This is a genomic window from Comamonas sp. GW821-FHT11H03, from assembly GCF_058807955.1.
Map to the genome: position 1 here is coordinate 741,416 of NZ_JBXARF010000002.1, position 111,521 is coordinate 852,936.

Genomic DNA, 111,521 nt, shown 5'->3' on the forward strand with positions numbered 1-111,521 from the left:
CTGGGTATCGATTTTGTTGTCATGGCGTGTTCAGGGTTCTTGAGCCCAAGGCTTCAGTGGCTGGCCGTCGAGCTCGCCAGTCAGGGTGTGAAGAAACTTGATGATGTATTTCTTGTCCAGCTCAGGGGCACTGCGCCCGAGCTGATAGCGGAACATCACATCGACTGCGTCTTCAAGCGTCTTGGCCGAGCCGTCATGGAAGTAGGGGGCCGTCAAGGCCACATTGCGCAGGCTGGGGACCTTGAACACATGCTTGTCATCCGGATTCTTGGTGACGTTGTAGCGCCCGAGGTCGGCGTTGCTCGGCTGGCCTCGCTGGCTGAAATAGTCACCCATGACGCCAAAGGTCTGGAACATGTTGCCGCCGACATTGACGCCCTGGTGGCAGGCCACGCAGCCATAGGACTTGAACAGCTGGTAGCCACGCAGCTCGTCCTGGCCGAGTACGTTCTTGTCGCCGCGCAGGTAGCGGTCAAAGCGCGCGTTGGGAGTGATGAGTGACCTTTGGTAGCTGGCCAGCGCATCGGAGATGTTGCTGGCACTGATGCCGCTGCTCGGGTAGAGCGCCTTGAACTCGGCACCCAGTGCTGCATCACTGGACAATTTGCCCAGCACCTGCGCCCAGGTGGTGTTCATTTCGTTGGGGTCATGCAGGGGGCCTTTCACCTGTTCTTCGAGTGACGCGGCGCGGCCGTCCCAGAACTGGCGAAAGTTGTAGCGGCTGTTGAGCACGGTGGGCGTGTTGACCTTGCCCAGCCGTCCCTGTACGCCGCTGGACAGCGCCTGACGATCGGCTCCGCCCTTTTTCACCTCGTGGCAGCTGGCGCAGGAGATGGAGTTGTCGGATGACAGCCTTGTATCGTTGAACAGCTTGCGTCCCAGATCCACCTTGCGCGGGTTTTCCTGCGTCGTGGTCGGAATCGGGGTAATCGGCTCCTGGGGCGGAGCCTGGGCAGTAGCCCAGCCAGATGTGGCCAAGGCTGCAAGCAGACCGAGGAATTGAAATTGGCGGTGACGACTGGTGGATTGGTGATCCATCTTTGCTGATTCTCCGGTGCGCCAACCGGCTCTCCCATGCATGACCTATGCGAGTGCCAGATGCAGCAGCGGCAGCGCTGGCGCACGAGGACAAGCAGAGCAGGAGGTACCGGATTGGTAATGGACAAAGAGTGGGGGTGCATTGGCCTGTGACCAGACGGCACAGTGGCTGCGCCATCAGGGTTGGAGCCCCCCTTTTGATTTTTTTCTTGCGCTGTTGGGTCGTGGTCAGCGCTCTTTGGTGCGATGCCGATGCGTGTGGCAAAGGTCGCTCAGTTGAAGGTAAGCACGCGCTTGGAAATTTGTTTTCGATAAATCAAATGAGTGGTCATTTGCGGCAAAAATGAAGCTGTTTGCTATTTTTTTTCGTCTTGACTTAACTGTTTTGCATGTTGTTTGTATCTGTGTGCCCGCAGAGCGATCTGCATTGACCCATTTCTTAGTAGTAGATGTGGTTATGCCTTCTGCTCACACCCCGTGTCCACGAAGGGCTCCTGTCGCAGCTCGGCCAAGTGGCGCCTGTATTCCTAAGCGCGAGTTTTCAAGGACTCGGTCAAGTCCGATGGATCACCGCAGAAACACGTAGCTAGCGCTTCTGGCAAAGGTCAGAAACCAATGTTGCTGCGGTTCACTCGGCTGCTGAATTTGAGTATCCATAAGAAATTGCCCGGGATAAATCAGAACTGTCTGAAAAATCTCGTGAACTGCCAAAGGCATTGCCTGAGCTCAGCAGCATGAGCAAGTCAGATCCGTTCGACTATGCCGGGGCTTTCTCGTTGGACATCCAGATCGGATCGAGGTGCTTAGAGCCGCTAACGCCACCTCCCTTTGAGATCAGCCAGAAGCATTTATGCGTCTGGCCCTCATGGCAAGACAACCAGTCAGCAAAGAACTGTGGCGACAGCTGCAGCCCCTGATCCCGGCCTTCACGCCTTCCATCAAAGGTGGCGCACGCAAGCTCACCGTGAGCGATGAAGCAGCGCTCAATGGCATTGTGTTCGTGCTGCAAACAGGCATCCCATGGGTAAACTTGCCTCTGTCCTTGGGTTACGGCAGTGGTATGACCTGCTGGCGGCGACTGCGTGGCTGGAATGCCAATGGCGTCTGGCAGCGTTTGGCAGCGTTTGGCGACGTTTGCACCAAGCCATGCGGGTACGTCTGCGCGAGCATGACCAGATTGATTGGCGCCGAGCCCGCATAGATGGCTCCTCGGTGCCAAGCCCCCGGGGGCCAGGAAACGGGCCCGAACCCCACCGACAGAGGTAAGCTCGGCTCCAAACGACAGATCGTCGTAGATGCCAGAGGCATCACCACTGGTGATCCTCATCAGTGGAGCCAACAGGCATGACTCCATGATGTTCGAGAAGTGCATGGATGCGATTCCCGCCATTACGGGCTTGCCGGGGCGGGCACGCAAGCGGCCGGCGAAGCTGCATGCGGACAAAGGCTACGACTACAAGCGCTGCCGTATCTATCTCAGGCGACGAGGCATTGCCAGCCGGATTGCCAGGCGAGGTGTCGAGAGCAGCGAAAAGCTAGGCAAGCGTCGCTGGGTTGTAGAGCGCACGCATGGCTGGTTTGCAGGCTTTGGCAAGCTGCGCATCCGCTTTGAAGGTCGGCTGGATATCCACGAAGCGTTGCTGAAACTGACCGCTGAGATCATCTGTGCACGCTTCGTGGATAGGTGGTGTTAGCCGCTCTTATTTGCGCTTGCCCACCTCGTTACCAATCAGCGCGCCTGCTGCAGCGCCGCCTACGGTGCCCAAGGTGGAACCAAACAGTGCATCACCGACCACGCCGCCGGCAACGGCGCCGACACCGGTGCCGATCTGGGCATTGGTGGGCGAGGTGGAGCAGCCTGCCATGGCAAGCGTGAAGGCTGCAGACACGGTGATGGCAAGAGTTCGCAGTTTCATGAGGTCTCTCCTGTACAGCTGCCAAAGAGGCCAGCTTTCATAAGAACACGCCTTGATCTTGAACCTTTTGCCCTGGCTTTGAGGTAGGAGAGAGGGCCAAGCCTGTGTCATTCAGGCTTGGCGACTGTCATCAAGCCGGCTTGCCGGCTGACAGCCAGTGCGGCTGTTTTATGTAAGCACGCACTTAAATGGATCGTTAAACAGATCGTTAGACAGATCGACTGCGTGCCAGGGGCGGGTTGTGGGCGAAGTACTTTCGGATGCCCGTCATCAGCGCATCGGCCAGTTGCTCGCGGTAGGCGGCAGAGGCCAGCTTGGCTTCCTCTTCGGGGTTGCTGATGAAGGCGGTTTCCACCAGCACGCTGGGAATGTCGGGCGCCTTCAGCACGGCAAAGCCGGCCTGCTCCACACGGGCCTTGTGCAGCTTGGCCATGGAGCCGATCTCGCCCAGCAGCGAAGTACCCAGCTTGAGGCTGTCCTTGATCTGGGCTGTGGTGCTCATGTCCAGCAGCATGCGCTGCACATGCTGGTCCTGCAGTCCGCCCACGTTCAGGCCCCCCACCAGGTCGGCCTGATTTTCCTTGTTGGCCAGCCAGCGTGCGGCCGTGCTCGATGCCCCGCGTTCGCTGAGCGCAAACACGCTGGCACCACGCGCGGCCGGGGTGGTGAAGGCATCGGCGTGGATGCTGATGAACAGGTCGGCCTGGACGCGGCGGGCTTTTTCCACGCGTGTGGCCAGGGGCACGAAGAAGTCGGCATCGCGCGTCATGAAGGCGCGCATGGGGCTGCCGCCGATGCGCGAGCTGTTGATGCGCTCGCGCAGCAGATGGGCGACCTTGAGCACCACGTCTTTTTCTCGCAGGCCGCTGGGGCCGGTGGCGCCGGGGTCTTCGCCGCCGTGGCCAGGATCAAGCGCCACGATGATGATGCGGTCCGTGCTTTGCGAGGTGGCAATGTTGGGCGCAGGCCTGGGTGCTGGAGCCGGGCGTGGCGCGGGAGCCGGTGGCGGCGGCACGGGAGCCGGTGCCTGAGCAATCACCGCAGGAGCCGGTGCTGGAGTGCTGGGGCGCTGGTTGCGCTGGGCAATCAGATCGCCCAGAGGGTCGGCCTGGGGCGCTGTCGCAATCGCCGCAGGCGGCGGCGTCGTGATGGCGGGAGGGTTCGCAGCCGACGCGGAGGCCGAGTTGCCGGCATCGCGCAGGCGCTCGCTGATCAGGGCTTCCAGCGGGTCCACGGCCTTGGCGGGGTAGAGGTCCAGCACCAGCCGGTGCTTGTAGGGAGCAATCGGGGCCAGCGTAAATACCTGGGGCCTGGCTTCCTGCTTGAGGTCGATCACCAGGCGCACCACGCCGGGCGCAAACTGGCCGACGCGGATGCTGGCGATATTGGGGTCGTCGGAGCGGACCTTGGCCACCAGCTCCTTGAGCGCCGGGTTCAGATCCAGGCCCTCGATATCGACGGCCAGGCGCGGCGGGCTGGGCACGAAGACCGGTTTGGCCGTCAGCGGAATATCGGATTCCAGCGTGACACGCGAGTAGTCGGGTGCGGGCCAGACGCGCACTGCCACGATGCTCGCGCCTTGCGCAATATGCTGGCGACCCAGCAGCAGAACTACGCCGCCTGCCTGCAGCAGATTGCGGCGGGAAAGACCCGGTCGGGAGAGACCCGGTCGGGGCAGGTCCGGAAAGGCCATGGAAGAAGTTGTTTTGCTCATGCCGTCAATGCTTCAAGCACGGTGCAGCCTGCGGGGGTGCCAGCCTTGAGCGTCACCTGTCGCTGCACATCGTCAATTGCTTCGATATGAATAGCTATATCCGCAACAGGTGTAACCGCTGCAGCCTTTTCGGGCCATTCTGCCAGCTTGAGTCCGGCGCTGGCAAAAATGTCACGAAAACCTGCATCTTCCCATTCACGCGGATCGTCGAAGCGATAGAAGTCAAAGTGCCAGATCGATAGATCGCCGGCCTCGTGCGGCTCCACCACTGCATAGGTCGGGCTCTTGATGCGGCCCTGCACGCCCAGGGCGCGCAGCCAGTGACGCACCAACGTGGTCTTGCCCGCACCCAGGTCGCCATGCAGGGTCACATAGGCGTTGCGCAGCTCGGGCAGGGCGGCCAGTTGCCGGGCGAAGCGCTCGGTATCTTGTTCGCTTTGCCAGAGTATCTGGCGCTGCGCCAGCGCCGATGTGGGCTCGCTTCCTACAATTCGGGGTGTATGTTGAGCAGCAGTCAATTGGTTCCTTTGATGCAAGCCTGGGCTCGCGAGCTGGGATTTTCCCAAATCGGCGTGGCGGGTGTGGATTTGTCCTCGGCAGAGCCCGGTTTGCTGCAATGGTTGGCGCAAGGGTTTCATGGGGAGATGCATTACATGCAGGCCCATGGTTTGAAACGAGCCCGGCCAGCAGAATTAGTTCCCGGTACGGTGAGCGTGATTACCGCGCGCATGGATTATCTGCCGCGCGCGACCGAGGATGGCTGGCAGGCCGTGGAGTGGGATCGGCTCAAGCGTCCGGAGGAGGGCATCGTCTCCATCTACGCCAGAGGCCGTGACTATCACAAGGTGCTGCGCAACCGTCTGCAGAAGCTGGCTGAGCGCATTGCACAGGAAATAGGCCCGTTTGGCCACCGTGCCTTTACCGACTCCGCCCCGGTGCTGGAGGCCGAGCTGGCCAGCCGCAGCGGCCAGGGCTGGCGCGGCAAGCACACCCTGGTGCTGAGCCGCGAGGCCGGATCGATGTTCTTTCTGGGTGAAATCTATGTGGACTTTGCACTCGAGCCCACCGCAGCAGTCACGGCGCATTGCGGCAGCTGCTCGTCCTGCATCGACGCCTGCCCCACGGGCGCCATCATTGCGCCACACAAGGTCGATGCGCGGCGCTGCATCTCCTATCTGACCATCGAACATGCGGGCAGCATTCCCGAGGAGCTGCGGCCCTTGATGGCCAACCGCATCTATGGCTGCGATGACTGCCAGCTGGCCTGTCCCTGGAACAAGTTCGCCCATCCCAGCGTCTTGCCGGACTTCGACGCCCGTGCCGCACTGGCGGGCACGCAACTGGTGCATTTCCTGGCCTGGGATGAAGCCACGTTTTTGCGCGTGACCGAGGGCAGCCCCATTCGCCGCATCGGACATGCGCGCTGGCTGCGCAATGTGGCCGTGGCCCTGGGCAATGCCTGGCGAGAAACCGGCAACCCGCAGCTCAGGGCGGCGCTGCAGAGCCGCGCCGATCATCCCGATCCTGTGGTGGCCGAACATGTGGCCTGGGCGCTGGCGCAGCGCGCCTGATTTTGAGTGAAATCGGTCTCTATTGCTTCTCCAGTAAGCGCAAGAAGCGATCAAATTCAAATCCCGATCAGCCAGAGCCCTAAGGGCAGGCTGAGCACGCCAAGCATCGTGGATAGCGACACCAGACTGGCCACAAATGAGCCCTCATAGCCCATGCGCACAGCCAGCACATAGCAGGACGAGGCCGTAGGCAGGCTGGAGAACGCCATCAGCGCAATCGCCTGCGGCTGGTTGAGGTGGAACAGCTGAACCATGGCAAAGGCGATCAGCGGCTGGATGGCATGGCGTATCAGCAGCAGCTCGCTGGCCAGCAGCTTGTTGCTGGCCAGTGCACTGAGCTTGAGGCCGGCGCCGGCGGCCATCAGGCCCAGCGCGATAGATGCCGCGCCGATGCGGGCCACGGGGGTTTCCAGCAGGGCTGGAATCTTCAGTCCGGCCGCATTGAACAGCAGGGCGCTGACGGTGGCGATGATCAGCGGGTTGCGCAGCAGATGCCCGAGAAAATGCTGGTCGCTGCCGCGCGCCATGGGCCAGACGGCGGCCACATTGAACAGCGGCACGGACACGCCGATCAGCACCGAGACATAGAGCAGCCCGTCCGGCCCCGCCAGGCGCGAAACCAGCGCCAGCGCGATAAAGGAGTTGAAGCGAAACGCCACCTGCGCTGCCCCCGCATAGCTGCGTGCATCGATGCGCCGGCCCAGAAACGGCAGGTGAGGAAGGCTGTAGGTCAGCGCAATGCCCAGCAGACCTCCCAGCACGCCGGCGGCCAGCAACTGGCTGGCGTCGCCCCACTGGATCGGGTTGCGGGTGATGGAGTGAAACAGCAGCACCGGAAACAGCAGGTAGTAGACGAGCTGCTCCACGGCTTGCCAGACGCTGCGGTTGATGGGCGTGAAGCGGCACAGCACATAGCCCAGCACGATGAGCGCGAAATCGGGGAAAAGCAGTTCGAGGTAGTTCACGGCCGGTAAGCATAGGGCCGGGCGCAGGTTTGCTGAGAGAAAGCTGTCACCAAGTTTCTATGTAGTAGTACTTACTGCTGCGGCCCTGCTCATTGGCAATGAAGCTTGATGCGGTTCAAGGAAATGCCGCGAATCTAGGGTAATTACTGATAAATCAGGGCTAACAAGAATGTGTCGGGTTTTTTGCGCCACGTACCATCAGCCGTCAATTTCAGAACTCATAAGGAGACCCCTTCATGAATCGTCGTATGTGCGTGGGCCTGACAATGGCTCTGGCAACTGTCGGTTTTTCGACCGCTGTGATGGCCGAGGCCAATTACCCCACCAAGCCCATCAAGCTGCTGGTGCCTTTTGCTGCAGGCGGCACGACCGATATCATTGCGCGTGTGATCGCCGAGCCGCTGAGCCGGGAGCTGGGCCAGTCGGTGGTGGTGGACAACAAGGGCGGCGGCGGCGGCGTCATCGGTGCGCAGGAAACCGCGCGCCAGAAGCCCGATGGCTACAACCTGGGCATCTCGACCCTGTCGACCATGGCCACCAATCCGGCCATCAACCCCAAGACTCCCTACAACCCGCTGACGGACTTCACGCCCATCATCAACATTGCGGCCACGCCCAATGTGATCGCCGTGAACCCCAAGTTTCCCGGTGCGGCCAGCTACAAGGCTTTCGAGGCCGAGCTCAAGGCCAATCCCGGCAAGTACTCCTATGGCTCGTCCGGTACGGGCGGCATCCAGCACATGCTGATGGAGCTGTACAAGTCGCTGACCGGCATCCAGATGACCCATGTGCCTTATCGCGGCGCGGGCCCGGCCCTGAACGACGCGGTTGCCGGCCAGATCCCCATGATTCTGGACAACCTGCCTTCGGCACTGCCTTTCATCAAGGACAACCGCCTCAAGGCCATCGCCGTGGCAGCTCCCCAGCGTCTGGCTGTGCTGCCTGACGTCCCCACCTTCAAGGAAGTGGGTCTGCCCCAGGTCAATCGCATGGCCTCCTACGGCATCCTGGGCCCCAAGGGCATGGACAAGGCCATGGTCGACAAGATCAATGCCGCCGTGAAGAAGGTGCTGCAGGACCCAGCGGTCAAGAAGCGCATCGAAGACACCGGCTCGCTGGTGGTGGGCAACTCTCCTCAGGAATTCGCCAAGGAACTGAAGGAAGAGTACGAAACCTACAAGCAGGTCGTGGCCAAGCAGAAGCTGACACTGGACTGAGCAGCTGATCTGCTGCCGATGCAGTAGCGGATACCGCAAGCCCGAATTGCCGCTGAGGCCATTCGGGCTTTGTTTTTAGGTGCGAAGCCGGCCTGTCCATGGTCGTCCGCAGCCGTGCTCACCGAAGGCTGCAGATGGTCTGCCGGTGGTGAATCGGGCCCGGTCGGCCGGCAAGAGCTGACTCCTCTTTATTCGGCGTTCCCGGGCAGCAGCAGAATCTTGCCGATGCTGACCCCGGACTCCATATGCCTATGCGCCTGGGCAGCATCTGCCAACGCGAAGGTGCTGTCGATCACGGGCCGGATGGCCCCACTCTCCAAGGCGCAAAGCCATCGCTGGGCAAAGCGCTGGACCATCGCCTGCTTGACTTCGGGGGTGCGTGACTTCATCACGGTCCCGAAGATCCGCAGATGGCGGTACAGCACCAGGTCCATGGGCAATGCAGCACCCTGGGAGCCGCCCAGCAGGCCCACCATCACCATGCGCCCGCCGATGGCCAGCGATCGCACATTGGACTCCAGGTAGGGGGCACCTACGAAATCGATCACGATGTCCACCCCTTTGCTGTCCGTGGCCTGGGCCACCACGGTCTGGAAGTCCTCGCTGCGATAGTCGATGAAGACATCGGCTCCGAAACCCAGGACCGCTTCGCGCTTGTCGGCGCTGGCCGTCGCAAAAACCCGAGCTCCCGCAGCATGTGCAAGCTGAACGGCGGCCGATCCGACACCACCTGCCGCCGCATGGATCAGCACCGACTCGCCAGCCTGCAGGCCGGCCAGATGGAACAGGGCCTCGTGCGCGGTCACGAAGACCTCGGCGATCGCGCCGGCATTCGCCAGATCCAGGCTCTTGGGCACATGCATTGCCATGCGGTGGTCGATGCGCGAGAGCTCGGCATAGGCACCACCGCCCACGATACCCATGACCCGGTCGCCCACGGCGAAGCCCTGCACCAAGGGCCCGGCTTCGATCACGGTTCCGGCGATCTCCAGGCCCATGGTGTCTGCATCGCCGAAGGAGGCGCGGCCGTAGGCGCCCTTGCGGTGATAGAGGTCGGCACGATTGACGCCGATGGAAGCATTGCGCACCAGCAAGTCGTGGGGGCGAAGTTCGGGAACCGGAAGCTCGCGGGCCACCAGCACTTCGGGCCCGCCGAAGTCGTCAAAAACGATGGCCTGCATGGTGGCAGGCTTGCTTGCAGGGATGGGGGCGGTCAAAAAGGTAGGCATATGCGTCGTTCTCGAAATATCTTTGAGCGCTGAAGGTTACGACGCAAGACTGCGTTTTCAATGCAGCGATTTCGCTCTACAGTGATGCAAATTTGCATCAACCTGAAGACCATGAACTGGGACGACACGCGCATCTTTCTTGCCTTGAGCCGTACACATTCCCTGCGCGCAGCAGCACGCAGCCTGGGCATTGATCAGGCAACGGTAGGACGACGCCTGAATGCCCTGGAGTCCGAGCTGGGAGCAAAGCTGTTTCTGCGCGCCAAGGATGGTTACCTGCTCACTGCCGCTGGCGAGACGGCGCTTGCTGCGGCACGGCGCATGGAGAGCGCGGCGATGGACTTGCGCACCAAGATCGAGGGTCAGGATGAAAGTCCCAGCGGTCTCGTGCGCGTGACCAGTACCGATTCGATCGCCATCGACCTGCTGCTGCCCGCTGTCGAGCGTTTGCAGCAGCACTGGCCGAACATCCGCGTGGATCTGGAAGTCTCCACGCAGTTGCTCAGCCTCGGTCGCAGGCAGGCGGATATTGCATTTCGCAACGTCAGGCCCGAGGCCCCTGAGCTGGTGGTTCGTCGTGTGGCTTCGTGGCCTGTGGGGCTGTTCGCAAGCGCGGGCTATCTGGCTCGCTTTGGCGAGCCTGTCCCTGAAGACGAGTTGCGCGGCCACCATCTGGTGGCATACGGTCCCTATCTGGAGCAGAGTCCATTTCTGAGCATGGCTGGGGTGCTTGCACGTCAGGCCAAGATTGCCATGTCGGTCCGTTCCAGTCTCCTGGTGCGCAAGGCGGTTGCTGCAGGCATAGGGATTGGGGAAATGCCATTGTGGATGGGGGAGTGCGAAGGCCTGGTGCGTATCTGGCCGCAACGCCGGCGCCCGAACGACTACGAAGTCTGGCAGGTCATGCATCCCGATCTCCAGCGCACGGCCAGGGTGAGAGCGGTTGCACAGTTCCTGGCCGAGGCTTTCGACGTCTCATCCGCTGGCATAAGCTGAAGCAGGCGCAGCGCTTGCTCTGGCCGGTACCGGATCCTTACCCTGACCCTGATTCCGATGGTGCACCGACCTGATTTCAGCTCGGTGCCCCCCGCCAGCGTGTACGCTAGCCCCATGTCCGACGCCTCTCAAAAAGCCCGCCAACCGCAGATTCCCGATGACTGGCCGCAGCCCTTGCCGCAGAGCCAGGATGCCCTCGATCAGTTCATCGATGCCTTGCTGCTGGAGGACGGGCTTTCGCGCAATACCTTGTCCGCTTACCGGCGTGACCTGACGGCGACTGCGCGCTGGCTGGCGCGGCTGCAGCCGCCCAAGGCGCTGGATGCTGCGCTGGAGGCCGATCTGCAGGGCTATTTCACGGCCCGTGTGGAGGGCACCAAGGCCACCTCCTCTAACCGCAGGCTGACGGTGTTGCGTCGCTACTTTCACTGGGCACTGCGTGAAAAGCGCATCGCTGCCGACCCCACGGTGCGCATGCTGGCTGCCAAGCAGCCGCCGCGCATGCCCAAGACGCTGACCCAGGAGCAGGTAGAGGCCCTGCTCGATGCGCCAGATGTGGATACTGCACTGGGTTTGCGCGATCGCGCCATGCTGGAGCTGATGTATGCCAGCGGTCTGCGCGTCAGCGAACTGGTGGGCGTGCGCATGCACGAGCTGGACTTGCGCTCGGGCGTGCTGCGCGTGACGGGCAAGGGGCGCAAGGAGCGTCTGGTGCCGTTCGGCCAGGAGGCACAGCACTGGCTGGAGCGCTATCTGAAGCATGCGCGTGCCGCGATTCTGGGAGGGCAGCAGACCGAGGAGGTGTTCGTGACCCAGCGCGGCGCGGGCATGAGTCGCGTGATGTTCTGGGTCATCGTCAAGAAATGCGCGCAGATTGCAGGTGTGAACTCGCCGCTGTCGCCACATACGCTGCGCCATGCGTTTGCCACCCATTTGCTCAACCATGGCGCCGACCTTCGCGTGGTGCAGATGCTGCTGGGGCATGCCGATATCTCCACCACCACCATCTACACCCATGTGGCGCGCGAGCGGCTCAAGGCTCTGCATGCCGAGCATCATCCGCGCGGCTGAGCCGCAGCCTAGGCCGTCGCGCTGCCCAGTTGCAGGTGGTACAGCCCCCAGACGGCGGCGGCAAAGCGTTGCTTGACGGGCAACTGGCCGAGCTCCGGAATCTGATGGGCTGCAAAAATGGCCCAGAGCGGGCCCACGCCGCCCATGGCCAGCGGCACGCCGTCCAGCTGGGTGGCGATCACCATGCGCCAGCGCACGGCCTGGGCCAGCGGCATCTGGCTGCGATAGCCGTCTATGCCCTGCAAGGTCAGTTGCAGGCCGCGCGCCATGGCCTGGCCCACATCCACGCCGGCGGCCTGCAGCACCTGCTCCAGCAGCGGGCCTTGCAGGCTGTGCTCGGCTTCGTCGTATTCAAGCGTGGTCCTGAGCGTCTGCTGCTCCAGGCTGTTGAGCGCATCCATGCCGCAGGACCAGGCTGCATCGAACTGATAGCCATGGATGATCAGCATGCGGTCCGCCACGGCTTGCGGCTTGCCGCGATTGGCCTGCACACCGGGGCCGCTGATGGTCAGTGCCGCAGGTTGCAGGCCGTCGAGCACGCAGGTGCGCGAGGCCTTGCGCATGGTCGTGGTCGTGGCCGAGGCGGGTAGGGCCATGGCGCCCAGTGCAGCGCCCGCAGCACCGCCTTGCAGCAGCAGGGATCGACGTGATAGAGGGTTTTGTTCTGCCATGGGTGCTTTCTCTGTGGTGATGGCTGCAGTCTAGCGGCAAGGCTTGCGGCCGTCATTGCGGCATGCCGGCGAAGACGCTGGTCGGCTGTAGCGTTGGTCTATTTGAATGGTTGAGGTTTTATTTTGATGTTTTATGTCCAATGAATTGACGAATCGTCGTTCAAATCAACCTGGGAATTCACTTTGGTCAAAAATGCAGTTCTTGATTTTTGGATTTCGAGTGATGACTAACTTTCTGCGTCGCAGCATGCTGACCTGTGCCCTGGCTGCCGTGCTGCCTGCCACCTTGTCCCTGAATGTCCAGGCGGCCGACAAAGCCGACGCGGCTGGCTGGCCCAGCCGTCCCATTCGTCTGGTGGTGTCCTACCCTGCCGGTGGTGTGAGCGATGTGGTGGCCCGTGCACTGGGTGAAAAGCTGTCGCAGTCGCTGGGTCAGTCGGTGGTGATCGACAACAAGGCCGGCGCGGGTGGCGCGATTGGCCTGGATCAAGTCGCCAAGTCCAACCCCGATGGCTATACGCTGGGCTTTTCGTCCATCAGCCCGCTGACGCTGAGCCCCCATCTGGGCAAGCCACTGTTCGACCCGCACAAGGATATTGTTCCTGTGGTCAGCGTGATGTACTCGCCCGTGCTGCTGCTGGGCACGACCCGTCTGGCAGCCAAGAGCTTTCCCGAACTGATGACCCAGGCCAAGGCCCACCCCGGCGATGTGCGCTGGGCCACGGCCGGTCTGGCGTCGCTGGGTCACATCATGCTCGAGCAGATTGCCGATCAGGGCAAGGTGCAGATCACCCATGTGCCTTACAAGGGCGGCGGCCAGCAGCTCAATGACGGCCTGAGCGCGCAGTTCGAGGTGCTGTCCACGAATGCCGGCCCGGCCGTGATGCAGCACATCAAGGCCGGCAAGTTCAAGGCCCTGGCCGTGGGCGCGCCGGCACGTCTGGACTCGCTGCCCCAGGTGCCCACGCTGGCCGAGCTGGGTTACAAGAACGCCAACACCACATCGGTCTTCGGCATCTTCGCTCCCGCCGGTGTGCCTGCCCCCGTGCTGGCTCGCCTGAATGCCGAGGTGAACAAGGCGTTGGCGCTGCCCGAGATCCGTCAGCGCCTGGAAGCCACGGACAATGTGCCTACCGGCGGCAAGGCTGCGGACTTCGCCAGGCAGATCGAGGCCGAGTCCAGGTCCAACGCTCAGATCATCAAGGCTGCAGGTATCCAGACCAACTGATCGGGACTTTCTTGCATGACAAAGGGCTTGCGGTCACATTGGCCGCAAGCCCTTTTTGCGCTGTGCGCAGCAAGCTCACTGACTGCTCACGAAGCGGATTGGCTCAGATCACTTCGCTGGTCAGGTTGTCGGCCCAGCTCAGTGCCTGCAGATGGGCCCAGTTGACCTGGTGGTTGGACAGCTGCAGCGCATTGGCAGCGCGGGCAAAAGCCGCTTCGTCGCCCGACTCGCAGGCGCGCGTCAGATCCAGGAAGGGCGCAAAAACTCCCTTGTTATGCACCAGTGCGTCGACCACGGACTGGGGCAGAGCCACGGATTCAAGGGCCTTGGCCATGGGTAGGCCCAGCATCACATCGAGCAGCGAGAAAACGCCCACGACGAAAGCGTGGTCGCATTCCTCGGGCGGCAGCAGCTCGGCGGTCAGCAGCTCCATCAGGCGGCCGCGCACCACGGCCGTCTGGCCCACAGCCGGAGGTGTGCCGCCGGCGCGTGAGGTGGTCAGCAGCAGGGCCGCCCAGCGGAACAGCTTCTTGAGTCCCAGAATCATCACTGCATGGCGGAAGGAGGTGATCTCGCAGGACAGGCCAAAGCCCGAGCTGTTGATGAAGCGCAGCAGGTTGAAGGACAGCGTGGGGTCCTTCTTGAGCAGCTCTTCGATCTCCTCCGTGCTGGCCTGCTGGCGCACCAGGTTGATGAGCTGGATGATGGTGGTCTGCGTGGGGCGGATGGTGCGTGCCTGCACAAGCTGGGGCTGGGCGAACCAGTAGCCCTGGAACAGCTTCACGCCCAGGTTCAGCATGTGCTCGAACTGCTCGGCCGCTTCGACCTTCTCGGCCACGATCTGGGCGCGTGTGTAGGTCTGGGCAAACTTCACCAGCTTTTCGGCATGCTCCATTGCGAAGCTCTGCATGTCCAGCTTGACGAAGGAGGCCATGGGCAGCCATGACGCATAGTTGCGGCGCAGCAGGTTTTGGTCAAAAGCCAGACGAAAGCCACGCTGGCGCAGGGCCGCAAATGTGGGCAGGCAGGCTTCGATGTTTTCCTGGGTGGCGTCGGCGGGCAGGGCCGGGACCTCCAGCACCACCCGGTCGGGGTGAATCAGCTCCAGGTGGCCGCCGCTCAGGCTGTCATGGGTGCAGTTGATGAAAACCGTCTTTTTGCCCACCAGAGCCTCGGCACCGGCATAGGACAGGGCGTTGAACAGCAGCGCCGCATCGGATGCAGCAGTGTGTGCGTTATGTGCAACCGAGCGGTCAAACAGCTCGTAGCCATATACATCCCGTTTTTCATCGACGATTGCCTGACGCGCAATGCTGGCCATATTGGCCTCGTCTTTGTCTGCAGCGGGGCTGGCGGTCGGTGAAGAGGAGTTGGTGTCAGAGGTATCCATGTTTGTTATCGCTTGGGTGTGGGGCAAAAGCGCTGTCAGTCGGACAGACACTCCGTCCATCTCAGAGCCTGCAGATGAGCGTGATTGATGTCCCCATGCTCCAGCTCCAGGCTGCAGGCGCTGCGGTCGAATTGTTCCTGGTCATGACTCTCGCAGGCCTTGGTGAGCATCAGCAGCTCGCCCAGAATGCCTTCATGATGCAGCAGCGCGGCAGAGACCGATTCGGACACGGGAATCAGCGCCAGCGCTGCTGGCAAAGGCATGCCCAGCATGCGGTCCAGCATGGAGAACATGCCGCAGATAAAGGCCAGATCGGCGTCGGTGTCCGTCAGCGAGTGCTTGGCCAGCAGCTCCATCAGACGACCGCGAATCACGGCGGTCTGGCCCACGGCTGGTGGCGGGCCGCCTTCACGGGCGGCCGTCAGCAGCATGGCCGCCCAGCGGAACAGCTTGTTCAGGCCGAGCAGCATCACGGCCTGCTTGAAAGAGGTGATCTTGCGATGGGCGCCAAAGCTGGCCGAGTTGATGAGGCGCAGCAGGTTGAAGGCCAGGGCGGCGTCCTTCTTGAGAACTTCCTCGATCGCATCGGTGCTGGCCTGCTCGCGTACCAGCGTCAGCAACTGGATGATGCTTTGCTGCGTCGGGCTCAGAAGGCGGGTCTGCATCACCGTGGGGCGGGCAAACCAGAAACCCTGGAACAGCTCGATGCCCAGGCGCTGCCCCAGCTCATGCTGGTAGGCACTTTCGACTTTTTCGGCGATCAGCTCGGCGCGGGTGTGGCGGCTGGCGAACTTGACCAGCACCGTGAGCTGGTCCGGTGCCAGCGTGGAGAGGTCGAGCTTGATGTAGTCGGCCAGCGGCAGCCAGGCCGAATACACAGACTCCAGCACCGTGTGGTTGAAGGCCAGATGAAAGCCCTGGTCCTTGAGTGCCAGCAACGTGGGCAGGCGGGCTGCCACTTCATGCACGGCCGCATGGCCCAGAGGCGGGATCTCCAGCACCACCTTGTCGGCCGGCAGCAGCTCCAGGTGCTCGCCGGTCAGGCCTTCGTGAGTGCAATTCACGAACATGAGCTTGGTGCCGACCAGATCTTCCTCTCCTGCATGCGTGAGGGCCGCAAAGATCAGCGTCGCATCCGAGGCCATGGTGTGACCATAAGGCGAGCGCGAGCGGTTGAACAGCTCGTAACCGATGATTTGCTGCAGCCCGTTGACGATGGGCTGGCGTGCAATCATGCCTTTGGACAGGTTGCGCGGCGAGGCGAATGCCGTGTCCTCTATGGTTTGTTCACTCATTGCTGCATGACGTCTGTGTGGAAAATGGTTGGCTGTGCTGGTTATTGTAAGAACGAGCTGATCATAGTGTCAGCTTTGTGCGTTCAGGCGGTTTGTGCCAACAACTTCGACTCGCAGGCCTTACTTGCCGACGGTTCTTGATTCGAGTCAAGCAAAAAATACCTAGATCTGTTGCAGCCAGGCGATCTCGGTCGCGGTGAAGCCTGCGGCTCGGCGCGCCTTCTCGTTGAAGGGCGGGCGCAGGCGCGGCGCTTCATAGCGCTTTGTCAGCTCCAGGTACAACGACTCGGGGTCCAGGCTGTTTTTCTCGCACAGCCAGCGATACCAGTGATTGCCTATGGCCACATGGCCCACTTCCTCGCGCAGGATGATGTCCAGAATGTCGCAGGCCACCAGCGCATCGGGCGCATGGGTGTTGCGCAGCTTGTTCTGGATTTGCGGCGTGGCGTCCAGGCCGCGCGCCTCCAGGGTTCTGGGAACCAGAGCCATGCGGGCCACGATGTCGTCTGCCGTTTTTTCGCACATGGTCCACAGGCCCTGGTGTGCCGGATGGTCGCCATAGTCCTGTCCATGGTGCTGGCGCAGGTGGTCGCGCAGCAGGCGGAAGTGCTTGGCTTCCTCGGCGGCCACCTGCAGCCAGTCGTGGTAGTACTGCCCGGGCATGCCGTCAAAGCGCCAGACGGCGTCCAGTGCGAGGTTGATGGCGTTGAACTCTATATGCGCAATCGCATGGATGAGCACGGCCCGGCCTTCGACGGTGGCTGGCGAGCGGCGCGCCACGGCCGTGTGGTGCTTGAGCTCGGGCCGGGCCGGGCGGCCGGGAAGCTCGGATTCGGGGATGCGCAGTGTCGGTGCTGTTTCTGCTATCGAATAGAGAGCTTTTTGTGCATGCAGATCAATGGCTGCAGCAGCTTTTTCTTCAGGGTCTGCAAGGCACAAGACCTCTAGCGCGCGATGACGTAACTCCATCCCTACAATTCTAGGTTCTATCAAGAAGCAACCCACTGGGAGACAAGCAGATGGCAATTTACGAGCTCGACGGCGCTGCGCCGCAGATCGACGAGACCGCCTGGGTGGCCGACAGCGCCGAGGTCATGGGCCGCGTCAAGCTGGACAAGGACGCCAGCGTCTGGTTCGGAGTCGTCATCCGTGGGGATACCGAAGACATCAGCATCGGCGCGGGCTCCAACATCCAGGATGCCAGCGTGCTGCATGCCGATTTCGGCAAGCCGCTCACGGTGGGTTGCAATGTGACGATTGGCCACCAAGTAATGCTCCATGGCTGCTCGATTGGCGATGGCTCGCTCATCGGAATCGGTGCAGTGGTGCTCAACGGTGCCAGGATCGGCAGGAACTGCCTGGTCGGCGCAGGCTCGCTGGTGACCGAGGGCAAGGAATTTCCCGACGGCTCCATGATCATCGGCAGCCCCGCCAAGGTCGTGCGCCAGCTATCGCCCGAGCAGATCGAAGGTCTGCGCCAGAGCGCCAGGAACTATGTTGAAAATGCTCGCCGCTTCAAGCGCGGCTTGCGCAAGCTGGGCTGAGGGCCCCGCTTTTTACCGGAATCGATTAGCGTGTCTGAACTGCATAAATTCATTTTTGACGGCCTGCCCGTGCGTGGTGCCATTGTTCGCCTGACTGACTCCTGGCAGGAAATCCTGCAGCGCCGTGCCGGCAACAAGGATACCGGCGCCTACCCCGAGGCCGTCAGCACCTTGCTCGGCGAGATGACGGCGGCTGGCGTGCTCATGCAGTCCAGCATCAAGTTCAATGGCGCGCTGGTATTCCAGGTCATGGGTGACGGCCCGGTCAAACTGGCCGTGACCGAAGTGCAGTCGGATCTGAGTTTTCGTGCCACGGCATCGCTGGTGGGAGAGGCCAATCTGCCCCTGCGCGGCCAGTTGGCCCCGCTGGCAGAGCTGGTCAATGCCCATGGCGCGGGCCGCTGCGCCGTCACGCTGGACCCCAAGGACCGTCAGCCCGGCCAGAACCCCTATCAGGGCGTGGTGCCGCTCAACGATGGCTCTGGCGGTCGCTTCGAGCGCCTGTCGGATGCGCTGCAGTTCTACATGATGCAGTCCGAGCAGCTCGACACCGTGATGGTGCTGGCCGCCAATGACCAGATCGCTGCCGGCCTGATGCTGCAGCGCATGCCTGTGAAGGGCGAGGCGAATCTGGCTGCCGCCACCGAAAGCGGCGAGGCCGAGCACGATGCCCAGGGCCTGAACGAGGAATACAACCGCGTTGCCACGCTGGCCTCCAGCCTGACGCAGCAAGAGCTGTTGACGCTGGATGTGGAGACCATTTTGCGCCGCCTGTTCTGGGAGGAGAAGCTGCTGCGCTTTGCTCCTCAGGCCGGCGAGCAGGCCCCGCGTTTCGCCTGCACCTGCAGCCGTGACCGGGTGGTCGCCATGCTGACGTCGCTGGGCGAGGAAGAGGTTGAGTCCATCGTGGCCGAGCGCGGCAAGATCGAAGTGGGTTGCGACTTCTGCGGTCAGCAATACCAGTTCGACGCCATCGATGCAGCGCGTCTGTTCACCGAAGTGCAAAAGCAGCCGCCCAGCTCCAGCTCGGTGCAGTAACTGAGCATGGTGCTTGCGGCTATTGATCTGTGATGGTGGCCGAGACACCCAGCAAGGGCCCAGGCCGGGCAGCGCAGGTGTCTTCGCGCTCAGAAGAGATAGGGCAGGAGGCGCGAGGCGCCTCAGGGGGCGCTTTTCAAGGCCTCGAACAGCGCCAGTTCGCACTCCGGATCGCCGCATTGCTCACAGGCTTTGCGGCGTATTTTCTGGCTGGAACTCCAGGGGTTCTGGCTTGAAATCCAGTCCCAGTCTGCGGTCGGTTCTGTGAATTTCACAGAGGCAGCCAGTTGCTGCCATTGGGCAGACGGTCTGCCGTACAGCATTACATAACTCTGCGAGCGTGCTTGCAGCAGTGCACGCCATCGGCTGATCTGCTGAGCGATGGCGGGATCCGGGTCGGCATCGCGCCAGTCCTGGCCCAGCACATAGACCAGGGCATCAGCCGGCCATTCATCGTCTGCCGCAGGGGCCATGCATTGCCAGGGGCTGCTCAAACCCGCATCCAGACGGGCCTGCAGCAGGCCATGCGCCATGCCGCGTGCCAGGGCATGGGGCGCACCCAGCAGCACCAGAGTGGGCGCAGGAGCAGCAAAGCCAGCGCGGGGCTGGCTTTGAGGCAGAGCGGGGGCAGGGTCAGCGCTTGGAAACCTGAATATAGATTTCATTGGGTTTGACCATGCCCAGCTCGTAACGGGCCTTTTCTTCCACGGTGGACAGGCCGTCCTTGAGGTCGTTGACCTCGGACTGCAGCCTGTCGTTTTCCGATTTCTCAAGGGCGTTGGCCGCGTATTGATCCTTGATTTGCTGTTGCAACTCGTGCACATAGGCCATGCTGCCATTGCCCAGCCAGAGCTGGGCATGAATGGCGGTCAGCAAGACCAGCAATGTGACGCAGACGACGCGGTTGACCATAGAAAAGGTGGCTTAAAAGTAGCTCGTTAGCAAGAGACACCGGGCAAGGGCCGCCCCGCAGCAAGGGGGTCGTTCCCCTTTTGGGGGGAAGGCGCGAAGCGGCTCAGGGGGCTCTTGTTTAACGCAGATTGTAGAAGGCAGCGCGGCCGGGGTACTCAGCCACATCGCCCAGGTCTTCCTCGATGCGCAGCAGCTGGTTGTACTTGGCGATACGGTCGGAGCGGCTCATGGAGCCGGTCTTGATTTGACCAGCATTCAGGCCCACGGCGATGTCGGCAATGGTGCTGTCTTCGGTTTCGCCCGAGCGGTGCGAGATCACGGCGGTGTAGCCGGCGCGCTTGGCCATCTCGATGGCGGCGAAGGTCTCGGTCAGGGTGCCGATCTGGTTGATCTTGATCAGGATCGAGTTGGCGATGCGCTTTTCGATGCCTTCCTTGAGGATCTTGGTGTTGGTCACGAACAGGTCGTCACCCACCAGCTGAACCTTGGCGCCCAGGCGCTCGGTCAGGATCTTCCAGCCATCCCAGTCGCCTTCGTGCATGCCGTCTTCGATGGAGATGATGGGGTACTTGTCGCACCAGCCGGCCAGCATGTCGGTCCACTGCGTCGAAGTCAGTGTCATATTGCCTTCGCCGGCCAGCACGTACATGCCGTCCTTGTAAAACTCGGACGCTGCGCAGTCCAGGCCCAGGGCGATCTGCTCGCCGGGCTTGTAGCCGGCCTTTTCGATGGCTTCGATGATCAGCTGGATCGCGGCTTCGTGGTTTTCCACGGAAGGTGCGAAACCGCCTTCGTCGCCCACGGCGGTGGACATGCCCTTGTGGTGGATGATGGCCTTCAGTGCGTGGAAGACTTCGGCGCCCCAGCGCACGGCTTCACGGAAGGTGGGGGCACCCACGGGGATGATCATGAACTCTTGCAGGTCCAGCGAGTTGTTCGCGTGGGCGCCGCCGTTGATCACGTTCATCATGGGCACGGGCAACTGCACGCCGCCCATGCCGCCGAAGTAGCGGTACAGGGGCAGGCCGGCTTCTTCGGCAGCGGCGCGGGCCACGGCCATGGACACGGCCAGCATGGCGTTGGCGCCCAGGCGGCTCTTGTTGTCGGTGCCGTCCAGGTCAATCAGGGTCTTGTCCAGGAAGGCCTGCTCGGAAGCATCCAGGCCCAGCACGGCTTCGGAGATTTCGGTGTTGATGTGCTCGACAGCCTTGAGCACGCCCTTGCCCAGGTAGCGGCTCTTGTCGCCGTCACGCAGTTCAATGGCTTCGCGCGAGCCGGTGGACGCGCCCGAGGGCACGGCCGCACGGCCCATCACGCCGGATTCCAGCAGCACGTCGCACTCAACGGTGGGATTGCCGCGGCTGTCCAGCACTTCGCGGCCTACGATGTCAACAATGGCACTCATTGCATTTCCTTTGGGTTTCTGAAATCGGTACGTGCAGGCTGACTTCTTTCATGAAATCACGCCTAAGCGCTTGCGCATGAAGCGCAAGCTGCTATCAAAATTGTGAAGCCGACTCTTCTCCACATGCTGCGCGCGCGCCGTGCACGCGACGAGTATGGAAGAGGCTGCGGCGGCTATTGTGCACAAATTTGGTGGGCCGCTTTTGCCTTGACGTGTTGCAGCAGTCGAATTTCTTGCGCAAGACGTTTCTGTGCAAGCATTCGGACACAAAAGCGGATACAAAAAAGGCATGACGCCACGTTTGATCGTGTCGGTCATGCCGGGGTGCATCATCTGCTCAGACGCCGGGGTCCGCCTTGGGGCGGCCGGGGCGCGTGGACATGCAGGCCTGCAGCAAGGCCGTCATGTCGCTGCTGATGCGCTGTGGTTGCATGCTCAGGCCTGGAAGTGGTCTTCCAGGAAGCCGTTGCGCTTGGTCACATCGTCCAGCGCCACCAGGGTTTCGAGCAGGGCCTTCATGTGCTTGAGCGGCACGGCATTGGGGCCGTCCGACAGGGCGTTGCAGGGATCGGGGTGGGTTTCCATGAACAGGCCTGCCACGCCTACGGCCACGGCCGCACGCGAGAGCACGGGCACCATCTCGCGCATGCCGCCGCTGGAGGTGCCGTTGCCCCCGGGCAGCTGCACGCTGTGGGTGGCGTCGAACACGACCGGGGCGCCGGTCTCGCGCATGATGGCCAGCGATCGCATGTCGCTGACCAGGTTGTTGTAGCCAAAGCTGGCGCCGCGTTCGCAGGCCGTGAAGCTGTCCGCGGGCAGGCCCGCTTCCACCGCCGCAGCACGGGCCTTGTCGATGACATTCTTCATGTCATGCGGGGCCAGGAACTGGCCCTTCTTGATGTTCACGGGCTTGCCCGACTGGGCCACGGCGCGGATGAAGTCCGTCTGGCGGCACAGGAAGGCGGGGGTCTGCAGCATGTCGACGACAGACGCCACATAGGGCACTTCGGCCTCGGAGTGCACATCGGTGAGGATGGGCACGTTCAATTCCTTTTTCACCTTGGCGAGGATCTCCAGGCCTTTTTCCATGCCGGGGCCGCGAAAGCTGGTGCCCGAGGAGCGGTTGGCCTTGTCGAAGCTGCTCTTGAAGATGAAGTGGATGCCCAGCGAGGCGGTGATTTCCTTGAGTTGCCCGGCCACATCCATCTGCAGCTGTTCGGATTCGACCACGCAAGGGCCGGCGATCAGAAAGAAGCGCTTGTCCAGACCAATATCAAAGCCGCAGAGTTTCATGGTGGGTTCCTTTTTGCACGCCGCGCATGCTTCAAAAACTGAAGCTGTCAGCGCTCTATATTGAATGACTTCAACATCATTTGATGCTGAAGTCATTGATTTTCAAGCGCTGGCAGCTCCTATTTCAGGATTGATTCCGGAGGAAGGGAATCAGGCCTTCTTGCCCGCCTGGGCCTTGTTGTCCATGGCCGCCTTGATGAAGGCGTTGAACAGCGGGTGACCATCCCAGGGGGTGGACTTGAACTCGGGGTGGAACTGCACACCGATGTACCAGGGGTGAGTCTTGGCGGGCAGCTCGACGATTTCGGTCAGCTGTTCGCGCTGGGTCAGGGCCGAGATCACCAGGCCGGCTTCGCGCAGCTGGTCCAGATACTGGGTGTTGGCTTCATAGCGGTGGCGGTGACGCTCGGTCACCACGTCGCCGTAGATGCTGTGCGCCAGCGTGCCCTTTTGCACGTCGGAAGACTGTGCGCCCAGACGCATGGTGCCGCCCAGGTCGGAGTTCTCGTCACGGGTCTTGATCGTGCCGTCCGCATCCTTCCACTCGGTGATCAGGGCGATCACGGGGTTGGGGGTGGCCGAATCGAACTCGGTGGAGTTGGCGCCTGCCAGGCCTGCCACATGGCGGGCGTACTCGATGGTGGCGACCTGCATGCCCAGGCAGATGCCCAGGTAGGGCACCTTGTTTTCACGGGCGAAGCGGGCCGTCGAGATCTTGCCTTCCACGCCGCGCGAGCCGAAGCCGCCGGGCACCAGAATGCCGTCGTAGTCCTTGAGCAGCTTGGAGGCATCCGCGTCGTGGATGGTCTCCGAGTCCACGTGCGTGATCTTCACGCGCACATGGTTGCGCATGCCGGCGTGCTTGAGCGCTTCGTTGACCGACTTGTAGGCGTCGGACAGCTCCACGTACTTGCCCACCATGGCAATCTTGACTTCACCCTGGGGGTGCTCGGTCTCATAGACCAGATCGTCCCAGCGCTTGAGATTGGTGGGCGGCGTGTTCAGGCGCAGCTTGTCGCAGATCAGGCCGTCCAGACCCTGCTCGTGCAGCATGCGCGGCACCTTGTAGATGGTGTCCACGTCCCACATGGAGATCACACCCCATTCGGGAACGTTGGTGAAGAGGGAGATCTTGCTCTTCTCCTCTTCGGGCACCTGGTGCTTGGCGCGGCACAGCAGAGCGTCGGGCTGGATACCGATTTCGCGCAGCTTCTGCACGGTGTGCTGGGTGGGCTTGGTCTTGAGCTCGCCGGCCGTCTCGATGAACGGCAGGTAAGTCAGGTGCACAAAGGCGGAGTTGTTGGGGCCGAGCTTGAGCGCCAGCTGGCGCGCGGCTTCCAGGAAGGGCAGGGACTCGATATCACCCACCGTGCCGCCGACTTCGCAGATGGCCACATCCACTTCGTGGTCGGTGCCAAGGCCCGCGCCGCGCTTGATGAATTCCTGAATCTCGTTGGTGACATGGGGAATGACCTGTACGGTCTTGCCCAGATAGTCGCCACGGCGTTCTTTTTCCAGCACGGACTGGTAGATGCGGCCCGTGGTGAAATTGTTGGTCTGACGCATGCGCGTTTCGATGAAACGCTCATAGTGGCCCAAGTCCAGATCGGTCTCGGCTCCGTCATCCGTCACGAACACTTCACCGTGCTGGAAGGGCGACATGGTGCCCGGGTCCACGTTGATGTAGGGATCGAGCTTGATGAGGGTGACTTTGAGACCGCGCGACTCGAGGATCGCTGCAAGGGAGGCTGAGGCGATTCCCTTACCGAGGGAAGACACCACACCGCCGGTGACGAAGACGAACTTGGTCATGTCTTTTTTTGGTGGTGGTAAAACAGGATTATAGGTTCGCCACGAATTTCGGCGTGGCGTACAGGGATGCTCAAGCCGCATAAAAGCGGCTCAGGTCTGATAAATTGCGCAGCATGAATGACGTGTTCGCAGGCAAACATCTGGTGCTGGGTCTCTCCGGAGGCGTGGCTTGTTACAAATCGGCCATGCTGTGCCGCTTGCTGGTCCAGGCCGGAGCCACGGTGCAGGTGGTCATGACGGAGGCGGCCGAGCAGTTCATGACGGCTGTCACCATGCAGGCGCTTTCTGGGCGCGCAGTCTACACCTCCCAGTGGGATGTGCGCGAACCCAACAACATGCCCCACATCAATCTGAGCCGTGAGGCCGATGCCATTCTCATTGCGCCCTGCAGTGCGGACTTCATCGCGCGCCTGGTGCAGGGTCGCTCGGACGAGCTGCTCAGCCTGATGTGCCTGGCCCGCCCTATGGAAAGCGTTCCCCTGCTGCTGGCCCCGGCCATGAACCGCGAGATGTGGGCTCACCCCGCGACCCAGCGCAATCTGGCGCAGGTGCAGGCCGACGGTGCCCAGGTGCTGGGCGTGGGCAACGGCAGCCAGGCCTGCGGCGAGACCGGCGACGGCCGCATGCTGGAGCCCGAGGAAATCATGGAGGAGCTGGCGGCTCACTTCACGGCCAAGAGCCTGCAGGGTCAGCATCTGCTGTTGACGGCAGGCCCGACCTTCGAGGCGATTGATCCGGTGCGCGGCATCACCAACCTCTCGAGCGGCAAGATGGGCTTTGCGATTGCCCGAGCGGCGCGCGAGGCCGGTGCCCAGGTCACGCTGGTGGCCGGCCCGGTGCATCTGCCCACGCCGCGAGGCGTGACCCGCGTCGACGTGCAGTCGGCGCGCCAGATGCAGACTGCCGTGCAGTCCCTGGTGGCGGGGGCCTCGATCTTCATTGCCACGGCTGCCGTTGCCGACTGGCGTCCGGCCGAGTTTTCCGATCAGAAGATCAAGAAGGATGGCTCTGGCGATGTGCCGGCCATGGACTTTGTCGAGAACCCCGACATTCTCGCCGGCGTGGCCCAGTCCGACCAGGCCCGGTCCGGCAAGCTGTATTGCGTGGGCTTTGCGGCCGAAAGTCATGATCTGCTCAAGCACGCCAGTGCCAAGCGCTTGCGCAAGAGCGTGCCGCTGCTGGTGGGCAATATCGGCCCCGCTACCTTTGGCAAGGACGACAATGCGCTGCTGCTGATCGACGATCAGGGCTCCAAGGAGCTGCCCCATGCCAGCAAGGACGTGCTGGCGCGCCAGCTGGTCGATGAAATTGCGCAGCGCCTGAGCGCCAAGCGTCCCTGACCCGTGATCCCAGGAGTCCGAACATGAATCTCTCCAGTTATGAAGGCCCGCGCAATGGCGACTATGTGGCTTATGTGGATCAGCTGATGCGAGCCAGTCCCGAGTACCGCCGCACGCTGCGCAGCATCGACGGAGCGATTCAGACCGCAGTCGTCACGCCCGGCTCCCAGGCCGCCTCGCCCATGTCCCAGCTGCGCAACACCTTGCAGAAGGCACGCGACATGGCCGAGCAGGCGCAGCAGATGCCGGGAGCGCGAACCACGGCGGCCGCTCAGCCGGCCCAGCGCACGGCTGCTGCACGGCGCCCCAATACGGCCGTGACCAAGCAGGAGGCGCAGCAGCGCTTCAAGGCCATGGAGCGCGAGATCGAGGGGCAGAAGGCTCAGAACGCTCAGAACGCTCGCAAGCCCTGGGTGTCTCCGGGCTCGCTGGCGCTGATCGTGGGCGGGATGATCCTCTCCCAGTTCATCCAGGGCTTTGGCGTGCTGCTTGCCATCATGGGCCTGATGTCGCTGGTGGGCGGCGTGCTCAAGCGCCTGCAAGGCCGCTGACAGGCACCAGGGGCCGACGCCTGCCCGGCACAGGGCACAATGGCGCCCTTCGGAAAACCGCTGGCGGCTGCACGGCAGCTGCCGCAATGAAGGCAAGGCCCGGCTCACGGGCCTTGTTTCTATCTAGACAGACAAGACTGGTCAGATCCTTATGAATGTTGATGTAAAGATTCTCGATGCGCGCCTGCGCGACAACCTGCCCGCCTACGCCACTGCCGGCAGCGCCGGCCTGGACCTGCGCGCCTGCATCGATGCGCCCGTGACGCTGGAGCCCGGCCAGTGGCAGCTGATCCCCACCGGCATGGCCATGCACCTCAAGGACCCCCATTACGCGGCGCTGATCCTGCCGCGCTCGGGCATGGGCCACAAGCACGGCATCGTGCTGGGCAATCTGGTCGGTCTGATCGACTCCGACTACCAGGGCCAGCTCATGGTCAGCGCCTGGAACCGTTCGCAGACCGCCTTCACGCTGCAGCCCATGGATCGTCTGGCCCAATTGGTCATCGTGCCCGTGGTGCAGGCACAGTTCAATCTGGTGGATGACTTTGCCGATGCCAGCGAGCGCGGCGAAGGCGGCTACGGCTCCACCGGCAAGCAGTAAGCCTGCCCAAAGGCACGTACCTCGCGCCCCATGAACCGCCAGAGTCGCCGCCGCCGCTCAGCCTCCTGGACCCAGGTGCGGCTGGGCAGCGACCAACACATGCGGCGGCACTTGCAAAAACGCCACTGGCTGCGTCTGCATGCCGCTGTGACCGGCGGCCTGAGTCTGGCTGCCATGTCCCTGATCAGTCTGTGCCTGCTGCATGCCGGTGTGCACAGCATGGGGCTGCGCTATGGGCTGGCGCTGGCCTGCGGCTATCTGCTTTATCTGTTGCTGGTGCGCCTGTGGGCCGGCTGCATGCTGCGCCGCGACTGGGAGACGGGCGATGCAGGGTCCGATGTTCCCGGCTCCGGTGGTAGATCAGGCAGTGCCGATACTGCGGATACTGCGGGCTTTGAAAGCGGGCAGGGTGGCTCCTACGGCGGCGGTGGTGCCGGCGGCCACTGGGACGATGGCGCTGCAGTGGCTGATATCGCGCCTGCGTCATCGGGCCTGGAGCTGCCCGATGTCGATGTGTCGGGGCTGGACGGGCTCGATGAAGGCGCGGTGGTGCTCGTGCCGGTGCTGCTGGTTTTTGCCGTCCTGCTGGTGGCGGTCACGGGCATGGGCTCGCTGGTGTGGCTGGTGTTCGGTGCCGATCTGTTCCTGACCGTGGCGGTAGAGGTGGCGTTTGCGCTGCTGATGACCCGAACCCTCTATGTGGTGGAGCGCGAAGGCTGGCTGCTGGCCGCCTTGCGCATCAGCTGGAAGCCCGTGCTGGGCGCCCTGGTCGCGGCCGTGGCGCTGGGGCTGCTCGCCGACTGGCTGTTTCCCCAGGCCGATACCCTGGCGCAGGTGCTGCGCAGTCTTTGATCGAGTTCAGTCCTGGTGCCTGGCGCCAGGCAGTTGCAGCTGCATGCGCAGCCCGCCCAGCGGCGAGGGCAGAGCCTGGATGCTGCCGCCATAGGTCTGAACCAGATCGCGCACGATGTCCAGGCCCAGGCCGGCTCCGGGACGCTGTTCGTCAAGCCGTTCTCCGCGGGCAAAGATGCGCTCGCGCAACTCGGGCGCAATGCCCGGGCCGTCGTCGTCTATGCACAGCGTCAGCAGTTGGTTGTCATTGGCGATTGGCTGCACTTTCAGCACGACCTTCGATCTGGCCCATTTGCCGGCGTTGTCCAGCAGATTGCCCAGCATCTCCATCAGGTCCTGCACGTCGCCCTTGAAGTCCCATTGCGAGGCATCCCCCTGCAGCTCGAAGCGTATGCTGCGCGCCGCATGCAGCTTGTCCATGGTGTGCACCAGAGAGTGCAGCGGGCCGGCCAGCGCGGTGCGCAGGCCATGGCCTTGCTGCGCCGCTGCTGCTGCGGCACGGGCACGGGCCAGGTGGTATTCGACCTGGCGGCTGGCACTGGCGACCTGCTCGCGCACCAGGGTCGCCAGCGGGCTGTCCTGCTGCGCCGCCGCGTTGCCCATGATGCTCAGCGGGGTGTTGACTGCATGGGCCAGATTGCCCGCCTGGGTGCGGGCCCGCTCCACCATCTCGGCATTCATGCGCAGCACATGGTTGAACTCCTGAACCAGGGGCATGATTTCGGCCGGGTGCTCTCCCCTGATTTCAGACGCTTCGCCCTGGCTCACGGCGGCCAGCTGACGGCGCAGGGCAGCCAGCGGAGCCAGTGCCAGCTGCAGCTGCACGACCACGGCGGCGATGAGCCCCGCTGCCAGCATGCACAGCGCGGCCACCAGCATCTTGGTAAAGCGCTGCAGCGGCGTGGCCAGCATGGCCGCGTCGGCAGCAATCATCAGGCGCAGCGGCGGGGCACCGGCCTCGGGCAGCTGTACGGTACGCGTCACGATCACCAGGGTGTTGCCATTGCCGTCCGACATATGGCCATAGCTGGCCGGAGCGTGCAAGGGCAGGGTGGGCTCCCAGACCTTGTCGGCCTTGAAGAAAGGCCAGTCCAGGGTTTGGTCCCAGAGCGAGCGCGAACGCTGGATGCCGGCCTGAACCGTCTGCTGGCCGGCAGCGTCAAGCTGGTCCACCTGCCAGTACATGCCCGACAGCGGCTGCTGCAGCAAGGGGTCGCCGGAGAAGGGTGAGACCGTGACCGGGACGGCCTGATCGGGCTGATAGTTGACGGCGCCGCTGAGCCGGTCGAGCTTGGCCACCAGCTGGCCGCGCAGCTGCTGGGTCAGATGCTCGGCAAACAGCGTGCGCAGGCCCCATCCCGTGAGCAGCAGTGCGGCCAGCACCCAGATCAGGGCGCCCGCCAGCAGTCTCAGGCGCAGCGAGTTCTTCCGGGAGCCTGCGCTCAGCGGTGGCGGCTGCTGGGTCGTGGGGGAGGTCAGGGTGTGCTCGGACATATGGTTGATGCGTGGTTTGTGGGCGCAACCAGGCGATAGCCCAGGCCGCGCACGGTTTCGATCGAGCCTGCGGGCAGTTTTTTCCGCAGCCGCCCGACAAAGACCTCGATGGTGTTGGAGTCGCGGTCGCTGTCCTGCGGATAGATATGCTCGGACAGCTCGGTGCGCGAGACCACGGCGCCCATGCGCTGCATCAGCAGGGCCAGTACCTTGAATTCATGGCTGGTCAGCGTCAGCGCCTGACCTTCGACGGTGACACGCGCCTGGCGCGAGTCCAGGGTGATGGAGCCGCATTGCCACAAAGCGCTGGCATGCGGACTCAGGCGTCGCAGCAGCGCCCGCAGACGCGCCAGCAGCTCTTCCATGTGGAAGGGTTTGGCCAGATAGTCGTCGGCTCCGGCATCCATGCCCGCGACTTTTTCATGCCAGGCGGCTCTGGCGGTAAGGATCAGCACCGGCATGGAGCGGCCCTGAGCGCGCCAGGCGCGCAGCACGCTCAGCCCGTCGCGCACCGGCAGGCCCAGGTCCAGCACTGCGGCGTCGAAGCTCTCCACCTCGCCCAGGTATTGCGCCGTCTCGCCGTCGGCGGCCGTCTCCACGGTGTGGCCGGCCTGCACCAGGGCCTGATGCAGCTGCTCGCGCAGCGTGGGCTCGTCTTCAATCAGCAGAATTCGCATGCTCTACAGCCTTCCTGAGTGCCGGGGTTCACTTCTTGCGTTTCATGCTGATGAGGCTGCCGTTGCTGGCATCAATCTCCAGCTTGACCACCTTGCCGTCGCTTTGCAGCAGCCGGATCTCGTAGACAAAGCGGCCGTCCTCGCGGTCGAACTCCACCTTGATGACCTGGCCCTGGTATTGCTGCTCGACCTGATCCAGAACGGTGCGCAGCGGCAGCACCTGACCCTGGCGCAGGGCCTGACGGGCAAGCTCGTGGTCGTTGTCACCGGCATCCGAGGTGGCGGGCCACAGGCTCAGCGCGGCAAAACCTGTCGTTGCCAGCAGCATGACCAGCACGGCATGAAGGGCGCGCCGGCGTGGGCGGTGCGCAGATTGCGGGTCATTCAAGGCGTTGAAAAAAGACATGGCAAGAGGGCTGGAGTGGGAGGTGATGAGGTCTGGTTGCGTTCTGCAGCCAAGGTTATAGGTCTGCATCGATGAACGAAAGCTGAATGACGGCTTCAGAAACGGTTCAGGGTGAATGCGAACAATCGGCCGCAACCCGCAACAGAGCGCCTCTCGCCCGGCGGGCCGTCTTTTGGTTCCCATCGTTCACCCGTCGACTGCAGGAGTTTTCATGTCTCGTCTTCAAGCCCCCGTCTTTGCGATGTCCGCTCGCGTCTTGTCACTATGCCGGTCCATGCCGCGCCGCAGCGGCATCGCCTTGCTGGGGAGCGCCGCGCTGCTGTTTGCAGGCACCTGCCTGGCCGCAGAGAACGCTCTGGCGGACCGTGCCTCTGCCTCGGTGGCCGCCGTGCGCGGCATGGCGCTCGGGCCGACCCTGTCCATCCGCGATGTCTGCGACCGGCTGGAGAAGGCCGGCTATCGCGAATTCCAGGAGGTGGAATGGGACGACGGCCTCTACAAGGTCAAGGCCACGGCCAGCGATGGGCGCTTGGTGAAGCTCTATGTGGATGGCCGCAGCGGCGAAGTGCTGCGCGTACGCACCAAAGGCTGAGTATGCTATTTTTTTAATAGCTGTCAGCGCTTTGTGATGGCGGTTTCAAATGAGATTTGTACCGAAAATGAGCGTTGCAAAGGGCAAGGCGCTATGGTTTGAAGAGTTGTAAACGGCTGCGCTTTGCTCAAAGTATTGTGAGCAAATGTGAAACCTGTCGTCCTGGCGAGCCGGTGCTGCGTTGCAATGGAAAGGCAGACCGTGCAAGGTTTGCAGAGCAACTCATAACAGGACTGCGGCGCATGGAATGTGCATGCGTCAATCAGGAGATTTCCATGCAAATCAATCAACGCTGGGGCCGGTTGGCCATGGTGAGCGCAATCGTTGCAGCTCTGTCGGCCTGCGCGGCCTATCCCCAGGGTGGCTACCAGAGCGGCGGCTACCAGAACAGTGGCTACCAGGGCGGCTACTCCCAGGGGGCTTATTCGGGCTCGGGCTACCCGGGCAGCACCCAGGCCTACCCCGTGGGCAACAATCAGGCCCAGACCTATCCCGCCAATAACTGCGGCTACAACAACCCCAACTGCTACTCGCAGCAGCCCCAGCAATACGCCCAGCAGGGCCGCGTGATGAATATCGAGACCGTGCGCGTGCAGGACGGCAGCGGCATTGGCGCGGGCGGCGCGATTGCCGGCGGCGTGATCGGTGGCGTGCTGGGCAACCAGGTGGGCAAGGGCTCGGGCCGTACGCTGGCCACGATTGCCGGTGTGGTGGGCGGTGCGCTGGCCGGCAACGCCGTGCAGAACAGTGTGGGTGGCGGCAGCGTGCGCGATATCTACCGCGTCACCGTGCAGTTGCAGGACGGCAGTGTGCGCGCTCTGGACTACCAGCAGCCTCCGCAGCTGAGCATCGGCGAATACGTGCGCGTGGAAGGTAACCAGATCTTCCGCCGCTAGGCAGTCAGGCGCACATAACAAAAGGGACTCCGAGGAGTCCCTTTTGATTTCTTTGCCTGAGGCGATCAGCAGTGCCTGAGCCTGTGGCGCAGCGCAACTCAGCGACAGCCAGCGAGAGCCTGGTCGGCACCGCCGCCCGGCTGCGAAGCTGTCGTCCCCCTAAAGGAGGAAGGCGCAAAGCGCCTCAGGGGGTGTCAATGCAGTGTTTCATTGCCAGGGGCCATGGGCTCGATACGGAAAAAGCCCGTGCCGGCCGTGCCGCGACCGATTTCTTCCTCGGTAGCCTCGCGCACGGCTTCGATCTTGAGGTGCAGGCGGATGGCGATTCCGGCCAGCGGGTGGTTGCCGTCCAGCACCACATGCTCGGGATAGATTTCTGTGACCGTGTAGAGCAGATCGGCAGGCACGGGGTTGGTGCCCTTGGGCATGGCGCTGCTCTCGAAGCTCATGCCTTCCTCGATCTCTTCGGGAAACAGCTCGCGCTTTTCCAGGAAGATCAGGCTCTCGTCATAGTCGCCGAATGCCTCTTCGGGCTCCAGGTGCAGGTCCAGAGCGGTGCCTACGCCGTGGCCTTGCAGGGCCTCTTCGATGCGCTTGAACAGGTCATCGCCGCCGACAAGGAATTCCACGGGCTCGTCCAGCACGTCCAGCTCCTCGCCCAGGGTGTCTTTCAGTGTCCAGGTCAGGGCGACCACGCATTGTTGGGTAACTTCCATGGTGTGTATGCAGTTGATGGGCCGCGGGCCAGTCCCGCAACCGAAATTGAAACGCCGCCACAACAGTGGCTCAATGGCAGGCATTGTCCCATGCGCTGCCCACAACTGCAGCACAGGCCTTTTGTTACACCCTGCAAAAAGCACTTGCACGGCCTTCACATTGGCGCTCTTGCAGGCCTGCATACTGACCCCATCTTCGCTGCAAGTCATTTGCGGGATTAAAGGAAGGCACCATGACCCCTCAGGAACAACAACTGCTGCAAGACCTGTGCGCCAGGCTGACGCTGACCCAGGGCCAACCCAAGGACGCGCAGGCCGATGCCGAGCTGCGCCGTGGATTGAGCAACGCGCCCGATGCGGTCTACTGGCTGGCCCAGCGCACCTTGATGCTGGAGCAAGCCATTGAGCAGGCCCAGCAGCAGATCGGCGAGCTGCAGCAGCAGGTGAAACAGGCCCAGCAAAGCCAGAGCCAGAGCCAGGGCGCAGGCAGCTTTCTCTCGGGCGGCCTGGGCACGCACTTCGGCCGCGCTCCCGAGCGTTATGCCGAGGACGGCGGCTACGCTGCCAGTGCCCAGCCTCCCTATCAGCCCCAGAGCCAGCCCCAGTATCAGCCTCAGTACCAGCCGCAAGCAGCGCCTCAGCCCTCCGGCTGGCGCGACCGTTTCTTTGGCGGTGGCTCGGCGCCGCGCGCTGCAGCGCCGCAGGCCTACGGCCAGCCAGCTGCTCCGGCTGGCAGCAGCTTCCTGGGCAATGCCGCAGCGGCTGCGGCCGGCGTGGCGGGCGGCATGTTTCTGTTCAACGGGCTGGAGAATCTGATGGGCGGCCATCACGCCAGCTCGGGCAGCCAGAGCGGCGGCAGCGAGAGCAAGTTGCTGGCGCAGGACAGCAGCAGCCAGGGCCTGCATGGCGACAGCGGCAATACCGCCAGCCTTGCCAACGATGCGGGCCTGGGCAGCATCGATAGTGCGGACAACGATAACTGGGGCGATGGCGGCGACTTCTTCAACGATGACTTCGCCTGATTACATGCTTTGAGATTTTTGAGGCTCAAGCCCTTTTCCATCAAACGCTAGCAGCTATGGATTAGATAGTGAGAAGGAAAAAAGAAAGCCACCTGGCGTTTTCAAATCAGGTGGCTTTTTTAATTTCAGTAGCGATGGGCGCGAGCTTTAACTAGGGCGCGACCTCAGTGTGGGACAGCAAGCAAGCGCCGCCTCGCAGCAAAGCTGTCGTCCCCCTCCGCGAAGCAGAGAGGGGGAAGCGGCGGGGCCGCCCAGGCAAAGCCGCTCAGGGGGGTCTTTAGAACGGATATTGGCGTTCTGTGGTCTGCATGGTCACCCAGCGGGTTTCGGTAAAGGCATTGATGCCCTGCTGGCCGCCGAAATGGCCATAGCCCGAGGCCTTGACGCCGCCAAACGGCATCTGGGCTTCGTCATGCACCGTGGGGCCGTTGATGTGACAGATGCCGGCCTCGATGCGCGCCGCCACACGCCAGCCTCGGGCCGCATCCCGGGTGAAGACTGCGGAGGACAGGCCGAACTCGTTGTCATTGGCCGTGGCAATGGCTTCTTCCTCGCCGTTCACGCGCACGATGCCCTTGACCGGGCCAAAGCTCTCCTCGTGGAAGATGCGCATCGTCGGCGTCACATGATCGATCAGCGTGGCGGGCATCAGCGTGCTCTCGGCCTTGCCGCCGCAGACCAGCTTTGCGCCCTTGGCCAGTGCGTCGTCGATCATGGCATTGCAGCGCTCCACCGTGGCCAGATCGACCACCGAGCCCAGCACCACGGGGCCCTTGCGCGGGTCGCCCAGCGGAAGGCTTTGGGCCTTGGCGGCAAACTTGGCGATGAACTCGTCGGCCACCTTGTTATCCACCACAAAGCGCTCGGTGGACATGCAGATCTGGCCCGAGTTGGCAAACGCGCCAAAGGTGGCGGCGTTCACGGACGCATCGATATCGGCATCGTCCAGCACCAGGAAGGGGGCCTTGCCGCCAAGCTCCAGCAGCGCGGGCTTGAGATGCCTGGCGCAGGTCTGGCCGATGATGCGGCCCACGCGCGTGGAGCCGGTAAAGCTCACGCGGCGCACGGCCGGATGGGCCACGATGGCCTCGACCACGCTGCCCGCATCGGCCGGCGCATTGGTCACGAAGTTCAGCACGCCGGCAGGCAGGCCCGCGTCCTGCAGCGCCTCGATGATCAGGCCGTGGGTGGCGGGGCAGAGCTCCGAGCCCTTGAGGATCACGGTATTGCCGCAGGCCAGGGCCGTGGAGATGCTGCGCACGGCCAGGATCACGGGGGCATTCCAGGGCGCGATGCCCAGCACCACGCCGGCAGGCTGGCGCACGGCCATGGCCACGCTGCCGGGCACGTCCGAGGGGATGATCTCGCCATTGATCTGCGTGGTCAGCGAAGCCGCCTCCAGCAGCATGCTGGCCGCCAGATGCACGTTGAAGCCGGCCCAGATGCCCGAGGCGCCGGTCTCTGCGGCCATGGCAGCGGCAATCGCTTCGCCCTTGGCTTCCAGTGCCTGCGATGCCTTCATCAGCATGGCGCGGCGGGCGTTCGGCCCCAGTTGCGACCAGGCGGGGAAAGCGGCTGCCGCAGCTTCGCAGGCGCGAATCGCGTCCTCGGTCGTGGCGGCGGGCGCACGCGTGGCAACCGAGCCATCCAGCGGGTTCTTGCGCTCAAAAACTGCACCATTGCTGGCGGCACATTCCTGGCCGCCAATCAGCATTTTTTGTTCGATCATTTTTAGTCTCCTTGAGAATTGAAGGTAGCCATGAAAGCTGCGAGCTATTGATGGTTTGTTGTTGATGCCGTTGAAATCTGGCGCGGCCCCAGCAAAGAGGCGCCAAGCAAGGGCCCAGGCGGCCCCGTCGCCCCGCAGCGTGAGCTGCCCCAGCATGGGCTGCCCCAGCGATGGCGCCGTCCCCCTCCGGGGGAAGCGGCAAAGCCGCTCAGGGGGATTCATATCAATGTTCGCCGCCCAAGTAGGCGCGTCTGACAGCAGCACTGCTGCCAAGTGCTTGTGCCGATCCTTCACCCACAATACGCCCGGTCTCCAGCAGATAGCCCCGGTCGGCGATGGCCAGGCTCTGGCGCGCGTTCTGCTCCACCAGCAGCACGCCCATGCCCAGCGTCTTGATGCGCGCCAGGGCCGAAAATAGTTCTTTGCACATCAGCGGCGACAGGCCCAGCGAAGGCTCGTCCAGCAGCAGGATATCGGGCTGGCTCATGAGCGCGCGGCCCACGGCCACCATCTGCTGCTCGCCGCCGCTCATGGTGCGCACAGCCTGGGTCAGACGATCGCGCAGCTTGGGAAAGAGGGCGAAGACCTGCTCCAGATTCCGGGCCTCGTTGGCGCGTGCGCGCCGGGGCTGGGCACCGAGCAGCAGGTTTTCCTTGACGCTGAGATCGCCGAACACGCCGCGCCCCTCGGGCACCAGGGCCAGACCTGATTGCACGATGGCATGCGGCGGCAGCTGCATCAGCTCCTGCCCGGCCAGTTGCGCGCTGGCGCCGGCCTGGGGTGTGACCATGCCGCCCAGCGCCTTGAGCAGGCTGGACTTGCCCGCTCCGTTGGCGCCCAGCATGACGACCAGCTCGCCGGGCTGCACCTGGAGGCTGACCTGGTGCAGCGCCTCATGCTTGCCGTAGCTCACCGAGATATTGCGCACTTCAAGCATGGCGGGCCTCCGCTGACTGGTCTTCATCCGCACTCACTTCTTCCCCCAGATAGGCTCGCACCACCTCGGGCTCCTTGAGCACCTGGGCCGTGGGGCCGTCGGCTATTTTTGTGCCCGCATTCATCACCACGCAGCGGCTGCACAGCGCATGCACGGCGTCCATCACATGTTCGACCATGAGAATCGTCAGCCCCGTGGCCTGCAACTGACGGATCAGCGCAATGCCCTGCTGCAGCTCCGTGGGGTTCAGGCCTGCCAGCCATTCGTCGAGCAGCAGGATCTGCGGCTCCAGCGCCAGCGCGCGGGCCAGCTCCAGGCGCTTTTGGTTGATATAGGTGAGCTCGCCTGCCGGAGTATTCGCAAATTCGGCCAGACCCACCTGATTGAGCAGCTGCAGGGCACGCGCGGCGGCAGGTTTGCCAAACAGCGGCCGGGGCTTGAAGGCCATGCCGGCAATGACGTTGTCGCTGCAGCTCATGGAGCCCAGCACCTTGACCAGCTGGAAGGTGCGCGCCACGCCCAGGCGGGCGATCTGGTGGCTTTTGAGCGGGTGGATGGGTTTGCCGTTGAACCAGATCTCGCCGCCGTTGACGGGCAGGGCACCCGAGATCAGATTCATGGCCGTGGTCTTGCCCGAGCCATTGGGGCCGAGCAGGCCCACGACTTCGCCCGGGTAGACGTCAAAGCTCAGTGCGTTGACGGCCACCAGGCCGCCGAAGCGCCGGGTGGCGCCGCGCACGGAAAGCAGGGTGGCGGTCTTCATGGCTGCTCTCCCTTGCTGGCCGCATTCCTGGCCAGCAGCCTGGCCAGCACGCCAGACAGACCCTGGGGAATGAAGTACACGATCACGATGAACACCAGGCCCAGCAGAATCGAGAAATGGTTGGGGAAGTTGGCGCCCAGGTACTCGAACAGCAGCACCAGCGGTACGGCTCCCAGAATTGGGCCGAACAGCGCGCCGGCTCCGCCGAGCAAGGCCATGATCAGCGTCTGGAACGAGACGGCAGGAGCAAAGGCAATGCTGGGGTCGATATAGGTCCAGCGCGGAGCCATGATGGCACCCGTGACGGTGATGAACACGGCGCTGACGGCGAACAGCAGCAGCTTGGCCGTGGTGGTGTTGATGCCCACATGGCTGGCCACGGTCTCGTCCTCGCCGATCACGCGCAGCGCCAGGCCCAGGCGCGAGCGGTTGATGAGGGCGCGCAGCGCCAGCACCAGGGCCAGCATGGCCAGCAGTTGCCAGTAGATATCGAGCTGGGTGATCTCCACGAACACATAGCGGCCCAGATCCTTGGTGATGTTGACTTCCCACCAGGTGACGAGCTGCTTGACCAGCTCGGCCAGGCCGAAGCTGAAGATCACAAAGTACACGCCCGACAGCCGCAGCGTGGACAGGCCCACGACCAGGGCCATGACCAGGCCCACGCCGGCCGCGATGCCCAGAACGGCGGCCCAGGGCAGGGACTCGCCGAACACGGCGGTGACATAGGCGCCCATGCCGAAGAAGGCGACGGTGGCCAGCGAGATATAGCGCGTGGGCCCCGAGAACAGCGCCCAGGCTGTGGCCAGCACGCAGTACATGAGGATGCTGATCATGAGCGAGAGGTAGTACTCGTCCGTGAGCCAGCGCGGCAGCAGGGCCAGACCGGCGGTGGCGATGGCGCTGACGGCCCAGATCAGAATTTCTTTGCGATGGATCGGATTCATCGTGCGGCCCTCCCGAACAAACCGGTGGGCTTGAACAGCAGCACCAGCAGGAACACCGCGTAATTGACGGCCAGCGTCAGGCCGGGGTCGACAAAGGAGGCCACCAGCGTCTCGGCAAAGCCCAGCAGCATGCCGGCCACCAGGCAGCCCATGAGATTGCCCACGCCGCCCATGATGACGACGATCAGCGCCTTCATGGCAAACATGGTGCCCATGCTGGCCGAGAAGGGCAAAAACATGCTGACCAGCACGCCGCAGATCGCCACCAGCGCGCCGCCCAGACCGTAGGCCAGGGCCGCCGTGCTGCGCACATTGATGCCGACCAGATGGGCGAACTGCGGTGCCACGGACACGGCACGTACCACGGCGCCGGCGCGGGTGCGCGTCAGCAGCAGGTACAGGCCGCCGCCCAGCACGATGGCAAAGCCCAGCACCAGCAGGCGGTTGGCCGCGACCTTGCTGCCCAGGATCTCCACGGGATCGGCCAGATAGCTGTAGCTGTGATAGTCGCCGCCGAACAGCACCAGCATGACGCCTTGCACGACGAACAGCATGCCGAAGGTGGCCAGAATCGAATCCACCTCCAGCGCCGGTCCGCCCTTGGCGCGGCGCACCAGCGGGGTCAGCAGCAACTGATAGATCAGCCACTGGATGGCAAAGCCCAGCGGCACCACCAGCAGCACCAGAAGCAGCGGCGAAACACCCCAGCCGCTCACTGCAAAAAAGGCCAGAAAGGCCGGTGCAATCAGAAACTCCCCATACGAGAGATTCATGATGCGCGCCACGCCATACTGCAGCGTCAGCCCCATGGCCACCAGGCCATAGAGCCCGCCCAGCATCGCGCCAGCGAGAAGGATGTCTATTAAATTCATAGCGTATACCGCTGGTGATTCATTGTTCTTGTTATGAAATCAATGCAAAGTTAAAGCGAGACATGCGCAACCAGCTCTTGTTTTGATAGTTCTTGCGTAGCTGGGCGAATGCTGGAATAGGCATGCCCCAGCAACGGGACAGCGAGGAAGGGCCTAGGCGGCCCCGCCGCCCCGCACCGAGGCTGTCGTCCCCCTCCCGCGAAGCGAGAGAGGGGGAAGGCGCGTAGCGCCTCAGGGGGTGACTCGCGGAATCACCGCAGGTTTCACCCCCGCTCGGCTTGTAGGCGCAATCGCGTTGAACTCGCCGTTCTGCCACTGGCCCACATGCCAGAGCTTGGTCAGCATCTGGCCTTCAAGCTTGACGGGGCCGAGCACGGTCTCGAAGCTGCCGCTCTTGAGCTCCTGGGTCACGGCGGCGCGGTCGATCTTGCCCACGCGCTCGATGGCCTGCTGCAGCATCTGCAGCGAGGTGTAGACGATGGGGCTGGCAAAGCGGTCCGATTCCTGGCCGGTCACTTCCTTGAAGCGCTTCAGATAGGCCTGCATCTGCGGGTTGCCGGCATCGATGCCGCCCGGCGCCATCACGCCTTCGGCCGCTGCGCCGAACTTGCCCTTGAACATGGGAAATTGCGTGCCCACGCCGGTGAACAGCACCTTGGGAGCCAGGCCCAGCGTCCTGGCCTGCTCGTTGATCAGCATGGTGTCGGGCGGGTAGGAGTAGGCCACGAAGGTGTCTGCACCCTTGCCCTTGGCCTCGTTGATGATGGGCGTCATGTCCTGCGTGCCGATCGGATAGCTCTTGTCGTAGACCAGCTCGAAGCCATGCTGCTTGGCGGCCTTGCGCGTGGCATTGGCCAGCTCCACGCCAAAGCCGTCGGCGATGTTGATCATGGCGATCTTGTGGTTGATCTTGCCGTCCTTCTTGGCCTTTTCCAGCATGGCGACCAGGCCTTCGGCGTATTCGCCGCCCGTGCCCAGGAAGAAGAAGGCATGCTTCCAGCGCTTGGCCAGATCGGGGGCCTTGTCGGTCACCGAGGTGGCGGCCAGCAGCGGGTATTTGTGCTTTTCGTAGGTCGGACCCACGGCCAGATTGGAGCCCGTGCCCCAGGGCGGCAGCACGAAGTCCACCTTGTCCTGGGTGATCAGGCGCTCGGTGGCGCGCACGGCCTCTTCGGTGCTGGAGCGGTCGTCGTATTCGATGACCTCGATGGGTACGCGCTTGTTGTAGGCCTTGAGCATGATGCCGCCGGCGTCGTTGATCTCCTTGACCCAGAGCTTGTAGTTGGGCGCTGTGGTCACCGAGGTGCCGCCCGCGTTGACGCCCGTCTTGGCAATGGCCCAGCCGATGCGGATGGATTGGGGCGCTTCCTGGGCCAGGGCCGTGCCGCACAGACCCGCCAGGGCGGTGGCAGCGACCAGACTCTTGAGAACAAAACGCTTGTCGGCGAATGTCATGCTTGTCTCCTTTTTTGATGGACAGGTGTCCGGGTTCTTCGGCCATCGTAGGAAATCGCGGCGGCAGGGGCTTGTCTGGGCGTGCACTGCGTCTTGTCTGTGCATGCAAGTGTCTGTGGGTAAACACTGATTTCCCTGCGAAGCGCCGGTTTTGCCCGGGCCCTGGTCCGGGTCGCTATGGATAATGAAGCATCCTGTTACTTCTTCAGGAGCCCAGATGCGGCCAGACATTCCTGCCTACCAAGTGACCGAGAAGATGACCGAGATGCAAGGCGCTCAAGCCGTGGGCGCCTGGCAGCACTGGATGTCCACGCTCTATGGCCTGGAGAGCGATGTCTATGGCGACCAGCATTTCTCGGCGCGACTGGGCACCTTCGAGCTGGGGCCGGTGGGCATGACCCGGATCGAGGCCAGCCGCCATCGCGTGCGACGCACTTCGGCCAGCATGGCACGCCACAGCACCGACTTTCTCAAGATCGTGGCCCCCTGGCATGGCCAGGCCCGCGTCTGCCAGAACGGGCGCGAAGCCGTGGCGCGCAGCGGCCAGTGGCTGATCTACGACACCACGCAGGAGTACGAGGTGCTCAACCCCGAGTGGTGCGAGCATCTGATCATCACCTTGCCCAAAAGCCGCTTCGAAGACCATGGCCGCGCCATCGACGCCCTCATGGGGCGCTATGTGGGCGGCAGCGAAGGCGTGTCCCGCATTGCGCTGGACATGATGCGCGGCACCTTTGCCGAATGCCGGGCCATGGGCCAGGGTCTGGCCCAGCATGTGACGGATTCGCTGCTGCAATTGATCCAGCTGTCCCTGCTCGATGCCTGCGGCCGTGCGGCCTCGCTGAGCGCCAGCGAGCTGCTGCTGGGCCGCATCAAGGCCTATGTGCGCCAGCATCTGCGCGATCCGGCCCTGAGCGTGGATGCCGTGGCCGCAGCGCTCAACTGCAGCAAGCGTCATCTCTACAACGCCTTTGCCGAGGAGCGGCTGTCCATCAGCCAGCATATCTGGGCCGAGCGCGTGGCCCTGTTCCAGCGCGAACTGCTCAGTCCCGCCAATCGCCACTGCACCCTGACCGAGCTGGCGCTGGCCAGCGGCTTTGCCAGCGGCGCGCATCTGAGCCGCCTGTTCAAGCAGCACACGGGGCAGACGCCCGCGCAGTTCAGGGCCGGCATGTTTGGCTCCAAATTGCTCAATTAAGAGTTAAACAAGCCTCAGGTCCAGATATTAAATACGCTGTAAGCTATCAATAAGGTAGCAATCCAAAAACAAAAAAGCCACCCGGCGTTTTCAAATCGGGTGGCTTTTTTGCGTGCTTGGCTGCGACCAAGAGCGTTGGATTGAGCATGCTCTGACTCAGTAATACCGAGCAAGGGCCGCCCCGCAGCGAAGGTATTGTCCCCCTCCCGCGCAGCGAGAGAGGGGGAAGCGGCAAAGCCGCTCAGGGGGAGCCTCAGATATCAATCCCGCACTTGCCCGGAGCCAGAATGCCGTTGGGGTCCAGAGCACGCTTGATCTTGCGCTCGATATCGCGCTTGACCGGACCGTAGCTCTTGGCCACGCGCTCCTGGAAGGCGGTGTTCACGCGGTACACGGCATAGCCTTCCTTTTCGAACTCGTCCAGCAGCTCGGCAAAGCAGGCGTTGGCACGCTTGGTTTCCTCTTCGTTGCTGCGGTCGTACAGCACGTCGATGACATGGTGCATATCGCGCCAGCCGACGATGAACTCGCCCACATAGTCCAGGCCATGCTTGTTGAGGATCTTCTTGGCCAGCGACTTCTGCTTGTCGCACTCGCTGCCGCGCGCCTGCGACACCGGGGCAAACCACATCGAGCCGCCACCCCCGCGCCAGTTGTAGAGGCCGAATTCCTGCAGGTTGGGCACGCCTGACATGAGCTGGGCACGGTACTTGAAGGGCTGGGTGTCTCCGGCCATCTCCTCGGTGATCAAGCGGCCCTTGCCCAGCTTCTTGAGCGCGTCCTGCACGATCTTGAAGTTGACGTCGACCTGCTCCCTGGTGCCGTACAGCGCAGCGTAGACATTCCAGGCGCCCAGATGCTTGTCTTTCTGGATCTGCTTGAGGATGGCGTCGGGCGTATGGCCGGGCTCGGTGGTGTAGTCCGAGCGGCGGGTGTTGCAGGTGGACGCTTCCCACAGCACGCCGGCAATCACCACCGAATTGGGGATGACCTGGGCGATGCGCAGGGGGCGGATGAATTCGACGATCTCGGAGATATCGCTGTCTTCGTCGAACTGGATTTCCAGCGGCTTGAAGACCGGGGGCTTGGGCATCAGCCAGAAACCCATCTTGGTGCAGATGCCGTAGTTGGACTGGGTGAACATGCCGTCCAGCGTCGGGCCGTAACCCCACTTGAAAACCTGCCAGGCCTTGTCGCCCTTGACGCCTCCCATGCCGGTGCGCAGCACATCGCCGTTGGCCATCACCACTTCCATGCCGCACTGCATCATGAAGTGTTCGCCATAGGGGGTGTAGCCCACGCCGCGGTCCATGGTGTTGCCCAGGGGGCCGGCAATGGCCGAGGGGGCCGAGAACGACAACATCAAGGGAATCTTGTTCTCTTCGAGGTAGTCGTAGAGCATCTGGTAGGTCACGCCAGGCTCGACCAGGGCGGTGCACAGCTCGGGGTCCACGTGGATGATCTTGTTCATCTTGCGCAGGTCCAGCACCACCTGGCCGCGCTGGCCCGGCGCGGCCGAGCCGTAGCCGAAGTTGCGGCCGGTGGAGATGGTCCACACGGGCACTTTGTGCGCGTTGCAGATCTTGACCACCTCTTGCACCTGCTCCACGGTGGTGGCAGTCACCACGGCGGACGGTGTGTGCTCTTCGGTAGGCACAGCCATCATCACCTTGGTGTAGGGACGAACCAGCTCGTCCTTGATCATCACATTGTCTTCGCCCAGGGCTTTCTTGAACTGGGCGATGGCCGCATCAAAGCTGCTCTCGCTCATGCCCTTGGGCAGGGCCATGTATTTGCTTGTCATGCTCTGCTTTCCTTGTTTCTTAGATTACGCAGCTAAAGGACACGCGGGCTTCCTTGCCTGCTGCCGCCGTGGCGGTGTTCATGACTTGACTGGACGCCAGCGACCGACCCAGCGCCTGGGCCCAGTCGGCGGCAGCGCCGTCCACGCGATGGTGTTCCACGGCCAGCACGCGGCCACCGCAGGAGCGAACCAGGTCCAGCACCAGCGTGGCCGAGGCGTCATCGAGCAGACCCACCAACAGGGTTTCCTGACTGTCGCTCAGCAGCTCGCCCAATTGATGGAATGCGGCGCTGTCCAGACCTTGAAGGCCGGTGTGCAACGCGTTGCGGGACGTGCTCTGAACACCGGCCACAAAGGCCTTGTCCAGCGCGCTGGCGTGCATGGAGGATGTCACGGCCAGCACCTCGGCGGAGCGCGTGGCTGCGCTGGTGGTACGGCCTGCAGCAGAAGTGGCAGCCTGTGCCCAGCCTATGCCGGAGACAGCCAGACCTGTAGCGGTCAGAGCTTTGAGAAGGGAGCGACGATCGGCTTGCATTACATCGTCCTCCTTACTTCCTGGCGGGCTCGGCAGCCTTGGGGACCTCTGTCTTGGACAGGTAGTTTGCCAAGTCTTCCAGCGTGGCGTCGTCGATATCGGTCACGCGAAAGGATGGCATGGCGTTCATGCCGTTGCGCGCAATGATCACGTAGGTCGCGGGCGGAAAGCCTCGCCCCTTGATGACGGGGCCTATGCCGGCTTCATGGCATTTGGCGCAGGTCTTTTCGTAGAAGCGCTGGCCGGGGCCAATGCTGTGAGAGTCCGCAGCCGAGGCGGCGAGGCTGAGGCCGGACAGCAGGGCTGCCAGGGCCAGTTGGGAGGCATGTTTCAACGTGGGTCTCCGGAGGTTCTGTGGGTCGGCAGACACAAGGCGCGGGTGGGGCTTCGCGCCTTGCCCATGCGGGCGCTGCACCTGAGGTCTTTGCCTCATGGCCCAGCGGCCGCGATGGAGGTTTCAAGCGAAGACAGCCGTCATGCCTGCCGGCTATGGCGGCTGTCCTGGGCGCTTTAGAAGGGGTAGTGACGTGCGGTGGTCTGCATGGTGATCCAGCGCGTGTCGGTGAAGGCATCGATACCGGCCTGGCCGCCAAAGTGACCGTAGCCCGAGTTCTTCACGCCGCCGAAAGGCATCTGGGCTTCGTCGTGCACGGTGGGGCCGTTGACATGGCAGATGCCCGCCTCGATGCGGCCAGCCACGCGCCAGCCGCGCGCTGTGTCCCTGGTGTAGACGGCGGAAGACAGGCCGAACTCGTTGTCGTTGGCCATGGCGATGGCCTGCTCTTCGCCACGCACGCGCACGATGGCCTTCACGGGGGCAAAGGTCTCTTCGCGGAAGATGCGCATCTCGGGGGTCACGCCGTCGATCAGCGTGGCGGCCATCAGGGTGTCGCCGGCCTTGCCGCCGCACAGAATCCTGGCGCCCTTGGCCACGGCGTCGTCGATGAGCTCGTTGACGCGGTTCACGGTGTTCATGTCCACGACGGAGCCCAGCACCACAGGGCCTTTGCGGGGGTCGCCCAGAGGCAGGGTTGTGGCGCGGGCCACCAGCTTTCCGATGAATTCCTCGGCCACGGCCTCGTCCACGATGATGCGCTCGGTGGACATGCATATCTGGCCCGAGTTGGCGAAAGCGCCAAAGGTGCAGCCGGCCACGGCGGAGTCGATGTCGGCATCGTCCAGGACCAGGAACGGGGCCTTGCCGCCCAGCTCCAGAATGACGGGCTTGAGGTGTTTGGCGCAGGTCTGGCCGATGATGCGACCTACGCGCGTGGAGCCGGTGAAGTTCACGCGGCGCACGGCGGGGTGGGCCACCATGGCTTCGACCACTGTGCCGGCGTCTTCGGGCGCATTGGTCACAAAGTTCACCACGCCGGGCGGCAAGCCGCCTTCCTGCAGCGCTTCGATGATCAGGCCGTGGGTGGCGGGACACAGCTCCGAGCCCTTGAGGATCACGGTATTGCCGCAGGCCAGGGGCGTGGCAATGGCGCGCACGGCCAAGATGATGGGGGCATTCCAGGGGGCGATGCCCAGCACCACGCCGGCAGGCTGGCGTACAGCCATGGCCATGCTGCCGGGAATGTCCGAAGGAATCAGCTGGCCGTTGATCTGGGTGGTCAGCGATGCGGCTTCGAGAAACATATTGGCGGCCAGATGCACATTGAAGCCGGCCCAGATGCCGGAGGCGCCGGTTTCTGCTGCCATGGCTGCGGCAAAGGCCTCGGCCTTGGCTTCCAGGGCCTGGGAGGCCTTCATCAGCATCAGTCGGCGTTCTGTGGGGCCCAGGGCCGCCCAGGCCGGGAAGGCTGCCTGAGCGGCTTCCACGGCACGCACTGCATCGGCGCTTGTGGCGGCCGGGGCACGCGTGGCGACCGATCCGTCCAGAGGGTTCCTGCGCTCGAAAGTGGCACCATTGCTGGCCTGTACGGTCTGACCGCCGATGAGCATGCTTTGTTCAATCATCTTCGCTTCCTTCACTACCAAGGGCGCGTGACCTCGGTCACCGCTTGTTGATGCAAGTTCAAAAAGTGGGAGCTGGTGTCGTTGCGCAAGGCTTGCGTCACCGGGCTCGTCTTCCCCTTTTGTGGTGTTTCGCCTGAGACTGGCGTGTGAGTGATCGTAAGAAAAGCCTTGGCAAGATGCTGTGCGCAATGTGCACAAACCGTTTGATGAATCGTGCACGCGGCCTAGGGTTTGCACTAGTTTGAATACAGCGTGGGAGATTCTTGATGGCCTGAGCACGAAAGTGCTCACTTACCGATAATTGCGGTACTTTGTCGGCACAGGCAGAGATAGATATAACGAGGAGTCAAGGCCCATGACCGCGCCCATGGTACTGAGTACCGATGGTCTTCCCGAGAAGGAAACTGCACCAGCCTGGCAGGACTGGATGGCGCAGCTGTTCTCGGGTCTGGACACGGATCTGTATGGCGACACCTGTTTTGACGGGCATCTGAGCGTGGCATACGCAGGCGATGTGATGCTCACCAAGCTGGATGCCGGGCGTCACCGCGTCATACGCGACAGCCACCGTCTGCGCGACAGCGAAGCGGCCTATCTCAAGATCGTGGCGCCCTGGAGCGGCCATGCCGAGGTGCAGCAGTACGGCAGCAAGGCCTGCGTGAGCAATGGCAGCTGGGCCATCTATGACACCTCGCAGCCCTATGTGGTGGCCAATCCCCAGCACACGGAGCACCTGATCATGATGGTGCCCAAACAGAGCATTGCCGAGCGAGGCCTGCGTCTGGAAAACCTCATGGGTCGATCGGTGGGGGGCAGCGCCGGCATTGCGCGCATTGCTCTGCAGACCATGCGCAGCACCTACCAGGAGCTGGACAATATGGCGGCGCCGCTGGCGCGCCGCGCCGGGGAGTTGCTGGTGGACATGGTGCATCTGTCCCTGCAGGCGCTTGGCGGGCAGGCCACGGCGGTGACGCAAAAGCAGGCCCTGTACGACCGCATCTGCGAGCATGTGGCCTGCCATGTGCGCGACCCCGGGTTGTCGGTCGATCAGGTGGCCGAGGCACTCAATTGCAGCCGTCGGCATCTGCACAACGCCTTTGCAGGGCGAGACCAGTCGCTGGGCGGCTTCATCCAGCAAAGCCGGCTGGAGCTCTGTATGCGGGAGCTGCATTCCCCGGCGCTCGCGCATCGCACCATTACAGAAATTGCCATGGGCTGTGGTTTTGGCAACAGCGCGCACTTCAGCCGAGCCTTCAAGGCCTATGCCGGCATGTCGCCGTCCGAGTTCAGAGCGCTTGGTCATTGATCTGTGCTGACCAGCGTTTTCAAGGCCTATAGGACAATGCAGTCCGTTGCTTAGAAAGCAGGACTGTATTCATGGACATCAATACGCCGCTCACCCTGCTGGGTGGGCTCACCGCCTCTCAATTCATGCGCCGCCACTGGCATAAAAAGCCCTTGCTGGTGCGCCAGGCCATCCCCGGCTTCAAGGCCCCGATTCCGCGTGCTCGCCTGCTGGCCATGGCGGGTGAGGATGGCGTGGAGTCGCGCCTGATCCAGCAGCTGGAAGGTGATAGCTGGAAGCTCAGCCATGGCCCGCTGTCCCGTCGCAGCCTGCCTGCGTTGACCAAGCCGGGCTGGACCGTGCTGGTGCAGGGCGTGGACATGCATGACGCCAAGGCGCATGAATTGCTGCAGCAATTCCGTTTTGTGCCCGAGGCGCGCCTCGATGATCTGATGATCAGCTTTGCCACCGATCAGGGGGGCGTAGGCCCGCATTTCGACAGCTATGACGTGTTCCTGCTGCAGGCCCATGGCAAGCGCCGCTGGCGCATCGGTCGTCAAAAAGACCTGTCTTTGCAGCAGGGCAAGCCACTGAAAATTCTCGCCAACTTCGAGCCCGAGGAAGAGTTTGTTCTGGAGCCCGGCGACATGCTGTACCTGCCGCCCAAGTGGGCGCATGACGGAGTGGCCGAAGGCGAATGCATGACGTATTCGATAGGCTTTCGCTCGCCCGATCGCAGCGAGCTGGGCCGCGAGTTGCTGCTGCGCATGTCGGACGAGCCCGACGAGCCCGAAACTCCGGTCATTTATCGCGATCCCAAGCAGGAGGCCGTGAGCAGCCCGGCGCTGATTCCTGAAGCCATGTATGACTTTGCCCGCGAGGCACTGAAGAAGGCCATGGCCGAGCCGCTGGCGCTGGAGCGCGCGCTGGGCGAGTATCTGAGCGACCCCAAGCCCAATGTCTGGTTCGAGCATGGCGATGAAAACGGCATGTTCGAGAGCGTGGTGCTGGATCGCCGAACGCGCATGATGTATGACGCCAAGCACATCTTTATCAATGGCGAAAGCTATCTGGCGGGCGGCCGCGATGCCACGCTGATGCGCAAGCTGGCGGACACCCGGGCGCTGTCGCGCAAGGATCTGGCCACTGCCAGCGATGATGCGCTGGAGTTGCTGTCGTCGTGGTTTGATGCGGGCTGGGTTCGCTCGGGTGACTGAGGCAGGGTGGACTTGTAACTGCGATCGTGCTAACTTACGGGTTTGTCCTCTGTGGCTTTTGTCGATTCGGCGGGCTTTGTATAGATTATGTAAATCTACGGCAAAGCTCAGTCAGGGATTTGACAGGAAGAAACTTATGCTCCACAGTGCGACACAAGGCAAGCGTGGGCTTGCCCGGTAAATGAGAACGCGCCGATTTGTGCAGAATTGTCTAGTTGCTGTCAGTGTTAGTCAGCAATGGGCAAAACTACCTATAATGCGGGCTGAGTCGAATTTATCGTTTGACCTGATATGCCATAGCGATCAATAGCTGCAAAAGGCTGACCGTAATGGCAATCTGCATACCGTCTGCTGAACCTACCATTTAGGAAACTGTCATGAAGAACTCTCTGATTCTGGCTACTGTGATCGCTGCTGCTGCTCTGGCTGCTTGCGGCAAGAAGGAAGAAGCTCCTGCTGCTCCCGCTCCTGCTGTGGAAGCTCCTGCTGCTCCCGCTCCTGCTGCTGAAGCTCCTGCTGCTCCCGCCGCTGACGCTGCTGCTCCTGCTGCTGACGCTCCTGCTGCCCCCGCCGCTGACGCTCCTGCTGCTCCTGCCGCTGACGCTCCTGCTGCTCCCGCCGCTGAAGCTCCTGCTGCCAAGTAATTCGCTGCATCAGCCAGCTTGAGGCCCAGGCCTCAAGCATGAAAAAACCGCACTCAGGTGCGGTTTTTTTTGCGTCTGGATTTCGCAGCGGATCTTCACGCTGCGGATGCCTGTCGACATACAAGGTCTGTACCTGCACTTGCACTTGCACTTGGGTGGATTCTGGCGGGCAAGCGCGCGCCATGCGCCTTGCAGCCCCCAGGCCGAAGCTCGATTCGCTCGGACATGAAAAAAGCCACCAGAGCCGAGCCTGGTGGCTTTTGTATGGGTGCAGCGCTCTTTACTTCAGATCATCGGTGATGATGCGCACGATGCGCTGGCCGTTGGCACTGCTGTCGGGCTGGCCTTGCTCATTGAGCACGCTGACCTGGGACTTGTTGCCGTCACCCTTGACCTGGATCTGATACTTCTGAGGCGCAGCAGCTTCCTTGCCCTGGCTGAAGATCTTGCTGAAGAAGCCCTTGGCCTCAGGCTTGGCGTTCGGGTCCACGTAGCGCACATAGTACAGGCCACGGCTGCGGTCGCGGTCTTCCACGGTGAAGCCGGTGCGGTCCAGCGCCACGCCAACGCGGCGCCATGCGCGTTCAAAGCCTTCTTGCAGCTGCAGAGTGGGCACGCCGTTGATGGTGTCCATGCGTGCGCCGGTCGAAGTGGTGGCCGCAGACTTATCGGCCTTGGCGACGGCAGAGGCCTGCTCTTCGCTCACGCCCAGCTTGACCATGATGCGGCGCAGGAACTCGGTTTCCAGTTCGGGGTCGCGAGGACGTGGTTGCCAGATGGTGTTGTCCTTGCGCTCGCTGGTGTAGACCTCCTGCATGCCACGGTGGGTGACATAGATGCGGGTCTTGCCATCGGGCTCGCGCTCCAGGCGGGTGCGGAACTTGTCGCGCTCGCTGGTGGAGTAGAGCGAATCGAACACCTTGCCCAGGCTTTTGCGGATGATGTCCTGGGGCAGCTTGGCCCGGTTTTCGGCCCAGTCGGTCTCGAGAATGCCCAACTGGCGGTCTTCCATCGAGTAGATGAACCCGTTTTCCAGCCAGAAGTCGCGAGTGGGTTCCCAGAGCTTGTCGGCTGCACGATCAACCACGAGCCAATGCTCGGCACCGTCGCGCTCGATGCGGACGTCGCCAATCTTGTTGGCTGCTGTGTTGTTGTCGGTGGGCTTGGCTGCCTTGGCATTGGCCTGCATGGCAGCAGCGGATACCACGCCACCAGGGACGGTATAGCGCGAGTCTTGCGACAGCTGCGTCAGATCCGGAGGGACTTCAAGAGAGGGGGCCTGATTCTTGCCCGCGCTCTTGTAGTCGATCTTGGTCTCTTGGAACGTGGTCGTGCAGGCAGACAGGCCCAGCGCGATGCTGAGCAGGCTCAAACGTGCTGTTTGTTGTTTCACGCGGATTGTCCTTGGGTAGCGTTCAAGCTATGTGCGAAAAACCGCTAGCTTAGCGCAACTCGATCAGAGTACGCCAACTTTACGCAGAGCATCCTCAACAACTGCTTCGCATTGCTCGCTCAGCTGTGTCATGGGCAGGCGCATGGTGGGGCCGCACAAACCCATGCGGGCTGCTGCCCATTTCACGGGAATGGGATTGGCTTCGACAAACAGGCTCTTGTGCAGAGGCATGAGCTTGAACTGGATTTCCATGGCGCGCTTGGTATCGCCGGCCATGGCGGCCTTGCACAGCTCGCTCATCAGGCGGGGCGCGACGTTGGCTGTCACGCTGATATTGCCGTGGCCGCCGCACAGCATCAGTGCCACGGCGGTGGGGTCGTCGCCGGAGTAGACGCCGAAGCCGGCAGGCACGTCGCGGATCAGCCATTGAGCACGCTCGATGTTGCCGGTGGCTTCCTTGATGCCGATGATGCCGGGGATCTGGGCCAGACGCAGCACGGTGTCATGCAGCATGTCCGCAACCGAGCGGCCGGGCACGTTGTACAGAACCACGGGCAGGTCTCCAGTGGCTTCGGCGATGGCCTTGAAGTGCTGGTACTGGCCTTCCTGTGTGGGCTTGTTGTAGTAGGGAACGACCTGCAGCTGGCTGTCGGCGCCCACCTTCTTGGCGTACCTGGCCAGCTCGATGGCTTCGTGCGTGCTGTTGGCGCCGCAGCCGGCCATGATGGAGACGCGGCCGGCGGCCTGTTCCACGGCGACACGAATGATTTCGCAATGCTCTTCGACATTCACGGTGGGCGATTCACCGGTGGTGCCGACCACACCGATGCAGTTGGTGCCTTCGGCCACATGCCAGTCGATGAGTTTGCGCAGCGACGGGTAGTCGACGCTACCGTCTTCGAGCATGGGCGTAATGAGGGCAACAATGCTGCCAGTGAGAGCAACGGAGGGTGATGTCATATCCGCAATCAGAAAACGGTAAAAATGAATTCTACAAACAGGGACAGGGTGCAGGCAGTGGTTTGCCATCAACAGTGTCTAGCAAAACTCTGTTTTTGTCGAAGTGTTGTTGATAAATGACGAAATGACGAAATATTTAATTTTTGTGCGTCATATTGTTCGTTGATCGTGGCGCTGTTTCGGACGGCATGGCTGCGGTTTGGCGGTTTTTCAGGTCTTGCGCGGAGCGGGTCGTCCGCCTTCCTCAGAGCCTGCAAGCTGGCCCGGCGAGCGCAGATCCCACCCCGCATCCCACCCCGCCGGCATCGCTTCAGTTCGCGCTGTAGTTCCAGGCGCTGATATGGGCCTGCGCCAGCCGCTCCATGAAGTCCTCGGCATCTGCCGCGCGCACCACGGTCACGCGCAGGCTGTCGTCATCGGTGGCCAGCTTGATCAGGGCCAGCTGGCGGCCGGTCAGATGTTCGGCCATGCTCTCCAGGCCCGATTCAACACCGTCAGCAGGCGTGTCCCATTGCCAGTCATCGGTGCCGGGCAGCCAGTGCGTGGCGGCAATGCCCTCGGCATCCTTCCAGTCAAATCGGGCGAACTGATCGGCAACGGCAAGCAGATGCACCCAGTACAGGGTCAGCGCGTTCTCGCCTGCGGGCAGATGCATGACATCGGGGTCGATCTCGTCATCTTCGTCCCAGCCCATGTCCTCAGGATCAGGTGCCGCCACGCAGTCGCGCCATTGCAGCAGCAGCTGTGCGGCCCGGCTTTGGTCATTCAGGCAGAGAATGCGCGACATATCCTGCATCCAGTCCTCATCCTCTGCCTCTATCAGTTCCGCGCGGGTCATGGTCGTGGGCTCGGGGATGTCTCCACTCAGGCCCTTGAACATGCCGCGCAGCGCATTGCGGTAGTCCTCCCAGGTTTCTCCGGTGCGGGTGATGCTGAAATCCTGGAGGGAGAACATGACCAGTTCGGCCTCCGGACCTTCGCCCATAAAGGTGAGCAGCTCATTTTTCTTCGGACTGCAGTTCAGCGGCGGGCACCAGATATCGGGGGCAGCCAGCAGCTTGCCTTTGGTGTTGAAGATGCGCGGCTCGCCTTTTTCGGTGATGGCCAGAAGCTTGCGGCCGGGAAATACCTTGGGGGGCGAGCTGCTGAAGCCGCGCTCTATGGTCTTGAACCGACAGGGGATGATTTCCTGGCCTCGGATGTCGATCACGCCTTCGAGGATGCGGTGCTCCTGCTCGCCCTGCTCGTTGACAAAGGGTTCCCGGACGCAGGCGACGGCCAGGTTTGTCTTGGCGCTGAAGTCGTTGATGTGCCAGTAGCGGCTGGCATCGAACAGCGGCAGGCCGTCTGCCTTGAGCAGCAGCTGGCGCGAGTTGCCGTATGGGCCTTTTTCGGCGCGGATGAATTCGTCCTGTTCCTCGTTGTAGTCGATGCTGCTGAGCCCCTCGTGCAGCAGCGCGAGGCTGGGCAGGCTGCGCAGGTCCTGCATGTTTTCCTGCCCCGGCGATCGGCAGGCCATCACCTGGGGCGTGACGGCATAGGCGTCGCGATAGCCCTCGGAGGGCGATACCAGCCAGATGCCGTTCAAATCCTTGATGCCGGACTTCGCGCCTTCGCCCGGCGTGGTCTCGGGATAGTGCACGCTCAGATGCTCGCCAGAGACAAAGGCCATCCTCGCGCCTTCCAGGGGGCGCTGCAGCCAGCGGCCATAGGGCGTGACCATGCCCACAGGCCAGTGGTCGCGCTCGGCCTCGTTCTGTGGCTTCAGGCCCGTGCGCGGGTGCAGCCTGGGCATGACGTAATAGCTTTCGGTCGCTTCGTCCCAGGCGCCATGGTGGCGCGGCTCGTAGTGATCGGCCAGCCAGGCGGGCCAGTCTTCTTCGCTTTGCTGCTCGATGACCTCGGTGCGGGCAATGACCGAATCGCTCCACCATCCCAGATGGGATGGCGGTGCCCGCTTCAAGGCCTGCAGAGATTCGGGCAGCTCGCCGCCGCTGCAGCTCCATTGCCGGCATCGCTCGCGCTGGGCCTGCAAAAAGGTCGTGAACTCGGCCTCGTCAAAGTCATGCGGACATAGCGTGGCGCAGTCCAGCAACAGCCATTGGCGCGTGCTGGTGCTGATGGTGTGGTCGATTTGCTGCCATTGCTTCTTGACGGAATCGGGCCAATGCGCAGGGCTTTGTGCGGGCAGTGGCTCAATCACGCTCCTGAGCCACTGCCAGCGGGCCCGGACCTGCTCCATGGGGGCGGCCAGGGCCGAGAGGCTTTGCCTGTCCTGATAGGCGCTGCAGGGCACCAGCTCGGGCAGCTGGCGCGCATCGCCGAGCAGCACGCTGAACAGCAGCGGCGTGCTGCTGAACCACTCGGCCCAGCCGTCGCAGCTGCCGCCGGGTTCTGCAGGCCACTGTGTCGAGGGACTGGGGTGTTCGTCGTGGGCAAGCAGCAGGGCGTAGGCGGGCATGGCAGTCGGGCGCAGGTGGATGCAGAAGAAGAGCGTCAGGCTTGCAAAAGTGCAACGGGTGCGGCAGGTGCGGCCGCGCCATCAGGCCGGATGGCGGCAATGCGCTGAACCACGCGCGCGGGCTGCTCAAGCAGGCCGTGTTCGTAGGCGACGATGTTCCAGCCGGCGCAGACTTGCAGCAGCTCGCCGGGAGCCAGCAGGAAGTCCGGGCGCGAGGGCTTGCCATAGGCTTCGTTGCCCTGGGCGAAGGTTTCGTAGAGCAGCACGCCGCCGGGCTTGACACTGTCCAGAATCAGCGGCCACAGCGGACGCCACAGATAGTTGGTGACGACCACGCCGTCAAAGCTGCGGCCCGTCAGCGGCCAGGCGTTGTTTTCGATGTCGGCGGTAATCGTCTCGGCGATATCCGCCACGGACCGCGTCGCCTCCGGCGCCTTGTCCACGCTGGTCAGCGTGTGGTTCAAGGCCGAGAAGAAGCGGGTATGGCGGCCCATGCCGCAGGCCAGATCCAGCACCGAGCCCTGCGGGCGTACCAGATGGGCAAAGCGGGCAATCCAGGCGGAGGGCGCCGGCGCGCAGTGGCTGGCGGTAGTAGCAGGAATGGGGGCGGGTGCGGGAGGCTGGGAGTGGCTGGTCATCTTGCGAAAACTATAGCAGTGCCCGCAGCCCAATCCTTGCATGGCCTGTGCGTTGCTGCATCGGCAGCCGCTCGCCGTCGGCTCAGTGCGGCTTCACATCGTCCTTGAGCGCGGCCAGGGCCATGTCTTCCACCATGCCCGGGGCGATCAGCTTGATGAAGCGGCCCAGCTTGCCCTTGCCGGTCATCACCACCTCGCGCTGGCGGCGCTTCAGGCCGTCAAGGATGAGGCGCGCGCATTCGACCGCCGTCATCGCGCCGTCTTCCTTGAGGCCGCTGACGCCTGCGGTCTCGCCTCTGGCGTTGTAGCCGTGGTAGCGGATGCGCGTATCCACCACGCCGGGGTAGGCGGTGGTCACGCTCACGCCGGCGGGTTTGAGCTCGATGCGCAGGGCTTCGAAGAAGCCGGCCATGGCGAACTTGCTGGCGCTGTAGGCCGTGCGGCCCGGCACGCCGATCAGCCCGGCCAGCGAAGACACGGCGACGATGGAGCCCTTGCTGGCCTTGAGGTGCGGCAGTGCCGCATGGGTGCACCAGACGCTGCCCCAGAGGTTGACGCGCATCAATCTTTCATACCAGCCCAGGTCTTGTGCGCTGACCTGCTCGAACAGCGCATGGGCCGAGATCCCGGCGTTGTTGATCAGGGCGTCCAGCCCGCCAAACTGCTGCACGGCGGCGTCGATCAGCGCGCGGCACTGGGCCTCTTCGCTCACATCGGTGGGGACTGTTAGCACCTGCGCCCCCAGGGCCTGGCATTGCTCTGCCACGGCTAGCAGATTGCCGGCATTGCGCGCAGCCAGCGTCAGCTGCAGCCCGCTGCCATGGGTTTGTGCCAGCTGGCGGGCCATTTCGGCGCCTATGCCGTCCGAGGCTCCGGTGATGATGATGCGGGCCATGCTCTCTCCCGGCCATGCTGCCCGGGCGGCTTGCCCAAGGGCTCAGAAGCAGGCCCAGACCTGGTCTGCCAGTGTGAGCATGAATTCCGGTTGCAGATACAGGGCAAACACCGCCAGCAGCAGCACGAGCACGGCAGACCAGATGGAGATGCGTTGCCAGAGTTTGAGCGGCATGGCGGTGTCTCCGGAATCAGGCGACGCTGGGCGTGCTGCGAACAATGGCTGTCTCGCGCACGGGCAGGTTGACGACGGCGGCAAAAATGCCCAGGGCAATCGAGAGGTACCAGACCATGTCGTAGTTGCCGTTGATGTCGTAGAGATAGCCGCCCAGCCATACGCCCAGGAAGCTGCCGATCTGGTGGCTGAAGAAGACAAAGCCGCCCAGCATGGACAGATGCTGCACGCCGAAGATCTGGGCGATGGTGGCATTGGTCAGCGGCACGGTGGACAGCCACAGAAAGCCCATGGCGGCGCAGAAGGCATAGACCGACCAGGGCGAGAGCGGGGCCAGCAAAAAGGCCACGGTGGCCACCGAGCGCAGGCCGTAGATGCCCGACAGCAGATAGCGCTTGGGCAGCTTCTGGCCCAGATTGCCGGCCAGATAGGTGCCGAAGATATTGAACAGGCCGACCAGGGCCAGCGAATAGCTGGCCACATTGGGCGCCATGCCGAAGTCCTTCAGATAGCTGGGCATGTGCACGCCAATGAACATGACCTGGAAGCCGCAGACAAAGTAGCCCGCCATCAGCAGCAGAAAGCTGGGGTAGGTCCAGGCTTCCCTGAGCGCCTGCCCCACGGTCTGCTCGCGCTTGATGGGCGTGGTGCCGCCAAAGCCCGGCTCGCGCAGGCCAAAGGCCAGCGCGGTAATCAGCAGCGCGAACAGCGCCAGTATCAGCAAGGCATTGGACCAGCCGAACTGCGCGATCAGCTTGCCCTCCACGGGCACCATGAAGAACTGGCCGAACGATCCCGCGGCCGCCGCCACGCCCATGGCCCAGCTGCGCCGCGCCACGGGAATCTGCCGGCCCAGCACGCCGTAGATCACGGCATAGGTGGTGCCTGCCTGGGCCGCGCCGATCAGCACGCCGGCGGTCAGCAGGAACACCGTGGAACTCGGCGACAGCGCCATGCCGACCAGCCCCAGGGCGTAGAGGAAGGAGCCGCCGATCAGCACCTTGAAGGCGCCGATGCGATCGGCCAGCATGCCGACGAAGATGCCCAAGATGCCCCAGGAGAGGTTCTGCACGGCAATGGCCAGGGAAAAATTCTCGCGCGTCCAGCCCATCTCCTGGGTGATGGGTTGCAGCCACAGGCCGAAGCCGTGGCGTATGCCCATGGAGAGCGTGACGATGGCGCCACCGCACAGAAGAATCTGCGCCATGGACATGGGGGCTGGAGTTGTCTTTGTAGTCATGCCGTGTGTGCGAAAAAAGGCTTGGGGGCGGTCAGCACACCACTGTAACGAAACCCGCTGTTTTGCGCCTGCACCGCTCGTCACATGCGTGGCAGTCCGGCCTGCCAGAATGCGATGGCAGAGCCGGGTTGCGTGGATGCGCAGCGAAGCAGAAAATAAAAAGTGAGCTTCTTACGTAAGCTTTGTAATGAATGTAGATAGAAAACTATCTGAAATCTATTAATTAAAAGCGATAAAAGCTATCTTTTTAATAGTTTTCTCTACGATAAAGACCCGGTAAAAACACGTTGCCAAGACAGATGTTCGGGCTTTGTGCAAGAGTATTGGGAGTAAACAACTGTGAATTTATCCAGCTCTCATCCGCAGAGGCCACTACAATCCGCCCCCATGGCAGTCAAACCGTCCAACGAATATTCCGAAGGCTCGATCCGCGTTCTCAAGGGTCTGGAGCCTGTCAAACAGCGTCCCGGCATGTATACGCGCACCGACAACCCCCTGCACATCCTGCAGGAGGTGATCGACAACGCGGCCGACGAGGCGCTTGCCGGCTATGGCAAGAAGATCAAGTTCACCATGCATGCCGACGGCTCCTACAGCGTGGAGGACGACGGGCGCGGCATTCCCTTTGGTCTGCACCCCGAGGAGAAGGCGCCCGTGGTGGAGCTGGTCTTCACGCGTTTGCACGCGGGCGGCAAGTTCGACAAGGGCAATGGCGGCGCCTACAGCTTCTCGGGCGGTCTGCATGGCGTGGGCGTCTCGGTGACGAATGCGCTGGCCACGCGTCTGGAGGTGCAGGTGCACCGCGACGGCCAGGTGGCCACGCTGGTGTTCTCGGGCGGCGATGTGATCGAGCCGCTGAAGGTACGCCCTTTGCAGGCCGGCGAGCGCAAGCAGGGCACGACGGTGCGTGCCTGGCCCGATGCCAAATACTTTGAATCCTCGGCCCTGCCCATGGGCGAGCTGGTGCATCTGCTGCGCAGCAAGGCCGTGCTCATGCCCGGCGTGGCCGTTTCGCTGACCAATGAAAAGTCGCGTGACACCCAGAGCTGGCAGTTCAAGGGCGGCCTGCGCGACTATCTGGCGCAGAGCCTGCATGGCGAGCCCGTCATCCCCCTGTTCGAGGGCGAGGGCTTTGCCGACAAGAACAACGACAGCTTTGCCGAAGGCGAGGGCGCGGCCTGGTGCGTGGCCTTCACCGAAGACGGCGCGCCGCTGCGCGAAAGCTATGTCAACCTGATTCCCACCACCGCTGGCGGCACGCATGACAGCGGCCTGCGCGACGGCCTGTTCCAGGCCGTCAAGGCCTTCATCGACATGCACTCGCTGCTGCCCAAGGGCGTCAAGCTCATGCCCGACGACGTGTTTGCGCGCGCCAGCTATGTGCTCAACGCCAAGGTGCTGGATCCGCAGTTCCAGGGCCAGATCAAGGAGCGCCTGAACTCGCGCGACGCCGTGCGTCTGGTCTCGGGCTTTGTGCGCCCGGCGCTGGAGCTGTGGCTCAACGAGCATGTGGACTGGGGCAAGAAGCTGGCCGAGATTGCCATCAAGGCCGCCCAGACCCGCCAGAAGGCCGGCCAGAAGGTGGAAAAGCGCAAGGGCAGCGGCGTGGCCGTGCTGCCCGGCAAGCTGACCGATTGCGAGAGCAAGGACATAGCCGTCAACGAGGTGTTTCTGGTCGAGGGCGACTCTGCCGGCGGCAGCGCCAAGATGGGCCGCGACAAGGAAACCCAGGCCATCCTGCCGCTGCGCGGCAAGGTGCTCAACACCTGGGAGGTGGACCGCGACCGGCTGTTCGCCAACAACGAAATCCACGATATTTCGGTGGCGATCGGTGTGGACCCGCATGGCCCCAATGACGAGCCCGATCTCTCCGGTCTGCGCTACGGCAAGATCTGCATTCTCTCGGATGCGGACGTGGACGGCTCGCACATCCAGGTGCTGCTGCTGACGCTGTTCTTCAAGCATTTCCCCAAGCTCATCGAAGCCGGTCACATCCATGTGGCGCTGCCGCCGCTGTTCCGGGTGGATGTGCCTGCGCGCGGCAAGAAGCCGGCCATCAAGGTCTATGCGCTCGATGCGGGCGAGCTCGATGCCATCATCGAGAAATGCGCCAAGGACGGCGTGCCGCGCGAGAAATGCCAGGTCAGCCGCTTCAAGGGCCTGGGCGAGATGAATGCCGAGCAGCTGTGGGAAACCACGCTGAACCCCGATACGCGTCGCATGCCTGCCGTGCAGTTCATGAACATGGACTTTTCCGAGGCGGCAGCCGTCGTCACCAAGCTCATGGGCAAGGGCGAAGCCGCCGCCCGCCGCGAGCTGATGGAGCTGCATGGCGATGCCGTGGAGGTCGATATCTAGGCGGGCGTTGTCAACGCCTGCACTAGCGGTCACTAGCGGTCGATGGAGCCAGCCATGTACAAGCCCATGTTCGATGCCTCAACCAGCCAGCTGCCTTCGCGCGGCTGGCTCGCATCTGTGCGTTTGCGACGTGCAGTGGCCGCTGCCTTGCTGGCGGGCTCGGGCTGGCTGGCCATGGTGCCGGCGGCGCATGCCGATCTCTGGGCCTATGTCGACGAATTCGGCGTCACGCACTTTGCGGCCGAGGCGCTGGACGAGCGCTACAAGCTGTTCTTCAAGGGCGAACTCTACGACAGCAGCCAGCCGGGCCTGCAGCTCAAGCAGGGCTCGGTGGCCGAGGGGCTCAACGCCCGCACGCGCATGCAGAGCTTTTTCGAGGTCTCGCCGCGCTACAAGAGCGTGAGGCCGCATCTGCAGAAGGCGGCCGAGAGAACCGGCGTGGACTACGACCTGATCAAGGCCGTGATCGCCGTGGAGTCCGGCTTCGATGCCGAGGCCGTCTCGCCCAAGGGCGCTGTCGGCCTGATGCAGCTGATGCCGGCCACGGCCGAGCGCTTTGGCGTGTCGGCCAGCAAAAAGCGCAGCATGCAGCAGCAGCTGGTCGACCCGGCCGTGAACGTGCCTGCCGGCGCGCGCTATCTGAGCTATCTGATGGACTTGTTCCCGGGCCGGCTCGATCTGGTGCTGGCCGCCTATAACGCGGGCGAAGGCGCGGTGCAGAAATTCGGCAAGGCGATTCCGCCCTACAAAGAAACAATGAATTACGTCAAGGCCGTCACGGGCATCTACGAGCAGCTGCAGGCAGCTAGGCCCATGAGCGGCCGGGTGGCTGCGGCCGGCTCGGCTGGCCGCGCCGGCTCCCGCATACGCATGACGCTGCCGGGCGCGGCCTCTGCGGCTGCGGATGCGCAAATACCTTGAGTCGCCGGATCGGCGCAATTTGGAAAATCACAAAGAATTCATGAGCGATCAAACCACACTGGATTTGTCTCAACAAGCCGCTGGCGATGCACTGGACCTGGGTCAATACGCACAGCGCGCCTATCTGGAATACGCTTTGTCGGTGGTCAAGGGCCGTGCCCTGCCAGACGTCAGCGATGGCCTCAAGCCCGTGCAGCGCCGCATTCTCTATGCCATGGACCGCATGGGCCTGAGCTATAGCGGCCCGAACGGCAATACGGCGGCCAAGCCGGTCAAGAGCGCCCGCGTCGTCGGTGACGTGCTGGGCCGCTTTCACCCGCACGGCGACCAGTCGGCCTATGACGCACTGGTGCGCATGGCGCAGGACTTCAACCAGCGCTACCCGCTGGTGGACGGCCAGGGCAACTTCGGCAGCCGCGACGGAGACGGCGCAGCAGCCATGCGTTACACCGAGGCGCGCCTGTCCAGGATCACCGGCCTGCTGCTCGACGAAATCGATATGGGCACGGTGGACTTTGTGCCCAACTACGACGGCAGCACCCAGGAGCCCAAGCAGCTTCCGGCCCGCCTGCCGTTCTCGCTGCTCAATGGCGCCAGCGGCATTGCCGTGGGTCTGGCAACGGAAATCCCCAGCCACAATCTGCCCGAGGTGGCTGCGGCCTGCGTGGCCCTGATCAAGAAGCCGCAGCTGCCCGAGGAGGAGTTGCTGGCGCTGATTCCCGGTCCCGACTATCCGGGCGGCGGCCAGATCATTTCATCGAGCAGCGATATCGCCGACGCCTACCGCACGGGCCGTGGCAGTCTCAAGGTGCGTGCGCGCTGGAAGATCGAAGAGCTGGCGCGTGGCCAGTGGCAACTGGTGGTGACCGAGCTGCCGCCCGGCGTGTCGGCCCAGAAGGTGCTCGAAGAGATCGAGGAAATCACCAACCCCAAGGTCAAGACCGGCAAGAAGGCGCTGAGCCAGGAGCAGACCCAGCTCAAGGCCAGCATGCTGGCGGTGCTGGACTGCGTGCGCGACGAGTCGAGCAAGGATGCGCCGGTGCGCATCGTGTTCGAACCCAAGACCGGCAAGATCCCTCAGTCGGAGCTGATCACGGCGCTGCTGGCCCACACCAGCCTGGAGTCTTCGAGTTCGATCAATCTGACCAGCATCGGCCTGGATGGCCGCCCGGTGCAGAAGTCGCTGCGCCAGATGCTGGAGGAGTGGATTGCCTTCCGCTTCCAGACCGTGACGCGACGCAGCCGGCATCGGCTGGAGAAGGTGCTCGATCGCATCCACATCCTCGAAGGCCGTCAGGCCGTGCTGCTCAATATCGACAAGGTCATTGCCATCATCCGCGCCAGCGATGAACCCAAGCAGGCCCTGATCGATGCCTTCCATCTCTCCGAGCGTCAGGCCGAGGACATTCTTGAAATCCGTCTGCGCCAATTGGCGCGCCTGGAGGCCATCAAGATCGAGCAGGAGCTCAAGGAGCTGCGCACCGAGCAGGGCAAGCTGGAAGACATCCTGGGCAGCGAGGCGACCATGCGCCGCCTGATCTGCAAGGAAATCGAGGCCGATGCCAAGACCTTTGGCGATGCCCGTCGCACCCTGATCCACGAGGAGAAAAAGGTGGTGGCCGAGGTCAAGGTGGTGGATGAGCCCACGACCGTGATCATTTCCGAAAAGGGCTGGGTGCGCACGCGCAGCGGTCATGGCGTCGATGCCGCTACGCTGAGCTTCAAGGCGGGCGATAGCCTGTACGGCACGTTCGAGTGCCGCACGGTCGATCAACTGCTGGCCTTTGGCAGCAACGGCCGGGTCTATTCGGTGCCGGTATCGGCCCTGCCGGGCGGACGCGGCGACGGCCAGCCCGTGACGACGCTGATCGAGCTGGAAGCCGGAACGCAGCTGCTGTACTACTTTGCCGGTGCAGAAAGCACGCAGCTGCTGCTGTCGGGCTCGGGCGCCTACGGCTTCACGGCGAGCGTGGGCGATATGGTCTCGCGCCAGAAGGCCGGCAAGGCCTTTGTCACGCTGGGCGAGGGCGAGACCCTGTGTGCTCCTTCGGTGGTGCATGGCGTGCCCATGAATGCGCGTGCCGAATATGTGGAAGGCGGCGAGCAGGGGGCCGGTTTGCTCAACCCCGCCAGCCATGTGATCTGCGCCTCGGTGGGCGGTCGCATTCTGACCTTCGAGATCGCCGAGCTCAAGGCCATGCCCAAGGGCGGGCGCGGCCTGATGCTGATCAGTCTGGAAGACAAGGATCAACTGGCCGGCGCGGCCGCCTATACGCGCAGCATTCGCCTGGATGGCGTGGGACGCGGCGGCAAGGTGCGTACCGAGACGCTGGAGATCCGCAGCCTCAACAATGCCCGTGGCAATCGTGGGCGCAAGGGCAAGGCCGCTGATCTGGGCTTCAAGCCGCAGATGGTGACGCGCGTGGAATAAGCAGGCTTGTGCCGCCTGTCAAAAAGCCGCGCCAGGCAGGTCCTGGGCGGCTTTTTGTTTTCTGCGGTGCAAACATGGGCCCGGGGCAGCGCACTACAAAGGGAAATTCCTGCTGCTGACATGGGTTCAGCATGGATACATTTTGTCTCAATGCGCGGCGATGTCTGCGCGCAGGCATGGTGCAGCTTTGTTGGCAGGATATTTTATGCAGCGATTCAAGATGGCCCACAAGCTCTGGGCAGCAGTGTTACTCATCGTGGCGGTGTTGATTGCGGTGATCGGGCTCGCGGGCTACCGCTCCTCGGTCACGCAGCAGGCGTCGGACCAGGCGGCGCAGCAAATGCGCTCACGCACCGAGCTGGCGATCGAGTGGATGGGCCTGACCGAAGCCAACGCCGTGCGCACGTTGGCATTGGCGCTGAGCAGCGAGGCGTCGGTGGAGGCGAGCTTCAAGCCCGCGATGGCCGAGACCTCGGACCGTATTTCCAGGGTGCAAAAGGCGCTGCAGGCACTGGCGGTGTCTGCCGAGGACAAGGCCCAGATGGAGCGGGTGTCCGCAGCGCGCCAGCAGGTGCTGACGCTGCGCCAGCAGATTGCCCAGCTCAAGGGCCAGGGGGAGACGGTCCGGGCTCTCGCGCTGGCCGAGCAAAGCTTCAAGCCCGCGATTGCAGCCTATCTGCAATCGCTGCGGGCGTTTGTCGAGCTGCAGAAAAAAGCCGCAGCCGACAGCCAGCTGCAGATGGCCGAGTTGCGCATGGCGACCGTGAAGATAGCCGGTGTGGTCGTGCTGCTTGTGGTGCTGGGCATTGCCGCCGGCGCCTTCTTTCTGATCCGCAGCATGCAGTCGCCGCTGCTGGCCGCCCAGCTCATGGCCGAGCGCATTGCCGGCGGCGATCTGCGGGTGGGCGAGACCGTGCAGCGCCATGACGAATTCGGCGCGCTGCTGCGCACCCAGCAGGACATGTGCCGGGCGCTCAACGATATGGTGGCCCAGGTGCGCCACAGCGCCGACAGCATTGCCACGGCCAGTGCCGAGATCGCTGGCGGCAACCAGGACCTGTCGGCGCGCACCGAGCAGACTTCCAGCAATCTGCAGCAAACCGCCGCCGCCATGGAGGAGTTCACCAGCACCATCCAGAACAGCGCCAGCAGCGCAGAGCAGGCGCGCAGCACGGCATCGGGCGCGGCCGCCCTGGCCCAGCGCGGCGGCGAGGTCGTGGCTTCCATGGTGGTGACCATGGACGAGATTCGCCAGAGCAGCCAGAAGATTGGCGACATCATCGGCGTCATCGACGGTATTGCCTTTCAGACCAATATCCTCGCGCTCAATGCGGCGGTGGAGGCGGCGCGCGCCGGCGAGCAAGGTCGCGGTTTTGCCGTGGTGGCCAGCGAGGTGCGCTCCCTGGCCCAGCGCAGCGGCGACGCGGCCAAGGAAATCCGTACCCTGATCGGCACCTCGGAGGCGCGCGTGCAAAACGGCATCCGTTTGGTGCAGAGCGTGGGCGAATCCATGGACGATATCGTCAAATCGGTGCAGAACGCCAGCACCATGATTTCCGAGGTGAGCGAAGCCTCGGTCCAGCAAAGTGCAGGCGTGACCCAGGTCAACCAGGCCATCAGCCAGCTCGATCAGATGACACAGCAGAATGCGGCCCTGGTCGAAGAATCGGCCGCTGCCGCGCAAAGCCTGCGGGAGCAGGCCGAGCAGCTGACGCAGACGGTCAGCATGTTCCGCATGGATGATCTCAGAAGCAGCCACGTACATGCCAAGGCTGCTATTGAATCGGTATCCAAAGGGCCCGCCTCGACGCTCCGGCCACGCCCGTCCGGCGCTGCGCGCCAGCCGGCGTTGGCGCACCAGGAGTGAATCGGGTCGCTCCGCTTCAGCCGATGACCGGCACGGCGTCAAAGAGGTGCGCCGGTGCCATGATCTGCTCGCGGCTGGCGACCAGGGGCAGGTCGCGCTGCCCCGATTCGGTGCGCGAGACCAGGGCATACAAGGTGCTCACGGCCCTGGACACGGCATCGACCACGGCGAGCCCTTGAATCAGATGGCCCAGCAGCACGGCCGAGAACACATCGCCCATGCCGTTGGGCAGGGGGTGCAGGTCGATATAGGGCGTCTGCACCAGCCAGGATTGGTCGGCCGTCACGGCCAGTGTGGCCAGGTGATCGGCAGGCAGATCGTCCGTGCGCAGGCTGGTGATGACGATCAGCGCAGACTGGCTGTCATGCATCTGCGCGAGCATGGTGCGTGCCGCCTGCGTGGCGGCCTGCACCGTGGTCAGCGGGCCGCCGCACAGCAGCTCGAACTCGTAATGGTTGGGCGTGATGACGCTGGCCTGGGACAGCGCGCGCTTGCGCAGAAAGTCCGGGATGCCGGGGCGCACAAACACGCCGCGCCCCACATCGCCCATGACCGGGTCGCACAGATAGTGCGCCTTGGGCTGGGCGGCGCGCACCTCCTGCACGGCCGCCAGAATGGCTTCGCCCACACCGGCATCGCCCAGATAGCCCGAGAGCACGGCCGTGCAGCGCGCCAGCACGCCGCGCGCGCGCAGACCGTCCAGCACATCCTGTACATGGGCAGGTGTGAAGACCTGGCCCTTGAATTCACCGTAGCCGGTATGGTTGGAGAACTGCACCGTATGCACGGCCACGGGCTCTATGCCCAGCAGCTGCAGCGGCAGCATGGCAGCGTCGTTGCCCACATGGCCGTAGGCGACATGGGATTGAATGCTGAGAACCAGCGGGGGGGCCTGCATGCCGGGCATGGGAGCTCTTTCGTGAGTGGTTGGGATGCTTGCCGCAAGCATCGCGCTGCAAAGATAAAGTGAGCTGCTTGCGCCTGCCAGTCAAGCATTTCAGATAGTTTTGTATCTGAAATCTATGAATAGCAAGCGGTATTAGCTCACTTTATATGTGTGAGCGGTAGTCTTAGCCCAGCTCGGCCATCAGCTCTATTTCCACGCAGCAGCCCAGGGGGATCTGGGCCACGCCGAAGGCGCTGCGGGCGTGCTTGCCGGCTTCACCGAAGACTTCGCCCAGCAGTTCGCTGCAGCCGTTGGTGACCAGATGCTGCTCGGTATAGCTGGTGCTGGAGTTGACCAGGCTCATGACCTTGACGATGCGCTTGACACGATTCAGATCGCCGCCGCAGGCATGCTGCAGCGTGCCCATCAGATCCACGGCCACGGCGCGGGCTGCCTGCTTGCCTTCTTCGGTTGTCATGTTCTCGCCCAGCTTGCCGACCCAGGGCTGGCCGTTTTGCTTGGCGATATGGCCGCTGAGGAACACCAGATTGCCGGTCTGCATATAGGGCAGGTAGGCGGCTGCAGGCATGGCCACTTCGGGCAGCGAGATGTTCAGGGCTTTGAGTTTTTCATAGACGCTCATGACGGCTCCAAAAAGTGCGAGGCTAAGGATCGACAAGTTTGACACAGCAGCGGGGCCGGGCATGGATTGCCTTGGCACAGCGGCCATAGCTTTTGAATTGATAGCTGCTCGCGCAATGAGAGCAAATGTTTGGTGCTGTTTTGGTGTTCTAGACAGGGCAGGGATAGTCGCAATGCTGTGCCTGGGCGCTCCCTCCTAGCATGGCAGCATGCCGCTCCATCAGACTCCAAGCTCTCAGCGTCACCGCCCGTCGTGGCTGGCGCCGCTCTGGGGCTGTGTGCTGGGTGCTGCCTGGCAGGTGACTCAGGCCAGGCTGTGGCATCTGTCGCTCTACCAGCTCTTGCTGGCTGGGGGCTTGCTGACAATGCTGTTTGCATGCAGATGGCGTGGCAGGCCCTGGCAGAGCTGGTGGCTGATGCTGTGGGGCGCTGCCTGCTGTGTGGCGGGGCTGACGGGGTGGCGCGCCCACGCCTATCTGGAGCAGACCCTGCCACAGGCGCAGGAGGCGGTGGACTTGCAGGTGGAGGGTCGCATTGCTTCCATGCTGCAGAACCAGGCCAACGGTCAGCGCTGGCGTTTTGTGGTCGATAGCTCGGATGCCGGCGTGCCAAGGCTGCTGGAGCTGTCCTGGTATGGCCCGTTCGGGCAGGTGCCGGATGCCAGTCAGCCTCTCGTGCCTGACTGGGCCAAAGGCGTGGCGCTCAGTCCCGGCCAGCGCTGGCGTTTCACGGTACGCATCAAGCGCCCGCATGGCTCGCGCAATCCGCACGGCTTTGACTACGAGCTGCTGGCCTGGGAGCAAGGAGTGCAGGCCACGGGTTATGTGCGCCAGCAGCCCGCGCCCGAACTCCTGGCCGTGACAAACCAATATCCGTTGCAGCGCTGGCGACAGGGCTTGCGCGATCGCATTCAGGGCGAGGCATTGCGCTTGCAGCGCTGGTGGCCAGGTGGCGGCGCAGAGCATGCTCAGGCCGCCCTGGGCGTGGTGGCAGCGCTGGCCGTGGGCGATCAGCAGGCGATTGAGCGCAAGGACTGGACCCTGTTCCGCCAGACGGGCGTGGCGCATCTGATGAGCATATCGGGCCTGCACATCACCATGTTTGCCTGGCTGGCCTTCTTGATCGTGGGCCGTGCATGGAGGCTCAGTGCGCCCGCTTGTCGTTGGATGCCTGCCCCGCGCGCGGCCCTGGCCGTGGGCGTGGTGCTGGCGGCGGCCTATGCCTTGTTCAGCGGCTGGGGTCTGCCCGCGCAGCGCACGATCTGCATGCTGGCCGTAGTGGCGCTGCTTCAATGGCTGGGCGTGCGCTGGCCCTGGGCCTGTGTATGGCTGCTGGCACTGGCGGTGATTGTGGTGGCCGACCCCTGGGCGTTGTGGCAGGCTGGGTTCTGGCTCAGTTTTGTCGCCGTCGGCGTATTGCTTGCTTCCAATTCAGTGGCGGATAGCGCCGAAGCTGCAAGCGCAAAAAGACGATTTCTTGCAAGAGTGAAGGAGTTGTGGCGCGAGCAGTGGCTGATCTCGCTGGCCTTGGCGCCACTGGGGCTGCTGCTGTTTGGTCAGGTGTCCGTCGTGGGCCTGCTGGCCAATCTGCTGGCCATTCCCTGGGTCACATTGGTGGTCACGCCGCTGGCCTTGCTGGCTGCGGTGCTGCCCATGGCGGCAAGCGCTGCCGCCGTCGCCATGCTGCCCTTGATGAGCCTGCTGCAGTGGCTGGCTGCGCTGCCCGGAGCCGTATGGGCCTTGCCGCAGCCTGCCTGGTGGGCCAGTGTGCTGGCGATAGCCGCCGGACTGCTGGTGATTGCGCCTTTGCCGGGCCGGCTGCGGCTGGTGGCCGCGCTGTTGGCGCTGCCTGCCTTGTTCTGGCCTCAGGCCTGGCCGCGTGTCGGCGAGTTCGAGCTGCTGGCGGCGGATATCGGCCAGGGCAATGCCGTCATCATCAGCACAGCCAGGCACCGTCTGCTCTATGACGCAGGGCCGCAGTACAGCCGCCAGAGCGATGCCGGTGAGCGTGTGCTCTTGCCGCTGATGGCTGCGAATGGCATGCAGATGGATGCCATGATGCTCAGCCACAGTGACAAGGATCACACCGGCGGGGCTTTGGCCGTCAAGGCGGCTCAGCCTCGCGCGAAAGTCTGGGGCTCGGACTCGGTGATTCAAGCTGCGCAACTGGCTGGCCTGGCTGCGGTTCAGCGCTGTACACAGGGACAGCACTGGCAATGGGATGGCGTGACGTTTGAGGTGCTGCATCCGCCCGCCGCAGAGGCCTGGCTCAACGGACGCAAGGCCAGGCCGAACTTTGGCAGTTGCGTGTTGCGCCTGCGTTCGGCCAGCGGGCGCGTGGCCCTGCTGGCCGGAGATATCGAGGCGGCGCAGGAGCGGCAACTGCTGCAAACCAGTCTGGACGAGCCGGTGGACTGGCTGCTGGTGCCTCACCATGGCAGCAAGACGTCATCGACCGAGTCCTGGGTCAGCACGCTGCGCCCGCGCTGGGCGGTGGTGCAGGCGGGTTATCGGAATCGTTTTGGACATCCGGTGACAGCGGTGGTGCAGCGCTATCTGGCGGCGGGCAGCCAGCTGGTGGCTCAGGATCGCTGCGGCGCAGCCTACTGGAGCTCTGCTCAACCGGAAAAATTGGAATGCGAGCGCTTGATTCGGGCGCATTATTGGGACGTCCATGCGGTCTCCAGGCAGCAGCCCTGAGAAACACGCATGGGGCTTGCCGTGATGCTGTACCGCCTTCAGGCGGATGCAGATATGGATGGTTGCACGCTCGTGGCCTGACAGATAGATTGCCTTGCCTTGCCTTGCCTTGCCTTGCCTTGCCTTGCCTTGCCGTGGCGGCTTTCGCTGCGTCAGGCGCAGCTACCTTGCTTGGCGTTCATGTCTGAACAACGTATAAGTGCCCATGCAGGGTTGCCTGTGACAGACTGAAATTGTCGGTTCGAAAAATTCCCATCTGACCTGTTTGCGCTCAAAGCATCATGCCTGGCGTTTGGCTTGTGTATGCGCCGCTGCCTCCTGGAGATTGATGCCATGTCGCGATTGTTTATTGCCCTGTCCCTGAGCCTGTGTTTCACACACGCTGTGGCTGCCGCCGATCTGGAGGCTTTGTTCAATCAGGAGCGCTATGGCGAGTTTTTGCCAAAGGCTCACAGCGCTGCGGCCACAGGGGACGCGCAAGCCTTGTTCCTGCTCGGCAAGGCCTATCACCTTGGGCAAGGTGTAGACAAGAGCGAGGCGCTCGCCAAAAGCTATTACGAAAAAGCACGCGCCGCAGGCTCCGCGCGCGCCAGCCACAATCTTGGCGCTGTGCTCATGAGTGAAAAGCGCTCTGTCGAGGCCATTCCTTTGTTCGAAGAGGCGTTGCAGCGGGGTTTGCTGATGCCGACACTGTTCAATCTGGGCAAGGCATACAGCCCTAGCGATCGCGACTATGAGGTGCAGCGCCATGGCGGGGTTGTCAGGGCCGAGCGAGCAGGAGACTACTTTGTCCAGGCTTATGAGCAGGATGCGAACATCACCTCGCTCATGGAAGCCTCGCGCAATTATCTGCAGGCATATTTGGCGCTGCGCAATAACCACTTCAGCGTTCCCACAGAAGACGCGCGTGAGCGGCTGCGGGGCAAGGCATTGGCAGGGTTGAAGAAGGGCATGGCTCTCGACAACGCGCAGGCATGGAGCAACTATGGCGTGATGCTGCTGGAGGAGCGGGATTTCAACGGTGCCCGACAGGCTTTGCAGCAAGGTGCAGAGCGGAAGGTGGCGGTGGCGCACTACCATCTGGCGCGCATGGCTGCCAAAGGTTTAGGGCTGCCTGATGTGGACCGCCGGGCAGAAGCGTATCACTACGAGCAAGCCGCTTTGCTGGGGTTGAAGGAGGCTGCCCGACCAGCCATTAGTCGCCTTGTGGAAGTGCTTCGATACGAGACGGATTTGGCCGCACTCGAAGACGGTGCAGGCAGGCTGCGGGTGTTGCAGGCTGCTGACGGCGATGGCTTACGGGCTGACTCCGTCTTGTCTCGTCTGGAGTGGGGGCGTTTTCTGCAGAGCCAGCGCGAGCAGGCCAAGGCCTTGCCCGATAAGCCGCTGTACCTGCAAGCCTGTGGCCTGGGTCTGAGCCAGCTGTATGGCGGCACTTACAACCTTGGCTCTAACACTTCGTGGCGATTGCAGGTGCACCGTTCACTGGAAAAACCAGAGCGTCTTCCCATCGAAGGGCATGTCGATGAAGACGGTTGTGCCACGCTTGCCGAGCCTTTGCCGCAGCGTATTCGAGCAAGCCTGAGTGATGGAGCAGTCCTGGCTCTTGCCTTTCCGAACTTCACCTTGCCACTGGCCATGAAGGAGGCCGATGACCGCTTGCGGCTCGACATGCAAGCCATAGGGCTGCCGATTCCCTCGTTTTAGTTGGGCGCCGAATCCGGTGCCATTGGTGCGGTTTTTTGCGCCCAGCGCAGCCGCAGGTGACCGTTGTTCGGTCAGGCCATTATTCGGTCAGGCCATTATTCGGTCACGCTATTGCAGCCGCTTGGGGCAGGGTGTGACGGCGATGCTTTGCCGTGACCACAAGCGCAGTCAACGTGGTCAGCACGCCCACACCTGCGGCGCTGCTAGAGCCCTGAATCTGTGCTGTGCGAGCGTGCCATAGCCCCGAGTACTGCTCGCCAACTGCGCCTTGGCGCGGGGCTGCATTGCTACACTGATCGACACATGAAGTGCATGAATGGCCTGTGTTTTTGAGGAGGGCGGGTCAATGGGCCTGATTCTTGCTTAACAACTGACAATCCATTCGCAGGAGGCGTGCAAGTATGCAGAAATTCGATGAAATGTACGCAATGCTGCCCTATGAGGGCAGCGATGTACGGGCCCACTACAAGGTCTATGCTCAATGGCTGGCGCACCAGCCGCACGCCACCATGCAAGCCCGCATGGCGGAAGCCGAGATGATCTTTCGGCGCGTGGGCATCACCTTTGCCGTCTATGGCGACAAGGACGAGAGCGGCGCCGGTACGGAACGCCTGATTCCGTTCGATTTGATCCCCCGCATCATTGCGGCCCATGAGTGGGCCAGCATGCAGGCGGGTCTGGCCCAGCGCGTGAAGGCGCTCAACTGCTTTATCCGCGATGCCTACCATGGGCAGGACATGGTGCGTGCCGGCCTGATTCCGACGGAGCTGGTGCGCGGCAACAGCCAGTACCGGCCCGAGATGGAGGGCATTCAGGTGCCCAACGATGTCTACGCCAATATCGCCGGCATAGACATCGTGCGTGCGCCCGATGAGCAGGGCAACGGCGTCTACTACGTGCTGGAGGACAATCTGCGCGTGCCATCGGGTGTTTCCTACATGCTGGAAAACCGCCGCATGACCATGCGCCTGTTCCCCGAGCTTTTCGGCAAGCATGCCGTGGCACCCGTGGCCCACTATCCCGACATGCTGCTCGACACTTTGCGTGCCAGCGCGCCCTCGGGCGTGCTGGAGCCCACGGTGGTGGTGCTGACTCCGGGCATGTACAACAGTGCCTATTTCGAGCATGCCTTCCTGGCCCAGCAAATGGGGGTGGAGCTGGTCGAAGGCCAGGATCTGGTGGTCGAGAAAGACGTGGTCTATATGCGCACCACCCAGGGTTTGCAGCGTGTGGACGTGATCTACCGCCGTGTGGACGATGATTTCCTCGACCCCGAAGTCTTCAGGCCCACATCGACGCTGGGCTGCAAGGGCCTGATGCGGGCCTACCGTGCAGGCAACGTCAATATCTGCAATGCCGTGGGCACGGGCCTGGCCGATGACAAATCGGTGTACCCCTATGTGCCGGAGATGATCCGCTTCTATCTGGGTGAGGAGCCCATCCTGCAGAACGTGCCGACCTGGCTGTGCCGAAAGGAGGACGACCTCCAATACGTGCTCGAGCACCTGCATGAGCTGGTCGTCAAGGAGGTGCACGGTGCAGGCGGCTACGGCATGCTGATCGGGCCGGCCGCGACCAAGGCCGAGATCGAGGCCTTCCGCCGCGTGCTGGTCGGCAACCCTTCGGGCTATATCGCGCAGCCCACGCTCTCCCTGTCCACCTGCCCGACCATGGTGGAAAAAGGCATAGCGCCGCGCCATATCGACCTGCGGCCCTTTGTGCTCACGGGCACCGAGGTCAACATGGTGGCCGGTGGACTCACGCGTGTGGCGCTCAAGCAGGGATCGCTGGTGGTGAATTCATCCCAGGGCGGCGGAACCAAGGACACCTGGGTGCTGGAAGATCAAGAGGGAGGCCATTGATGCTGTCACGTACCGCAGATCATCTTTACCGGATGTCACGCTACACCGAGCGGGCAGAAACAAAGGCTGCAAGCATTTTTTCACCAGAATACGGCGCGCGCGTTCAGCGCGTGCGGGGTTCTCTGCCCAAGGAGGGCCTATGCTGAGCCGAACCGCCGACCATTTGTACTGGATGTCACGCTACACCGAGCGGGCAGAGAACACCGCGCGCATGCTCAGCGTGGCCTATGAAACCGCCATGCTGCCGCAGGCCATCCACGATGCCCATCGTGGCTGGCAGAGCGTGCTGTCCATCAGCGAGCTGATCCCGGCCTTCAAGGCGCAGTTTCCGGTGGTGGACCGCGACTCGGTGCTGCAGTTCATGGTCTCGGACGAGGCCAATCCGTCCTCCATCTTTGCCTGCCTCAAGGCGGCGCGCGAGAACGCGCGTGCCGTGCGCGGAGCGCTGACCACGGAATCCTGGGAAACGCAGAACCAGACCTGGCTGGCGCTGCAGCGCCACTTCGGCAAGGATGCCTGGAAGAAGGATCCGGCGCAGTTCTTCGAATGGGTCAAATACCGCTCGCACCTGTGGCGCGGCGTGTCGCTGGGCACCATGCTCAAGGACGAGGCGCTGCACTTTGTGCGCCTGGGTACTTTTGTCGAGCGGGCTGACAACACGGCACGCCTGCTCGATGTGAAGTTCCACTCCATAGAGCGCGACTACCACGGCATGCCGCGCGGTCGCGCCCTGATGAACTTCGACTTCTATCACTGGAGCGCCTTGCTGCGCAGCGTCTCGGCCTTCGAGGTCTACCGCAAGGTCTACCGCGATGTGATCACGCCCGAGCGCGTGGCCGAGCTGCTGATGCTGCGCGCCGACATGCCGCGCTCGCTGCTGGCCAGCATGCATGAGGTGGTCAAGAACCTGGAGCGCGTGGCCAACGACCATTCGCAGGAAACCACGCGTAAGGCCGGGCGCCTGCTGGCCGATCTGCAGTACGGCCGCATCGACGAGATCCTGACCACCGGTCTGCACGCCTATCTGACGCAGTTTCTCGACCGCGTCAACGATCTGGGCTCCGGCATCAGCCGGGACTTCCTGATGCCGACCTGAGACAGGCGGCGCTCAAAGCAAAAGCGGCCCTGAGGCCGCTTTTGTATTTCGACGCGAAGCTGGACTTACTCGATCTCGCCCATCAGCGACTGCAGATAGTTCTGCGTGCCGACCTTGTCGATCAGGTCGAGCTGGGTTTCGAGGAAGTCGATGTGCTCTTCGGTGTCGTCCAGGATCTTCTGCAGCAGATCGCGCGAAACATAGTCGCGCACGGATTCGCAGTGCGCGATGCCGTCCTTGATGGTTTGCTGTGCGGCCTGCTCCAGGCGCAGGTCGCAGGCCAGGGCTTCCGGCACGTCCTCGCCGATCTGCAGCTTGCCCAGGTCCTGCAGATTGGGCAGGCCGTCAAGCATGAAGATGCGGTCCATCAGCGCGTCGGCATGCTTCATCTCGCCGATGGATTCCTCGTATTCCTTCTTGGCCAGCTTGTCGAAGCCCCAGTGCTTGTACATGCGGTAATGCACAAAGTACTGGTTGATGGCGGTCAGTTCGTTCTTGAGCTGGGCTTGCAGCCAGGAAATGACTTGTGCATCACCTTTCATGGGGGGGACTCCTTCTCGGGCAGTTGTTGTTCGAGCCGATTGTCCATGCTTTATGAGGCAAATCAAACAAAGCCCATGCCCGCCCGAATTGGCTGCATCTGATGCGCGTTCTCGTTTAGCTTTGGGGTTCGCTGCCCAGCTTTGACGCAGTGATGACAACAAAAGCTATGAGCGCGATTGAAGGACTATTGGCTGGAACTACCTGGTTTCGGCCCACAATAGAAAGCTGAGCTGCACAGCGCTGCGGCTTGACTTCAGAAGCCGGGAATCTGGTTTGATAGGTTTTTTAAATCAATTTAATGAAATCAATTGATTGGTTTTATTAAGTGGGCCGCTCTAAACTTCATCCTGTCTTCAAACACTAACCACAAGGAAACAGCAAATGTCTCTGATCAACACTCAAGTTCAACCTTTCAAGACCGAAGCCTATGTGAACCGCAACGGCAAGGGTGAGTTCATCACCGTGACTGAAGAGAGCCTGAAGGGCAAGTGGTCTGTGGTGATCTTCATGCCCGCCGCCTTCACCTTCAACTGCCCCACCGAAATCGAAGACGCCGCCAACAACTACGCCGAGTTCCAGAAGGCCGGTGCCGAGGTCTACATCGTGACCACCGACACCCACTTCTCGCACAAGGTGTGGCACGAAACTTCCGACGCCGTGGGCAAGGCCCATTTCCCCCTGGTTGGCGACCCCACACACCAGCTGACCAACGCTTTCGGCGTGCACATCCCCGAAGAAGGTCTGGCTCTGCGCGGTACCTTCGTGATCAACCCCGAAGGCGTGATCAAGACCATGGAAGTGCATTCCAACGAAATCGCTCGTGACGTGTCCGAGACCCTGCGCAAGCTCAAGGCTGCCCAGTTCACCGCCGCCAACCCCGGCCAGGTGTGCCCCGCCAAGTGGAAGGAAGGCGCCAGCACGATCACTCCTTCGCTGGATCTGGTCGGCAAGATCTAAGCCTGATACCTGTCGGCTGAGCGTGCAAGCGCTCTGAAAGCCGGACGACGTTCAGGCGAGTTCTGCCCGTCCGTCCGGCTTTTTTTCGCCCAGTTTTTGCTTTCATGGGCGGGCAAAGGCCTCAAAAGCACTTTGCTGCATTGCATCAACAACTCTAAATTCAAAGGAATCCACCATGCTTGACGATCAACTCAAAGCCCAACTCGCCGCCTACCTGGAACGCGTGCAGCAGCCGTTTGAGCTGGTGGCTTCTCTGGATGACAGCGAGACCAGTGCCCAGATGCACGATCTGCTGAAAACCATCCAGTCTCTGCGCAGCGACAAGATTTCCCTGCGCACCGACGGCAGCGATGCCCGCAAGCCCTCGTTCACGCTGCAGCGTCAGGGCTCGGCCACCCAGCTGCGTTTTGCGGGTCTGCCCCTGGGCCATGAATTCACCTCGCTGGTGCTGGCCCTGCTGTGGACGGGTGGCCACCCTCCCAAGGTGGAGCAGGACGTGATCGAGCAGATCAAGGCGCTCGATGGCGACTTCAACTTCGAGGTCTATATGAGCCTGAGCTGCCACAACTGCCCCGATGTGGTTCAGGCACTGTCACTGATGGCCATTCTCAACCCCAAGGTCAAGACCACGGTGATCGAGGGCGGCGCCTTCCAGAAGGAAGTGAGTGAGCGCGAAATCATGGCCGTGCCCATGGTGTTCATGAACGGCAGCGTGTTCGGCTCCGGTCGCATGACCATCGAAGAAATCGTGGCCAAGCTGGACACCGGCGCTGCCTCGCGTGACGCGGCCAAGCTGTCGGCCAAGGAAGCTTTTGACGTGCTAATCATCGGCGGAGGCCCCGCCGGCGCGGCAGCCGCCGTGTATGCGGCTCGCAAGGGCATTCGCACCGGCGTGGCGGCAGAGCGCTTTGGCGGTCAGGTCAACGACACGCTGGCGATCGAGAACTACATCTCCGTGCTGGAGACCGACGGACCCAAGTTCGCTGCGGCCCTGGAAGCCCACACCCGGGCCTATGACGTGGACATCATGAACCTGCAGCGCGCAGAGAAGCTGATTCCCGCTGCGCAGCCCGGCGGTCTGGTGGAAGTGCAAATGGCCAACGGCGGCTCGCTCAAGGCCAAGACCGTGATCCTGTCCACGGGTGCGCGCTGGCGCAATGTGAACGTGCCCGGCGAAGCTGAGTACAAGAACAAGGGCGTGGCCTACTGCCCGCACTGCGACGGCCCGCTGTTCAAGGGCAAGCGCGTGTCGGTGATCGGTGGCGGCAACTCCGGCATCGAAGCTGCGATCGACCTGGCGGGTCTGGTGTCCCATGTGACAGTGGTGGAGTTCGCCGATCAGCTCAAGGCCGATGCCGTGCTGGTCAGGAAGCTGCACAGCCTGCCCAATGTGACCGTCATCACCAACGCCCAGACCACGGAGATCACGGGGGCCAACGGCAAGGTCAACGGCCTGAGCTACAAGGACCGTACAAGCGGTGACGTGCACCATGTGGAGCTCGAAGGTGTGTTTGTGCAGATCGGCCTGGTGCCGAACACCGAATGGCTTAAGGGCACACTGGAGCTGAGCAAGTTCGGCGAAATCATTGTGGATGCCAAGGGGCAGACCAATCTGCCCGGGGTGTTCGCCGCCGGTGACTGCACCACGGTGCCTTACAAGCAGATCGTGATTGCTGCCGGCGCCGGTGCCACTGCAGCCTTGTCGGCCTTCGATCATCTGATCCGCAACTAAACGGCCTTCATCGCTTGCAGGGCAGGCGATGAAAGCTATCAAAAAAAGGACTGCCCGGGCAGTCCTTTTTGCTTTTGAACGGCCGCGAAGAGGGCGCTGTCGCTGCCAGGATCGTCACGGGGCTTTGTGGCGTTCAGTGCACCGGGTTTGGGGCTTAACAGCCCTTGAAAACAGCCGTTGAAAACAGGCCACAGTGCAAGCCGCAGCCTTGCGTCGGCACGCAATTCCCGGTTGGTAACGAAGTTATTTGCAGTTGAGAATTATTCGCATATACTGAGCGCCATTCAGCCAGCCAATGCCGTGCCAGCTACAGGCCGCGAAGCCTCTGACGTTTCGACCTGTGGCCATTGACGTACCCATCAGAAGCCAGCTCTTGTCCATTTCTATGAATAAAGAGGGTTTCTGGTATGGCTTCCGCCACCGCTTTGCACGCCCGCGCCTCGCTGGCGCCACGCTCCAATCTCCGTCCGCTGGCGCTGGCGCTGGCCTGCGCACTGGCCTGCGCCGCCATCTCGGCCCAGGCCCAGCAGCAATATTCCGAATCCGTCCAGGTCGCGGCGGCCCGTGCCGACCGCAGCACGCCCGTGCTGCGCGATGTGGTCATCAGTGCCTCGCGCGACGAGCAGGACGCCGACAGCCTGCCCATGACGGTGGACGTCATCGATGCCAGGCAGATGGAGGAGGAGCAGATCGGCGACATCCGCGAGCTTGCAGCCAAGCTGCCCAATGTGACCGTGCCGCGCAGTCCGGCGCGGTTCACACTGGCCGGCTCTGCTACCGGGCGTGACCAGAACAGCGGCTTCAATATCCGTGGCCTCGAAGGCAACCGCGTGCTGATGCTGGTCGATGGCGTGCGCCTGCCGCGCAGCTATGCCTTCAGCGCCAACTCCTTTGGCCGTGACTATCTGGATCTGGGTCTGGTGCAACGCGTGGAGATTCTGCGCGGTGCCGTGCCCGCGCTCTATGGCTCGGACGGCATGGGCGGCCTGGTCAATTTCATCACCGTGCAGCCCGACGATCTGCTCAAGGACGGCAAGTCCATCGGCGGCCGTGTCTCGGCCAGCTATGACGGCTCGGACAATGGCAAGCGCGTGGGTGCCACGATTGCAGGGCGCGCCAGCCCCGAGTGGAGCTGGCTGGTGTCGGCCGGCATGGGCCGCTCCAGCGCGCTGGAAAACATGGGCAGCAACAATGTGGTGGGTGCGTTGCGCACCACGCCCAATCCTGAAAAGGACAAGAGCCATTCGCTGCTGGGGCGTCTGGTCTACACGCCGTCTGCCGTGCAAAAGCATGTGTTCACGCTGGAAAACGTGGACAAGCGCGCGGACTACGATTTGCTCAGCGCACGCACGGCCACGGTGACGGATTCGCGGGCGCAAACCACCATGAAGCGCTGGCGTGCCAGCTGGCAAGGTGAGTGGCGTGAGCTGAATACGGCACTGGCCGACGAGCTCAAGCTGATGGCCAGCTACCAGAGTTCGGACTCGCGCGAGTTCGTGACCGAAACCCGCACCCCGCCTCTGGCCTATCGCGAGCGTGATGTGACCTATGACGAGGACGCGCTGCAGCTGCACGCCCAGGCCGGCAAGACGCTGCGCTGGGGCAATGGCCTCAGCGGCAAGTTCAGCTATGGCGTGGACTATCTGCGCGGCAAGGTGGTCAACGAGCAAAACGGCATCACGCCACCGGCAGGCGAGAGCTTTCCGCTCAAGCGCTTCCCCGACACAACGGAAACCTCGACGGCGCTGTTTGCCCAGGCCGAGCTGCACTATGGCGCGTTCAGCCTGACGCCCGGATTGCGGGCCGAGCACTACAGCATCAAGCCCAAGCAGCAAGGGTTTGGCGGCACAGCGGTCAGCAACTCCGACTCCGCCGTCTCCCCCAAGCTGGGCGCCATGTTCCAGATGAACGATGCCTGGTCGGTTTACGGCAACTATGCCGCCGGCTTCAGAGCGCCGAATGCGGGGCAGATCAATGCCTTCTTCGAGAACCCGTTTGCGTTCTACAAGAGCATTCCCAATCCCGATCTCAAGGCGGAAAAAAGCAATACCTTCGAGCTGGGACTGCGCGGTCGCATGAATGCGCTGCGTCTGGATGCGGCAGTCTTCACGGGCCGCTACAAGGACTTCATCCAGGATCAGGTGACGGTTTCCGGCGCATTTGGTGACCGCAACAACCCGGCTGTCATCCAGTCCGTCAACCTGAATCGCGTGCATATCAGCGGCTTCGAGCTCAAGGCCGACTACGACTGGGGCCGGTTTGCGGGAGGCAACTGGCGCACCAACGCTGCCTATGGCTATACCAAGGGCACGGACAAGAGCACCAACAAGCCGGTGGACACCATCTCGCCACAGCAGTTGGTGCTGGGCGTGCGCTATGACAGATCCACCGTTGGCGTGCAGCTCAGTGCCTCGCACTGGGCGGGCAAAAAAGACAAGGATGCGCCCGATCTTTCCTCCGGCCGCCCCTTCCTCAGCCCATCCGCGACGGTACTGGATCTGAGTGCGCAATGGCGCATCCGCCCCGGCACGCGTCTGAATGTGGGCATCTACAACCTGACCGACAAAAAGTATTCGCGCTGGGCGGATGTACGTGGCTTGAGCCGCACGACGCAGATTGCCGATGCCTATACCCAGCCGGGCCGCAATGTGCGTGTGTCCCTGGTTCAGGACTTCTGATTTGGTAGCTGAAAGCGCTTGTTTGATAAGCGCTTGAGATCTGTTTGACTCAAAAACTGCGGGAGTGAGCCATGTCTGTTTATGAGAACACCGCCAATGCCCAGAGTGCCTCTGGCAGCCGCGATGAGGAATATCTGCTGACCGAGGGCGAAGCCCAGCTGGCTACGGTGCTGGCGTTGATGACCGGTTTCAGCCAGGGCTGCTGTGCGGCGCACCGCGCGCCCATGGCCCTGAGGGTATCGGCGCAGCTGGCGCGCATGGCCGAAGGCCTGGACGGCTGTGAGCGCTCCGAGGACATGCGCCACTTTCTGCAAAAGCTGGAGCAGCGCTGGGCCACCGTGGCCCAGGTGCTGGCCCAGCCTGAGCAAGAGCCCGAAGCCCAGGCTTCGGCTCCCCGCTTGGGCGACGAATTTTCCAACCCACAACCACACTGGCATCACAGCCCGGAGACCCTGCAATGAACGCCATCACCTCCCCCGAAATCCAGACCATGACCGCGGTGCAAATCCGTGAGCAATTCGCGCAAAAGCGCGAGCAAGGCCTGCGAGCCAAAGATGCGGCCGAGGCGCTGCAACTGAGCGAAGGCGCGGTCATCGCGGCCCATGGCGGCGAGCATGAACGCTCGCTGCAGGCGCTGCCGCTGCGCGCCGAATGGCTGGACATTCTTAAAGCCCTGCAAGCCTGCGGCCCGGTGATGGCGCTCACGCGCAACGAATCCACCGTGCATGAAAAGGACGGCATCTATCAGAACCTGTCAGCCCAGGGCCCGGTGGGTCTGGCGCTGAGCCGCGAGATCGATCTGCGCCTGTTCTTCATGCACTGGCACGCCGGCTTTGCCGTGACCGAGGAGTCCGCCAACGGCAACCGCCCCGCCATGCGCAGCCTGCAGTTCTATGACGCGGCCGGCCGTGCCGTGCACAAGGTGTTCGCACGTGAGGCCACCGATATGGCGGCCTGGAATGCGCTGGTCGAGCGCTTTGCCGAGCCGTCGGCAGGCTATGTGTTCCGCGAGCCTGCGGCCAAGCCTGCCCTCAAGGCCGACGCCGAGATCGACGTGCCCGCGCTGAGCCAGGCCTGGAGCGATATGAAGGACACGCATGAGTTCTTCGAGATGCTGCGCAGGTTCGGAGCCGAGCGCCAGCAGGCCTTCCGTCTGGTGCCTCAGTACTGCGAGCGCCTGAGCACCGACGCAGTCGCGCAGCTGCTGGGCGATGCGGCGGTGGACGGCGTCTCCATCATGGTGTTTGTGGGCAGCAGCGGCTGCATCCAGATCCACTCCGGCCCCGTGAGCAATATCCAGCCCATGGACGGCAAGGACGGCGTGCGCTGGATCAATGTGCTGGACAAGGGTTTCAACCTGCATCTGCGCACCGACCTGATCGCCAATGTCTGGGTGGTGCAAAAGCCCACCAGCGATGGCGTGGTGACCTCGGTCGAGGCCTTTGATGCCGAAGGCAACAACATGGCCATGTTCTTTGGCGAGCGCAAGCCCGGCCATCCCGAGCTGCAAGGCTGGCGCGACCTGGTGGCCGGCCTGCCGCGCAAGGCAGCAGTGGCGGAGGCCGCATGAGCACGGCCCGCATTTCCCGGCGCCAGGGTCTGCATTGGCTGGGTGCGGCTGTGGCGGGCACGGCCTTGCCGGCCCTGGCCCAGACCGCCGCTTCCGCGTCTGGAGCGAAACGGCTGGTGTCTCTCAGTGGCGCATTGACCGAGGTGGTCTATCTGCTCAATGCCCAGGGCCTGCTGGTGGGCACGGACACCACCAGCCTGTTCCCCGAGGCGGCGCAAAAAACCGCCAAGGTCGGCTATGTGCGCCAGCTCTCGGCCGAAGGCCTGCTCTCGCTCAAGCCCGATGCGGTGATCGCAACCAGCGAGGCCGGCCCGCCCGTGGTGCTCGATCAGATCCGTCAGGCAGGCGTACGCGTATCGCTGGTTGCGGCCAGGCACAACTGGGCCGAGGTGCAGGAAAAGGTCAAGGTCGTGGGACGCGAGACAGGTCGCTCTAGCGAGGCCGACAAGCTGCTGGCCCAGCTCGATGCGCAGTGGAGCAGCGTGCAGGCCCAGGTGGCCAAGGCCCAGCGCAAGCCGCGCGTGCTGTTTGTGCTCTCGCACAGCGGCAGTCCGCAGGTGGCGGGCAAGGGCACGGCAGCCAATGCGCTGATCCGGTACGCGGGCTGTGTCAATGTCATCGACCAGTTCGACGGCTACAAGCCCCTGACCGCCGAGGCCATGGCCAGCGCCGCGCCCGAGGTCATCATCAACACCACCCAGGGCATCGAAGCCCTGGGCGGCGAGGCCGCCTTCTGGAAGCGGCCCGAGCTGGCACTGACGCCCGCCTACGCCAAGAAGGCGCTGGTGACGCTGGAAGCCAGCCACCTGCTGGGCTTTGGGCCGCGCCTGCCCAGCGCTGTGCAGGCGCTGCATATGCGCGCACTGCAGTGGGTGGCCTGAGCATGAGCGCAAGCATGGGGAGCGTGGCACCAAAGCCAGCAGTCGAGCGGCCTGTCGCATCGCGCTGGCGCACTCCTGCTGGACGGCTCAGCCGCAGCGCAGCCCTGTTGCTGGGGGCGGCTCTGGTGCTGCTGGCCATGGTGTGGGGAAGTGCCAGTGGGGCCTATGCCATTGCACCGGGACAGTTGCCAGGGATTGTCTGGGACGGGCTTCGCAGTCTTTTTGGTGGTGCCGTGGACAGCGGTCCCGAGCATCTGGTCTTTCTCAATATCCGCCTGCCGCGCCTGCTCATGGGCGTGGCTGCGGGTGCGGGACTGGGGCTGGCCGGCGCATTGATGCAGGGGCTGTTTCGCAATCCGCTGGCGGACCCCGGGCTGATTGGCGTCAGCAGCGGCGCGGCCCTGGCTGCAGGCACCACCATCGTGCTGGGCGGCCTGTATCTGCCCTGGCTACCGCGTCATCTGGGCAGCTGGGCCCTGGTGGCCATGGCTTTTGGCGGCGGCCTTGTCGTGACCGCCGTGGTCTATGTACTGGGCCAGGTCCAGGGCACGACCCGCATTGGCCTGATGCTGCTGGCCGGCATTGCCATCAATGCGCTGGCCGGTGCCGGACTGGGTTTTTTGAGCTTTGTATCGACGGATGAGCAACTGCGCAACCTGCAGATGTGGCTGCTGGGCAGCCTGGGCGCCTCGCGCTGGAGTGCGCTGGCCCTGGTGTCGGCGGCCGTGGCCGTCAGCGCGGCGGCAGCGCTGGCGCTGGCTAGGCCGCTGAATGCGATCGCTCTTGGCGAGGCCCAGGCCAATTTGCTGGGCGTGGCCGTGGAGAAGACCAAGCGCCGCGCCGTGATGGTGGCGGCGCTGGCCGTGGGGGCCGTGACCGCGACCACGGGCATCATCGGCTTCATCGGCCTGGTCGCGCCGCACTGGGTGCGGCTGATGGCAGGGCCTGACCATCGCGTGGTGCTGCCGGGCTCGGCCCTGCTGGGCGCGGCGCTGGTGGTCAGCGCCGATGCCGTGGCGCGCACCATTGCCAAGCCGGCCGAGCTGCCGCTGGGGGTGCTCACCGCGTTTATCGGCGTGCCGCTTTTTCTGGCCATGCTGCGCCAGTTCAGGAGCAAGGTATGAGTGCGCACCAAGGGCTGTCCAGCCTCGAATGCCGCAATCTGGGTGTCGGCGTAGCCAAGGGACCGCGCCTAGCGACGGTGGATGTGCGGATTGCGGCCGGGCGCTTTACCGCCATTCTCGGCCCCAATGGCGCCGGCAAATCCACGCTGATGTCCATGCTGGTGGGCGAGCGCGCGCCGCAGTCGGGGCAGGTTCTGCTCGACGGGCTGGAGCTGTCCGGGCATGCGGTGGAAGGGCTTGCGCGCCGTCGCTCCGTCATGCCCCAGGATTGCAGCGTGGCCTTTGACTTCACGGCCCAGGAGGTGGTGGAGCTGGGGCGTTATCCGCATCGTCACCAGCCAGCCGCCGGGGAAGCGCAAATTCTGGCGCAGGCCATGGCGCTGACCGGGGTCGGTCATCTGGCGCAGCGCAGCATCAACACGCTGTCGGGCGGGGAGCGGGCTCGCACCCATCTGGCCCGGGCACTGGCGCAGATCTGGCCAGATGGGCGCGCGCCCGCCGACGGCGCGGCGCGCTGGCTGCTGCTGGACGAACCCACCGCCGCTCTCGATCTGGCCCATCAGCACCATGCCATGCGTCTGCTGCGCCAGTGGGCCGCTCAGCAGGGCGCGGGTGTGGTGGCGGTGATCCATGATCTGAACCTGGCGCTGCGCTATGCCGACGATGTGCTGGTGCTGGGCGGTGATGCCGGAGTGCATCACGGTGCGGTGCTGGATGTGCTGCAACCGGCGCTGGTGCGGCAGGTCTGGGGCATGCAGTGCGACCCGGTGCGCAGCAGCGACGGCGCGCTGCAATATATTTTTGTAGCTGATACCGCTTTACCTGCTTGAAATTTCAGCAGATTGAATTGAATTATGAAGCCAGTCATGCGCAGGCTGCTTCATATTCAATAGCTAATGACCTAGCTGTCACTGGCTGTCAATGCGTATGCACGGTCAGCGCAACCAGCTTGAGCACCAGCGGCCGCACCATCATCACGCAGAAAAATGCCACCGGCATGGCCAGCGCATAGGCGCTGAACACGCGACGGACATAGCCGCTGTCAAAGCCGGTATTGGCCGCCACGATGGTGCAGCACATCAGAAACGCCATGATGCCGGCCATGAAAAACGCAAAGACAAATGGCGTGTAACGCCGGTGCAGCTTCAGCGTCGAAAGTCTGGATGGGGAAGAGCTGGTGGAGGAGTTCATGAAAGCGATGCCGGAAATGCATGGCGCGTCGCTGCGGCGGGAGTGGGCCTGCCAGCGGTTCGGGCCGAATGCAAGGATGGGAAACAGGGCTGAACTGTAGGCAGGGTCAGCGGGCTGCGGTAGAGGCCCGGGACTTGTTGCACTCATAAGCAGAACTTTCGAATGCAATTGGGGATACATTCTCAGTCATGCCGAATCTGCGAGCCATAGAAACCTTTGTCAAAGCGCTGGAGGGAGGCTCTATCGCCTCGGCCGCGCGCCAGCTGGGCATATCGCCCGCCGCAGCCAGCCAGAACCTCGCACGGCTGGAGCGTGAACTGGGCACGCGCCTGATCACCCGCACCACCCGCTCCATGGCCTTGACCGAGGCCGGCGAGCGCTATCTGGCGCGCGTCGCTCCGGTGCTCGACGAGCTCGAAAAAGCCCAGTCCGATCTCTCGCTGATTCATGGAGAGCTGCAAGGCAGATTGCGCATTGCCTGCATGGCCGCGTTCGGCCGCCATGTGCTGGCGCCGCTGCTGCCCGCGTTTACCGCGCTGCATCCGCGGCTGGAGCTGGAGCTGTTGATCACGGACCGGCATGTGGACGTGCTCAAGGAGGATGTGGACATCAGCGTGCGCTACCGCGATGTGCTGGAGCCCGGCATGTCGGTGCGGCTGCTGGCCTCGATGCCGCGCATTCTGTGTGCCTCGCCCCAGTATCTGCAGCAGCACGGCCGACCGCAGACGGCGCAGGAGCTGCTGGGGCATGCCTGTCTGCTGTACCGGCGCGAGCGCGACGGCCGGCTCATGCGCTGGCCGTTTCAACGTGACGGGCAAAGAGCCGATCCGCCCCAGCGCATTGCGCTGATTGGCAGTGATATCGACGCACTGGTGGAATATGCGGTCGCGGGCGGCGGCATTACCTGGGCGGGTGACTTTATCGTGCACGAACATGTGCGCGACGGGCGGCTGGTGCCGCTGAGCCTCAAGCCGGGGCGCAAAGGCCAGCTGCAGTTTGCCGATGAGCCGCTGGACTTTTTTGCCTGCTTCAGAGACCGTCAGTATGTGCCCGCCAAGGTCAGGGCACTGGTGGACTATCTTGTTGAGGCATTACCGCAGCGGTGGTGAACTTCACCGTCTGGGTAGTAGCGGCAGCTCTTGAAACCGACGCAGCTCAAATGAGAGACACCGAGGAAGGGCCGCCCGCACCGAGGGTGTCGTCCCCCTCGGGGGAAGCGGCAAAGCCGCTCAGGGGGCTCAATGCCCCAGATGCTGCGGCAGCACTTCCTGCAAGATGGTGGTGGCAATCTCTTCGATCGACTTGGTGGTGCTGGACAGCCACTGGATGCCGCTTCTGCGCATCATGGCCTCGGCCTCGGCCACCTCGTAGCGGCAGTTGGGCAGGCTGGCGTACTTGGAGTCGGGACGGCGTTCGTTGCGGATGCTGGACAGGCGCTCGGGCTGAATCGTCAGGCCAAACAGCTTTTTGCGGTAGGGCTCCAGCGCGGGCGGCAACTGCTTGCGCTCGAAGTCCTCGGGAATCAGCGGGTAGTTGGCCACCTTGAGGCCGAACTGCATGGCCAGGTACAGACTGGTAGGCGTCTTGCCCGAGCGGCTCACGCCCACCAGGATCACGTCGGCGCCGCTCAGGTCGGCATGGGTCTGGCCGTCATCGTGAGCCAGCGTGTAGTTGATGGCCTCCATGCGCTCCAGATATTCCTTGCTCTCGCTGATGTCGGCAAAGCGGCCCACGCGGTGCAGCGACTTCTGGCCCAGCTCCACTTCCAGCGGGCGCACAAAGGTGCCGAACATGTCGAACAGCTTGCCCTTGCAGTTGGCTTCAAGGAATTCCAGCATCTCCTGATTGACCAGGGTGGTGAAGATGATGGGCTTTCTCTTCTCCACCTCGGCCACATGGTTGATCTGGCGCACGGCCTGATGAATTTTGTCCATCGAGTCCACAAAGGGGATGCGAATCAGCCTCGGCTTGCTCTCGAACTGGGCCATGATGGCCGTGCCAAAGGTCTCGGCCGTGATGCCTGTGCCGTCAGAAATGACAAAAATCGTATGGGTATGCATGGTGCGCGCAGTGATTAGGTGGAGGCGGGGCCGGCAATGCCATGCCCTGAAGTCTGAAACAGGTTTGAGCCGCGCCAGGGTTCATGGCTAGGCCTACAATTGCGCCCATTATTCCCAAATTCCACCCATGCTCGTTGACGGTCAACATCCAGAACAGCAAAGCACTGCATCGATGCAGCGTGGGTTCGCGTGCCCTGGCCATTCAGCCCAGTCGCCGCAAGCGTGCCGGTTTTTTACCTTTGGAGCTTTCCCATGTCTCAACTCTTCGAAGCGACCGCATTAGTCGTTCCGTTCGAAAAACTGCGCATGACCGACGTCGAGTCGGTCGGCGGCAAGAACGCCTCGCTCGGCGAAATGATCTCGCAACTGCCCCAGGGCGTGCGCGTGCCCACCGGCTTTGCCACCACGGCTCATGCCTTCCGCGAATTCCTGGCCTTTGAAGGTCTGGCTGGCAAGATCTCGGCCAAGCTGGCCGCTCTGGACGTGGACGATGTCCGCGCCCTGGCCGCTGTGGGTGCGGAAATCCGCGCCATGGTGGAAAGCCAGCCTTTCCCCGCCGATCTGGAGCAGGCCATCCGTGAAGAATTTGTCCGCCTGCAAGGCGGCAATGCCGAGGCATCGTTTGCCGTGCGCTCTTCCGCCACTGCGGAAGATCTGCCCGATGCATCGTTTGCCGGCCAGCAGGAAACCTTCCTGAACGTGGTGGGCATTGAAGACGTGCTGCACAAGATGAAGGAAGTGTTCGCGTCGCTGTACAACGACCGCGCCATCTCCTACCGCGTGCACAAGGGCTTCGAGCACGATGTGGTGGCTCTGTCCGCCGGCGTGCAGCGCATGGTGCGCTCCGACAAGGGCGCTGCCGGCGTGATGTTCACCATCGACACAGAATCCGGTTTCGAGGAAGTGGTCTTCATCACCTCCAGCTACGGCCTGGGCGAGACCGTGGTGCAGGGCGCCGTGAACCCCGACGAGTTCTATGTGCACAAGCCCATGCTCAAGGCTGGCAACAAGGCGCTGATCCGCCGCAATCTGGGCTCCAAGCTGATCCAGATGATCTTTGCCACGCCCGAGGAAAAGGCTGCCGACGGCAAGCTGGTCAAGACCGTGGATGTGGCCCATGAGCTGCGCAACCGCTATTCGCTGACTGACGAGGAAGTGCAGCAGCTGGCGCATTACGCTCTGGTGATCGAGCAGCATTACGGCCGCCCCATGGATATCGAATGGGGCAAGGACGGCACCGACGGCCAGCTCTACATCCTCCAGGCGCGCCCCGAAACCGTCAAGAGCCAGGCCAAGGGCCAGGCCGAGCTGCGCTACAAGCTCAAGGGCACGGGCACCGTGCTGGCCGAAGGCCGCGCCATCGGCCAGAAGATCGGCACCGGCCCCGTGCGCCTGGTGTCCGACATCTCGCAGATGGATCAGGTGCAGGCCGGCGACGTGCTGGTGACCGACATGACCGACCCCAACTGGGAGCCCGTCATGAAGAAGGCTTCGGCCATCGTCACCAACCGTGGCGGCCGTACCTGCCACGCAGCCATCATTGCTCGCGAGCTGGGCATCCCTGCCGTCGTGGGCTGCGGCAATGCGACCGATCTGCTCAAGGCCGAAACCCTGGTCACCGTGTCCTGCGCGGAAGGCGATACCGGCAAGATCTACGACGGTCTGCTGGAAACCGAAGTGACCGAGGTCAAGCGTGGCGAGATGCCCAGCATCTCCACCAAGATCATGATGAACGTGGGCAATCCCCAGCTGGCTTTTGACTTTGCCCAGCTGCCCAATGAGGGCGTGGGTCTGGCCCGCCTGGAATTCATCATCAACAACAACATCGGCGTGCACCCCAAGGCCATCCTGGACTACCCCGCCGTTGACGCCGATCTGAAGAAGGCTGTCGAGTCCGTGGCCCGAGGCCATGCCTCGCCCCGCGCGTTCTACGTGGACAAGGTGACCGAAGGCGTGGCAACGATTGCCGCCGCTTTCTGGCCCAAGCCCGTGATCGTGCGCATGTCCGACTTCAAGTCCAACGAGTACCGCAAGCTGATCGGCGGCAGCCGTTACGAACCCGAGGAAGAGAACCCCATGCTGGGCTTCCGCGGTGCCGCGCGTTACATCTCGGCCGAGTTCGGTGAAGCCTTCAAGATGGAATGCGAAGCCCTGCGCCGCGTGCGCGAGGACATGGGTCTGACCAATGTCAAGATCATGATTCCCTTCGTACGTACCCTGGGCCAGGCCAAGCGCGTGACCGAGCTGCTGGCCGAGAACGGCCTCAAGCGTGGTGAAAACGGCCTGCAGCTGATCATGATGTGCGAAGTGCCCTCCAACGCCGTGCTGGCCGAAGAGTTCCTCGAGTACTTCGACGGTTTCTCTATAGGCTCCAACGACCTGACCCAGCTGACCCTGGGCCTGGACCGCGACTCCGGTCTGGAGCTGCTGGCCGTTGATTTCGACGAGCGCGACCCCGCTGTCAAGAAGCTGCTGGTTCATGCCATCAAGGCCTGCCGCGATCAGGACAAGTATGTGGGTATCTGCGGCCAAGGCCCTTCGGACCACCCCGACTTTGCCAAGTGGCTGGCCGACGAAGGCATCTCGTCCATCTCCCTGAACCCTGACAGCGTGGTCTCCACCTGGCAGAAGCTGGCTGAATAAGCCTTGCGCATCGGCATGCAGACGCATCACGCGCCCGTGCATGACGATGCTGCGCCGGATGCTCCGCGACAGGCATTCGATGCGTTGGGCAATCCGGTGGAAGTCACCTTCCCGCCGGATCTGCACGATACCTACCACCTGAGACTCAAGGCCTTGCTGCTGACGGTCTGGGTGGTATTTTCATTTGGCATCTGCTACTTCGCGCGGGATATCCAGGAGCTGGTGCCCGACTGGCCCGTGGCCTACTGGATGGCGGCCCAAGGGGCAGTCCTGATGTTCCTGCTCATCATCGTGGTCTATTGTGTGGCCATGGATTATTTCGAACGCCAACAGGCGCGTGACGAGGCGCGCAAAGCGGCTGAGGCTCACGATGCCTCCTCTGCCGCTTCCGATCTTCATGCCTGAGCGGCCCGTTCTGAGCCGTGCCTACCACTGGCGGCTGCATCGCATTCTTTTTCTCTATGTGCTGGGCACGGCGGGCTTTTTGCTGACCATGCTCTGGGCCGAGGAGCGCGGGCTTTCGCGGCACTGGATAGGGCCCATCTTCCTGTTCTCCACAGTGATGGTGTACGCGGCCATCGGTGTGTATTCGCGCACCAGCGATGCCGAGGAGTATTTCGTCGCCGGCCGGCGCATTCCGCCTTTCTACAACGGCATGGCGGCGGCTGCCGACTGGATGAGCGCAGCCTCGTTCATCAGCCTCTCCGGCGCGCTTTATCTGCAAGGCTTTTCGGGAACCGGCACACAGCCCGGCGGGCTGGCCTATGTCCTGGGGTGGACGGGAGGGTTCTGCCTGGTCGGCATGCTGATTGCCCCCTATCTGCGGGCCATGAATCTCTATACCGTGCCAGATTTCTTCCAGGCGCGCTATGGGGGACGCTGGCCGCGCATCATTGCTGCGCTGGCAGGCATTACCTGCTCCTTCACTTATGTGGTGGCGCAGATCTATGGCGTGGGCCTGATTGCCGCACGGCTGACCGGTGTTCAGTTCGAGATCGGCATCATGCTGGGGTTGGGTGGCGTGCTGCTGTGCTCGTTCCTGGGTGGAATGCGGGCGATCACCTGGACTCAGGTGGCACAATATGTGGTGATCCTGCTGGCCTTCATGCTGCCGGTTTCCTGGCTGGCCTACAAACAGCTGGGCAACCCCTGGGCGCAGCTGGCCTATAGCCAGCAATTGGGCAAGATTGGTGCCATGGAGCAGCAGCTGCTGTCCTCGGAGGCTGAGCAGTCTGTGCTGGAGGCCTACCGCACCCGGGCCCAGGTGCTGCAGGCCAAGCTGCGCGATGTGCCCAATGTGCTGGCGGCTGAACGTCAGGCGCTGAGCGAGCATATCCGCGAACTGCGCACCAGCAGCGGCAATATCGGTGCCATCATGACCGCCAGCCGGGAACTGGCCGCCATGCCCAAGGACGAGGTGGCGGCACGCGAGCTCTGGAGCCGCGAGCTGCACGAGGCCTATGAGCGGGCCAAGCCGCTGGGCGGCATGCCGCTGCAAAGCCAGCCTTTCGCGGGCGATCCGCATGGCTCGCCGGCCGAGCAGAAAGCCTATGAGGAAAGTCGGCGCAATTTTCTGGCGCTGATGTTTTGCTTGATGGTCGGCACTGCCGGGCTGCCGCACTTGCTCACGCGCTATTTCACGGTTCCCTCGGTGTCGGCGGCGCGTACCTCGGTGGCCTGGTCGCTGTTCTTTATCGGCCTGCTGTATCTTGGCGCACCGGCCTTGGCCGTGCTGGTGAAGTACGAGGTCATGAGCAATCTCGTGGGCACGCATTTCGATGCCTTGCCGAACTGGATTGCGCAGTGGTCAAGGGTGGACGCCTCGCTGCTGTCGGTGGAGGATATCAACGGCGATGGCATCTTGCAGTTTGCCGAAATCCGCATGGGGGCCGACCTCATCATGCTGGCCACTCCAGAACTCGGCGGCATGCCTTATGTGCTCTCCGGGCTGGTGGCTGCTGGCGGGCTGGCGGCGGCCCTGTCCACGGCCGACGGCCTGCTGCTGACCATCAGCAATGCCTTGGTGCGTGACCTCTATTTTCAGGAGCGGCGGCGCCTGGATACGCGCAAGCGGCGTGTCTCGCCCGAACAGCGCGTGATTCTCTCCAAGTTCGCATTGCTGCTGGTGGCCCTGTCGGCGGCATTTGTGGCGGCGCGGCGCTCTTCGGACATTCTTCCCATGGTCTCGGCCTCCTTCTCTCTGGCGGGCTCGGCTTTTGTGCCAGCCATGGTGCTGGGCATCTTCTGGCGTGGCACCACGCGCCGTGGTGCGGTGGCCGGCATGCTGCTGGGCCTGGCCGTGACGGTGTACTACATGCTCTCTCATGTGCCGGGGCTGCAGGGCGTGCTGCCCTCGGCACTGCGCGGCGAGGCACTCTGGTGGGGCATTCAGCCCATCTCGGCCGGAGTGTTTGGCGTGCCGGTGGGCTTGGTCACCACATTGCTCGTGAGCTGGTGGGAGCAGCGGCGGGCGAGAGTTAAAAACTCTTGATTTGACGGCCTTCAGCGATTTCTGGGATCGGGTCCGAGGCAGTTTTCTGCCGGATATCCGTCATGAGTTGATCTGGAGCATGTGCGAACCTGGCTTGCAGGAAAACCCGCTTTTCAGCCGCAGCCATAGCTGCCACCCTGCAGGGCGGAAAGCAATTCAATGCACAGAGGGCGGGGTCGATGTATCTAGTGAAAACACCCGAGGGTCAGCAGGCCTTCAAGGAGCGCAATGCCGATCTGAGCCAGCGATTACGCTCGGCCTTTTTGCTGTTTGACGGTCGTCGCACCCTCATGCAGGTGCTGGAGGCAACCTCGGCGCTGGGGGTGAACAAGGACGATATTCTGGCGCTGGTCAGCAGGGGCTGGCTGGCCACAAGAGAGTCGTCCGTCGTGGCTGATGCAGCCGCACAGGCCCATGCATCTTCGCTCTCAAAGAGCAGTTCGGCATCGTTGGCACCTGCTGACGTCGACTCTGGCAGCTTCCAAAGGCGCTACCAGAGAGCCTATCCGATAGCGGTGTCCATAACGGGGGCTCTGGGGCTCAAGGGCTTCAGGCTGAATCTGGCGGTGGAGGCGGCCATGGGTTATGAGCAACTGGCTGCGCTGGCTCCACGCATACGAGATGCTGCGGGTGACAAGGCCTATACGTCTTTGCACAGGATGCTGTTTGAGGCGGATGAGACATAGACACCCACTGTGCCGAGCCTCTCGCATAGAAAAAAGCGGCTTCGGAGAGCCGCTTTTTTCATGAACCAGCCTGTTTTTTAGACAGCCAGCAATTCCACGTCAAACTTCAGCGTGGCGTTGGGAGGGATGACGCCACCGGCGCCGCGCGCACCATAGCCCAGGGCAGCGGGGATCAGCAGCGTGCGCTGGCCGCCCACCTTCATGCCCTGCACGCCTTCGTCCCAGCCCTTGATGACCATGCCGGCGCCCAGTGCAAAGACGAAAGGATCGTTGCGGTCCTTGCTGGAGTCGAACTTGGCGCCTTGAACGCCGTTGTTGTAGAGCCAGCCTGTGTAGTGCACGGTCACGCTCTGACCGGCTTTGGCTTCGGCGCCTTCACCTACGACGGTGTCTTCGTATTGCAGGCCGGAGGCAGTAGTGTTGAATGCCATGATGGATTTCCTTTCAGCGCAAAGCAGAAAAAGGCGATGGAAAAAGGGCCAGCCAAGCACGCTTGGGGCCCTTGGATGATAGTTGTGCGCGCTTGCCGCCAAGTCCCCGGCACAGCGCCAAGGTTTACTTCTTGGCGCGTGCTGCCACCCAGCGGTTGGCAAAGGCCTGTACGTCGGACAGGCGCTTGAGCAGATCCTGCCCGGTCAGTGTGACGGTGTAGCCATCGCTGCCATGCTCGAGCAGACCACACTCACGCAGTTCCTTGATACGGGTGTTCAAGGTGTTGGGCGTGATGCCGCCCACGCTGTCTTGCAGCAGTCGGAAGGTCTGGGGATGACCATCCCGCAAAGCCCACAGCACGCGCAGCGCATAGCGGCATTCGAGCTTCTCGAACAGCTGGTTGATGGCGGCGTTTTCCTTGGAGCTCATGGACGCTTCTCCTTGCGCAATGATGTTGTCGAGCTGGGCGCACTAGGCGCTTTCAGTGCCATGTCCAATGGACTATAGCGGTTAATTTATTTTGCTACAAGTTTAGTAGCTTCAAATCTTCGACTGCAACGCCTTGAAGTGATAAAGGCCACAAACAGCACGCAAGTGTTGCGGGTCAGCCACGAATCAGCGAGAAGACTCGCTTGCTTCAGGGTTTGTAGCAATAAGGGCAGAGCTGAAGCAGCCCTCGGGACAGGTTGGCGAGCTATGCCGGAAGTGTTAGTGCTGGCTTAGGTGTTTCTGGGTGTAAAAAATGACTCTAGCCATTGATTTGTCAGAGCGAGCAGCTACGGAAATCATAGTTCCTGCTTTTGTGTCGGTATTTGCTTGAGCTGCACCAGCACCTGCAGCAGACGGTTGAGCGGCGTGGCAATGCCCAGCGCCTGACCGCGTCGCACCACATAGCCGTTGAGATGGTCGATTTCCGTGGGCTTGCCGAGCGCCAGATCCTGGGCCGTGGAAGAAAGCTGCCGGGGCATGGTGCGCGCTATGGCCGCTACAGCCTCGTCCACGGAGGCCGGCAGCTGCACGCCGTCGGCCAGAGCCACGGTCTTGCATTCGGCGGCAATGTCTTGCATCACGGCGGGTATGCCCTGCTGCGCGAGCAGCCAGCCATAGGGCTGCTGGGTGAGGGCGGAGAGTGCGTTGTACACGCAGTTGATGATGAGCTTTTGCCAGAGTGCAACCTGCACACCATCCGAGACCTGCGTGGGAATGCCGGCGGCGCTGAACTGGTCCGCGATCGCATCGCCTTGCTGGCAGGGCGCGATGACCAGCTCGCCCCGGCCAAAGTGGCGTACATGGCCCGGGCCTGCCATGGCAGTGGCCACATAGACCACGGCAGCTGCCACCGGCTGCTGACCCAACACCTGGCGCAGGCGCTGGTCGTTGTCCACGCCGTTTTGCAAGCTCAGTACCTGGGTATGTGCAGCCAGGTGCGGTTTGATCTGTGCGGCCGCTGCCTCGGTATCGGTGGATTTCACGCAGAACAGCACCACATCGGCGCCCGCCACGGCACTGGGCTCGGTGCTGGTGGCGACGGGCAGGTGCAGATCTTCTGTTGCCGTCTGCAGTCGCAGACCGTGCTGGCTGATGGCCTGCATATGCGAGGCTCTACCGATCAGCGTGACCGGGTGGCCGGCGCGTGCCAGCAAAGCGCCAAAGTAGCAGCCCACCGAGCCAGCGCCCATGACGGCAACGCAGAGGCGGGAGGGAGGGGCGGTGTGGTCGACCAGGTTCATGCGGCTATCTCGCAAAGAGGCTCAGCTCTTGAGCTTGAGCAGATAGGTCATCAATTGGGCAGTCGAGGTCTCGACCTCCAGAAATTCCTGCAGGGCCTTGCCGGTTTTCCAGGAGGAGCTCCAATTATTGCTGACCAGGGCTTGCTTCCAGCTGTCCTGGTTGCTTGCCTGCTCGATAGCCGCCAGCAGTTGCTGGGCGCGCTCTGCAGGCAGATTCTTGCCTGTAAAGACGGCACGCCAGTTGGACATTTCAGCGTCCAGACCCTGCTCGCGCATGGAGGCAATGCCGAACATGGCACGGCGTGACGAAACACCGATGGCGCGCAGCTTGCCCGCCTGCAAGGCTTCTCTGAACTCGCTGTATCCCGAGATTCCCACCTGCACCTGCTTTTGCAGCAGGGCCTGGAGCACATCGTTACCGCCGGCAAAGGGCTTGTATTGCAGTTGCTCCGCATTGGCCTTGGCCAGGCGGGCCAGCATGCCCGCATACATATGGTCCACACCGCCTGCAGAGCCTCCGGCAATGGTCAGTGCGGGCAGGTTCTCGCGCATGGCCTTGGCCAGTGCCTTGGGGTTGGCAAGCGGCGAGTCGAGGGGCACGGCCACCACCAGATAGTCGCTGGTCAGGCGCGCCAGGGGCTGCACCTGAAGCAGCTCTGCCGACTTCTTGTTCAGCGCCAGAGCGCCGACCATGACCATGCCGCCGATCAGCAGGCTGTTGGGGTCGCTGCCATAGCGTTTGGTGTACTCGGCCAAGCCTATGGTGCCGCCCTTGCCGCCGATGTTTTCATAAATGACCTTGTCCACAGTGCCGCTGCTGGTCAGCGCTGCGCCCAGGGCGCGGCCGGTCTGGTCCCAGCCGCCGCCGGGGTTGGCGGGGATCACGATACGCAGCTGTGTGCCAAGGCGCTGGGGCGGATTGGCGATGGCTGCAAAAGGTGTAGATAGCAAGGCAGCGCAATAGCTGAGCCAGTGGCGGCGTGTCGGGGTGCTGTTCGCGTGAGGGGTATTCATGTCTGTCTCCGTTGTTATGTGTCTTTTGGTGTGTTTGGCAGAAAGCAAAGGCTTGCTGACCTGGGGTGCATACGAAAAAGCCCCGACCTGAAACAGATCGGGGCTTTGAGTAGCAGGGAACCGGCGAGCCGGTTCCTCGGGCTGACTCTACAGCGAGTCGATGAAGCTGCGCAGCTTGTCGGAGCGCGAAGGGTGCTTGAGTTTGCGCAGCGCCTTGGCTTCGATCTGACGGATACGCTCGCGCGTCACGTCAAACTGCTTGCCGACTTCTTCCAGTGTGTGGTCGGTGGACATTTCGATACCGAAGCGCATGCGCAGCACCTTGGCTTCGCGAGGCGTCAGGCCGTCGAGGATGTCCTTGACCACATCGCGCAGGCCGGCCTGCATGGCGGCGTCGATAGGCGCCGTGTTGTTGCCGTCCTCAATGAAATCGCCCAGGTGCGAATCGTCGTCGTCACCGATGGGGGTTTCCATCGAGATCGGTTCCTTGGCGATCTTCATGATCTTGCGGATCTTGTCCTCGGGGATCTCCATCTTGGCGGCCAGGATGGACGCATCGGGCTCGAAACCAAACTCTTGCAAGTGCTGGCGCGAGATGCGGTTCATCTTGTTGATGGTCTCGATCATGTGCACCGGGATACGGATCGTGCGGGCCTGGTCAGCGATGGAGCGCGTGATGGCCTGACGAATCCACCAGGTCGCATAGGTCGAGAACTTGTAGCCGCGACGGTATTCGAACTTGTCCACGGCCTTCATCAGGCCGATATTGCCTTCCTGGATCAGATCCAGGAATTGCAGACCGCGGTTGGTGTACTTCTTGGCGATGGAGATCACGAGACGCAGGTTGGCCTCGATCATTTCCTTCTTGGCATCACGGCTGGCGCGCTCGCCGCTGTTCATGCGCTTGTTGATGTGCTTGAGCTCTTCCAGAGGCACAACCACGCGGGCCTGCAGGTCGATCAGGTTCTGCTGCAGCTCCTGCACGGGCGGAATGTTGCGCTCCAGCACGGCGCTGTAGTTCTTGCCTGCCGCCACTTGCTTGATGACCCAGTCCAGGTTCAGCAGGTTGGGCGGGAAGTCCTTGATGAACTGCTCCTGCGGCATGCCGCACTTGTCCACGATGATCTTGCGCAGCTCGCGTTCCTTCTTGCGCACGTCGTCCACCTGGGCGCGCACCAGATCGCAGAGCTTCTCGATCGTCTTGGCCGTGAAGCGAATGGTCATCAGCTGTTCGGTGATGGCCTTTTGCACCTTCATGTATGCCTCGGTGCCGTAGCCTTCCTTGTCATACACCTTGTGCATCTTGTCGAAGAGCTCGCGCATGGAGTCAAAGCGACCCAGGGCTTCGTTCTTCAGCTCTTCGAGCTTCTTGGTCAGGGCCTTGGAGCCGCCCTTGCCGTCATCGTCGTCTTCTTCGTCGTATTCGTCGAAGTCTTCCTCGGCCACATAGTCGTCGTTCTCGTTGGCATTGACGAAGCCGTCCACCACGGTGGAGATGACAACCTTGCCTTCGCGGATTTCCTCAGCCATGTTGAGGATTTCGGCGATGGTCGCGGGAGAAGCCGAGATGGCTTCCATCATGTCCATCAGACCGCCTTCGATGCGCTTGGCGATTTCGATTTCGCCTTCGCGTGTCAGCAGTTCGACGGTGCCCATTTCACGCATGTACATGCGAACGGGGTCGGTGGTGCGACCGAATTCGGAGTCCACGGTGGACAGAGCCGCTTCGGCCTCTTCTTCCGCTTCCTCTTCGGTGGTCGCCGACTGGCCGGTGTTGTTCAGCAGCAGGGTTTCCGCATCGGGAGTCTGCTCGTACACGGCCACGCCCATGTCGTTCAACATGGAGATCACGACTTCCAGCGTTTCGGCATCGACCAGCTTGTCGGGCAGGTGGTCGTTGATTTCGGCGTGGGTCAGGTAGCCGCGGGTCTTGCCCAACTTGATCAGCATCTTCAGACGCTGACGGCGGGTGTTCATTTCCTCTTCGGTCAGAACGGTCTCGTCCAGGCCGAATTCCTTCATCAAGGCGCGTTCCTTCGCCTTGCTGATCTTCATGCGCAGAGGCTTGACCTTTTCGGCAGGAGCAGCAGACGCTTCGGTCGATGCCTCCTCTTCGACTTCGCCTTCCAGTTCGCTGTCGATATCCGACAGGTCTGCATCATCCATGTCCCCGTCGGCCTCCTTGGCCTTGGGCTTGCGACCGCGCTTGGCGGGAGCCTTGTCAGCATCGGCGCTGGCAGCAGGGGCCTTGACGGCGGCTGCCTTCTTGGCCGCAGGGGCCTTTTTGGCGACGGTCTTCTTGGCGGCAGGAGCGGCAGCTGTGTCGTCGTCTTCTTCGGCCTTCTTGCGGCCGCGCTTGGGAGTTGCCTGTGCCAGCAGCGCATCGGCCATGGCTTTGAGTTCGGCTTGTGACTTGGTAACCACGGTGGTGTCTTTCTTTGCTTCGGCTGCAGATGCAGCACTCTTCTTCACAGCAGGCTTGCTGGCACTGGCCTTTTTCGCGGGCTCTGCTGCGGAAGTGGAAGTTTTAGAGGTCTTGGGCTTTGCTGAAGCTTCTGGGGCCTGCTTGGACTTCACGGACTTTGAAACGGGCATGAACACCTCTCACGGTACGAACACACACAAACACACAAAGGAAAACGGAAAATGCAAACAAACGCCGCTAAAGCTGGCGCAAGAACAGGCCTAGCCTGTCCGGTGGAGCACAAAGACTCCCTGGCAAGATGTTGGGGCGATCATTTGGTATGCAATCCTTGCGAGAAATGGGCCATGCAGTTGCTGCCATCACGTGATTTCTTCACGGTGCCCGGGTCGGAGGTGTTGCTGTCGCTCTTGCCTATATCTGTTAAATTATACCTTTTTTAAAGATGTCAAGAGGCGGAGCTAATAATTACAGATAAATTTTTTCGCCGCTGTTGAAACTCTATGTAACGCCTTGCCGCTGTGGGGTCGGTGGCGATCTCCTTGAGCGCCTGCGCCTCCTCGCGCTTGAGGTGATCCACGAGGATCAGATTGAGTGTGCCGCGCAACTCCTTGCGCAACTCGTCCACCTCGCCTTCGGGGTTGGCATGGGCGCCGCTCATGAGTTTTTGGGCCAGCGGCTCGCAAGGCGCGCCTTGCAATTGCTCGCGCAGCACTGCCCAGGAGCGCGGCCCGGACTCGGTGAACTGGGCCTCCAGCCAACGGAACAAGGGGGCATGGCTTTGGTTGCAGCGAGCCAGGGCATCGAAATCCTCATGGGTCATCTCTTCCATGAACTCCATGTGACACATCAGCAGGCGTGCGGCCTGGTCTTCGCGGCTGACCGGCGTGGGGCGCGGGCCCAGCTGCGGCGGGTTCCAGTCCTCGCCCTTCTTGCCCCAGGGCTTGCGCGCCCGGCCGAATTCCTTGCGGCCCGGCCAGTTGCTGCCGCCGCCCTGGCTCGGGTAGGAGGGAGCCGGTGCTGCAGCATCGGCCCAGTCAGGAGCGCTTTCCCAGTTACCGGGCGGCGCATCCCATTCCGGTGCCTGAGGGCTGGCAGCAGGAGGGGCGCGACGGGCGGCGGGGGCGGTGCGTGCGGCTTCCTGCGCCCAGATATCGGAGAGGTCGCGCGAGTCCAGTTGGGCCAGGGCGGCGATTTCGGAGAGCAACTGGCGCTTGAGTGCGCCGTCGGGCAGTAGCGACCACAGCGGCCGCGCGTTGCTGGCCATGTGGGCACGGCCTTCTGTCTGTCCCAGGTCGCAGCCCTCGCTGGCCGATTCGATGAGAAAGCGGCTCAGTGGCGTTGCGTCGCCTACGTAGCGCGAGAAGGCCTCGGGGCCGAATTCGCGGATGAAGCTGTCGGGGTCATGCTCCGAAGGCAGGAACAGGAATTTGATGGAGCGCGTGTCCGTCGCCAGTGGCAGGGCCGCATCCAGCGCCTTGCGGGCGGCGCGCCGGCCCGCGCCGTCGCCGTCGAAGCTGAAGACCACGGCATCGGTAAAGCGCAACAGCTTTTGCACATGCTCGGGCGTGCAGGCCGTGCCCAGCGTGGCCACGGCATTGGCAAAGCCCAGTTGGGCCAGCGCCACCACGTCCATGTAGCCTTCGGTGACCAGGGCGTAGCCCATGTCGCGCAGGGCCTGCCGGGCCTCGTAGAGGCCGTAGAGTTCGCGGCCCTTGTGGAAGACCGGGGTTTCGGGGGAGTTCAGGTATTTGGGCTTTTCATCGCCAAACACCCGGCCGCCAAAGCCTATGCATTCGCCTTTGACGTTGCGAATCGGGAACATCAGCCGGTCGCGAAAGCGGTCGTAGCGGCGGCTGTCGTCCTCGCCCACGATGACCAGCCCGCATTCTTCAAGCTGCGGGTTGTCGTACTCGGCGAACACGCTGGCCAGGCCATGCCAGCCTGCGGGTGCGTAGCCCAGGCCGAAGCGCTTGGAGACTTCGCCGGAGACGCCGCGCTTTTTCAGATACTCGATGGCCTTGGGGGCGGCCTTGAGATGTTTGCGATAGGACTCGCCGGCTTTTTCCAGAAGGTCGCTCAGGGTCTCGGCTTTTTGCTTTTGCTGAGCCTGGCGCTGGCGCTCGGCAGGACTGATGTCGTCCTGGGGCACTTGCAGACCGCATTGGCTGGCAAGTTCCTGCACGGCTTCGACAAAGCCCATGCCGGTATGCTCCATCAGAAAGCCGATGGCATTGCCATTCTTGCCGCAGCCAAAGCAGTGGAAAAACTGCTTGCTGGGGCTGACTGTGAAAGATGGCGACTTCTCGCCATGGAAAGGGCATAGGCCCATGAAGTTGGCGCCGCCCTTTTTGAGCTGTACATAGCGGCCCACGATGTCGACGACGTCGACGCGGGAGAGTAACTCTTGGATGAATGATTGGGGAATGGCCACCCGCGTATTCTGCCTTTTTCGGCAAACGCCGATGGCGCGGCAGGAATGTGCGGGCGGGCAAAAAAAAAGCCTGCACCCATGGGTGCAGGCTCAGGTCTCCTGATGCCTGGATCATTGCCAGGCTCTCCTCTAAAACGTCTCCTCCGCCTCACAGTCTTGAGGCTTGCGACCGGCTCCGTGCGGGCAGAGATGTCGGTCTTGCACTGCCAGCGCTGGCAGTCATATCCTCAAAACGTGTGCGCATTCTAAAAGCGATTCGAAGTCCTGGTGGTTGGTCTGTCAGATAAATGATGTCTTATAGATGACTTGCATGAGTTGGCGCTGCCTGGGGAATGAGGGGGTTTTTCAAAAGGATTCCATGTGATTGATTTCAAATGAATTTATCGATTTTCAGAAGCTGTTGAAAGTACTGGCTCACTGAATGACCTTTTAAATTGCTCTGGTTTGTCCGCGCGTGTCGCATGCCGGTTTGCCGGCGCGGTGCGGCCATTTCGGGCGCAGCTGCTTGATCCCGGTCACAACAGGCTTGTATGGCACTCGGTTGTAAGCCTGGCGTGACCGATGCTGGGGTACAAAGCGCTCAGGAGACAAACATGACAAGTTCTTTCGATCTGAACCTCGCACCGAACACCGCCAACTACGCCGCGCTGACGCCGCTGGGCTTTATTGCCCGCACGGCCGAGGTCTACCCCGAGCGCCTGGCCATTGTTCATGGCGACTTGCGCCAGAGCTGGGCACAAACCTATGCGCGTTGCCGTCAACTGGCCAGCAGCCTGCAGAAAATCGGCATCGGCAAGAACGACACGGTGGCCGTGATGCTGCCCAATACGCCGCCCATGGTGGAGGCGCACTTTGGCGTGCCCATGGCCGGTGCCGTGCTCAACACGCTCAATACCCGGCTCGATGCCGAGACCCTGGCATTCATGCTGGACCATGGCGAAGCCAAGGCCTTGATCGTGGACCCCGAGTTCGCGGCCTTGATGGCCAGGGCACTCAAATTGCGCAAGGGCACAGAACCCATCTATGTGATCCAGGTCGAGGACAGCGTCTATGGCGAGGCGGGCGAGCAGATCGGTGCCATTGACTACGAGAGCTTCGTGGCCCAGGGCGATGCCGGTTTCGACTGGCAGTGGCCCGGCGACGAATGGGATGCGATTGCGCTGAACTACACCAGTGGCACCACAGGCAACCCCAAGGGCGTGGTCTACCACCATCGCGGCGCGCACAACAATGCCATCAGCAACGTGTTGGAGTGGGACATGCCCAAGCACGCCGTCTATCTGTGGACGCTGCCCATGTTCCATTGCAACGGCTGGTGCTTTCCCTGGACGGTGGCAGCGCGCGCGGCCGTCAACGTCTGCCTGCGCCGGGTGGATGCGCAGGCGGTGTTTGACGCCATTCGAAATCATGGCGTGACCCATTACTGCGGCGCGCCCATCGTGCACAGCTTGCTGGTGAATGCGCCGGCCGCCATGAAGCAGGGCGTGCCCGCAGGCGTGAAGGCCATGGTGGCAGGGGCCGCGCCGCCCGCATCGATGATCGAGGGCATGGAGTCCATGGGCTTTGACATCACCCATGTCTACGGCCTGACCGAAACCTACGGCCCGGCCACGGTCTGCGCCAGGCACGAGGCCTGGAATCAGCTCGATATTGGTGAGCGCGCCCGTCTGAACTCGCGCCAGGGCGTGCGCTACCACCTTCAGCGCTCTGCCGCAGTGCTGGAGCCCGAAACCATGCAGCCCGTGCCGCGCGACGGCCAGACCATGGGGGAGATCATGTTCCAGGGCAATATCGCCATGAAGGGCTATCTCAAGAACCCGCAGGCGACGCAGGAGGCTTTCCGCGGCGGCTGGTTCCATAGCGGCGACCTGGCCGTTCAGCATCCCGACGGCTATATCCAGATCAAGGACCGCAGCAAGGACATCATCATCTCGGGCGGCGAGAACATCTCCTCGATCGAAGTGGAGGATGTGCTCTATCGTCACCCTGCCGTGCTGGCTGCGGCCGTGGTGGCCAAGCCCGATCCCAAATGGGGCGAGACGCCCTGCGCCTTTATCGAGCTCAAGGCCGGAGCCGAGACCACGGAGCAAGACATCATTGCCCACTGCAAAAAGCATCTGGCCGGCTACAAGGTGCCGCGCGCCGTGGTGTTCGGGGAGCTGCCCAAGACCAGCACGGGCAAGATCCAGAAGTTCGAGCTGCGCAAGCAGGCCGGTTCGGCTGGCGCCATTTCGGCCTGAGATCCGGCCGCCAAGCCCAAAGCCCGGTGCCTTGGCGATGTGGGCAGCGGGCTTTTTCGTGTCTGTCGGTTCAGCAAATTTGATAGCTGCTAGCGCCTGCTATTCATAGAACTTGGATAGTTTTCAATCTGAAATCTATGAATGGCCTGCGCAACAAGCTATTAATTTGATAGCTGTAGCTGCTCAGCGCTTCAGGCCAGATCGGGCGGCATGCGCTGCCAGCCTTCAGGCGTCACGCGCAGCACCTCGGCGCGCCGTGTATCGGCATCGATATGCCAGTCGCTGAGCACGATGCGCCATTGGTCATTGCCCAGTGCGTGGTCGGCGGGCTGATGGGTATGGCCGTGAATCAGCCAGGGCGCTTGTGCGGCCTGCATCCAGGTGGCATTCATCTGCGTGTCGGCATCTGCGTAGGGAGCGCCGCTTTGCTTGCGCTGCTCGCTTTCGCTGCGTGCCGATTTGCCGATCGCGCGGCGCACGGCCAGGGGCTGGGCCAGCAGTTGCTGCTGCCAGGCGGCGGAGCGCGAAACAGCTCGGAATTGCTGGTACTCCACATCGTCCAGACACAGCGCATCGCCATGGCTGAGCAGGATGCTGGGGCCTGCCCATCGCAGCACCGTGGGGTCGGAAAGGCCGCTCATGCCGCTGCGGCGCAGAAACTCGTCACCGGCCAGAAAGTCGCGGTTGCCGACCATGAAGAACAGCGGACGCTGCTGCGCCGCCTCGTGCAGCACGGCAGCGCATTCGGCTTCGAAGCTGCCGGGTTCATCGAGTGCATCGTCACCGACCCAGACTTCAAACAGATCGCCGAGGATAAAGATGGCATCGGCCGTGCTGCGTGCCAGATAGCTGCGCCAGGCTTCAACCGTCTGCGGCTCGGACGGCTGCAGGTGCAGATCGGAAATAAAGTCGATAGCTCGCCAGTCGGGTGCGCCTTGCAGCTGCGCCACCTGAGGAGCAGTCGTGCGGGGATCTGAAGAATCAGTCATGTGATGATGGTACGCAGCCTGAAAACGATAACGGCCCCGTGCGAGAGGCGGCAAGCAAGAGGCGCCTTGCAGCGAGGCCGTCGTCCCGGCCGGGTGCGCCTTGCAGCTGCGTCACCTGAGGCGCAGTCGTGCGGGGATCTGAATGAACGGCGGATTCAGTCATTTGAACAAGTGAGGACTTGCGCAAACAAGAATGCAGCAACAGCCTGCTTCCAGCAGGCAGTCATCCTGCCTGAACCCGTTTTGCGGAAGTCGTGAAATACGCGGCTTCTAAAAACAACTACGGCCTCGTGCGAGAGACGGCAAGCAAGGGCCGCCCCGCAGCGAGGCCGTAGTCCCCCTCAGGGGGAAGCCGCAAAGCGGCTCAGGGGGATCAAATTACAGGGCCACGGCCTTGTCGATCACCACTGCGTCGAAAGGCACGTCGTCGTGGAAGCCCTTGCGGGTGGTGCGCACCTTCTTGATGGCGTCCACGACTTCTTCGCCCTTGACCACCTTGCCGAACACGGCATAGCCCCAGCCCTGGCCGGTGGGAGCTGTGTGGTTCAGGAAGCCGTTGTCCACGGTGTTGATGAAGAACTGGGCGGTTGCGCTGTGAGGATCGCTGGTGCGAGCCATGGCAATGGTGTACTTGTCGTTCTTCAGGCCGTTCTTGGCTTCGTTCTCGATGGGTGCAGCGGTTTCCTTTTGCTTCATGTCGGCTGCAAAACCGCCACCCTGGATCATGAAGTTCTTGATCACGCGGTGGAAGATGGTGCCGTTGTAGAAGCCCTGGTTCACGTAGCTCAGGAAGTTCTCGGTGGACTTGGGCGCGTTCACGGCGTCCAGTTCCAGGGTGATCACGCCCTGGGTTGCGGTGTCAGCCACGTTGATGGTCACGTGCAGTTCGACTTGGGGATTGCTCATGTCTGTACTTTCTAGAGGATGGAGTGAAGAGGCGGGCGCAGACCTGCAGATGCAGCGCCGCCGGGTTGTTTACTTGATTTCGGAGGCGGAGAGGATTGTTACCGGCGTCGTAGGCACATTCTGGTGCATGCCACGGTTGCCCGTAGCCACGGCGCGGATTTTGTCCACCACATCCATACCCTTGATCACCTTGCCGAAGACGGCATAGCCATGGCCGTCGGGCTTGGGGGCGTTGAGCATGTCGTTGTTCACCACATTGATGAAGAACTGCGAGGTGGCCGAGTTGGGGTTGCCGGTGCGCGCCATGGCAATCGTGCCGCGGTCGTTCTTGAGGCCATTGCTGGCTTCCAACGGAATCGGGGCGCGTGTGGGCTTTTCGTTCAGATTGGCGTCCATGCCGCCACCCTGGATCATGAAGCCTTCGATGACGCGGTGGAACACCGTGCCGTCATAGTGCTTGTCGCGCACATATTGCAGAAAATTGGCGGCGCTCTTGGGCGCCTTGGCGTCGTTGAGCTCGACCACGATATCGCCCATGCTGGTCTTGAGCTGCACCTTGGATTGCGCCTGGGCCAGGCCGGAGGTTGCAAAAACAGTGGCTGTCAGCGCAATGGCGGACAGGGCTTTAAGGCTGTTTCGACGGAAATTCAGCATGGTCATATTCCTGGGTAAGTGGGCCTTGGGCAAGACCGCTGGATAGCGGCTGCAAAAAAACCGGCTCGAGGCAGCTGAGGGCGCCGGCCTGCTTCACAAGAGGGCGGCGATGGCAAAAAACGGGTTCAGCGCTGTGCAGGCTGGGCCGGGGCAGGCGTTGCGAGGGAGGCCGCAGGCTGCAGCAGGTCCTTGAGCTGCTTGAGCTTGGGGTTCAGGGCTGCGGGGCGGCCGCCCTTGGCCAGGGACTGCGCATAGGACTGATAGGCCAGGCGGGCATAGATATCGCCCAGGTTTTCATGTGCTACGGCATAGTTCGGATTGTTGCGCACGGCAGCTTCAAGTGCAGAGCGGGCGCGATCCAGATCGCCCTGGCGTGCATAGATCACGGCCAGGTTGTTATAGGGCTCGGGCAGTTCTGGATAGTCCTCGGTCAGCTGGCGAAAAGCCGCAATCGCGTCCTCGGTCTTGCCGTCATTGCTCAGCGCGATGCCGCGCAGAAAACGCATCTGTGGGTCGCGTGCATTCTTGGCCAAATAGGTTTCCGTTTTTTGCAGCGCCTGCTGCGTTTTGCCGCTCTTGAGCAACTGGGCAACATCCGTGTAATCGTCGGCGTAGGCGCTACCTGCAGCGAGCAAGGCAGCCAGGGCTGCCGCACGCGCTGCGGTACTGAACAAGTTGCGTACAGGCATGTAGGTGCTTTCATAGCGCCGCAAGAACTGCGCTGCGGCGGGAGCTTATACTGCGGGGAATTGTAGCTGAGGGGTGTGCAGCGCTTAGGCGTCTGGCCGGACCGGGATGTGTCTGGATGCTAGTGCGCATCTTTCAGCCTCAGGGAATGGCAGGCACGGTTTATGCATCGCAGGCATGGCCAGTGCTGCTGGTCGCCACCCTCTCTCCCTATTTCAAGATTCATGAGTTTGCGCATCTACAACACGCTGTCGCGTGCACTGGAATCGTTTTCGCCGCTGGAGCCGGGCCATGTGCGTATGTACGTCTGTGGCATGACGGTCTATGACCTCTGCCACCTGGGCCACGCGCGCTCCATGGTGGCTTTCGACGTGGTGCAGCGCTGGCTGCGCGCCAGCGGCTACAAGGTGACCTATGTGCGCAACATCACCGACATCGATGACAAGATCATCAGGCGCGCGGTGGAAAATGGCGAAACCATCCGCAGCTTGACCGATCGCATGATCGATGCGCTGCACCAGGATGCGGATGCGCTCGGTATCGAACGCCCCACGCTGGAGCCGCGCGCTACCGAATACGTGCCGCAGATGCTGAGCATGATCGCCCAGCTGCAGAGCAAGGGCCTGGCCTATCAGGCCGGCAATGGCGATGTGAACTACGCCGTGCGCAAGTTTCCAGGCTACGGCAAGCTGTCGGGCAAATCGCTGGATGAACTCAACGCCGGTGAGCGCGTGGCCGTGGCGGACGGCAAGCATGACCCGCTGGACTTTGTGCTGTGGAAGTCGGCCAAGGCCGATGAGCCGGCCGATGTGAAATGGCAGAGTTCGTTTGGTGAAGGCCGACCCGGCTGGCATATCGAATGCTCGGCCATGGGCTGCGAGCTGCTGGGCGAGAGCTTTGACATCCATGGTGGCGGTGCAGACCTGCAGTTCCCTCACCACGAGAACGAGATTGCCCAGAGCGAAGGTGCGACCGGCAAGCCGTTTGCCCAGACCTGGATGCACAACGGCTTCATCAACGTGGACAACGAGAAGATGTCCAAGTCGCTGGGCAACTTCTTCACCATCCGCGACGTGCTCAAGGAATACGACGCCGAGACCATCCGTTTCTTCGTCGTACGCAGTCACTACCGCAGCCCGCTGAACTATTCCAACGTGCATCTCGATGATGCACGCGGTGCGCTCAAGCGCCTCTATACCGCTTTGGATCTGGTGGCGCCCGCCGAGATGCAGATCGACTGGAGCAACTCCTATGCCGCCCGCTTCAAGGCGGCGATGGATGAAGACTTCGGCACGCCCGAGGCAGTGGCCGTGCTGTTCGAGCTGGCCGCTGAAGTCAACCGCAGCAAGTCGCCCGAAGTGGCGGGCTTGCTCAAGGCCCTGGGGGCCTGCCTGGGCCTGCTGCAGGCTGAGCCGCAGAAGTTTCTGCAGGCCGGTGCCGAAGGTGTGGATGCGGCCGCGATCGAAGCGCAGATTGCCGCGCGCGCTCAGGCCAAGGCTGCCAAGAACTGGGCCGAGGCCGACCGCATCCGCAAGGAACTGCTCGAGCAGGGCATCGTCCTCAAGGACTCTGCCGCGGGTACGACCTGGGAATCGGCCGCCAAGGGCTGAGGCTGCATGCAATATTCCATCAACTGTGTGAGCAGTGCGAAGGGGCGTGCATGAGCGCGGTCAAGCATCTGGACACCATGGAGTTCGAGCAGCTGCCGCTGGTTGCCGATCTGCCCGTGCCCATGGGGCCGGCTGCGCCTTTGCCTGTAGCGCCTTTGGGGGCGGCAGCCATTGCTCAGCCTGTCGGTACAACTGCAAAGCAGACAGTCGCGCCCAAAGCAGCTGCTCCCAAGATCCATCTGGATCTGCCCGATGGCGTGCCCGCCTATTGGGCCGAGGCCTGCCGCCAGCTCATGCGCCGCGATCGTGTGCTCAAACGCCTGATTCCGCAACTCGGCAGTCAGGCGCTGCTGCCTTGCGGGCAGGAGCAGGCCTTTGCCACATTGGCCCGCTCCATTGTCGGGCAGCAGATTTCGGCGAAGTCGGCCAAGACCTTGTGGAACAAGTTCGCCAAGCTGCCTGCTGCCATGCAGCCAGAGCAGGTGCTCAGGCTCAAGGTGGACGATATGCGTGGCGCGGGACTGTCGGCGCGCAAGGTGGACTATCTGGTCGATCTGGCGCTGCACTTCACCGAGCATCGCCTGCACATGGATGAATGGGCCCAGATGAGCGATGAAGCCATCATCGCTGAGCTGATGTCCATACGCGGTCTCAGTCGCTGGACGGCCGAGAATTTTCTGATTTACTGCCTGGGGCGGCCCAATGTGCTGCCTCTGGATGATGCCGGCTTGATACAGGGCATCTCTCTCAATCATTTTTCGGGTGATCCTGTCAGTCGCAGCGATGCCCGTGAAGTTGCCGAGGCTTGGAAACCGTGGTGTACGGTTGCAACTTGGTATATTTGGCGCTCGCTCGAGGCGCAGCCTGTGGCTTGATGACATCTGTCCACTGGCCGATTGCAAGGATTGCAACAGGCTGGCACAAGGAGAAATACGTTGGCGAAAAAGAACTTTCTGGATTTTGAGCAGCCCATTGCAGAACTCGAATCCAAAATCGAGGAACTGCGCTATGTGCAGACTGAAAGCGCAGTAGATATCTCGGAAGAGATTGATCAGCTCAGCAAGAAAAGCCTGCAGCTGACCAAGGACATCTACAGCGACCTGACCCCCTGGCAGATCACCAAGATTGCCCGTCATACCGAGCGTCCCTATACGCTCGACTATGTCCGCGAGTGCTTTACCGACTTTGTCGAAATGCACGGCGACCGACACTTTGCGGATGACCAGTCCATCATCGGTGGCCTGGCACGTTTCAATGGCCAGCCCTGCATGGTGATCGGTCATCAAAAGGGCCGCGATACCAAGGAGCGCACACTGCGCAACTTCGGCATGACGCGCCCCGAGGGCTATCGCAAGGCTCTGCGTCTGATGAAGACGGCCGAGAAGTTCAAGCTGCCCGTGTTCACGTTTGTGGACACGCCCGGCGCCTTCCCTGGTATCGACGCCGAGGAGCGTGGCCAGTCCGAAGCCATTGGTCGCAACATCTACGAGATGGCCCAGCTGCAGACACCCATCATCACCACCATCATCGGTGAAGGTGGTTCGGGCGGTGCGCTGGCCATTGCCGTGGCTGACCAGGTGCTGATGCTGCAGTACTCCGTGTACTCGGTGATCAGTCCCGAAGGCTGCGCTTCCATTCTTTGGAAGACGGGTGAAAAGGCGCAAGAAGCGGCTGATGCCATGGGTATCACGGCTCACCGCCTGAAGGCGCTGGGCCTGGTCGACAAGATCGTCAACGAACCCGTGGGTGGCGCTCACCGCGACACCAAGCAAATGGGGGCATTCCTCAAGCGTGCGCTGGGTGATGCCCTGCGTCAGTTGTCGGATCTCAAGCCCAAGGAGCTGCAGGATCGTCGCTACGAGCGCATTCAGAGCTATGGCAAGTTTGCTGACACCAAGGCAGACAATCGCTAAGCAACTGCTTGCTTGCGGCTTGCGCACAATGGCTCCTTCGGGAGCCATTCTTTTTTGCGGTCGACCTTGATAGGTTTTGAATGAAATATGCTTCAAGCCCTTATAAATCAAGAGCTGCCTGCTATTGAATTATGAATTGGAAGGCTGTTTGCAATGCAAATCAAGTCTGATGCTGACTTGTTGAGTGTCTCGGCAGCACTGGTCGACGCTGCAATCGGGGGCTTCCAGCCGCCGCTGCCGCTGGCGGTGGCTTTCAGTGGTGGCGCGGATTCATCAGCCTTGTTGCTGGCCTGCCATGCGCGCTGGCCTGGGCAGGTGAGGGCGATTCATGTACATCATGGTTTGCAGTCTGCGGCTGATGGTTTTCAGTGGCATTGCGAGCAACTGTGCGCCCGGCACGGCATCGCACTCAAGGTCTGCGCCATCGATGCGCGCAATGTGCAGGGGCAAAGCCCCGAAGATGCGGCGCGCCAGGGGCGTTATGCCGCCTTGATTCAGGTGGCTCGGCAGCCCTGGTTCGATGCGCAGGGCGCAGAGCTGGACGCGGTGTGCTCCATGGCGCTGGCCCAGCATGCCGATGATCAGGTCGAGACCTTGCTGCTGGCGCTCTCGCGCGGTGCCGGTGTGGCCGGTCTGGCGGCCATGCCCGGGCATTGGCAAAGAGCGGGGCTGGAGTGGTTCAGGCCCTTGCTGTCGGTGCCGGGCCAGGCGCTGCGCGACTGGTTGCGCCTCAGGGGTTTGAGCTGGATCGAGGATCCGACGAATGCCGATCCGGGCTACACGCGCAATCGCATCCGGGCTCAGCTGCTGCCGGTGCTGGAGCAGGTTTTTCCGCAGTTCCGCAACACGTTTGCACGTAGCAGTGCGCATTGCGCGCAGGCTTCAGAGCTGCTCAACGAGCAGGCGGCAGCAGACCTGCAGATGGTGGGAGTGCCGCCGGCTATCAAGGCGCTGCAGCGTTTGAGTAAAGCACGTCTGGGCAATGTTCTGCGCTATTGGCTGCGCGTCGCACATGGCACAACGCCGACGGCGGCGCAGCTTGCGCAGCTCGTGGCGCAGCTCGGCGTTTGCACTACGCGAGGGCACCGCATCCATATCAAGGTGGGACGGGGTTTTGTGGAGCGCCAGGGGGCAAGTCTCGGTTGGTACAATTCCTAGGTTTTGGTTTTTTTACCTGTACGAAAACCGCCGGCGCGCCAAAACCTTTGTGATCTGCGCCGTGGCTGCTGTTTCGTCACCCTTTAGTATCCAATGGCACTGATCGTTCATAAATACGGCGGCACCTCGATGGGCTCGACAGAGCGCATCCGCAACGTCGCCAAGCGTGTGGCCAAATGGGCTCGGGCAGGTCACCAGTTGGTGGTTGTGCCCAGCGCCATGAGTGGCGAAACCAACCGTTTGCTGGGTCTGGCCAGCGAGCTGGCTCCCAGCCACGCCAAGAGTTCGTACTACCGTGAGCTCGATATGCTGGCCGCCACTGGCGAGCAGGCATCTTCTGCGCTGCTGGCCATTGCGCTGCAGGCCGAGGGCATGGAATCCGTCAGCTATGCGGGCTGGCAAGTGCCCGTGCGCACCGATAGCAGCTACACCAAGGCTCGCATCGAGTCCATCGACGACAAGCGCGTGCGCGCTGACCTCGAGGCAGGTCGTGTCGTTATCGTGACCGGCTTCCAGGGTATCGATCCCGAAGGCAATGTCACCACGCTGGGTCGTGGCGGCTCCGACACTTCTGCTGTGGCCGTGGCTGCCGCCCTGAAGGCTGCCGAATGCCTGATCTATACCGATGTCGATGGCGTCTACACCACCGACCCCCGTGTAGTGCCTGCTGCCAAGCGCCTGGGTACGGTGAGCTTCGAGGAAATGCTGGAAATGGCCAGCCTGGGCTCCAAGGTGCTGCAAATCCGTTCCGTGGAGTTTGCAGGCAAGTACAAGGTACCCATGCGCGTGCTGTCCAGCTTCACGCCCTGGGATATCGATCTGGAAGAAGAAGCCAAGTCCGGCACGCTGATTACTTTTGAGGAAGACGAAAAAATGGAAAAGGCTGTCGTATCCGGCATCGCTTTCAACCGTGGCGAGGCCAAGATCTCCGTGCTGGGCGTGCCCGATACCCCTGGCGTGGCTGCTGCCATCCTGGGGCCCGTGGCTGATGCCAACATCGAAGTCGATGTGATCATCCAGAACATCTCCAAGGACGGCAAGACCGACTTCAGCTTCACCGTGAGCCAGGGCGACTACCAGCGCGCCATGGAGCTGCTGCGTGAAAGCGTTGTTCCTGCGCTGGGTGCTTCCGAAGTGGTGGGCAATCCCAATATCGCCAAGGTCAGCATCGTCGGCATCGGCATGCGCAGCCATGTGGGCGTGGCCTCCACCATGTTCCGTGCCCTGAGCAAGGAAGGCGTGAACATCCAGATGATCTCCACCTCCGAAATCAAGACCTCCGTCGTGATCGACGAGAAGTACCTGGAGCTGGCCGTGCGTTCCCTGCACACTGCCTTTGGTTTGGACAAAAGCGAATAATTTTCGCAACTTTCCAAAAACGATCAAAAAAGCTGTTTACAATAGCGTCATTCCGGAAACGTGACCGAGTGGCCGAAGGTGCTCCCCTGCTAAGGGAGTATGGGGTGTAGAGCCTCATCGAGGGTTCGAATCCCTCCGTTTCCGCCAAATCAAAGAAAAAGCCGAAAGGCTTTTTCTTTTTGTCAAGACCTTACGGGTCTTGACAAAAAGTTTCAAACTTTGATTTGAGTCTGCTGAAAAACAGGCTACAATGCAAGGCTTCGCTGATCGCAGCAAGCAATGAGATTCAAGATCAAGTTTTTGGTTTTGAACTCGGTTCCTTAAAAAAATACAGCCGATAAGCGTGGGCGTTTGAGGGCAAGCAGCCAGTTCTTCGGAACAAACTCT

General features: G+C 62.5%; 98 protein-coding genes, 1 tRNA gene and 1 pseudogene (1 of these 100 cut by a window edge). 48 read left to right on the forward strand and 52 right to left on the reverse strand.

Translation table 11 applies throughout. The annotated features are described in order from the left end of the window. Together AC1RTQ_RS07835 and AC1RTQ_RS07840 are read right to left on the reverse strand one after the other, a co-directional pair. On the reverse strand, positions 1 to 23 hold the 5' end (the start) of the coding sequence (locus AC1RTQ_RS07835) for a DAHL domain-containing protein (protein WP_492874908.1). Its footprint begins 1,822 nt before the window's first position; 23 of the gene's 1,845 nt are visible here — the first part of the coding sequence; its start codon is at positions 21 to 23; the stop codon falls past the left edge of the window. Between the two features lie 7 nt (positions 24 to 30). Beyond that, positions 31 to 1,038: a cytochrome-c peroxidase gene (locus AC1RTQ_RS07840; protein ID WP_492874909.1), complete on the reverse strand. Its 1,008-nt coding sequence runs from the start codon at positions 1,036 to 1,038 to the stop codon at positions 31 to 33. A gap of 865 nt (positions 1,039 to 1,903) precedes the next feature. Between AC1RTQ_RS07840 and AC1RTQ_RS07845 the strand changes: the two are divergent. Further along, positions 1,904 to 2,732 (forward strand): annotated as a pseudogene (locus AC1RTQ_RS07845) (IS5 family transposase). Between the two features lie 6 nt (positions 2,733 to 2,738). On the opposite strand, the gene AC1RTQ_RS07850 reads toward AC1RTQ_RS07845, so the two are convergent. The 3 genes from AC1RTQ_RS07850 to tsaE all read right to left on the reverse strand — a co-directional run bounded on the left by AC1RTQ_RS07850 (position 2,739) and on the right by tsaE (position 5,186). Continuing rightward, positions 2,739 to 2,954, reverse strand: coding sequence for a YMGG-like glycine zipper-containing protein (locus AC1RTQ_RS07850; RefSeq protein WP_003064466.1), 216 nt, complete (start codon positions 2,952 to 2,954; stop codon positions 2,739 to 2,741). A gap of 208 nt (positions 2,955 to 3,162) precedes the next feature. Next, a complete protein-coding gene (locus tag AC1RTQ_RS07855) occupies positions 3,163 to 4,668 on the reverse strand; it encodes an N-acetylmuramoyl-L-alanine amidase (protein WP_492874910.1) in 1,506 nt (501 codons plus the stop codon). Further along, positions 4,665 to 5,186 (reverse strand): tRNA (adenosine(37)-N6)-threonylcarbamoyltransferase complex ATPase subunit type 1 TsaE, encoded by a 522-nt coding sequence (gene tsaE / locus AC1RTQ_RS07860; protein WP_302091889.1) that lies wholly within the window; start codon positions 5,184 to 5,186, stop codon positions 4,665 to 4,667. The genes AC1RTQ_RS07855 and tsaE overlap by 4 nt, the downstream gene beginning before the upstream one ends. A 12-nt stretch (positions 5,187 to 5,198) precedes the next feature. On the opposite strand from tsaE, the gene queG reads away from it, so the two are divergent. Beyond that, complete coding sequence (gene queG, locus AC1RTQ_RS07865) at positions 5,199 to 6,239, forward strand: tRNA epoxyqueuosine(34) reductase QueG (RefSeq protein ID WP_492874911.1); 1,041 nt, start codon at positions 5,199 to 5,201, stop codon at positions 6,237 to 6,239. 56 nt (positions 6,240 to 6,295) lie between these two features. On the opposite strand, the gene AC1RTQ_RS07870 is transcribed toward queG, so the two are convergent. Next, positions 6,296 to 7,204, reverse strand: coding sequence for an AEC family transporter (locus AC1RTQ_RS07870; RefSeq protein ID WP_492874912.1), 909 nt, complete (start codon positions 7,202 to 7,204; stop codon positions 6,296 to 6,298). 236 nt (positions 7,205 to 7,440) lie between these two features. Between AC1RTQ_RS07870 and AC1RTQ_RS07875 the strand changes: the two genes are divergently transcribed. Further along, positions 7,441 to 8,421, forward strand: coding sequence for a tripartite tricarboxylate transporter substrate binding protein BugE (locus AC1RTQ_RS07875; protein WP_302091887.1), 981 nt, complete (start codon positions 7,441 to 7,443; stop codon positions 8,419 to 8,421). Between the two features lie 188 nt (positions 8,422 to 8,609). On the opposite strand, the gene AC1RTQ_RS07880 is transcribed toward AC1RTQ_RS07875, so the two are convergent. Then, positions 8,610 to 9,650: an NAD(P)H-quinone oxidoreductase gene (locus AC1RTQ_RS07880; protein ID WP_492874913.1), complete on the reverse strand. Its 1,041-nt coding sequence runs from the start codon at positions 9,648 to 9,650 to the stop codon at positions 8,610 to 8,612. Between the two features lie 111 nt (positions 9,651 to 9,761). Between AC1RTQ_RS07880 and AC1RTQ_RS07885 the strand changes: the two genes are divergently transcribed. Further along, the gene (locus tag AC1RTQ_RS07885) at positions 9,762 to 10,646 is read left to right on the forward strand and encodes a LysR family transcriptional regulator (RefSeq protein ID WP_492874914.1); all 885 of its coding nucleotides are present in this window, start codon (positions 9,762 to 9,764) and stop codon (positions 10,644 to 10,646) included. Positions 10,647 to 10,760: 114 nt separating this feature from the next. After that, on the forward strand, positions 10,761 to 11,717 hold the full coding sequence (gene xerD, locus AC1RTQ_RS07890; protein ID WP_492874915.1) for a site-specific tyrosine recombinase XerD: 957 nt from the start codon (positions 10,761 to 10,763) through the stop codon (positions 11,715 to 11,717). An 8-nt stretch (positions 11,718 to 11,725) separates the two neighbouring features. Here xerD and AC1RTQ_RS07895 read toward each other — a convergent pair whose 3' ends face one another. Beyond that, positions 11,726 to 12,388: a Twin-arginine translocation pathway signal gene (locus tag AC1RTQ_RS07895; protein WP_492874916.1), complete on the reverse strand. Its 663-nt coding sequence runs from the start codon at positions 12,386 to 12,388 to the stop codon at positions 11,726 to 11,728. A gap of 223 nt (positions 12,389 to 12,611) precedes the next feature. Here AC1RTQ_RS07895 and AC1RTQ_RS07900 point away from each other — a divergent pair, with 223 nt between their 5' ends. After that, a complete protein-coding gene (locus tag AC1RTQ_RS07900) occupies positions 12,612 to 13,616 on the forward strand; it encodes a Bug family tripartite tricarboxylate transporter substrate binding protein (RefSeq protein ID WP_492874917.1) in 1,005 nt (334 codons plus the stop codon). 103 nt (positions 13,617 to 13,719) lie between these two features. On the opposite strand, the gene AC1RTQ_RS07905 is transcribed toward AC1RTQ_RS07900, so the two are convergent. From AC1RTQ_RS07905 to AC1RTQ_RS07915, 3 genes are all read right to left on the reverse strand, one after another. Then, positions 13,720 to 15,006: an EAL and HDOD domain-containing protein gene (locus AC1RTQ_RS07905; RefSeq protein ID WP_492874918.1), complete on the reverse strand. Its 1,287-nt coding sequence runs from the start codon at positions 15,004 to 15,006 to the stop codon at positions 13,720 to 13,722. 35 nt (positions 15,007 to 15,041) lie between these two features. Further along, positions 15,042 to 16,301, reverse strand: coding sequence for an EAL and HDOD domain-containing protein (locus tag AC1RTQ_RS07910; protein WP_492874919.1), 1,260 nt, complete (start codon positions 16,299 to 16,301; stop codon positions 15,042 to 15,044). A 162-nt stretch (positions 16,302 to 16,463) separates the two neighbouring features. After that, the gene (locus AC1RTQ_RS07915; RefSeq protein ID WP_302091880.1) at positions 16,464 to 17,270 is read right to left on the reverse strand and encodes a ferritin-like domain-containing protein; all 807 of its coding nucleotides are present in this window, start codon (positions 17,268 to 17,270) and stop codon (positions 16,464 to 16,466) included. A 50-nt stretch (positions 17,271 to 17,320) separates the two neighbouring features. Between AC1RTQ_RS07915 and AC1RTQ_RS07920 the strand changes: the two genes are divergently transcribed. Together AC1RTQ_RS07920 and hslO are read left to right on the forward strand one after the other, a co-directional pair. Next, complete coding sequence (locus AC1RTQ_RS07920) at positions 17,321 to 17,845, forward strand: gamma carbonic anhydrase family protein (protein ID WP_492874920.1); 525 nt, start codon at positions 17,321 to 17,323, stop codon at positions 17,843 to 17,845. A gap of 30 nt (positions 17,846 to 17,875) precedes the next feature. After that, positions 17,876 to 18,883, forward strand: coding sequence for an Hsp33 family molecular chaperone HslO (gene hslO, locus AC1RTQ_RS07925; RefSeq protein ID WP_302091878.1), 1,008 nt, complete (start codon positions 17,876 to 17,878; stop codon positions 18,881 to 18,883). 122 nt (positions 18,884 to 19,005) lie between these two features. Here the strand turns inward: hslO and AC1RTQ_RS07930 are convergent, their stop codons facing one another. The 5 genes from AC1RTQ_RS07930 to pyrG all read right to left on the reverse strand — a co-directional run bounded on the left by AC1RTQ_RS07930 (position 19,006) and on the right by pyrG (position 24,305). Then, on the reverse strand, positions 19,006 to 19,548 hold the full coding sequence (locus AC1RTQ_RS07930; protein ID WP_492874921.1) for a hypothetical protein: 543 nt from the start codon (positions 19,546 to 19,548) through the stop codon (positions 19,006 to 19,008). Further along, positions 19,517 to 19,795: a septum formation initiator family protein gene (locus AC1RTQ_RS07935; protein WP_003064503.1), complete on the reverse strand. Its 279-nt coding sequence runs from the start codon at positions 19,793 to 19,795 to the stop codon at positions 19,517 to 19,519. Before AC1RTQ_RS07935 ends, AC1RTQ_RS07930 begins: the two co-directional genes overlap by 32 nt. Positions 19,796 to 19,913: 118 nt before the next feature. After that, complete coding sequence (gene eno, locus AC1RTQ_RS07940) at positions 19,914 to 21,200, reverse strand: phosphopyruvate hydratase (RefSeq protein ID WP_034365184.1); 1,287 nt, start codon at positions 21,198 to 21,200, stop codon at positions 19,914 to 19,916. Between the two features lie 435 nt (positions 21,201 to 21,635). Continuing rightward, positions 21,636 to 22,493, reverse strand: coding sequence for a 3-deoxy-8-phosphooctulonate synthase (gene kdsA, locus AC1RTQ_RS07945; protein WP_492874922.1), 858 nt, complete (start codon positions 22,491 to 22,493; stop codon positions 21,636 to 21,638). A gap of 150 nt (positions 22,494 to 22,643) precedes the next feature. Continuing rightward, on the reverse strand, positions 22,644 to 24,305 hold the full coding sequence (gene pyrG / locus AC1RTQ_RS07950) for a CTP synthase (RefSeq protein WP_492874923.1): 1,662 nt from the start codon (positions 24,303 to 24,305) through the stop codon (positions 22,644 to 22,646). Positions 24,306 to 24,418: 113 nt separating this feature from the next. Here pyrG and coaBC point away from each other — a divergent pair, with 113 nt between their 5' ends. The 4 genes from coaBC (at position 24,419) to AC1RTQ_RS07970 (ending at position 27,649) form a co-directional block, all read left to right on the forward strand. Next, positions 24,419 to 25,645, forward strand: coding sequence for a bifunctional phosphopantothenoylcysteine decarboxylase/phosphopantothenate--cysteine ligase CoaBC (gene coaBC, locus AC1RTQ_RS07955; protein ID WP_034365190.1), 1,227 nt, complete (start codon positions 24,419 to 24,421; stop codon positions 25,643 to 25,645). Between the two features lie 23 nt (positions 25,646 to 25,668). Further along, positions 25,669 to 26,196, forward strand: coding sequence for a hypothetical protein (locus tag AC1RTQ_RS07960; protein WP_302091873.1), 528 nt, complete (start codon positions 25,669 to 25,671; stop codon positions 26,194 to 26,196). Positions 26,197 to 26,347: 151 nt separating this feature from the next. Next, positions 26,348 to 26,797: a dUTP diphosphatase gene (gene dut, locus AC1RTQ_RS07965; RefSeq protein WP_012837362.1), complete on the forward strand. Its 450-nt coding sequence runs from the start codon at positions 26,348 to 26,350 to the stop codon at positions 26,795 to 26,797. A 30-nt stretch (positions 26,798 to 26,827) separates the two neighbouring features. Next, positions 26,828 to 27,649, forward strand: a complete 822-nt coding sequence (locus AC1RTQ_RS07970) for a hypothetical protein (RefSeq protein ID WP_492874924.1) — start codon at positions 26,828 to 26,830, stop codon at positions 27,647 to 27,649. 6 nt (positions 27,650 to 27,655) lie between these two features. On the opposite strand, the gene AC1RTQ_RS07975 is transcribed toward AC1RTQ_RS07970, so the two are convergent. Genes AC1RTQ_RS07975 through AC1RTQ_RS07985 form a run of 3 tightly spaced genes read right to left on the reverse strand, consistent with a single transcriptional unit; the run spans position 27,656 to position 30,148 of the window. Beyond that, positions 27,656 to 29,143 (reverse strand): sensor histidine kinase, encoded by a 1,488-nt coding sequence (locus AC1RTQ_RS07975; protein WP_492874925.1) that lies wholly within the window; start codon positions 29,141 to 29,143, stop codon positions 27,656 to 27,658. Further along, positions 29,125 to 29,820: a response regulator transcription factor gene (locus tag AC1RTQ_RS07980; protein ID WP_304350415.1), complete on the reverse strand. Its 696-nt coding sequence runs from the start codon at positions 29,818 to 29,820 to the stop codon at positions 29,125 to 29,127. The genes AC1RTQ_RS07975 and AC1RTQ_RS07980 overlap by 19 nt, the downstream gene beginning before the upstream one ends. 28 nt (positions 29,821 to 29,848) lie before the next feature. Next, positions 29,849 to 30,148 carry a PepSY domain-containing protein gene (locus AC1RTQ_RS07985; RefSeq protein ID WP_326999586.1) on the reverse strand — a complete coding sequence of 100 codons (300 nt, stop codon included), beginning with the start codon at positions 30,146 to 30,148 and terminating at the stop codon, positions 29,849 to 29,851. Positions 30,149 to 30,437: 289 nt separating this feature from the next. Between AC1RTQ_RS07985 and AC1RTQ_RS07990 the strand changes: the two genes are divergently transcribed. Then, a complete protein-coding gene (locus tag AC1RTQ_RS07990; protein WP_492874926.1) occupies positions 30,438 to 30,818 on the forward strand; it encodes a PepSY domain-containing protein in 381 nt (126 codons plus the stop codon). A gap of 275 nt (positions 30,819 to 31,093) precedes the next feature. Continuing rightward, positions 31,094 to 31,714: an outer membrane lipoprotein gene (locus AC1RTQ_RS07995; protein ID WP_302091868.1), complete on the forward strand. Its 621-nt coding sequence runs from the start codon at positions 31,094 to 31,096 to the stop codon at positions 31,712 to 31,714. Positions 31,715 to 31,908: 194 nt separating this feature from the next. Here the strand turns inward: AC1RTQ_RS07995 and AC1RTQ_RS08000 are convergent, their stop codons facing one another. After that, positions 31,909 to 32,430 (reverse strand): FKBP-type peptidyl-prolyl cis-trans isomerase, encoded by a 522-nt coding sequence (locus tag AC1RTQ_RS08000; protein ID WP_302091867.1) that lies wholly within the window; start codon positions 32,428 to 32,430, stop codon positions 31,909 to 31,911. Between the two features lie 233 nt (positions 32,431 to 32,663). Here AC1RTQ_RS08000 and AC1RTQ_RS08005 point away from each other — a divergent pair, with 233 nt between their 5' ends. Then, on the forward strand, positions 32,664 to 33,452 hold the full coding sequence (locus AC1RTQ_RS08005; RefSeq protein ID WP_492874927.1) for a DUF2076 family protein: 789 nt from the start codon (positions 32,664 to 32,666) through the stop codon (positions 33,450 to 33,452). Between the two features lie 277 nt (positions 33,453 to 33,729). On the opposite strand, the gene AC1RTQ_RS08010 is transcribed toward AC1RTQ_RS08005, so the two are convergent. The 6 genes from AC1RTQ_RS08010 to AC1RTQ_RS08035 form a co-directional block, all read right to left on the reverse strand. Continuing rightward, complete coding sequence (locus tag AC1RTQ_RS08010) at positions 33,730 to 35,181, reverse strand: aldehyde dehydrogenase (RefSeq protein WP_492874928.1); 1,452 nt, start codon at positions 35,179 to 35,181, stop codon at positions 33,730 to 33,732. 223 nt (positions 35,182 to 35,404) lie between these two features. Then, positions 35,405 to 36,118, reverse strand: coding sequence for an ABC transporter ATP-binding protein (locus tag AC1RTQ_RS08015; RefSeq protein ID WP_302091864.1), 714 nt, complete (start codon positions 36,116 to 36,118; stop codon positions 35,405 to 35,407). Next, entirely contained in the window at positions 36,111 to 36,881 is a 771-nt protein-coding gene (locus tag AC1RTQ_RS08020) for an ABC transporter ATP-binding protein (RefSeq protein ID WP_492874929.1), read from the reverse strand. The genes AC1RTQ_RS08015 and AC1RTQ_RS08020 overlap by 8 nt, the downstream gene beginning before the upstream one ends. Further along, positions 36,878 to 37,828 (reverse strand): branched-chain amino acid ABC transporter permease, encoded by a 951-nt coding sequence (locus tag AC1RTQ_RS08025; RefSeq protein WP_492874930.1) that lies wholly within the window; start codon positions 37,826 to 37,828, stop codon positions 36,878 to 36,880. Before AC1RTQ_RS08025 ends, AC1RTQ_RS08020 begins: the two co-directional genes overlap by 4 nt. Beyond that, the gene (locus AC1RTQ_RS08030; protein ID WP_492874931.1) at positions 37,825 to 38,700 is read right to left on the reverse strand and encodes a branched-chain amino acid ABC transporter permease; all 876 of its coding nucleotides are present in this window, start codon (positions 38,698 to 38,700) and stop codon (positions 37,825 to 37,827) included. Before AC1RTQ_RS08030 ends, AC1RTQ_RS08025 begins: the two co-directional genes overlap by 4 nt. A gap of 231 nt (positions 38,701 to 38,931) precedes the next feature. Beyond that, entirely contained in the window at positions 38,932 to 40,155 is a 1,224-nt protein-coding gene (locus AC1RTQ_RS08035) for an amino acid ABC transporter substrate-binding protein (RefSeq protein ID WP_492874932.1), read from the reverse strand. A gap of 217 nt (positions 40,156 to 40,372) precedes the next feature. On the opposite strand from AC1RTQ_RS08035, the gene AC1RTQ_RS08040 reads away from it, so the two are divergent. Continuing rightward, a complete protein-coding gene (locus AC1RTQ_RS08040; protein WP_492874933.1) occupies positions 40,373 to 41,353 on the forward strand; it encodes an AraC family transcriptional regulator in 981 nt (326 codons plus the stop codon). 253 nt (positions 41,354 to 41,606) lie between these two features. On the opposite strand, the gene AC1RTQ_RS08045 is transcribed toward AC1RTQ_RS08040, so the two are convergent. The 4 genes from AC1RTQ_RS08045 to AC1RTQ_RS08060 form a co-directional block, all read right to left on the reverse strand. Continuing rightward, the gene (locus AC1RTQ_RS08045) at positions 41,607 to 43,157 is read right to left on the reverse strand and encodes an FAD-binding oxidoreductase (RefSeq protein ID WP_302091858.1); all 1,551 of its coding nucleotides are present in this window, start codon (positions 43,155 to 43,157) and stop codon (positions 41,607 to 41,609) included. A gap of 19 nt (positions 43,158 to 43,176) precedes the next feature. After that, positions 43,177 to 43,692 (reverse strand): hypothetical protein, encoded by a 516-nt coding sequence (locus AC1RTQ_RS08050; protein ID WP_492874934.1) that lies wholly within the window; start codon positions 43,690 to 43,692, stop codon positions 43,177 to 43,179. 13 nt (positions 43,693 to 43,705) lie between these two features. Beyond that, entirely contained in the window at positions 43,706 to 44,026 is a 321-nt protein-coding gene (locus tag AC1RTQ_RS08055) for a c-type cytochrome (protein WP_492874935.1), read from the reverse strand. Positions 44,027 to 44,202: 176 nt separating this feature from the next. After that, the gene (locus AC1RTQ_RS08060; protein ID WP_302091855.1) at positions 44,203 to 45,654 is read right to left on the reverse strand and encodes an aldehyde dehydrogenase; all 1,452 of its coding nucleotides are present in this window, start codon (positions 45,652 to 45,654) and stop codon (positions 44,203 to 44,205) included. 355 nt (positions 45,655 to 46,009) lie between these two features. Between AC1RTQ_RS08060 and AC1RTQ_RS08065 the strand changes: the two genes are divergently transcribed. The 3 genes from AC1RTQ_RS08065 to AC1RTQ_RS08075 all read left to right on the forward strand — a co-directional run bounded on the left by AC1RTQ_RS08065 (position 46,010) and on the right by AC1RTQ_RS08075 (position 48,800). After that, entirely contained in the window at positions 46,010 to 46,960 is a 951-nt protein-coding gene (locus tag AC1RTQ_RS08065) for an AraC-like ligand-binding domain-containing protein (RefSeq protein ID WP_409814173.1), read from the forward strand. Positions 46,961 to 47,031: 71 nt separating this feature from the next. After that, complete coding sequence (locus AC1RTQ_RS08070) at positions 47,032 to 48,156, forward strand: JmjC domain-containing protein (RefSeq protein ID WP_492874936.1); 1,125 nt, start codon at positions 47,032 to 47,034, stop codon at positions 48,154 to 48,156. Positions 48,157 to 48,533: 377 nt separating this feature from the next. Further along, the gene (locus AC1RTQ_RS08075; protein WP_034359978.1) at positions 48,534 to 48,800 is read left to right on the forward strand and encodes a hypothetical protein; all 267 of its coding nucleotides are present in this window, start codon (positions 48,534 to 48,536) and stop codon (positions 48,798 to 48,800) included. A gap of 280 nt (positions 48,801 to 49,080) precedes the next feature. On the opposite strand, the gene bamC is transcribed toward AC1RTQ_RS08075, so the two are convergent. The 7 genes from bamC to AC1RTQ_RS08110 all read right to left on the reverse strand — a co-directional run bounded on the left by bamC (position 49,081) and on the right by AC1RTQ_RS08110 (position 56,534). Next, a complete protein-coding gene (gene bamC / locus AC1RTQ_RS08080) occupies positions 49,081 to 50,193 on the reverse strand; it encodes an NlpB/DapX family lipoprotein (RefSeq protein ID WP_492874937.1) in 1,113 nt (370 codons plus the stop codon). Between the two features lie 63 nt (positions 50,194 to 50,256). Continuing rightward, complete coding sequence (gene dapA, locus AC1RTQ_RS08085) at positions 50,257 to 51,153, reverse strand: 4-hydroxy-tetrahydrodipicolinate synthase (protein ID WP_492874938.1); 897 nt, start codon at positions 51,151 to 51,153, stop codon at positions 50,257 to 50,259. Positions 51,154 to 51,463: 310 nt separating this feature from the next. After that, the gene (locus AC1RTQ_RS08090; protein WP_492874939.1) at positions 51,464 to 53,614 is read right to left on the reverse strand and encodes a DUF6630 family protein; all 2,151 of its coding nucleotides are present in this window, start codon (positions 53,612 to 53,614) and stop codon (positions 51,464 to 51,466) included. Between the two features lie 35 nt (positions 53,615 to 53,649). Next, the gene (locus AC1RTQ_RS08095; protein WP_492874940.1) at positions 53,650 to 54,294 is read right to left on the reverse strand and encodes a class I SAM-dependent methyltransferase; all 645 of its coding nucleotides are present in this window, start codon (positions 54,292 to 54,294) and stop codon (positions 53,650 to 53,652) included. A gap of 40 nt (positions 54,295 to 54,334) precedes the next feature. Then, positions 54,335 to 55,147, reverse strand: a complete 813-nt coding sequence (locus AC1RTQ_RS08100; RefSeq protein ID WP_302091848.1) for an SDR family oxidoreductase — start codon at positions 55,145 to 55,147, stop codon at positions 54,335 to 54,337. Positions 55,148 to 55,189: 42 nt separating this feature from the next. Next, entirely contained in the window at positions 55,190 to 55,321 is a 132-nt protein-coding gene (locus tag AC1RTQ_RS08105; protein ID WP_302091847.1) for a hypothetical protein, read from the reverse strand. Positions 55,322 to 55,337: 16 nt separating this feature from the next. Then, positions 55,338 to 56,534: an MFS transporter gene (locus AC1RTQ_RS08110; RefSeq protein WP_492874981.1), complete on the reverse strand. Its 1,197-nt coding sequence runs from the start codon at positions 56,532 to 56,534 to the stop codon at positions 55,338 to 55,340. Positions 56,535 to 56,948: 414 nt separating this feature from the next. Here AC1RTQ_RS08110 and AC1RTQ_RS08115 point away from each other — a divergent pair, with 414 nt between their 5' ends. From AC1RTQ_RS08115 to AC1RTQ_RS08130, 4 genes are all read left to right on the forward strand, one after another. After that, on the forward strand, positions 56,949 to 58,919 hold the full coding sequence (locus AC1RTQ_RS08115) for a DNA topoisomerase IV subunit B (protein WP_302091846.1): 1,971 nt from the start codon (positions 56,949 to 56,951) through the stop codon (positions 58,917 to 58,919). Positions 58,920 to 58,973: 54 nt separating this feature from the next. Next, positions 58,974 to 59,840, forward strand: coding sequence for a lytic transglycosylase domain-containing protein (locus tag AC1RTQ_RS08120; RefSeq protein WP_492874941.1), 867 nt, complete (start codon positions 58,974 to 58,976; stop codon positions 59,838 to 59,840). A 40-nt stretch (positions 59,841 to 59,880) separates the two neighbouring features. Further along, positions 59,881 to 62,271: a DNA topoisomerase IV subunit A gene (gene parC, locus AC1RTQ_RS08125; protein WP_492874942.1), complete on the forward strand. Its 2,391-nt coding sequence runs from the start codon at positions 59,881 to 59,883 to the stop codon at positions 62,269 to 62,271. A gap of 205 nt (positions 62,272 to 62,476) precedes the next feature. Then, entirely contained in the window at positions 62,477 to 64,138 is a 1,662-nt protein-coding gene (locus tag AC1RTQ_RS08130; RefSeq protein ID WP_492874943.1) for a methyl-accepting chemotaxis protein, read from the forward strand. A 16-nt stretch (positions 64,139 to 64,154) separates the two neighbouring features. Here the strand turns inward: AC1RTQ_RS08130 and pdxY are convergent, their stop codons facing one another. After that, on the reverse strand, positions 64,155 to 65,045 hold the full coding sequence (gene pdxY, locus AC1RTQ_RS08135) for a pyridoxal kinase PdxY (protein WP_492874944.1): 891 nt from the start codon (positions 65,043 to 65,045) through the stop codon (positions 64,155 to 64,157). Between the two features lie 163 nt (positions 65,046 to 65,208). Next, positions 65,209 to 65,667, reverse strand: a complete 459-nt coding sequence (locus AC1RTQ_RS08140; protein ID WP_302091841.1) for a RidA family protein — start codon at positions 65,665 to 65,667, stop codon at positions 65,209 to 65,211. Positions 65,668 to 65,875: 208 nt separating this feature from the next. Between AC1RTQ_RS08140 and AC1RTQ_RS08145 the strand changes: the two genes are divergently transcribed. The 5 genes from AC1RTQ_RS08145 to AC1RTQ_RS08165 all read left to right on the forward strand — a co-directional run bounded on the left by AC1RTQ_RS08145 (position 65,876) and on the right by AC1RTQ_RS08165 (position 73,030). Beyond that, positions 65,876 to 68,365, forward strand: a complete 2,490-nt coding sequence (locus AC1RTQ_RS08145) for a DNA internalization-related competence protein ComEC/Rec2 (protein WP_492874945.1) — start codon at positions 65,876 to 65,878, stop codon at positions 68,363 to 68,365. Between the two features lie 333 nt (positions 68,366 to 68,698). Continuing rightward, positions 68,699 to 70,072, forward strand: a complete 1,374-nt coding sequence (locus tag AC1RTQ_RS08150; RefSeq protein WP_492874946.1) for an SEL1-like repeat protein — start codon at positions 68,699 to 68,701, stop codon at positions 70,070 to 70,072. A gap of 401 nt (positions 70,073 to 70,473) precedes the next feature. Next, complete coding sequence (locus tag AC1RTQ_RS08155; RefSeq protein ID WP_302091838.1) at positions 70,474 to 71,934, forward strand: circularly permuted type 2 ATP-grasp protein; 1,461 nt, start codon at positions 70,474 to 70,476, stop codon at positions 71,932 to 71,934. After that, a complete protein-coding gene (locus tag AC1RTQ_RS08160) occupies positions 71,934 to 72,080 on the forward strand; it encodes an alpha-E domain-containing protein (RefSeq protein WP_492874947.1) in 147 nt (48 codons plus the stop codon). Before AC1RTQ_RS08155 ends, AC1RTQ_RS08160 begins: the two co-directional genes overlap by 1 nt. After that, complete coding sequence (locus AC1RTQ_RS08165; RefSeq protein ID WP_302091837.1) at positions 72,074 to 73,030, forward strand: alpha-E domain-containing protein; 957 nt, start codon at positions 72,074 to 72,076, stop codon at positions 73,028 to 73,030. Before AC1RTQ_RS08160 ends, AC1RTQ_RS08165 begins: the two co-directional genes overlap by 7 nt. 65 nt (positions 73,031 to 73,095) lie before the next feature. On the opposite strand, the gene bfr is transcribed toward AC1RTQ_RS08165, so the two are convergent. Beyond that, the gene (gene bfr, locus AC1RTQ_RS08170; RefSeq protein ID WP_003057652.1) at positions 73,096 to 73,572 is read right to left on the reverse strand and encodes a bacterioferritin; all 477 of its coding nucleotides are present in this window, start codon (positions 73,570 to 73,572) and stop codon (positions 73,096 to 73,098) included. A gap of 382 nt (positions 73,573 to 73,954) precedes the next feature. On the opposite strand from bfr, the gene ahpC reads away from it, so the two are divergent. The 8 genes from ahpC to AC1RTQ_RS08210 all read left to right on the forward strand — a co-directional run bounded on the left by ahpC (position 73,955) and on the right by AC1RTQ_RS08210 (position 83,345). Further along, entirely contained in the window at positions 73,955 to 74,530 is a 576-nt protein-coding gene (gene ahpC / locus AC1RTQ_RS08175) for an alkyl hydroperoxide reductase subunit C (protein WP_302091836.1), read from the forward strand. A gap of 175 nt (positions 74,531 to 74,705) precedes the next feature. Beyond that, on the forward strand, positions 74,706 to 76,262 hold the full coding sequence (gene ahpF / locus AC1RTQ_RS08180; protein ID WP_492874948.1) for an alkyl hydroperoxide reductase subunit F: 1,557 nt from the start codon (positions 74,706 to 74,708) through the stop codon (positions 76,260 to 76,262). A gap of 407 nt (positions 76,263 to 76,669) precedes the next feature. Then, a complete protein-coding gene (locus AC1RTQ_RS08185; protein ID WP_492874949.1) occupies positions 76,670 to 78,940 on the forward strand; it encodes a TonB-dependent hemoglobin/transferrin/lactoferrin family receptor in 2,271 nt (756 codons plus the stop codon). Between the two features lie 71 nt (positions 78,941 to 79,011). Beyond that, positions 79,012 to 79,401, forward strand: a complete 390-nt coding sequence (locus tag AC1RTQ_RS08190) for a hypothetical protein (protein WP_492874950.1) — start codon at positions 79,012 to 79,014, stop codon at positions 79,399 to 79,401. Further along, positions 79,398 to 80,510 carry a hemin-degrading factor gene (locus tag AC1RTQ_RS08195; RefSeq protein ID WP_492874951.1) on the forward strand — a complete coding sequence of 371 codons (1,113 nt, stop codon included), beginning with the start codon at positions 79,398 to 79,400 and terminating at the stop codon, positions 80,508 to 80,510. The genes AC1RTQ_RS08190 and AC1RTQ_RS08195 overlap by 4 nt, the downstream gene beginning before the upstream one ends. Further along, positions 80,507 to 81,391 carry a heme/hemin ABC transporter substrate-binding protein gene (locus AC1RTQ_RS08200; RefSeq protein WP_492874952.1) on the forward strand — a complete coding sequence of 295 codons (885 nt, stop codon included), beginning with the start codon at positions 80,507 to 80,509 and terminating at the stop codon, positions 81,389 to 81,391. The genes AC1RTQ_RS08195 and AC1RTQ_RS08200 overlap by 4 nt, the downstream gene beginning before the upstream one ends. Positions 81,392 to 81,405: 14 nt before the next feature. Beyond that, entirely contained in the window at positions 81,406 to 82,515 is a 1,110-nt protein-coding gene (locus tag AC1RTQ_RS08205; RefSeq protein ID WP_492874982.1) for a FecCD family ABC transporter permease, read from the forward strand. Further along, positions 82,512 to 83,345, forward strand: coding sequence for a heme ABC transporter ATP-binding protein (locus AC1RTQ_RS08210; protein ID WP_492874953.1), 834 nt, complete (start codon positions 82,512 to 82,514; stop codon positions 83,343 to 83,345). Before AC1RTQ_RS08205 ends, AC1RTQ_RS08210 begins: the two co-directional genes overlap by 4 nt. Before the next feature lie 88 nt (positions 83,346 to 83,433). On the opposite strand, the gene AC1RTQ_RS08215 is transcribed toward AC1RTQ_RS08210, so the two are convergent. Further along, entirely contained in the window at positions 83,434 to 83,706 is a 273-nt protein-coding gene (locus AC1RTQ_RS08215; RefSeq protein ID WP_053282249.1) for a DUF2798 domain-containing protein, read from the reverse strand. Positions 83,707 to 83,894: 188 nt separating this feature from the next. On the opposite strand from AC1RTQ_RS08215, the gene AC1RTQ_RS08220 reads away from it, so the two are divergent. Beyond that, on the forward strand, positions 83,895 to 84,815 hold the full coding sequence (locus tag AC1RTQ_RS08220; protein WP_492874954.1) for a LysR family transcriptional regulator: 921 nt from the start codon (positions 83,895 to 83,897) through the stop codon (positions 84,813 to 84,815). A gap of 129 nt (positions 84,816 to 84,944) precedes the next feature. Here the strand turns inward: AC1RTQ_RS08220 and ppsR are convergent, their stop codons facing one another. After that, positions 84,945 to 85,766, reverse strand: a complete 822-nt coding sequence (ppsR, locus tag AC1RTQ_RS08225) for a posphoenolpyruvate synthetase regulatory kinase/phosphorylase PpsR (RefSeq protein WP_302091828.1) — start codon at positions 85,764 to 85,766, stop codon at positions 84,945 to 84,947. A 252-nt stretch (positions 85,767 to 86,018) separates the two neighbouring features. Here ppsR and ppsA point away from each other — a divergent pair, with 252 nt between their 5' ends. The 4 genes from ppsA to AC1RTQ_RS08245 all read left to right on the forward strand — a co-directional run bounded on the left by ppsA (position 86,019) and on the right by AC1RTQ_RS08245 (position 91,586). Beyond that, positions 86,019 to 88,409 (forward strand): phosphoenolpyruvate synthase, encoded by a 2,391-nt coding sequence (gene ppsA / locus AC1RTQ_RS08230; protein WP_304350384.1) that lies wholly within the window; start codon positions 86,019 to 86,021, stop codon positions 88,407 to 88,409. 15 nt (positions 88,410 to 88,424) lie between these two features. After that, positions 88,425 to 88,814 (forward strand): DUF4212 domain-containing protein, encoded by a 390-nt coding sequence (locus AC1RTQ_RS08235; RefSeq protein WP_302091826.1) that lies wholly within the window; start codon positions 88,425 to 88,427, stop codon positions 88,812 to 88,814. After that, on the forward strand, positions 88,807 to 90,900 hold the full coding sequence (locus tag AC1RTQ_RS08240) for a VC_2705 family sodium/solute symporter (protein WP_492874955.1): 2,094 nt from the start codon (positions 88,807 to 88,809) through the stop codon (positions 90,898 to 90,900). The genes AC1RTQ_RS08235 and AC1RTQ_RS08240 overlap by 8 nt, the downstream gene beginning before the upstream one ends. Positions 90,901 to 91,079: 179 nt before the next feature. Then, positions 91,080 to 91,586: a hypothetical protein gene (locus AC1RTQ_RS08245; RefSeq protein WP_492874956.1), complete on the forward strand. Its 507-nt coding sequence runs from the start codon at positions 91,080 to 91,082 to the stop codon at positions 91,584 to 91,586. A 77-nt stretch (positions 91,587 to 91,663) separates the two neighbouring features. On the opposite strand, the gene AC1RTQ_RS08250 is transcribed toward AC1RTQ_RS08245, so the two are convergent. The 6 genes from AC1RTQ_RS08250 to dnaG form a co-directional block, all read right to left on the reverse strand. After that, positions 91,664 to 92,017 carry an FKBP-type peptidyl-prolyl cis-trans isomerase gene (locus AC1RTQ_RS08250; RefSeq protein ID WP_304350380.1) on the reverse strand — a complete coding sequence of 118 codons (354 nt, stop codon included), beginning with the start codon at positions 92,015 to 92,017 and terminating at the stop codon, positions 91,664 to 91,666. 124 nt (positions 92,018 to 92,141) lie between these two features. Then, positions 92,142 to 92,447 carry a winged helix-turn-helix transcriptional regulator gene (locus AC1RTQ_RS08255; protein ID WP_003057624.1) on the reverse strand — a complete coding sequence of 102 codons (306 nt, stop codon included), beginning with the start codon at positions 92,445 to 92,447 and terminating at the stop codon, positions 92,142 to 92,144. 356 nt (positions 92,448 to 92,803) lie between these two features. Further along, positions 92,804 to 93,748: a ketopantoate reductase family protein gene (locus tag AC1RTQ_RS08260; RefSeq protein WP_492874957.1), complete on the reverse strand. Its 945-nt coding sequence runs from the start codon at positions 93,746 to 93,748 to the stop codon at positions 92,804 to 92,806. A 21-nt stretch (positions 93,749 to 93,769) separates the two neighbouring features. Then, positions 93,770 to 94,762, reverse strand: coding sequence for a Bug family tripartite tricarboxylate transporter substrate binding protein (locus AC1RTQ_RS08265; protein ID WP_492874958.1), 993 nt, complete (start codon positions 94,760 to 94,762; stop codon positions 93,770 to 93,772). 147 nt (positions 94,763 to 94,909) lie between these two features. Further along, a complete protein-coding gene (gene rpoD / locus AC1RTQ_RS08270) occupies positions 94,910 to 97,357 on the reverse strand; it encodes an RNA polymerase sigma factor RpoD (protein ID WP_492874959.1) in 2,448 nt (815 codons plus the stop codon). A gap of 275 nt (positions 97,358 to 97,632) precedes the next feature. Continuing rightward, a complete protein-coding gene (dnaG, locus tag AC1RTQ_RS08275) occupies positions 97,633 to 99,618 on the reverse strand; it encodes a DNA primase (protein WP_492874960.1) in 1,986 nt (661 codons plus the stop codon). 593 nt (positions 99,619 to 100,211) lie between these two features. Between dnaG and AC1RTQ_RS08280 the strand changes: the two genes are divergently transcribed. Continuing rightward, entirely contained in the window at positions 100,212 to 101,858 is a 1,647-nt protein-coding gene (locus AC1RTQ_RS08280; protein ID WP_492874961.1) for an acyl-CoA synthetase, read from the forward strand. 191 nt (positions 101,859 to 102,049) lie between these two features. On the opposite strand, the gene AC1RTQ_RS08285 is transcribed toward AC1RTQ_RS08280, so the two are convergent. The 4 genes from AC1RTQ_RS08285 to AC1RTQ_RS08300 form a co-directional block, all read right to left on the reverse strand. Continuing rightward, positions 102,050 to 102,847, reverse strand: coding sequence for a UDP-2,3-diacylglucosamine diphosphatase (locus AC1RTQ_RS08285; protein ID WP_492874962.1), 798 nt, complete (start codon positions 102,845 to 102,847; stop codon positions 102,050 to 102,052). Between the two features lie 378 nt (positions 102,848 to 103,225). Beyond that, entirely contained in the window at positions 103,226 to 103,753 is a 528-nt protein-coding gene (locus AC1RTQ_RS08290; protein ID WP_003076264.1) for a peptidylprolyl isomerase, read from the reverse strand. Between the two features lie 69 nt (positions 103,754 to 103,822). Continuing rightward, the gene (locus tag AC1RTQ_RS08295) at positions 103,823 to 104,407 is read right to left on the reverse strand and encodes a peptidylprolyl isomerase (protein WP_492874963.1); all 585 of its coding nucleotides are present in this window, start codon (positions 104,405 to 104,407) and stop codon (positions 103,823 to 103,825) included. A gap of 125 nt (positions 104,408 to 104,532) precedes the next feature. Then, positions 104,533 to 105,096, reverse strand: a complete 564-nt coding sequence (locus AC1RTQ_RS08300) for a tetratricopeptide repeat protein (RefSeq protein WP_302091814.1) — start codon at positions 105,094 to 105,096, stop codon at positions 104,533 to 104,535. A gap of 222 nt (positions 105,097 to 105,318) precedes the next feature. Between AC1RTQ_RS08300 and cysS the strand changes: the two genes are divergently transcribed. The 6 genes from cysS to AC1RTQ_RS08330 all read left to right on the forward strand — a co-directional run bounded on the left by cysS (position 105,319) and on the right by AC1RTQ_RS08330 (position 111,281). Beyond that, positions 105,319 to 106,704 carry a cysteine--tRNA ligase gene (gene cysS / locus AC1RTQ_RS08305; RefSeq protein WP_492874964.1) on the forward strand — a complete coding sequence of 462 codons (1,386 nt, stop codon included), beginning with the start codon at positions 105,319 to 105,321 and terminating at the stop codon, positions 106,702 to 106,704. Between the two features lie 50 nt (positions 106,705 to 106,754). Continuing rightward, on the forward strand, positions 106,755 to 107,579 hold the full coding sequence (locus AC1RTQ_RS08310; protein WP_492874965.1) for a DNA-3-methyladenine glycosylase family protein: 825 nt from the start codon (positions 106,755 to 106,757) through the stop codon (positions 107,577 to 107,579). Between the two features lie 60 nt (positions 107,580 to 107,639). Next, the gene (locus tag AC1RTQ_RS08315) at positions 107,640 to 108,617 is read left to right on the forward strand and encodes an acetyl-CoA carboxylase carboxyltransferase subunit alpha (RefSeq protein WP_302091811.1); all 978 of its coding nucleotides are present in this window, start codon (positions 107,640 to 107,642) and stop codon (positions 108,615 to 108,617) included. Between the two features lie 153 nt (positions 108,618 to 108,770). Then, complete coding sequence (gene tilS, locus AC1RTQ_RS08320) at positions 108,771 to 109,775, forward strand: tRNA lysidine(34) synthetase TilS (RefSeq protein WP_492874966.1); 1,005 nt, start codon at positions 108,771 to 108,773, stop codon at positions 109,773 to 109,775. A gap of 93 nt (positions 109,776 to 109,868) precedes the next feature. Then, entirely contained in the window at positions 109,869 to 111,134 is a 1,266-nt protein-coding gene (locus AC1RTQ_RS08325) for an aspartate kinase (RefSeq protein ID WP_302091809.1), read from the forward strand. Positions 111,135 to 111,188: 54 nt separating this feature from the next. Then, positions 111,189 to 111,281 (forward strand) — tRNA-Ser (locus AC1RTQ_RS08330). The last annotated feature ends 240 nt before the right edge of the window (positions 111,282 to 111,521 follow it).

Coding starts and splice junctions, on each gene's coding strand:
- AC1RTQ_RS07850 (WP_003064466.1), bottom strand. CDS start 2,954: ATGAAACTGCGAACTCTTGCCATCACCGTGTCTGCAGCCTTCACGCTT.
- AC1RTQ_RS07900 (WP_492874917.1), top strand. CDS start 12,612: ATGACTAACTTTCTGCGTCGCAGCATGCTGACCTGTGCCCTGGCTGCC.
- AC1RTQ_RS08265 (WP_492874958.1), bottom strand. CDS start 94,762: ATGAATACCCCTCACGCGAACAGCACCCCGACACGCCGCCACTGGCTC.
- AC1RTQ_RS08195 (WP_492874951.1), top strand. CDS start 79,398: ATGAACGCCATCACCTCCCCCGAAATCCAGACCATGACCGCGGTGCAA.
- AC1RTQ_RS07935 (WP_003064503.1), bottom strand. CDS start 19,795: ATGGTCAACCGCGTCGTCTGCGTCACATTGCTGGTCTTGCTGACCGCC.
- kdsA (WP_492874922.1), bottom strand. CDS start 22,493: ATGAAACTCTGCGGCTTTGATATTGGTCTGGACAAGCGCTTCTTTCTG.
- ahpC (WP_302091836.1), top strand. CDS start 73,955: ATGTCTCTGATCAACACTCAAGTTCAACCTTTCAAGACCGAAGCCTAT.
- AC1RTQ_RS07990 (WP_492874926.1), top strand. CDS start 30,438: ATGTCTCGTCTTCAAGCCCCCGTCTTTGCGATGTCCGCTCGCGTCTTG.
- AC1RTQ_RS07985 (WP_326999586.1), bottom strand. CDS start 30,148: ATGCTGCTGGCAACGACAGGTTTTGCCGCGCTGAGCCTGTGGCCCGCC.
- coaBC (WP_034365190.1), top strand. CDS start 24,419: ATGAATGACGTGTTCGCAGGCAAACATCTGGTGCTGGGTCTCTCCGGA.
- AC1RTQ_RS08040 (WP_492874933.1), top strand. CDS start 40,373: ATGCGGCCAGACATTCCTGCCTACCAAGTGACCGAGAAGATGACCGAG.
- xerD (WP_492874915.1), top strand. CDS start 10,761: ATGTCCGACGCCTCTCAAAAAGCCCGCCAACCGCAGATTCCCGATGAC.
- parC (WP_492874942.1), top strand. CDS start 59,881: ATGAGCGATCAAACCACACTGGATTTGTCTCAACAAGCCGCTGGCGAT.
- AC1RTQ_RS07975 (WP_492874925.1), bottom strand. CDS start 29,143: ATGTCCGAGCACACCCTGACCTCCCCCACGACCCAGCAGCCGCCACCG.
- AC1RTQ_RS08280 (WP_492874961.1), top strand. CDS start 100,212: ATGACAAGTTCTTTCGATCTGAACCTCGCACCGAACACCGCCAACTAC.
- AC1RTQ_RS08160 (WP_492874947.1), top strand. CDS start 71,934: ATGCTGTCACGTACCGCAGATCATCTTTACCGGATGTCACGCTACACC.
- queG (WP_492874911.1), top strand. CDS start 5,199: ATGCAAGCCTGGGCTCGCGAGCTGGGATTTTCCCAAATCGGCGTGGCG.
- AC1RTQ_RS08290 (WP_003076264.1), bottom strand. CDS start 103,753: ATGAGCAATCCCCAAGTCGAACTGCACGTGACCATCAACGTGGCTGAC.
- AC1RTQ_RS08185 (WP_492874949.1), top strand. CDS start 76,670: ATGGCTTCCGCCACCGCTTTGCACGCCCGCGCCTCGCTGGCGCCACGC.
- AC1RTQ_RS08285 (WP_492874962.1), bottom strand. CDS start 102,847: ATGACTGATTCTTCAGATCCCCGCACGACTGCTCCTCAGGTGGCGCAG.
- ppsR (WP_302091828.1), bottom strand. CDS start 85,766: ATGCATACCCATACGATTTTTGTCATTTCTGACGGCACAGGCATCACG.
- AC1RTQ_RS08000 (WP_302091867.1), bottom strand. CDS start 32,430: ATGGAAGTTACCCAACAATGCGTGGTCGCCCTGACCTGGACACTGAAA.
- AC1RTQ_RS07905 (WP_492874918.1), bottom strand. CDS start 15,006: ATGGATACCTCTGACACCAACTCCTCTTCACCGACCGCCAGCCCCGCT.
- AC1RTQ_RS08215 (WP_053282249.1), bottom strand. CDS start 83,706: ATGAACTCCTCCACCAGCTCTTCCCCATCCAGACTTTCGACGCTGAAG.
- bfr (WP_003057652.1), bottom strand. CDS start 73,572: ATGAAAGGTGATGCACAAGTCATTTCCTGGCTGCAAGCCCAGCTCAAG.
- AC1RTQ_RS08060 (WP_302091855.1), bottom strand. CDS start 45,654: ATGATTGAACAAAGCATGCTCATCGGCGGTCAGACCGTACAGGCCAGC.
- AC1RTQ_RS08325 (WP_302091809.1), top strand. CDS start 109,869: ATGGCACTGATCGTTCATAAATACGGCGGCACCTCGATGGGCTCGACA.
- pyrG (WP_492874923.1), bottom strand. CDS start 24,305: ATGACCAAGTTCGTCTTCGTCACCGGCGGTGTGGTGTCTTCCCTCGGT.
- AC1RTQ_RS08140 (WP_302091841.1), bottom strand. CDS start 65,667: ATGAGCGTCTATGAAAAACTCAAAGCCCTGAACATCTCGCTGCCCGAA.
- AC1RTQ_RS08115 (WP_302091846.1), top strand. CDS start 56,949: ATGGCAGTCAAACCGTCCAACGAATATTCCGAAGGCTCGATCCGCGTT.
- AC1RTQ_RS08235 (WP_302091826.1), top strand. CDS start 88,425: ATGCAGACGCATCACGCGCCCGTGCATGACGATGCTGCGCCGGATGCT.
- AC1RTQ_RS08095 (WP_492874940.1), bottom strand. CDS start 54,294: ATGCAAGGATTGGGCTGCGGGCACTGCTATAGTTTTCGCAAGATGACC.
- AC1RTQ_RS08310 (WP_492874965.1), top strand. CDS start 106,755: ATGAGCGCGGTCAAGCATCTGGACACCATGGAGTTCGAGCAGCTGCCG.
- AC1RTQ_RS08255 (WP_003057624.1), bottom strand. CDS start 92,447: ATGAGCTCCAAGGAAAACGCCGCCATCAACCAGCTGTTCGAGAAGCTC.
- AC1RTQ_RS07960 (WP_302091873.1), top strand. CDS start 25,669: ATGAATCTCTCCAGTTATGAAGGCCCGCGCAATGGCGACTATGTGGCT.
- AC1RTQ_RS07840 (WP_492874909.1), bottom strand. CDS start 1,038: ATGGATCACCAATCCACCAGTCGTCACCGCCAATTTCAATTCCTCGGT.
- AC1RTQ_RS08050 (WP_492874934.1), bottom strand. CDS start 43,692: ATGCAAGCCGATCGTCGCTCCCTTCTCAAAGCTCTGACCGCTACAGGT.
- AC1RTQ_RS07885 (WP_492874914.1), top strand. CDS start 9,762: ATGAACTGGGACGACACGCGCATCTTTCTTGCCTTGAGCCGTACACAT.
- AC1RTQ_RS07895 (WP_492874916.1), bottom strand. CDS start 12,388: ATGGCAGAACAAAACCCTCTATCACGTCGATCCCTGCTGCTGCAAGGC.
- pdxY (WP_492874944.1), bottom strand. CDS start 65,045: ATGCCCGGCATGCAGGCCCCCCCGCTGGTTCTCAGCATTCAATCCCAT.
- rpoD (WP_492874959.1), bottom strand. CDS start 97,357: ATGCCCGTTTCAAAGTCCGTGAAGTCCAAGCAGGCCCCAGAAGCTTCA.
- AC1RTQ_RS08300 (WP_302091814.1), bottom strand. CDS start 105,096: ATGCCTGTACGCAACTTGTTCAGTACCGCAGCGCGTGCGGCAGCCCTG.
- AC1RTQ_RS07875 (WP_302091887.1), top strand. CDS start 7,441: ATGAATCGTCGTATGTGCGTGGGCCTGACAATGGCTCTGGCAACTGTC.
- AC1RTQ_RS08015 (WP_302091864.1), bottom strand. CDS start 36,118: ATGCTTGAAGTGCGCAATATCTCGGTGAGCTACGGCAAGCATGAGGCG.
- AC1RTQ_RS07855 (WP_492874910.1), bottom strand. CDS start 4,668: ATGAGCAAAACAACTTCTTCCATGGCCTTTCCGGACCTGCCCCGACCG.
- AC1RTQ_RS08025 (WP_492874930.1), bottom strand. CDS start 37,828: ATGAATCCGATCCATCGCAAAGAAATTCTGATCTGGGCCGTCAGCGCC.
- AC1RTQ_RS08145 (WP_492874945.1), top strand. CDS start 65,876: ATGCCGCTCCATCAGACTCCAAGCTCTCAGCGTCACCGCCCGTCGTGG.
- ppsA (WP_304350384.1), top strand. CDS start 86,019: ATGTCTCAACTCTTCGAAGCGACCGCATTAGTCGTTCCGTTCGAAAAA.
- eno (WP_034365184.1), bottom strand. CDS start 21,200: ATGAGTGCCATTGTTGACATCGTAGGCCGCGAAGTGCTGGACAGCCGC.
- AC1RTQ_RS07995 (WP_302091868.1), top strand. CDS start 31,094: ATGCAAATCAATCAACGCTGGGGCCGGTTGGCCATGGTGAGCGCAATC.
- AC1RTQ_RS08155 (WP_302091838.1), top strand. CDS start 70,474: ATGCAGAAATTCGATGAAATGTACGCAATGCTGCCCTATGAGGGCAGC.
- AC1RTQ_RS08200 (WP_492874952.1), top strand. CDS start 80,507: ATGAGCACGGCCCGCATTTCCCGGCGCCAGGGTCTGCATTGGCTGGGT.
- dapA (WP_492874938.1), bottom strand. CDS start 51,153: ATGACATCACCCTCCGTTGCTCTCACTGGCAGCATTGTTGCCCTCATT.
- AC1RTQ_RS08205 (WP_492874982.1), top strand. CDS start 81,406: ATGGGGAGCGTGGCACCAAAGCCAGCAGTCGAGCGGCCTGTCGCATCG.
- AC1RTQ_RS08295 (WP_492874963.1), bottom strand. CDS start 104,407: ATGCTGAATTTCCGTCGAAACAGCCTTAAAGCCCTGTCCGCCATTGCG.
- AC1RTQ_RS08250 (WP_304350380.1), bottom strand. CDS start 92,017: ATGGCATTCAACACTACTGCCTCCGGCCTGCAATACGAAGACACCGTC.
- AC1RTQ_RS08100 (WP_302091848.1), bottom strand. CDS start 55,147: ATGGCCCGCATCATCATCACCGGAGCCTCGGACGGCATAGGCGCCGAA.
- AC1RTQ_RS08245 (WP_492874956.1), top strand. CDS start 91,080: ATGTATCTAGTGAAAACACCCGAGGGTCAGCAGGCCTTCAAGGAGCGC.
- AC1RTQ_RS08150 (WP_492874946.1), top strand. CDS start 68,699: ATGTCGCGATTGTTTATTGCCCTGTCCCTGAGCCTGTGTTTCACACAC.
- AC1RTQ_RS08105 (WP_302091847.1), bottom strand. CDS start 55,321: ATGCCGCTCAAACTCTGGCAACGCATCTCCATCTGGTCTGCCGTGCTC.
- AC1RTQ_RS08090 (WP_492874939.1), bottom strand. CDS start 53,614: ATGCCCGCCTACGCCCTGCTGCTTGCCCACGACGAACACCCCAGTCCC.
- AC1RTQ_RS08210 (WP_492874953.1), top strand. CDS start 82,512: ATGAGTGCGCACCAAGGGCTGTCCAGCCTCGAATGCCGCAATCTGGGT.
- AC1RTQ_RS08065 (WP_409814173.1), top strand. CDS start 46,010: ATGACCGCGCCCATGGTACTGAGTACCGATGGTCTTCCCGAGAAGGAA.
- cysS (WP_492874964.1), top strand. CDS start 105,319: ATGAGTTTGCGCATCTACAACACGCTGTCGCGTGCACTGGAATCGTTT.
- dut (WP_012837362.1), top strand. CDS start 26,348: ATGAATGTTGATGTAAAGATTCTCGATGCGCGCCTGCGCGACAACCTG.
- AC1RTQ_RS08010 (WP_492874928.1), bottom strand. CDS start 35,181: ATGATCGAACAAAAAATGCTGATTGGCGGCCAGGAATGTGCCGCCAGC.
- AC1RTQ_RS08035 (WP_492874932.1), bottom strand. CDS start 40,155: ATGACATTCGCCGACAAGCGTTTTGTTCTCAAGAGTCTGGTCGCTGCC.
- AC1RTQ_RS08020 (WP_492874929.1), bottom strand. CDS start 36,881: ATGAAGACCGCCACCCTGCTTTCCGTGCGCGGCGCCACCCGGCGCTTC.
- AC1RTQ_RS08260 (WP_492874957.1), bottom strand. CDS start 93,748: ATGAACCTGGTCGACCACACCGCCCCTCCCTCCCGCCTCTGCGTTGCC.
- AC1RTQ_RS07970 (WP_492874924.1), top strand. CDS start 26,828: ATGAACCGCCAGAGTCGCCGCCGCCGCTCAGCCTCCTGGACCCAGGTG.
- AC1RTQ_RS08220 (WP_492874954.1), top strand. CDS start 83,895: ATGCCGAATCTGCGAGCCATAGAAACCTTTGTCAAAGCGCTGGAGGGA.
- AC1RTQ_RS07910 (WP_492874919.1), bottom strand. CDS start 16,301: ATGAGTGAACAAACCATAGAGGACACGGCATTCGCCTCGCCGCGCAAC.
- AC1RTQ_RS08165 (WP_302091837.1), top strand. CDS start 72,074: ATGCTGAGCCGAACCGCCGACCATTTGTACTGGATGTCACGCTACACC.
- AC1RTQ_RS08110 (WP_492874981.1), bottom strand. CDS start 56,534: ATGTCCATGGCGCAGATTCTTCTGTGCGGTGGCGCCATCGTCACGCTC.
- AC1RTQ_RS08130 (WP_492874943.1), top strand. CDS start 62,477: ATGCAGCGATTCAAGATGGCCCACAAGCTCTGGGCAGCAGTGTTACTC.
- AC1RTQ_RS08240 (WP_492874955.1), top strand. CDS start 88,807: ATGCCTGAGCGGCCCGTTCTGAGCCGTGCCTACCACTGGCGGCTGCAT.
- AC1RTQ_RS07880 (WP_492874913.1), bottom strand. CDS start 9,650: ATGCCTACCTTTTTGACCGCCCCCATCCCTGCAAGCAAGCCTGCCACC.
- tilS (WP_492874966.1), top strand. CDS start 108,771: ATGCAAATCAAGTCTGATGCTGACTTGTTGAGTGTCTCGGCAGCACTG.
- AC1RTQ_RS08045 (WP_302091858.1), bottom strand. CDS start 43,157: ATGACAAGCAAATACATGGCCCTGCCCAAGGGCATGAGCGAGAGCAGC.
- AC1RTQ_RS08070 (WP_492874936.1), top strand. CDS start 47,032: ATGGACATCAATACGCCGCTCACCCTGCTGGGTGGGCTCACCGCCTCT.
- AC1RTQ_RS07915 (WP_302091880.1), bottom strand. CDS start 17,270: ATGGAGTTACGTCATCGCGCGCTAGAGGTCTTGTGCCTTGCAGACCCT.
- AC1RTQ_RS08075 (WP_034359978.1), top strand. CDS start 48,534: ATGAAGAACTCTCTGATTCTGGCTACTGTGATCGCTGCTGCTGCTCTG.
- AC1RTQ_RS07920 (WP_492874920.1), top strand. CDS start 17,321: ATGGCAATTTACGAGCTCGACGGCGCTGCGCCGCAGATCGACGAGACC.
- AC1RTQ_RS08190 (WP_492874950.1), top strand. CDS start 79,012: ATGTCTGTTTATGAGAACACCGCCAATGCCCAGAGTGCCTCTGGCAGC.
- AC1RTQ_RS08030 (WP_492874931.1), bottom strand. CDS start 38,700: ATGAATTTAATAGACATCCTTCTCGCTGGCGCGATGCTGGGCGGGCTC.
- ahpF (WP_492874948.1), top strand. CDS start 74,706: ATGCTTGACGATCAACTCAAAGCCCAACTCGCCGCCTACCTGGAACGC.
- AC1RTQ_RS08005 (WP_492874927.1), top strand. CDS start 32,664: ATGACCCCTCAGGAACAACAACTGCTGCAAGACCTGTGCGCCAGGCTG.
- AC1RTQ_RS08120 (WP_492874941.1), top strand. CDS start 58,974: ATGTACAAGCCCATGTTCGATGCCTCAACCAGCCAGCTGCCTTCGCGC.
- AC1RTQ_RS07980 (WP_304350415.1), bottom strand. CDS start 29,820: ATGCGAATTCTGCTGATTGAAGACGAGCCCACGCTGCGCGAGCAGCTG.
- AC1RTQ_RS07930 (WP_492874921.1), bottom strand. CDS start 19,548: ATGAAATCTATATTCAGGTTTCCAAGCGCTGACCCTGCCCCCGCTCTG.